This is a genomic window from Nocardioides cavernae, from assembly GCF_016907475.1.
In the GTDB taxonomy this organism is placed as follows: Bacteria; Actinomycetota; Actinomycetes; order Propionibacteriales; family Nocardioidaceae; genus Nocardioides; species Nocardioides cavernae.
Genome location: NZ_JAFBCA010000001.1, coordinates 2,211,507 through 2,326,160, shown reverse-complemented (window position 1 = coordinate 2,326,160; position 114,654 = coordinate 2,211,507). Strand labels below are relative to the sequence as shown.

Here is a 114,654-nt window from a genome sequence, read left to right as displayed (position 1 = left end):
TCACTTCGCGACCGTTGGGCACCCGGATCCGGACGTCGACCTTCGCCTTGTCGAGCGGGTGGTCGTTGGCCGGGAACCACCACGGCGCCATGTGCGGCTCGTTCATCGTGACGACCTCGCGCCTGTTGGCCAGCCAGTTGAACTCGCCCGCGTAGGAGTGGTCCGCCGGGTAGTCGGCGTAGGTAACCGCGACGGCGTGGTCGGTGCCGGCGGCCAAGGGCGCAGCGGGGGTGATCCGCAGCTCGTGGTCACCGTCGGACTTGGTGAAGTCGGCGCGCGCGCCGTCGACGGTCACCTTCGACACGTCGAGCAGGAAGTCGAGGGAGAAGCTGCGGAGGTCGCTGGTCGCCGTCAGCTCGACCCGGGTGCGCCCCGAGAGACCCTTGCTGGCGAACGCGTAGCGGTTGCGGATCTCGTAGGACGTCACGTCGATGCCGCCGTTGCCGTCGAGCGGCCAGTAGGGGTCGCCGATGCCGGACGCCCCGTCGACGGGCGCCGCGGAGGCCCCCGCGGTCGCCGTGGCACCACCCCCGACGGCCAGGCCGGCGGCCAACGCCGTCGCGAGGGCAGCGGACAGGGCGGGGCGGTGCATCGGTCGCGTGGTCACCGTCCGAACCTAGCGCCCTTAATTGCGTTGCGGTGCCGCGCAGGGCCAGCGACGATAGGGCGACGCGCCGCGAATGTGTGCGCGCCCACCACGTGCCGATCGCACGCCGGTGCCGTGAGACGAGAGGAGCCGTGACATGTCCATCGCTGTCCTCGGCCTGCCCGCCGACCACCTCTCGCACCCACGGAGCACCTACCTTGACTCACCGCATCCCGGAGGACTTCCTCCGGCCTGACGACCGTTCGCCCCTCGAGGGCATCGACGAGTCGTTCGTCTTCACCTACGACACCTACGCCGACGAGCTCGGCAGGGGTCAACGCTGGTCCCGCTGGCAGGACCTCGAAGCCCTCATGAAGGGCCCCGAGCCGCGCCCCGACTGGGTCGTGACCTCCAGCGGCGCCATCGACACCGAGCTCGGCGTCCTCAAGACCGGCAAGGAGGCCGACGTCTTCCTGCTCGAGCGCGAGGACCCGCACCGTCCGGACGAGGCGGTCGTGATGGCCGCCAAGCGCTACCGCGACACCGACCACCGGACCTTCCACCGTGCCGCGTCCTACACCGAGGGCCGCTCGATGAAGCGGTCCCGCGACAACCGCGCCCTCAAGCGCAAGTCCACGTGGGGCAAGCAGGTCGCGGCCGGCGAGTGGGCCGTCTCGGAGTGGAACGCACTCTGCCGCTGCTGGGACCTCGGCCTGCCCGTCCCCTACCCGGTGCAGATCGACGAGACCGAGATCCTGATGGAGTGGATCACCGTGACCGTCGACGGCGAGACCGAGACCGCCCCGCGGGTCGCGCAGGTGCGGCCGGATCGGTCGGTGGTCGAGGGCTACTACGACCAGCTGCGCGACGCGCTGACCACGCTCGTCCAGGCGGGGCTGGTCCACGGCGACCTGTCGCCCTACAACACCCTGGCTGCGGGCGACCGGCTCGTGATCATCGACCTGCCGCAGATGGTGGACCTCGTCGGCAACCCGCGCGGCATGGACTTCCTGATGCGCGACTGCGCCAACATGTGCGCCTGGTTCCGCTCCCGCGGGCTCGAGGTCGACGACCAGGAGCTGTTCGGCGAGCTCATGGCGCACGCCTTCTGAGCCGGGCAGCGGCGACGGAGGCACGAGATCGCCGGGTGGGCCCGGCAAGATCGAGTGGTCCCGCGGCTGAGGAACGAAGCCGCCTCAGGACCGTACCGAGATCTGAGCCTCCCCGGCGTCGGCGTCGCCGGGGTTGTCAGGCTCTTCCTCAACTTGTCGACCCGTGCACGGCCTGACAAGTTCAGCGATCCCCGGTCAGCCGGGGATCGCTGAAGTACGGCCACCCGCCGCCTAGGTTGGCCCCGTGAAGCACTCCCACGGACGTGTCATCGACGTCACGACCCTCCCCGACCTCGACCGCAGGCTCGCCGCCGGCGCCCGCTCGCTCGCCGGGTGGCGCGTCGTCGGGCTGGACCTCACCGAGCGGGGGGAAGCGCTGCTCGAGAGGTCGCTCGGCGGGGCGCTGTTCCTGGGCTGCGACTTCACCGACGGCGACGACGACGTCGTACGTCGTGCCGGTGCGATCGTGCTGCCCGAGATCCCCGGCATCCCTGTCGACACCTACCGGGCCACGCTCTACTCCCCCGTCGACCTCTACGACGCCGCGCGCTACCACGACACCCTCGACGCGCGCACCTACGCCTGGTCGCGCGACGCCACCAGTCCCGAGGACACCCTGGCGATGGCGCTGCACGACCACCACGTCGACACGGCTCTCGCAGCGTGGGTGGCCGGACGTGACCTGGTCGGCGTCATGGGCGGTCACGCGCTCGAGCGGGGCAGCCCGGCGTACGCCGCCGCGGCCCGCCTCGGGCACGCGCTCGGCGACCACCTCACGGTAGCCACGGGCGGCGGTCCGGGAGCCATGGAGGCGGCGAACCTCGGCGCGTTCCTGCCCGACGGCCTCGACGACGCGCTGGGACAGCTCGCGACAGTGCCGTCGTTCCGGCCGGACGTGGGTGCGTGGGCGCGGGTGGCCCTCGACGTCGTGGGCGCGACGTCGGACGGCCGGGAGTCGCTCGGCATCCCGACGTGGCACTACGGCCACGAGCCGCCCAACGTCTTCGCCACCGCGATCGCGAAGTTCTTCGCCAACGCGCCGCGCGAGGCGCTGCTGCTCGAGGTGTGCACCGGGGGGATCGTCTTCCTGCCGGGCGCCGGGGGCACCGTGCAGGAGATCTTCCAGGACGCCTGCGAGAACTACTACGCAGGCCAGAGCGCCGTCGCGCCGATGGTGCTGCTCGGCCGGCGCTACTGGACCGAGGAGCTGCCGGTGTGGCCGCTGCTCCAGGCGCTGGCCTCGGGTCGGGCGATGGAGCCGCACGTGCACCTCGTCGACACCGTCGAGGAGGCCGTGCACGTCGTGCGGGACACGCTCAGCCGGCGCGGCGACGGGTGACGGCGGCCCTGCTGACCTCACGGTAGTGGTCCACCAGCAGCTCGTTGACCGCCTGCCACGTCCGGCCCTGCACGCTCTGGCGGGCGGCGAGCGCCATCCGGCGCCGGAGCACGGGGTGGGCCACCAGGCGCTCGACGTGGGACAACAGATCCGCCGCGTCACCGGGCTCGTAGAGGTGACCGGCGATGCCGTCGGGCACGACGTCGATCGGCCCGCCCGACCGCGGTGCGACCACGGGCACCCCGCTGGCCAGCGCCTCCTGGGCCGACTGGCAGTAGGTCTCGTGGCGCCCGGTGTGCACGAAGACGTCGAGCGTGGCGTGGGCGCGCGCGAGCTCCTCGCCGTGGAGGACGCCGAGGAAGGCCGCGTCCGGTAGCAGCGCCTTGAGCCTGGCCTCCTCGGGTCCGCCGCCGACGAGCACGAGGCGCACGCCCGGGAGCCGGTCGACGTGGGCCAGCAGCTCCAGCTCCTTCTCCGCGGCCAGCCGGCCGACGTACCCCACCAGGAGGCTGCCGTCGGGGGCGAGCTCGGAATGGAGGGCCTCGTCGCGGCGCGCCGGTGCGAACAGCTCCTGGTCCACGCCCCGCGGCCAGCGGGCGACCGCGTGCACGCCGAGCCCTTCGAGCTGCGCGATGCTCGCGGTGGACGGCGCCAGCGTGCGATCGACCCCCAGGTGGATCCGGCGGGTCAGCGCCCCCATCGCCCGCGCGCCACCGGGGACGCCGTACTGCTCCGCGAAGCCGACCAGGTCGGTCTGGTAGATCGCGACCGTGGGGATGCCGAGCGATCGCGCCGCCCGCGCCGCCTGCAGGCCGAGCGCAGCGGGTGACGCGATGTGCACGACGTCGGGCCGGAACCGCTCCATGGTGGCACGCAGCCGGCGCCGGGTCTCCAGTCCGATGCGGAAGTCGGCGTAGAACGGCAGGCTCGCGCCGCGCGCGATGGTCACCGGGAACCCGGCGTACGTCGCGGGGCCGGTCGGCGCGACCAGCTCGGCCTCGTGCCCCTCGGCCGCCAGGTGCTCCAGCACCCGGCGCACGGAGTTGGTGACGCCGTTGACCTGGGGCAGGAACGACTCGGTGACGACGAGCACGCGGAGCCGCCCGGCACGGGCAGGCGCCGGCCGCTCGGGCGCGAGGGGGACGACGGTGGCCGGGACGGTGCGGCTGCGACGCCGCCTCTCGTGCAGGTCCATGCCACGGACGCTAGGAAGGTCGTCGCAACGCACGACCCGCCGCGGACGGACGACACGTGAACGGACCGCGACGTCTCGGCGGCGGCGTTCGGGCTACTCCTTGGCGGCGAGCTGGCCGCAGGCGCCGTCGATCTCGCGCCCACGGGTGTCGCGGACGGTCGTCGGGATGCCCTTCGCCTCGAGCCTGCGGACGAACTCGCGCTCGTCGGCCGGGTCGGACGCCGTCCACTTCGAGCCCTCGATCGGGTTCAGCGGGATCAGGTTGACGTGCACCCAGCCCCAGTCGCCGTAGGAGTTGAGCACGTCACCGAGCAGGTCCGCGCGGTGGGCCTGGTCGTTGATGCCGCGCATCATGGCGTACTCGATCGACACGCGCCGCTTGGTCACGCGGGCGTAGTTCCACGCCGCCTCGACGGTCTCGGCGACCGAGAACCGGGTGTTGATCGGCACCAGCTCGTTGCGCAGCTCGTCGTCGGGGGCGTGCAGGCTCAGCGCGAGCGTGACCGGGATGCCCTCCTCGGTCAGCTGGTTGATCCGCGGCACCAGACCCACGGTCGAGACCGTGATGCCGCGGGCGCTCATGCCCAGCCCGGACGGCGACGGGTCGACGAGGCGGCGTACGGCACCGATGACGGCCTTGTAGTTGGCGAGCGGCTCCCCCATGCCCATGAAGACCACGTTGGAGACCCGGCCCGGTCCGCCGGGGACCTCGCCGCGCGCCATCGAGCGGGCACCGGCGACGACCTGCTCGACGATCTCGGCGGTCGACATGTTGCGCTGCAGGCCGCCCATGCCGGTCGCGCAGAACGGGCACGCCATGCCGCAGCCGGCCTGGCTCGAGACGCAGACGGTGGCGCGGTCGGGGTAGCGCATCAGCACCGACTCGACGAGCGCGCCGTCGAAGAGCTTCCACAGGGTCTTGCGCGTGGTGCCCTTGTCGGCCTCCAGCGTGCGCAGCGGCGTCATCAGGTCGGGCAGCAGCGCGGCGACGAGCTCGTCGCGCTGGGTGGCCGGGAGGTCGGTCATCTCTGCCGGGTCGTCGACGAGGCGGCCGAAGTAGTGCGTGGAGAGCTGCTTGGCGCGGAAGCCCGGCAGTCCCATCTCCTCCAGCAGCGCCTTGCGGCCCGCGTCGTCGAGGTCGGCGAGGTGCCGCGGCGGCTTCTTGCGGCCGCGGGGCTCGTCGAAGACGAGGGGCAGGGTCTTGATCGGCTCGGACATCGCTCCGATCCTCCCACCCCGGCGGGCGCCGGGTCGATTCAGCGGGTCAGGCGTCGACCATGAAGTAGAGCACCAGCGAGGCGACGCCGAGGACCACCAGGGCGGTGACGACCATGCCCACGAACATGAACTGGGCGAACCGGCGGGTCTTGCGCTTGATCAGCATCGCGATCGGCAGGGCCAGGGCGAGGAGCACGAACGGGAACAGCTGCTCGGACGTCTCGTGGTCGAACAGCAGCCGGAGCAGCCCTGCGAACGCCCCCGGCAGGGCGGTGACGAAGAGCATCCCGGCGAAGAAGCCGGTGATCCCCGCGAACGTGGGATGGCTGTGGTGCCACCACTCGAAGTGCTGCCGCTGCGACCCGTCGACCTGCTGGGCCTCTTCCGTCTCCACGCCACCAGCCTAGGCCGTCGACCGCGCCGCGGGACGTTGGGCACGCGGTGGAACGCTTTTCCACCCACACGCGCGGAAATGCAGGGCACACGGCCCGGTTCGGGGCTCGCAGCCGGATGGACTTTCACTCGGGCAGGTGGAGCTTCAGGGCGAGAGGAACTCCGTGGCGCCGCGCAGGCGGGTGGTCAGCATGCGGCCGGCCAGGGAGGAGTCGAGGCGTACGTCGATGGGGCCGGGGTCGGCCAGGTCGGACCGGCGACCGGCACGCAGGACGTCGGGGTCGAGGCCGTCGCGCCGGGCGACGAGCCGGCCGAGCTCGAGCCGGCTCACCGGGTCGGCCCCACCCACGTGCAGGAGGCCGCGGACGTCATTGCCTGCGAGCTCGACGAGGGCGGTCGCCAGGTCGGCGACGTGGACCGGGCAGCGGCGTTCGTCCTCGAACAGCGCCCCACCGGCGCCCCCGGCCAGCCTGTGGAACAGCTCCTCGTGCTTCGACGACCCGTCGCCGAGGATCAGCGAGGTCCGCGCCACGACGACGTCCGGGCCGGACGTGAGGGCAGCGGTCTCGGCCGCGACCTTGGCGGCGCCGTAGGCCGACACCGGGTCCGGCACCGCCGTCTCGTCGTACGGCTGGTCGGAGCCGCCGAAGACGACGTCCGAGGACACCAGGACCAGCCGTGCGCCGACGTGCGCCGCCGCCTCGGCCACGTGGGCTGCACCGGCGGCCGTGACCTCGTCGTCCGACTGGACGTAGGCCGTGTGGATGATCACATCGGGGCGGTGCCGCTCGAGGAGCGCGACCACGGCCGCGCGGTCGCGGACGTCGGCGTCGGCCGACCCGACGGCGACGACGTCGTTCCCGGCGGCCGCAGCGACGACGTGCCGGCCCAGGTAGCCGGTGCGGCCACCGGTGACGAGCAGGCGCATCAGAAGACGAGGTAGTAGAGGACCAGCCAGATCGGGGCGACCGTGGCCAGCAGCGAGTCGAGCCGGTCCATCAGGCCGCCGTGGCCGGGGATCACCTGGCTCATGTCCTTGATGCCGAGATCACGCTTCATGACCGACTCGCAGAGGTCGCCCAGCGTGGCCATCACCGCGGCGATCACCCCGAGGAGCACGCCGACCCACCAGTCGCCACCGAGGAACGAGGTCACCAGCCAGACGCCGACCGCGATGGTGGCGACCATCGAGCCGGCGAAGCCCTCCCACGACTTCTTGGGCGAGATCACGCGAGCCATCGGGTGCCGGCCGAAGAGGACGCCGGCGACGTAGCCGCCGGTGTCGGAGGCGACGGTGATGGCGATGAAGGTGATGACGCCGCGCACGCCCGGGTCGTCGAGGTCGAGGCCGAATGCGGGGGCGGTGCCGCCCTCACCGAGCAGCAGCGCCACGAAGGACGCCAGGAACGGCACGTAGATGAGGGTGAAGACCGACGCGGTGGCGTTCATGACGTAGCCGTCGACCCCGCGCCTCAGCAGCCACAGCATGATGACGAGCGCGGTGACCGCGGTCGCGGTGACCAGCGCCGGCGCTCCCCAGACGTAGGCCACGACGACCATCACGACCCCGCCGAGCATCAGCGGCTGCTCGGGGATGTCGACGCCCTTGGCGGCCAACCCCTGGTGCAGCTCCCAGACCGCGACGACGACGGCGACCGCCACGATGCCCATGAAGGCGGGCTTCCAGAACAGCAGCGACAGCAGGATCGCCGCGACGAGGACGACCGCCGAGACGACGGCAGCCCGCAGGTCGCGACCGGCGCGACCGTGGTCCTTTGGTGCGTTCGGTGGAGGGGCGGGCGCCGCCGGAGGGTCAGGAGTGGTCATCGACAGGGTGGCTCAGACCTCGAGCAGCTCGGCTTCCTTGTGCTTGAGGAGCTCGTCGATCTTGTCGGTGTGGGTCTTGGTGACGGCGTCGAGGCGCTTCTCCGCACCCGTGACGTCGTCCTTGCCGACCTCGCCGTCCTTCTCGAGCTTCTCGAGGGCCTGCTTGGCGGTGCGGCGCACGTTGCGCACCGAGACCCGGCCGTCCTCCGCCTTCGACTTGGCGAGCTTGATGTACTCCTTGCGACGCTCCTCGGTCAGCTCGGGGAAGACGCAGCGCAGCACCTTGCCGTCGTTGGCCGGGTTGACGCCGAGGTCGGAGTCGCGGATGGCCCGCTCGATGTTGCCCATCGCGCCCATGTCGAAGGGCTGGATGAGGATGGTGCGGGCGTCCTGCGAGGAGAAGCTGGCGAGCTGCTGCAGCGGGGTCTGGGTGCCGTAGTAGTCGGCCGTGATCTTGGCGAACATCGCCGGGTTGGCACGGCCGGCGCGGATGGCGGCGAACTCCTCGCGCGTCGCCTCGACGGACTTGCCCATCTTGGCGTCGGCATCGTTCATGACGTCGTTGATCACGGTTGCTCTCTCTCGTCGTACGTCGTGGTGCTGGTGGCGCAGGCAGGTGGGGCGGGCCGGTCAGGCCGTGCTGCTCACCAGCGTGCCGATCTTCTCACCCCGCACCGCCCGCCCGATGGTGCCCGGGGTGGAGAGGTTGAAGAAGACGATGTCCATCCGGTTGTCGCGGGCCATGGCGATGCCGGTCGCGTCGGCGACCTTGAGGTCGCGCGCGAGGTACTCGTCGTAGCTCAGCTGGTCGAACTTCACCGCGTCGGGGTTGGTCTTGGGGTCGGAGTCGTAGACGCCGTCGACGCCCTGCTTGCCCATCAGGATCACCTCGCAGCGCGTCTCCAGCGCACGCTGGGCGGCCACGGTGTCGGTGGAGAAGAACGGCATGCCGGCGCCGGCGCCGAAGATCACGACGCGACCCTTCTCCATGTGCCGGATGGCCCGGCGCGGGATGTAGGGCTCGGCGACCTGGCCCATCGTGATGGCCGTCTGCACGCGCGTCTCGACGCCGTGCTTCTCGATGAAGTCTTGGAGCGCGAGGCAGTTCATGACCGTGCCGAGCATGCCCATGTAGTCGGCGCGGGCCCGCTCCATGCCACGCTGCTGGAGCTCGGCGCCGCGGAAGAAGTTGCCGCCGCCCACGACGATCGCGATCTGGACGCCCGACTTGGCGACCTCGGCCACCTCGCCGGCGAGGGAGTTGATGACGTCGAGGTCCAACCCCACCTCACCTCCGCCGAACACTTCACCGGAGAGCTTGAGCAGGACTCGCTTGTACGCCACGTGCATCCCTTCACAGCCAAACTGGGTGGGTCATCCGAAACCTACCGGAACGGACGGGGGCCCACGAACCCGGACTGTCCGCGTGCCGCACCGCCACTCGGGCGGGTCGGCGTGAGGCGTCGTACGAGCGGTGGCTGAGCCACCTTCCTGACGTCCCGGAGGTGGCTGCGGCACCGCCGCCACAGACGCGACGAGGGGTCGTACGCCGTGTGGCGTACGACCCCTCGTCGGTGATCGGGTGAGGCGTGGCTCAGGCGCCGACCTCGAAGCGGGCGAACCGCTTCACGGTGGTGCCGGCCGCGTCGAGGACGGCCTTGACCGACTTCTTCGACTCGGTGACCGACTCCTGCTCGAGCAGGACGATCTCCTTGTAGAACCCACCGAGGCGACCCTCGACGATCTTGGCGATCGCCTGCTCGGGCTTGCCCTCCTCGCGGGTCTTCTGCTCAGCGATGGAGCGCTCGGACTCGACGACGTCGGCGGGGACCTCGTCGCGGGTGAGGTACTGCGCCTTCATCGCGGCGATCTGCATCGCAGCGGCGCGGGCGGCGGCCTCGTCACCCTCGAACTCCACCAGCACGCCCACGGCGGGCGGCAGGTCGGCGGCACGCTTGTGCATGTAGGTGACGGTGGTGCCGTCGAAGTAGGCGACCTCGCCCAGCTCGATCTTCTCGCCGATGGTGATGGCCAGGTCCTGGACGACCTCGCCGACGGTCTTGCCGTCGAGCTCGGCCGCCTTGAGGGCCGCGGTGTCGGTGGCCTTGACCGTGTTGGCGACCTCGGCGATCTGCTGCGCCTTGGCGATGAAGTCCTCGTTCTTGGCGACGAAGTCGGTCTCGCTCTTGAGCTCGACCAGCGCGTTGCCGGCGGTGGCGACGAGCCCGGCGACGGCCTCGCGCTCGGCGCCGCGGGCGGCAGCCTTGGCGGCACCCTTGACGCGGAGCAGCTCGACAGCCTTGTCGAAGTCGCCGTCCGCCTCGGTCAGCGCCTTCTTGCAGTCCATCATCCCGGCCTGGGTCAGCTCACGGAGCTTCTTGACGTCGGCGGCGGTGAAGTTGGCCATGGTCCTTCTTCCTTTGGTCCAGGGGGTTCGCGGGCCGGCTCGAGGCGACCCTGCGGTGGGTGGGACGACGCGGGGCGCCGGCCGCGGACGTGAGCCCGCGGCCGGCTGACCTGCTCAGTCCTTCTTGTCGGCCTCGGCCTCGGCGGGCGCCTCGGCGGCGGGCGCCTCGGCGGCGGGGGCCTCGGTCTCGGCGGGGGCCTCGGTGGCGGCCTCGGCCTCGGCGGGGGCCTCGGTCGCAGCCTCGGCGGGGGCCTCGGTCGCGGTCTCGGCGGGCGCCTCGGTCACGGCGTCGGCAGCGGCGTCGGCCTGCGGGGCCTCGGACGCGGCACCGGTGGCCTCGGCGGCCGGGGTCTCGGCAGCAGCGTCACCGGTGGCGGCCGCGGCAGCCTTCTCGGCGTCGCCACCGAGGAGCTCGCGCTCCCACTCGGCCAGGGGCTCCTCGGCACCGACGGTCTCGTCGGCGTCGCCGGCCTTGGCACCGGAGCGGGCGATGAGGCCCTCGGCGACGGCGTCGGCGACCACGCGGGTCAGCAGGCCGACCGCGCGGATGGCGTCGTCGTTGCCCGGGATCGGGAAGTCGACCAGGTCGGGGTCGCAGTTGGAGTCGAGGATGCCGATGATCGGGATCCGGAGCTTGCGCGCCTCCTCGACGGCCAGGTGCTCCTTGTTGGTGTCGACGATCCACACCGCGGAGGGGACCTTCGTCATGTCACGGATGCCGCCGAGCGTCTTGTCCAGCTTGGTGCGCTCGCGGCGCATCTGGAGCAGCTCCTTCTTCGTGCGGTTGGAGCCCGCGACGTCGTCGAAGTCGATCTCGTCGAGCTCCTTGAGGCGGTTGATCCGCTGGTGCACGGTCTGGAAGTTCGTGAGCATGCCGCCGAGCCAACGCTGGTTGACGTAGGGCATCCCGACGCGCGTCGCCTGCTCGGCGATGGCCTCCTGGGCCTGCTTCTTGGTGCCGACGAACATGATGACGCCGCCCTTGGCGACGGTCTCCTTGACGAAGGCGTAGGAGCGGTCGATGTAGGCGAGCGACTGCTGCAGGTCGATGATGTAGATGCCGTTGCGCTCGGTCATGATGAAGCGCTTCATCTTGGGGTTCCAGCGACGGGTCTGGTGACCGAAGTGGACGCCGCTCTCGAGCAGCTGGCGCATGGTGACGACTGCCATGGGTTCTCCTGTTGTGGCGGAGACGCTCACCGACGTGCCCGACCTTCGGCAGGTCGGACCGGGAGCGGACTCCTGTTGTTTACAGTTGATGCGCCCGGCGGGAGCCGGGAGCCCTGACGCTCACACGTCGGTCCGATCCGCACCGGTGGAGCTGGTGGGAACTGAGGACCGACGCCCGCGGGTGGTCCGGGATCGAAGAGCATCCCGGGCACGGTCGGCGAGCGTGCGAAGTCAGTCCGGTGGACTGCTCCGCACATCGTAGGCCAGAGCCTCCCCGCGAGGCGAATCCAGTCGCCCCCCGGCTCCGGGCGTGATCGGGTGGCCACCAGGCGTCCACAACCCGGGGGCTCCGAGCGCTCGTCCACAGGCGGCGTCGTCGCTGCTCGTCCGGCGTCGCGGACCGGGTGAGGATCGCCCGATGCGAGCCGTCCTCGGAGCTGTCCTCCTCGTGCTGGTGCACATGTTCCTTCTCGGTGTCACCGGACCTGCGGACGCGCGTCCCGACGACCCGGTCGGCGTGTGGCCCCTCGATCCCCGACCCGACGTCGTCCGACACTTCGAGCCGCCGCCGACCCCCTACGCCGCCGGGCACCGAGGCGTCGACCTCGCCGGATCCCCCGGCCAGGCGGTGCGGGCGTCGCTCGCCGGCACGGTCGGCTTCGTCGGCTCGATCGGCGGCAAGCCGGTCGTCACCGTGCTGCACGTCGGTCGTCGTACGACGTACGAGCCGGTCGTCGCGTCCGTCGAGCGCGGCCAGGTGGTGGCCGCCGGCGACGTGCTGGGGCGCCTGGTGGTCGCCGACAGCCACTGCTTCCCGGCCGCCTGCCTGCACTGGGGCCTGGTCGAGGGCGACGGCGACGCACGGACCTACCTCGACCCGCTCTCCCTCGTCGGTGGCGGCCCGGTGCGGCTGCTACCGCTCTGGCGCGACGACCCGGTCACGGTCCGGCTCCCGTGGAGCCCGCCGCTCGCGACGTGGCGCCGCCCGGTCGAGTGGGTCGCCTGACCGGACCCGTCCCGCATGCCCGCCGCCCCTCGCTCTCGGCCAGCGCCCGCAGCGTCATACGAACTCGCACCCATACGTGTCGTTCTGCATGACGCTCAGTCGACGCCAGCCCGCTGCGTCATGCAGACCCGAACCCATACGTGCCGGTTCGTATGACGCAGCCCCCCATCCGGAGGGTCGCGCTCGGCCGCTCAGGCGCGGGGGTGGGCCTGCTGGTACGCCCGACGCAGCCGGTCGGTCGTGACGTGCGTGTAGAGCTGGGTGGTGGCGAGCGAGGCGTGGCCGAGCAGCTCCTGGACCGAGCGGAGGTCGGCCCCGCCCTCGAGCAGGTGGGTGGCTGCGGTGTGGCGCAGGCCGTGCGGCCCGATGTCGGGCGCTCCGGGCACGTCGGCGATGCGACGGTGCACGAGCTCGCGGACCGCCCGCTGGTCGATCCGCCGACCGCGCACGCCCAGGAACAGCGCCGGGCCGGACCCCTCCACGCGCAGGGCGGGCCGGCCGCCGGTCAGCCAGCGGTCGACAGCACGGCCAGCCGGCGTGCCATAGGGCACGGAGCGTTCCTTGCGGCCCTTGCCGAAGACGCGCACGACCCGGCGCTCGTCGTCGACGTCGTCGATGTCGAGCCCGACGAGCTCGCCGACCCGGATCCCGGTCGCGTAGAGCAGCTCGAGCATCGCGACGTCACGTAGCCCGACGGGGCTGCCGTCGTCGGCGAGGTCGGCGGCCGACCGGATGAGCGACTCGGCCTCGTCGGCCCGCAGGACCGGCGGAAGGGTCTTGTGCTTCTTGGGCGAGCCGAGCGCGGCTCCCGGGTCGGTCGGCAGCCGGCCGGTCCGGTGCAGCCAGGCCGTGAACACCCGTGCGGCCGTGGCGCGCCGCGCGATCGTCGTCCGGCTGCGGCCCGTGGTCTGGAGCCGCGCCAGCCAGCTGCGCAGCGCGCGGAGGTCGAGGTCGGTCACGTCGGTGACCCCTAGGCGCTGGCAGTGGTCGAGCAGTCCGGCGATGTCGCCGAGGTAGGCGCGCACGGTGTGGGGGGTGAGGTCGCGCTCGGAGACGAGGTGGCGCTCGTAGTCACCCAGGAGGCGGACGAAGGACTCGGGCAGGCCCTCCCCCGTGTCCTGGTCGGACGCCTCCGGCTTGCTCACCCACGCAGCGTAGGCGGGCGAGGGCGACTCACACGTCAGGCACGAGGCGCCACCCCTCATCGGTCCGCTGGACGAAACCCTTCGACCTCAGCCGGCGCAGCGCACCCTCGGTGGTGCGGAGTGGGAGCCCGCACAGGCGTGAGATCGAGTCGACCCGCGCCGGCTCGCTGACCGGAACCCACTCCACGACGGTCCGCTCGGTCGGGGTGAGCCCGTCGCGCGGCCGGTGCTCGCCCCGCGGAGGGTCGACCAGGTGCTCCCCCGCTGCACCGATCAGCTCGAGCACTTCAGCGCCGTGGGTGACCACCGTGCCTCGGCCCTCACGGAGGAAGTTGTTGACGCCCTGCGATGTGTAGCTGGTGACCGGGCCCGGCACGCACATCACGTGGCGGTGCAGGCTCTCGGCCCACCCTGCGGTGTTGAGGGCGCCACTGCGCAGGGCGGCCTCGACCACCACGGTGCCGGTGGTCATGGCGGCGATCAACCGGTTGCGCGCCAGGAATCGCGGCCGCGTCGGCGCCGACGCGGGCGGTTGCTCGGACACGACAGCGAACTCGGCGGCGAGGTGCTGGAGCAGGGGCCGGTTCTGCTCGGGATAGACCCGGTCCACCCCGCAGGCCAGGACGGCGGCAGTGACGCCGTCGGCGGACAGCGTCGCGTTGTGGGCCTCGAAATCGATGCCGAGTGCGCCGCCCGAGACGACCGGCACACCTGAGAGCGCGAGGTGCTCGCACACCGCGCGGGCCAGCTCGACGCCGTAGACCGAGGCGGCGCGTGAGCCGACCACGGCGACCGAGGTGGCGAGCTCGGTGAGCGGCATCGGACCCTTCACCCACAGGCCCGGCGGAGTGCCCCCGAACCCGTCCACGGTGATGGCGTCGTCGAGCTGGTCGAGGCCGGTGGGCCACTCGGCGTCGCCCGGGACGAGGAAGCGGATGCCGCACCGGGCGGCCTGGTCGAGCTGTCGGACCGGGTCGAGCTCGACCAGCCGCTGCGCCAGCATCTCCCCGGGCTCGCCCTCGGTCGCGGACCGCGCCTTCTCCAGCGCGCGCTCCGCGCCCATCTGGCGGATGAGGGACGACGTCGTGCCGTCACCAGGCTCCACCGCGCAGCTCAGGGCCACCCGGGCGAGGCGCTCGGCCTCGGGCACCTGACCCACCGGCTCCGCGACGGGCGGCGCTGACCGCACGTGTGCGGCACTCATGACGCCACGCGAACCACACTCGCCGGCAGCGAGCGCGCGCTGTCGTCGGACCGCAGCGCCAACGCGATCTGCGCCTCGCGCTCCCCTGGCCTCAGCACCCCCGCGCAGTCCGCCACCGTCCAGGCAAGGCGCTGCACGCGGGTCAGCCCACGCCGGGTGAGCTTGCCGTCGGACAGCTCCTTGTCGATGAGCGCCTGGCCGTCGGGCTCGAGCGGCCACCGCTCGACGAGGACCGGACCTGGACACGAGGCGTTGAGGAGCCAGGAGCAGTCGCGGTAGCGCCGGGCCTGACGCAGCCTGGCCTCGACCACCCGGGCTCGCACCTCGGTGGAGGACTCCGGCTCCGGGCCGAAGGACAGCCCCCGTCGGCGCCCCTGTGGTCGCACCTCCATCCAGATGTCGACCCGGTCGAGGATCGGACCCGTGAGCTTGCGGCGGTAGTGGGAGCGCTGGAGCTCGGTGCACTCGCAGCTGCTGCCCGAGAGGCCGTGGAAGTTGCCGCACGGGCACGGGTTGGCCGCCAGGACGACCAGCGAGCGGGCCGGGTAGGTGGCCGACTCCTCGCCGCGGGCGATCGTCACCTCCCCCGACTCGAGCGGCTGCCGCATCGCCTCGACGACGTCGGCGCGGAAGTGCGGGAACTCGTCGAGGAACAGCACGCCGTGGTGCGCGAGGCTGACCTGCCCCGGCCGCACCCGACCGGTGCCGCCCCCGAGCACGCTCGCCGCGGTCGCCGAGTGGTGTGGGGCGAACCACGGTGGACGACGCACCAGCCCGCTTCCCTCCGGCAGGACGCCGGCGACGGAGTGCAGTGCCGTGACCTCGAGCGCCTGCTCGGTCGTCAGGTCGGGCAGGATCGTCGGGATGCGCTCGGCGATCGACGTCTTGCCGGTCCCACGGGGGCCGATCAGCATCGTGGGGTGGCCGCCCGCCGCGGCGACCTCGACGGCGTAGCGGACGTCCTCGAGCCCGTCGAGGTCGCGCAGGTCGACGTCGGCCAGGCGGTCCTCGCCGCGCCAGGTCGACAACGGGCTGGACGACGGGCCGACGACCGGGGCGGCCTCGGGCACCTCGGCGCCGCGGAGCACGGCGGACACCTGTGCCAGCGAGCGGACGCCGAAGACCGTCATCCCCGGCACGAGGCCGGCCTCGCCGGCCTGCGGCTCGGGCACGAAGACGTGCGTGATGCCGTGAGCGGCGGCGGCGATGACCATGGGCAGCACCCCCGGCACCGGTCGCAGGGCCCCGGCCACGGACAGCTCGCCGATGAACGCCCACCCCTCCAGCAGGTCGGGCGTCAGCTCTTCGTGCTTCTTGTCGGCGGCCATGACCGCCATCGCGATCGCGAGGTCGTAGTGAGTGCCGCTCTTGGGGAGGTCGGCGGGCGCGAGGAGGATCGTCACCCGCTTGGTCGCGGGCCACCGTCCGCAGTCGTTGTTGATCGCCATCCGCACCCGGTCGCGCGCCTCGGAGAGGGTCTTGTCCACCCGGCCGACGATCGTGGTGTTGACCAGGCCCGGGGAGACGTCGACCTGGACGTCGATCACGTGGCCGTCGGCGCCCTTGAGCGCCAACGAGCGAGCGGTCGCGAAGGCCATCAGCCGACCCCCTCGACGTGCTCGACCTCGACCGGTCCACCGCGTGGGGCCAGCACGCCCACCAGGTCGATGCGGACGTCGTCGGGATGGCAGTCGTGCACGAGAAGCCACCGCGCCCCGAGCCGTCGCAGGCGGTCGGCCTTGCGTCGGTCGACCGCCTCGAGCGGAGCGCCGTAGTCGGTGGACGTGCGGGTCTTGACCTCGCAGATCACCAGGACGTTGCCGTCGCGCAGCACCAGGTCGATCTCACCCGCGTCGCAGCGCCAGTTGCGGTCGAGCAGGACCAGCCCGAGCCGGCAGAGGTGGCGCGCCGCGATGGTCTCGCCGCGCTCCCCCAGCCGGCGACGGTGCTCGGCGCCGGGGTCGAGGGCGAAGGGGGAAGCGGCAGCTCGTCGGGCCATCGTGGGTGCCTTCCGGTGGGCAGGTTCGGGAGGAACCAGCACACCGCGCCCCACCGACGCCCCTCGACGGCCCGGGCGGCGGCCTGTGGAGATCGGCCGGAGGAGGTCGCCTGTGGACGATCCGTGGCCAGGTAGGCGGCGGACCGACCAACGCCGGCCCGGACGTCAGTCCTTGGGCGGGTCGATGTCCTGCGGCGCCAGCTCCTCGACGTTGACGTCCTTGAACGTCAGCACCTTCACGTTCTTGGCGAACCGCGCGGGGCGGTACATGTCCCAGACCCAGGCATCGGTCATCGAGACCTCGAAGAAGACGTCGCCGCTCTCCGAGCGGGCCTTCACGTCGACCTGGTTGCAGAGGTAGAAGCGGCGGTCGGTCTCCACGACGTACTTGAAGATGCCCACGACGTCGCGGTACTCGCGATAGAGGGTGAGCTCCATCTCGGTCTCGTACTTCTCGAGATCCTCGGCGCTCATCGGTCCTCCTCGGTGGTGCTGTCCGGCGTGGAGCCGAGACTAGCCACCTCTGCCCCGGGGACCGGCTCGAGACCCGCCGCACGCCGCACGTTGACGAACCGCATCCGGTGGAGCGGGCACGGACCGTGCTGCGCCAGCGCCGCCTCGTGGTCGGCGGTGATGTAGCCCTTGTGGGTGCGGAAGTCGTAGTCGGGCCACTCGTCGTGGAGCCCGACCATCAACCGGTCGCGGGTCACCTTGGCGATGACCGAGGCGGCGGCGATGCACGCGGCGACCCGGTCGCCCTTCCAGACCGCGAGGCCGGGGACGCCGAGGCCGTCGACGGGGAACCCGTCGGTGAGGACGTACGACGGCCGTGTCCCGAGGCGCGCGACCGCGCGCCGGAGCGCCTCGAGGTTGGCGACGTGCATGCCGAGCCGGTCGCACTCCTCGTTGTCGATGACGACGACCGACCAGGCCAGCGCCCGGCGCACCACCTGGGCGTAGACCCGCTCGCGCGCGGCCTCGGTGAGGAGCTTGCTGTCGGCCAGCCCCGGCACGATGCCCGCCTTGCCCGGCGGGAGGATCACCGCGCCCGCGACGAGCGGTCCCGCACAGGCACCACGTCCGGCCTCGTCGACGCCCGCGATCGGCTCCAGGCCGGCGCGGCGCAGCGCGCGCTCGTAGCCGTAGATCCCGGCGTCGCGACGGACGGTCACGCCTCCGGGGAGGGGTTGGGGCGGCAGCTGGGCGGCCACGGTCACGAGGACGGTGCCGGCACGTCCTCGAACGTGTCCGGACGGGTGTTCCAGCGGAAGCGGTCGGCGGGCCACAGGAGCACGAAGACCTTGCCGACGACCAGGTCGACCGGGACGAACTCGTCGCCGGGCACGCACTCGGTCTCGTCGGACTGGCACATCTTCTGAGAGCTGTCGGCCGAGCGCGAGCGGTTGTCACCCATCACGAAGATGTGGCCGCCGGGGATGGGCCCCACCGACCACTTCTCGTCGCACGCACCGTTGGTGGGCATCGGGCCGTTGCAGGTCGCACCGCCGCGCTTGACGTAGTCGGACTCGTCGAGGGGATGCCCGTTGACGATGAGGCGGCCCTGCTCGTCGCAGCACTCGATCGTGTCGCCGGCGACGCCGATCACGCGCTTCACGAGGTGGCCGCCGGTCGGGTAGAGGCCGATCTTGGCCATCGCCTTGGCGACCGGGTTGGTGGGGCCTGCCGAGTCGATCGGCGGCAGCCAGCCACCCGGGTCCTTGAAGACGACGACGTCGCCGCGCTCGGGCTCGCCGTCGCCCCAGTAGGAGACCTTCTGGATCAGGATCCGGTCGTTGAGGATCAGCCCCGGCTCCATGGACTCCGAGGGGATGTAGAAGGCCTGGACGAAGAACGTCTTGATGACGATCGCGAGCACCAGCGCGACGCCCAGCAGCAGGATCGTCTCCTGCCACAGCGGCAGCTGCTTCCGCTTGCTGCGGCCGGTCTTCTGCTCCGGCTCGTGCTGGGTGCGACCACTCATCGCGTCATCCTCCGACTGCTCCTCAAGACGCGACGACCGCGGTTCCTCACCCGCTGAGAGGGACGAGGAACCGCGGCCGTCGGAAGTCACTCGCAGAGACTAACCAGTCCCTGGTCGAACCCACGCCTCGCGGCGCGGTGCCACAGATCACGCGTCGCGGCGCTCCTTGATCTTGGCAGCCTTGCCGCGCAGGTTGCGCAGGTAGTAGAGCTTCGCGCGGCGCACGTCACCGCGGGTGACGATCTCGATCGTCTCGAAGATCGGGGAGTTCACCGGGAAGGTGCGCTCGACGCCGACACCGAAGGAGACCTTGCGGACGGTGAAGGTGCGGCCGATGCCCGAGCCGTGGACGCGGATCACGACGCCCTGGAAGACCTGGACACGCGAGCGGCTGCCCTCGATGACCTTGACGTGGACCTTGACGGTGTCGCCGGCGCGGAAGGCCGGGACGTCGTCGCGCTTGAGGGCGGTGCCGAGGTCGGCGATGACGTTGGTCATGACGTTGCTCCTCGCGAGTGCCACAGGTCAGCCGCGGATTCTGGTGGTGATGGAATTGGCTGGTGCTCGGTGCGGCCGGCCGGCGCGCCCCCTGTGGCAGGTGCGGTACGGCGGGACCCCGGCGCGGCGCATCGGTGATGCATCCGGGCGACCCTGGCCTCGAGCGGGCCAAGGGTGAAGTCTGCCAGAGCGTGCCGTCAGCGTGAAATCCGACGTCGGGCCTGCTTGGTCATCACCACGGCACCCGGCGGCGCCTTCCGGTCCGGCCGCAGCCGGAACCCCGCCTTCTTGTACATCCGCTGGTTGTCCACGGACCCTGCGCCGGTGAACAGGACGTAGGTCGTGACGTCCGCGGGCGCGAGGTCCTCGACCAGCTCCAGGAGCGCCCGGCCGAGGCCGCGGCCCTGCATGTCGGGCGCCACCATGATCCGTCCGATGTCCCACTCGCCGTGCCTGTCGAGCCGTCCGCGGACGGCCCCCAGGAGGCGGCCCGACGACGGCTCCCGGGCGACCCTCACGGTCCACTCCCCCACCCCACGGCGTACGTCGTCGAGCGTCTCGCGCAGGGCCGGGATGTCGACCCCCGGGTTGGCCTCCATCTCCTGCAGCCAGCAGGCGCGCTGCAGCGTGTAGAGCTCGCCGGCGTCGGCGGGGACCGCGGGGCGTACGTCGAGGTCGGCGAGCGCCGCGACGAGTGCGGTCGCCGGCAGCAGGTCGGGACGGCGGTCGGCTGTGCGGCGCTCCGCCTGCTCGCGGCGCCAGGCGGCGATCCGCGCGTGGTCGCCCGACAGCAGCACGTCGGGGACGTCGCGCCCGTTCCACGAGGCCGGCTTGGTGTAGACGGGGTACTCCAGCAGTCCGTCGGCGTGCGACTCCTCGACCAGCGACTCGGCGTTGCCCATGAAGCCGGGCAGCAGGCGCACGACCGCCTCGGTGATGGCCAGCGCGGCGACCTCGCCGCCGTTGAGGACGTAGTCGCCGAGCGACACCTCCCGCACCGTGCCGAGGGTGGCGGCGTGCTCGATGACCCGCTGGTCGATGCCCTCGTAGCGCCCGCAGGCGAAGACGAGGTGCTCCTGCTCGCTCAACTCGTGGGCGAGCGACTGCGTGAAGGGCTCCCCGCTGGGCGTGGTGAAGACGATCGTCGCTCCCGCGGCCACGGCGTCGAGCGCCTGACCCCAGGGCTCCGGCTTCATGACCATGCCGGCGCCGCCGCCGTAGGGCGTGTCGTCGACGGTGCGGTGTCGGTCGGCCGTCCACCGGCGCAGGTCGTGGACCTCGATGTCGAGCAGCCCCTTGGCGCGGGCCTTGCCCGGGAGGCTCAGCTCCAGCGGTGCGAGGTAGTCGGGGAAGATCGTGACGACGTCGATCCTCACGATCGCGGCTCGCCTGCGCCCTCGGCTGCGCCCTCGGCTGCGTCGTCGGGTGCGTCGTCGGGGAACGGCGACACCAGGCCCGGCCGGTCGGCGACCACGATGCGGCCGGCCGCGAGGTCCACCTCGGGCACGAGCGCGGACACGAACGGCACCAGCGTGTCCCGCCCGTCGGGCGTGCGGACGGTCAGGAGGTCCTGCGCCGAGCCGTGGACCAGGGCCTTGACGCTGCCCAGGGGCGAGCCGTCGATGTCGACCACGTCGAGGCCGACGAGCTGGTGGTCGTAGTACTCCTCGGGGTCCTCGGGCGTCTCGTCGTGCGCGATCGTCGCGTGCAGGACGGTGCCGCGCGCCGCCTCCGCGGCGTTGCGGTCGGCCAGCTCCTCGAAGGTGACCAGGAGGGTGGACTGGTGCCAGCGGGCGCGGGCGACGGTCAGGCTGGAGGGACGCCGGTCGGCGCCGGCGGGGGCCTCCGCGCGCAGCGTCGTACCAGGGGCGAAGCGCCGCTCGGGCTCGTCGGTGCGTACGTCGAGGGTGACCTCGCCGCGAAGGCCGTGGGGCTTGCCGATCCGGCCGATGACGACCTCGATGCCGGCCGGTTCCTGATCACTCACCCGCCGAGGCTATCGCCGCCCAGTGGATCCCCGGTCGACCGGGGATCGCTGACGAGCCCGGAAATGCGCGACGGGCGCCACCCCGGTGGGGTGACGCCCGTCGACGGACGGTGCTGAGCTCAGCGGCGCCGGTCGGTGTCGACGAAGTCGACCCGCGCACCGCCACGGCCGGCGAGGGCCGAGACGACGGTGCGGAAGGCGGTCGCGGTGCGGCCGTTGCGTCCGATCACCTTGCCGAGGTCGTCGGGGTGGACCCGGACCTCGAGGATCGAGCCGCGACGCAGCTGCTTGTCGCGGACCATGACGTCGTCGGGGTGGTCGACGATGCCACGCACCAGGTGCTCGAGTGCCTCGGCGAGCACGTCGCTCACGCCTCGCTCTTGCCGGCGTCCTCGGCGGTGACCGTCTCAGCGGCCTCGGCAGCCTCGGCCGCGCCCTCGGGGGTCTCGTCCGCGGGAACCTCGGCAGGCGCCGCTGCGGGCTCCTCGGTCTTCTCGACCTTCTCAGCCTTCTCGGTCTTCTCAGCCTTCTCGGTCTTCTCGGTCTTCTTCTTGGTGGTGGTCGCGGAGCCCTTGGACTCGGCGGACACCTCCTTGAGCGCCTCGTTGAAGATGTCGAGCTTGGAGCGCTTGGGCTCCTTGACCTTGAGGGTGCCCTCGGCGCCCGGCAGGCCCTTGAACTTCTGCCAGTCGCCGGTCACCTTGAGGATCGCCTCGACGGCCTCGGAGGGCTGCGCGCCCACGCCGAGCCAGTACTGGGCCCGGTCGGAGGTCACCTCGATGAAGGAGGGCTCCTCCTTCGGGTGGTACTTGCCGATCTCCTCGAGCACCCGGCCGTCGCGCTTCTTGCGCGAGTCGACGACGACGATGCGGTACTGCGGCACCCGGATCTTGCCCAGGCGCTTCAAACGAATCTTGACGGCCACGTTTGTGGTGTCTCCTCAGGAATTGTCGTGGGTGAGGGACCAGTTCCCAGGTGGGGTCACCGGTGCTGGTCCTTCGAAGGGCACTGCGTCGCTCGGATGAGAGGGTCCGGGCACGCAGGACACGAGTGAAGAGTCTGCCAGACGGTGGCCGCGCTCGACCAATCCGGTACGGCCGAGGGGAGCGACCAGCCTCAGCCGGCGACCAGCCCGAGGAAGGAACGCACGGCCTCCGCCCCCGTGACGTGGATCGGCTCGGCATCCCGGACGAACGTCTCTGGGGTCAGGACCAGACCCTGGTTGAGCGCCAGCTCGCCCTCGCGGCGCTTGATCCGGCTCACCGCGGTGGGTCGGTAGCCGACCTTGCGGGAGACGCCCAGCGACGCCGGGTTGTCGAGGAAGGCCGCCGAGGTGATCTCCTCGAAGCCGAGGTGGTCGAAGAGCAGCTCGCACATCGCCCGACGCATCGCCGTGCCGAGCCCGCAGCCCTGGAACTCGCGGCCCAGCCACGAGCCGGTCTCCCCGGTCCGGGTCACCGGGAAGTGCTTCGCGGCCACCCCCTGGGCACCGATCACGCGGCCGTCCAGGACCACGGCGAGGTCGAGGCAGAAGTCCTCCGGCGAGAAGGTGGACCTCTTGCCCCAGTGGTAGGCCGCGGTGTTGCGGGCGAGCTCGCCTGGCGCGGCAGCGGTCCACGGGAAGTAGAACGGCATCTCGGCCGGGTCGTGGATGCCCTGCTCGGCGAGGTCGCACAGCTCGAGGATGAGGTCGTCGGTCAACCCGCGCAGCTCGAGCGGGCCGGCCTGCACGTGCAGGCCGAAGGGCGGGAAGAGGTCGACGAGTGTGGTCACTCCCCCATCCCACCGCCTGCACCGCCGTGGGCTCAAATCGGTTCCCGAGCCGATCACCGGTCCGACATCACGCCCCGTGCACATCTCGCATCCGCGCACCATGGCCCGAAGTGACCACGCGGGACGACCGATCCTCGACTTGTCTGGACCAGTGGCGTGCAGCAGGGTGGGGCGCCGTCAGTACTCCATCCCCCCATCACAGGAGCACTCCCAGATGAACACCACCCGGCGTATCACCGCCACCGCCCTCGCCACCGTCGCGCTGGTCGCGCCGTCCGCACTGACTGCCACCGCCGTGGCCGCACCGGACAAGCCGACCAAGCCGGCGAAGACGGTGAAGGCGCAGACCAAGCAGCTGCTCAAGGACATCGCGGGCAAGGACAAGCGCCTCGAGCGGCTCTCGACCAGCACTGCCGTCGAGGCCATGGCCGACGACACCGAGACCGAGGTCGTGGCCAACGTGACCGACGCCCGGACCGCCCTCACCGAGCTGAGGACCACCGTCGAGGCGGCCGACAGCACCGTCGACACCCGGGCCGCCCGCAAGGAGCTGCGCTCGTTCCGCGTGGAGAACTTCCGCATCGTCGTCAACATCGTGAAGAAGGTCGAGGGCCTCGAGGAGGCCGCTGCCTCCGACCCGGAGGCAGTCACGCACCTCGCGGCCGCAGAGGCCGCCGCGCTGGCGATCACCGCCACCAGCACCAAGGCTGACCTCCGCACCGCGCGCGAGCACGTCAAGGCCGCCCAGGCCGAGCTCGAGAGCGGGACGACGACCGCCTGACAGCCGTCGCACCCTCCGAGGGGCGGTCACCCGAGCGGGTGGCCGCCCTTCGTCGTCGGCGGGGTCAGCCCACCACGGCTCGACCGCGCAGCACGACGCGCGTCGGCGTACGCAGCACGGACAGGTCGGCGCGCGGATCACGGTCGTAGACGACGAAGTCCGCCGACGCGCCCTCGTCGAGGCCGTCCACCCCGAGCCACTCCCGGGCCCGCCAGCTGGCGGCGCCGAGCGCGTCGTGGGCCGGCATCCCGATCCGCACGAGCGCCTCGATCTCGCCGGCGATGTTGCCGTGGCGGCTGATGCCGCCACCGTCGGAGCCGGCGTAGATCGGCACCCCTGCCTCGTAGGCCGCCATGATCGTGGCGGGCATGCGGTCGTAGAGGTCGAGCATCGTGTCGGCGTAGGCCGGGAACCTCGCCTGCCCGGCTGCCGCGTGCTCGGGGAACTTGTCGAGCTGCATGACGGTGGGCACCAGCCGGGTGCCGTGCTGGACCATCGCGTCGATGAGGTCCTCTGTGAGCCCGGTGCCGTGCTCGATGCAGTCGATGCCCGCCTCGATCAGCCCGGGCAGCACGCCGTGGCCGAAGCAGTGCGCCGTCACCTTCGCACCTTCGGCCTGCGCGGCGGCGATGGCGTCGGCGAAGGCATCGGCGGGGAACGACGGAGCGAGGTCGCCCTCGTCGCGCGAGATCCAGTCGCCGACCAGCTTGATCCAGCCGTCGCCGTTGCGGGCCTCCTGGGCGGCGTACGACGCCAGGTCGGCCGGCTCGACCTCGTGGGCGTAGCCGCGGATGTAGCGCTTCGTCGCGGCGATGTGCCGACCACAGCGGATCAGCCGGGGCAGGTCGTCGCGGTCGTGGATCCAGCGCGTGTCGGCGGCAGAACCGGCGTCACGGATGAGGAGCGCGCCGCCGTCACGGTCGGCGATCGCTTGCTGCTCGGTGGCCGCGTCGTCGGTGGCGCCGAAGTCGTCGAGCCCGAGGTGGCAGTGCGCGTCGACCAGGCCGGGGACGATCCAGCCCTCGGCGACGGTGTCCGCACCGGGCTGGGCCTCGTAGGTGATGCGGCCGTCGACGACGTAGAGGTCCCGCGCCTCTCCGTCGGGCAGGACCGGTCCACGGAAGCGCTGCGCAGTCATGCGGCCGACCCTAGCCACACCGCCGTGCGGGGTCGTCCCGTCCTGCCCCGGGGCGCACGTCGGCAGCAGCGTGCCCAGTAGTGGGCATGACGTCGCCCGCGGTCCCGCCGAGGATGGGTTGATCCTGTGCACCGCGGTCGGTCCTGGGTGCGGCGACACAGACCTGTGGAGCAAGGAGCCTGCCGTGCCCGGTCCTCGACGTCTCGTCGTCCTGATGTCGCTCGTGCTGGCAGCCTCGGGGCTGTCCGTTCTGGTCGCCTCCACGCCTGCCTCGGCCGCACCGTGCGACCCACCTGTCACCAACGCCGTCGCCTGCGAGAACACGCTGCCCGGCAGCCCTGAGAGCGAGTGGGGCATCACGGGTGCCGGGTCGACCACCATCCAGGGCTTCGCGACGGACATGAGCGTCGACCAGGGTCAGTCGATCGGGTTCAAGGTCGACACATCGGCGACGTCGTACCGCCTCGACATCTACCGGATGGGCTACTACGGCGGCGACGGGGCTCGCCGGGTCGCGACCGTGACCCCGACCGTGCTCAACGACCAACCCAACTGCGTCACCGCTGTGGCGACAGGCCTGGTCGACTGCGGCAACTGGACCCAGAACGCGTCATGGGCTGTACCGGCCACTGCGGTCTCCGGGATCTACTTCGCTCGCCTGGTCCGGACCGACGGCACCGCCGGGGCGAGCCACGTGTTCTTCGTGGTCCGCGACGACGACGGCGGGTCGGACCTCCTGTTCCAGACCTCCGACACCACGTGGCAGGCCTACAACACCTACGGCGGCAACAGCCTGTACAGCGGCGCACCGGCCGGGCGCGCCTACAAGGTCAGCTACAACCGCCCGTTCACGACGCGCGGCAACGCGCCGGAGGACTGGGTGTTCAACGCCGAGTACCCGATGGTGCGCTTCCTCGAGTCCAACGGGTACGACGTGAGCTACACGTCCGGGGTCGACACCGATCGTCGCGGCGGTGAGCTGCTCGAGCACGAGGCCTTCCTGTCGGTCGGTCACGACGAGTACTGGTCCGGCACCCAGCGCGCCAACGTCGAGGCGGCGCGCGACGCGGGAGTCGACCTGGCGTTCTTCTCGGGCAACGAGGTCTTCTGGAAGACGCGCTGGGAGAACAGCATCGACGGGTCGGGCACCTCGCACCGGACGCTCGTGTCCTACAAGGAGACCCACGCCAACGCGAAGATCGACCCGCAGCCCAACACCTGGACCGGCACCTGGCGTGACCCGCGGTTCAGCCCGCCGGCCGACGGGGGGCGGCCCGAGAACGGGCTGACCGGCACGATGTTCGCGATCAACTGCTGCGCGATCAACATGGTGGTCGGCCAGGCCGACGGCCAGATGCGCTTCTGGCGCAACACTCGCGTCGCCGCCCTCGGCACGAACGCGACGACGACCATCGGCACCAACGTCATCGGCTACGAGTGGGACGAGGACCCCGACAACGGCTTCCGACCACCGGGCACGTTCCGGGTGTCCCAGACAGCCGGCTCCGGCGAGCGCCTCCAGGACCACGGCAACACGTACGCACAGGGCCAGGCCACCCATGCGATGACGACGCACCGCGCCGCGAGCGGGGCGCTGGTCTTCAGCGCGGGCACGATCCAGTGGGCATGGGCGCTCGACAGCAACCACGACCGAGGGTCGGCCGCGGCGGACACGGCCGCCCAGCAGGCGACCGTCAACCTGCTCGCCGACATGGGGGTCCAGCCCGACACGCTGCGCACGGGTCTCACAGCGGCGACCGCGTCGACCGACACCACCGCCCCCACGACCGCCATCACCTCGCCCGCGGCGGGCGCGACCCTGCCGGTCGGCTCGCCCGTCACCATCACCGGCACCGCCACGGATGCGGGGGGTGGCCAGGTCGCCGGCGTCGAGGTCTCGACCGACAGCGGCGCGACGTGGCGACGCGCCACCGGCCGCGGTTCGTGGACCTACACGTTCACACCAGCTGCCTCGGGCGCCCTGACCCTGCGGGCACGCACGGTGGACGACAGCGCCAACCTCGGCACGGCGGCGACCACCAACGTCACCGTCGGGACCGCACCGACCGCGTGCCCCTGCACGATCTGGCCGGGGACCGCCACGCCGGCGCGGACCGACCCCGACCGCGATCCCGTGGAGGTGGGAGTCAAGTTCCGGGCCGCCACCGACGGCCTGGTGACGGGGATCCGCTTCTACAAGCCCGTCGAGTCCACCGGCACCCACGTGGGCTCGTTGTGGTCGCGAACCGGGACCCGCCTCGGCCAAGTCACGTTCACCAACGAGTCGGCCAGCGGCTGGCAGCAGGCGCTGTTCGCCACGCCCGTTCCGGTGACGGCCGGCACCACCTATGTCGCGTCCTACTTCACCCCGAGTCGGTACGTGGTCACCTCGCGCTACTTCCAGAGCGGCGCCACCACCCGCGGCCCCCTGACCGCGCTCCAGGACGGCACCGACGGTGGCAACGGCGTCTTCCGTTACAGCAGCACGGCCGGGGCCTTCCCCGACCAGACCTTCCAGAGCGAGAACTACTGGGTCGACGTGGTGTTCGCCGAGGGCGCGGACACCGCCAAGCCGACGGTGACGGCCCGCACCCCCGTCGCCGGCGCCGCTGGCGTCGCCGTCGGTACGGACGTGACCGCCACCTTCAGCGAGGCGGTGCAGCAGTCCACGCTCGCGTTCGAGCTCCGTGCGCCGGGCGGCGCCGTGGTGCCCGCCGCCCTCTCCTACGACGCTGCGAGCAGGACTGCGACGCTGCGGCCGAGCGCGGCCCTGTCAGCGACGACGACCTACACCGCCGCCCTGTCCGGCGCCCGCGACGCGGCCGGTAACCAGATGGACTCCGTGACCTGGTCCTTCACCACCGCCGCCGCCGACACCACCAAGCCCGCGATCACGGCCCGCACGCCTGCCGTCGGCGCCGCCGGTGTCGCCCTCGCCATCTCCCCGACCGCGACGTTCAGCGAGGCCGTGACGTCCTCGACCATCACTTTCGAGCTGCGCGGCCCGGGCGGCACCGCCGTCGCTGGGGCCACGTCGTACGACGCCGCGAGCCGCACCGCGACCTTCGACCCCGGTAGCAACCTGGCCACGAGCACCACCTACACCGCCTCGATCAGCGGTGCCCGTGACGCCTCGGGCAACCAGATGGACCCGGTGTCGTGGTCCTTCACCACCACTGCGACGACCTCGGGATGCCCGTGCACGATCTGGCCGTCGACCACCACCCCCGCCGGCACCGACCCGGACACCAGCTCGGTCGAGCTCGGCGTGAAGTTCCGCACCAGCACTGCGGGCTACATCACCGGGATCCGCTACTGGAAGCCCACCCAGACCAGCGGCACCCACGTCGGGTCATTCTGGACCCGGACCGGGACCCGGCTCGGCCAGGTCACCTTCACCAACGAGTCGGCCAGCGGCTGGCAGGAGGCCACCTTCGCCTCACCCATCCCAGTCAACGCCAACACGACCTACGTGGCGTCCTACTTCACGCCGACTCGCTACGCCGTCAACGGCGGATACTTCAGCACGGCCACCACCCGCGGGCCGCTGACGGCCCTCCAGAACGGCACCGACGGCGGCAACGGCACCTACCGATACACCTCCACACCGAGCACCTTCCCCGACCAGAGCTTCAACAGCGAGAACTACTGGGTCGACGTGGTCTTCGAGGACGGGCCCGACACGACGAAGCCGACCGTGACGGCGCGGACTCCGGCGCCGGGCGCCACCGGTGTGTCAGTAGGCGGCAACGTGACGGGCACCTTCAGCGAGCCGGTGGAGGGCAGCTCAGCCACCGTCGAGTTACGCGCTCCCGGCGGAAGCGTCGTCCCGGGAGAGACGACGTACGACACGGCGACCCGAACGGTGACCTTGGACCCGACCAGCGCCCTCACCGCTAGCGCCACCTACACGGCGACGCTCCGTGGGGCCACGGACACCGCGGGCAACCAGATGGACCCGGTGTCGTGGTCCTTCACCGCTGAGGCGGCCGACACCACCAGCCCGGCGGTGACTGGGCGCACCCCCGCGGTCGGCGCGACCAACGTCGCCACCACCGCCAACGCCACCGCGACCTTCAGCGAGGCCGTGACGTCCTCGACCATCACTTTCGAGCTGCGCGGCCCGGGCGGCACCGCCGTCGCTGGGGCCACGTCGTACGACGCCGCGAGCCGCACCGCGACCTTCGACCCCGGTAGCAACCTGGCCACGAGCACCACCTACACCGCCTCGATCAGCGGTGCCCGTGACGCCTCGGGCAACCAGATGGACCCGGTGTCGTGGTCCTTCACCACCACTGCGACGACCTCGGGATGCCCGTGCACGATCTGGCCGTCGACCACCACCCCCGCCGGCACCGACCCGGACACCAGCTCGGTCGAGCTCGGCGTGAAGTTCCGCACCAGCACTGCGGGCTACATCACCGGGATCCGCTACTGGAAGCCCACCCAGACCAGCGGCACCCACGTCGGGTCATTCTGGACCCGGACCGGGACCCGGCTCGGCCAGGTCACCTTCACCAACGAGTCGGCCAGCGGCTGGCAGGAGGCCACCTTCGCCTCACCCATCCCAGTCAACGCCAACACGACCTACGTGGCGTCCTACTTCACGCCGACTCGCTACGCCGTCAACGGCGGATACTTCAGCACGGCCACCACCCGCGGGCCGCTGACGGCCCTCCAGAACGGCACCGACGGCGGCAACGGCACCTACCGATACACCTCCACACCGAGCACCTTCCCCGACCAGAGCTTCAACAGCGAGAACTACTGGGTCGACGTGGTCTTCTCCGAGCAGGCCAACGACACCATCCCGCCGACCATCGTCTCGCGGGTACCCGCGGGGAACGCGACCGGCGTGGCGGTCGGGGTCCGAGCTAGCGCCACCTTCAACGAGCTGGTCACCGGGTCCTCGGTGTCGATGGTGCTGAAGACGGCGGGCGGTCAGGTGGTGCCGTCAACCACGTCCTACGACGCCGGAACGTCAACGGCGACGGTCACGCCCGCCGCCGATCTGGCCTACACGTCGACCTACACCGTCGAGGTCAGCGGCGCGAGGGACTCGGCCGGCAACACGATGGCGCCGGTGTCGTGGTCGTTCCAGACAGCGGGCGAGCCACCGCCCGGGATCGGAGACGGGCCTGGCGGTCCTATCGGGGTCGTCACCAGCAGCGGCAACCCGTCGTCGACCTACCTCAGCGAGATCATCCGGGCCGAGGGTCTCAACGAGTTCACGAACGTGCGGGTCTCGACGCTGAACGCCACCAGCCTGGCGTCGTACGCCGTGGTCGTCCTCGGGGACGTCGCGATCACCGACGCCCAGGTGACGGCACTCACCGACTGGGTGAACGCCGGCGGCAACCTCATCGCCATGCGACCCGACAGCCGCCTCTACGGCCTCGCCGGCATCACCGCGCAGGCGGGCACCGTGGCCGACGGCTACCTCGCGGTCAACCCGGCCGCGGAGCCCGGGGCCGGCATCACGACGGACACGATGCAGTTCCACGGCACCGCCAGCCGCTACACCCTGAACGGTGCGGCCTCGGTGGCAACGCTCTACTCCAACGCCACCACCAGCACCGGGCTGCCGGCTGTGACCCTGCGCAGCGTTGGCACCAACGGTGGCCAAGTCGCGACGTTCGCGTTCGACCTCGCCCGCTCGGTGATCGCAACGCGGCAGGGCAACGTCGCGTGGGCCGGCCAGGACCGCGACGGAGCCACGCCCAACCGGTCGAACGACCTGTTCTTCGGCGGCAGCGGGGCGACCGACTGGGTCAACCTGTCCAAGGCACACATCCCACAGGCCGACGAGCAGCAGCGGCTGCTCGCCAACCTGGTCACCGTGACGACTCGCGACCGGCTCCCGGTGCCGCGGTTCTGGTACTTCCCAGGCACCCACAGGGCGGTCGTGGTGGCCACCGGCGACGACCACGGAAACAACGGCACACCTGGCCGTTTCAGCACCTATGCTGCCGCGAGTCCCTCGGGCTGCTCGGTGGCCAATTGGGAGTGCCCGCGCTTCACCTCGTACATCTTCCCCAGCACGGCGATGACCAACTCGCAGGCCGCGACCTTCGACAGCCAGGGCTTCGAGGTCGGTATCCACGTGCAGAACAACTGCACCAACTTCGGCTCTTACCAACAGCTTGCCGACACGTACACCAGCCAATTGTCGACGTGGCGCACGAAGTACAACTCGCTCCCGTCACCAACAACCAATCGCTACCACTGCATCGTCTGGAGCGACTGGGTCTCGCAACCGAAGGCGGAGCTCGCCAACGGGATGCGCCTCGACACCAACTACTACTACTACCCGGGCTCCTGGGTCGCCGACCGACCCGGGTTCATGAACGGCTCGGGCATGCCCATGCGGTTCACCGACACCGACGGCTCGATGATCGACGTCTTCCAGGCCAACACCAACATGACCGACGAGTCGGGCCAGACCTACCCGTTCACCCCGAACACGCTGCTGGACCGGGCGTTGGGCAGTCAGGGCTACTACGGCGCCTTCACCGCCAACCTGCACACCGACAGCGCCTCGACCTTCGAGGACACCCAGGTGCTGGCGTCGGCGCAGGCTCGCAATGTCCCCGTCATCACGGCCCGGCAGCTGCTGACCTGGACGGACGGTCGCAACGCATCGTCGTTCAGCGGCATTTCCTGGAGCGGCAACACGCTCTCCTTCACCATTGGCGTCGGAGTCGGCGCAACTGGCTTGACGGCGATGCTGCCGACGACGGGTCCCGGTGGCAGCACCCTCACGACGGTGACCCGCGGGAGCACCTCGGTCCCGTTCACGACGATGACGGTCAAGGGCCAGCAGTACGCCGTCTTCCCGGCGATCGGCGGCGCTCACCAGGCGACGTACGCCGGGGGCGGGGGTGGCGGGGGCGGCGGCGCCAACCGCGTCTCGGGCGCGGCCGTCACCACGTCCGACACCGGCGACACCACGGCCACCTGGACGACTGAGCAGCCCGGCACGAGCGTCGTGCTGCTCGGCACTGCGCCCACCGCGCTCTCCACCCGGGTCGCGCTCGCGGATCGGACCACCGACCACCTCGCCGCGCTCGGGAACCTGCGGCCGGCGACGCGCTACTACTACCGCGTCCAGTCGCGCGGGCCGGGCGGCCGCCACACGGTGTGGCCGGCGGCTCACGCCGCGCCGGCGTCGTTCGTGACGGCGGCCGTCGACCGGACCGCCCCGCGCGTCAGCCGGCTGCGGGTCCTGCCGCTGCCCGACGGGTCGGCGCGGGTCACCTGGCGGACGAACGAGCCCGCGACCTCGGTCGTGCGCCTCGGCCGCGCCGGCGCCCCGCTGCGGAGGCGCGGGTTCGACTCGACCCTCAGCAGGAGCCACACGGTCGTGGTCACGGGACTGCTCGCCCGGCGGGCGTACAGCCTGCGGGTGGCCTCGCGGGACGGCTCGGGCAACGCGGCGCTGCAACGGTCCAGCCGCTTCCGGACCCCGGGCGTGGGCATCGCGATGATGACGGCCGAGGACTTCCGCACCGGTTCGCTCGAGGGTGACCTCCGCGTCGACGACGCCGGTCTGGGTGGCCTCACGCTGGGCGTGCGCGGCTGGGGCCGCTACACCTCACGCGTGGTCGACTCCGGGCGCAAGGCCCGGTGGCACGGCTTGGTGCTGGACGCGAACGCGCCGGCGGGCTCGCAGATCGTGGTGCGGGTCCGGGCCGGCGACCGAGCCACTCCCGACGGCGCCTGGTCGGACTGGAAGGTCGTCACCAGGCCGGGCAGCCGCGCCGAGGTGTCCGGACGCTACGTGCAGTACGACGTGACGCTGGCGGCGGCGCAAGGTGGGCTGCCCAGCGTGCGAGCCGTCGGGCTCACGCGCACCGGAGGATCGCCCCGGCACGCAGAGCGCTGAGGCGGCCCGCGTCAGAGCCGGTCGAGCAGCCAGGACGGGCTCAGCACCTGGGCAGGCGCCACGTTGGCAGCGAGCGCACGGTCGGCGGTCACCACGACGACGTGGCCGCCGGCCTCGCCTGCGCGGCGCGCCTGCTCCCGGATCTCGGCGTCACCGTCACGCGCCGCGTGCACCGTGCGCACGTGGCCGTCCCTGCCGGCCCGCACGCCACCCTTGGCCTGTCCCTCCAGCACGAGCACGATCTCGTCGTACGACGTGTCGGCGACCAGGAGCCGCTCGTGCAGGCGGCGCGCCGCCCCCGCGCGGTCCTTCCACCAGCCGTCGGGCACGGACCCGACGACGTTGGCGCCGTCGACGATCAGTGACGACCTGCGGTTCACTTCCAGCTCCTGGTCTCGACGCGCTCGCACGACCTCGTCCCTCGGTCGTGTCGCCTGCTCAACCTGGCCGAGCCCACGCCGGTCACTTGCTCCGCTCGTGATCGGCTGCTCGTCTCACTTCAGGAACTGGGAGAAGTCCTTGGGCAGGTTGAGCTGCTCGGCAGCCTTCTCGTAGTCGACGTCGGCGCCGTCGGGGTTGCCGAAGGGGTTGGCGGCCTTCTCGTCCGTGGCGGTCTTCTGCGCGGCCTTCTGCTGGGCAGCCTTGGCCGGGTTGCCGGAGACGCGCTTCTTGCCCTTCTTGCCCTTGGCCTGCGGAGCCTGGCGGCCGCCGGAGCGCTTGCCACCGGCCATGCCGGGCATCCCCGGCATCCCGGGCATCCCCGGGACCCCGCCGCCCTTGGCCATCGACTCCATCATCTTGCGCGCCTCGAAGAAGCGGTCGACGAGCTGGTTGACGTCGGACACCTGGCGGCCGGAGCCGGCCGCGATGCGCGCGCGACGCGAGCCGTCGATGATCTTCGGGTTGTCGCGCTCGGCCGGCGTCATCGACTGGATGATCGCCTGGATGCGGTCGATCTCGCGCTCGTCGAAGTTCTCGAGCTGGTCGCGGAACTGACCCATCCCGGGGAGCATCCCCATGATCTTGGTCATCGAGCCGAGCTTGCGGATCTGCATCATCTGCTGGAGGAAGTCCTCCAGCGTGAAGCCGCCCTTGGTGGCGAGCTTCTCGGCAGCCTTCAGCGACTGCTCGGAGTCGAACGCCTTCTCGGCCTGCTCGATCAGGGTGAGCATGTCGCCCATGTCGAGGATGCGGGAAGCCATCCGGTCGGGGTGGAACAGGTCGAAGTCGGTCATCTTCTCGCCGCTGGAGGCGAACATGACCGGCTTGCCGGTGACCGACCGGATCGACAGCGCGGCACCGCCGCGCGCGTCGCCGTCGAGCTTGGTGAGCACCACGCCGTCGTAGCCGACACCGTCGAGGAAGGCCTGCGCGGTGGTGACCGCGTCCTGGCCGATCATCGCGTCGACGACGAAGAGCACCTCGTCGGGCTGCACCGCGTCGCGGATGTCGGCGGCCTGCTGCATGAGGGTCGCGTCGACGCCGAGGCGACCGGCGGTGTCGATGATGACGACGTCGTGGAGCTTGCGCTTGGCCTCCTCGATCGACCGGCGCGCCACGTCCACCGGGTCGCCACCGTGCTCGACTCCTTGGGCGTTGCCCGGCTCGGGGGCGAAGACGGGGACGCCGACGCGCTCGCCGTTGACCTGCAGCTGCTGGACGGCGTTGGGACGCTGGAGGTCGGCCGCGACGAGCATCGGCGTCTTGTCCTGGTCCTTGAGCCACAGCGCGAGCTTGGCCGCGAGCGTCGTCTTGCCGGCACCCTGGAGGCCGGCGAGCATGATGACCGTCGGCCCGCTCTTGGCGTAGCGCAGGCGGCGCGTCTCGCCGCCGAGGATCGTGACGAGCTCCTCGTGGACGATCTTGATGATCTGCTGCGCCGGGTTGAGGGCGCCGCTGACCTCCTCGGAGCGGGCGCGCTCCTTGACCGCCCCGACGAACTCCTTCACCACGGGCAGCGCGACGTCGGCCTCGAGCAGCGCGATGCGGATCTCACGCGCGGTGGCGTCGATGTCGGCCTCGGAGAGCCGGCCCTTGCCCCGCAGGTTCTTGAAGGTGTCGGCAAGGCGGTCGGAGAGTGTGGCGAACACGGTGTGGGTCTGTCCCTCGCATCGGTGGTGGATCAGGGTGGTTCAGAGTCTGGTACGACGACCAAGACTAACGGCCGCACCCCGTCCGGGCTCACCCGACGAGCTCATCCGCCGAGCTCAGCCGCCGAGCGCCGTGCGTACGGCATGGGCGGCGGCCGCGGCCCGCTCCTCCGTGGGGCGCACCCCACCGACCTCCTGGACGTAGAACACGTCGACCGCCTGGGGGCCGAGCGTGGAGACGTGCGCGGAGGCGACCGTGAGCCCCAGACCGGCGAGGGTGGTGAGCACGCGGTGGACCACACCGGGCCGGTCGGAGGTGCGGATCTCCAGCACCAGTGAGGCGCGCGAGGCGTCCGGGCGGACCTCGACGATCGGTGGCAGCTCGCCGTCGGGACGCGCGGGCAGGTCGGGGAGCCGCTGGGTGCCCTCGACGACGCGGCGGATCCGCTCGCGCACGACGCTGGCGTCGAGGTAGGCGTCGGAGACCTCCCACGCGCTGACGCCCCACTCGCCGTCGGCGTCGACCTGCGACCAGGCGCGGGCCGCGTGGACCGGCACCCTCAGCGCGGCGAGGCCGCCGGCGACGTCGGCGAGCAGGCCGACGCGGTCGGCCGCGACCACGGTGAGGGTGGCGCCGACCCCGTGCGGGGCGATCTCGACCGACACGGCGGTCGGGTCGCGTCGTACGACGTCGGGGACGGGCAGTGACCCGGCAGGGTCGACGTGCGTGATCTCGGCACCGAGCGCGTGGGCGGCCCGGGAGACGAGACGGTCGACCAGCGACGCCCGCCACGTCGTCCACGCCGCCGGCGAGGCCGCTCGGGCGTCGGCCTCGGTGAGCGCGCGCAGCAGCTCGAGGCTGGCAGCGTCGGGGACGTGGGTGAGCAGCTCGGCGGTGGTGGCCGGGTCGTCGGGGTCGCGGGTGGTCGCGAGGTCCGCGAGCAGGAGGTGCCAGCGCACGAGGGAGGCCACCACCTCGGCGTCGAGGTCGGTGAAGCCCATCCGGGCCACGACCTTGCGGGCCAGGGGCTCCCCGGCCACCGAGTGGTCGTGCAGCGAGCCCTTGCCGATGTCGTGCAGCAGCGCTGCCACCAGCAGCAGGTCGGGCCGGCGGACGCTGCGGATCAGTGCGCCCGCCTCCGCGCAGGTCTCCACGACGTGCCGGTCGACGGTGAAGCGGTGGATGGCCGAGGCGTGGGGCAGCAGCCGGATCTGCTCCCACTCGGGCAGGAAGGTCTCGATGCCCTCGACCTCGTCGAGGGTCTCCCACACCGGCGGCAGGGCGGGCCCGCTGGCAAGCAGGCGGACGAGCGCGTCGCGGGCGGGGACCGGCCACGGCACGGGGAGCTCGGCGCCCTCCCGGACCAGCCGGGCGGCGGTGGTGGGCGCGAGGACGGCGTCACGGCTCGCTGCCTCCGCCGCCGCGCGGAGCAGCAGGGTCGGGTCGTCGCCCGGCTTGGTGCCCGCGTCGAGGACGACCTCGCCGCGCGACAGCGCGATGCCGGGGGCGATCCGCTCGAGCGCGGGCGTTCGCCGGCCACGCTCTCCCGTCGACCGGGCCATCACGGCGTCCGTACGCCGCCACGCCAGCCGCGAGAGGTGGGCGATCCGCCGGCCGAGGGAGCGGACGTGGCGCTGGGCGGCCCCGGCGTCGGAGAGCCCGAGACGCTCGGCCAGCGGTCCCCACATCTCGGGGGCGATGCGGTCGGCCGGCCGGCCAGCGAGGTCCTGCACCTCGTCGCGGACGTCGAGGAGCATCTGGCGCGCCGCCTCGAGTGCGGGGGTGGAGGCGTCGACGAGCCAGCTGGCCTCGATCGCCTTGAGCACCCCGGCGTCGCGCAGCCCGCCCTCGGCCTCCTTGACGTCGGGCACCGACACGTGGGCCAGCTCGCCGGTGACGTCGTGGCGCTTGAGCGTCATCGCCTTGAGCTCCGGCAGCCGGGTCCGGGCCTGGCGGCGCCAGTCGGCCAGCATCGTGGTGCGCAGCCGCAGGCTGAGGCCCGGGTCGCCGGCGAGGTGGCGGGCGTCGAGCAGGCCGAGCGCGACCCGGAGGTCCGCCGCCGCCTCGAGCACCTCGCTCATCGAGCGGACCGAGTGGTCGAGCCGCCGCCCGGAGTCCCACAGCGGGTACCAGAGGGTGGCCCCCAGGTCGCCGAGGTCGAGGCCGTCCTCGTGGACCAGGACGACGTCGAGGTCGGAGTGCGGCGCGAGCTCGCCCCGGCCGTACCCCCCGACCGCGACCAGGGCCACCCCGGTGACGGGCCCGCCGGAGGCGGCGTACGCCTCCCGGCAGAGCTCGTCGGCCGAGGTGGCCCTGGTCTGTCGCAGTTCTGCGGTCACGCGGGGTCCCTGCGTCGTTGCTCGGAGGAGCGGAGCGGAGGAGAGGAAGGGCGTGGGGTGCTCACGCCTTCACGTCCCTGTGAGTCCCGAGAAGAGGGAACGTCATCAGAGTGCCGACGCGTCCTGCTCGCCGGTGCGGACACGGACGACGGTCTCGACGGGGCTGACCCAGACCTTGCCGTCGCCGATCCGACCGGTCTGCGCGGTCTTCACCACGATCCCGACGATGTCGTCGGCATCGGCGTCGTCGACGACGATCTCGATGCGGATCTTGGGCACGAGGGCGATGTCGTACTCCGCCCCGCGGTAGACCTCGGTGTGGCCCTTCTGGCGGCCGTAGCCGCTGACCTCGGAGACCGTCATCCCGGCGACCCCGAAGGTCTCGAGCGCCTCGCGGACGTCCTCCCACTTGTGCGGCTTGATCACCGCGGTCACGAGCTTCATGCGCTGGCTCCTTCGGTCTTGGTGGTGGTCGCGACAGGGGCGGTGGAGGCGGCGAGCACGCTGCTGCTGCCGCCGCTGGTGCCGCTGTGCAGGTCGTACGCCGACTCGCCGTGGGCGACGAGGTCGATGCCGTTGACCTCGTCCTCCTCGTCGAGGCGCAGGCCCATCGTGTACTTGATCGCCAGGGCGATGACAGTGGTGAGGATGCCCGAGTAGAGGACCGCGACGAGGACACCGAGGGTCTGGGCGCCGAGCGAACTGAAGCCGCCACCGTAGAGCAGCCCGTTGACGCCGCCGGCGCCTTCAGCCGTGGAGAACACGCCGATCAGCACGGTGCCCACGATGCCACCGACGAGGTGCACGCCGACCACGTCGAGCGAGTCGTCGTAACCGAGCTTGTACTTCAGGCCCACGGCCCAGGCGCAGACCGCACCAGCGACGAGGCCGATGGCCACGGCGCCGCTGATGTCGACGGCTCCGGCTGCGGGGGTGATCGCGACCAGGCCGGCCACGATGCCGGAGGCGGCACCGAGCGAGGTGGCCTTGCCGTGCAGGAGCCGCTCGATCAGGAGCCAGCCGAGGATGGCGGCCATGGTGGCGAGGGTGGTGTTGGCGAAGGTGCGGCCGGTCTCGGAGTAGAACTGCGAGAGGAAGGCTTCGGGGTCCTCGTCGAAGCTGGTGCCGAAGACGATCGAGCCGACGTTGAAGCCGTACCAGCCGAGCCACAGCATGCCTGCGCCGAGCATGGTCAGCGTGAGGTTGTGCGGGCGCATCTGCTCGCGGGGCCAGCCGATGCGCTTGCCGAGGAGCAGCACGAGCACCAGGGCCGCGACGCCGGCGTTGATGTGGACGGCCGTGCCGCCCGCGTAGTCCTGGGCGCCGATCCGGCCGCAGATGAGCGAGTCGTCGGTGCAGCTGAAGACCATGTGGGCCATCGGGAAGTAGACGATGAGGGCCCACAGCGGGAGGAAGACCACCCAAGCGGAGAACTTCAGCCGGTCGGCCACCGCGCCGCTGATCAGCGCCGCGGTGATGATCGCGAAGGTCATCTGGAACATCACGTAGATGTAGTTGTCGGTGGTGACGCCGTCGAGCCAGAACAGCTCGAACGGGTTGGCGAAGAAGGTGCCCTTGCCGCCGAAGCCCATCGACCAGCCGACGGCGACGTACAGGATGCCGACGATGGCGGCTGCGATGAACGACATCATCATCATGTTGAGCACGGACTTCGACCGCGACATGCCGCCGTAGAACAGGGCCAGCGCGGGCACCGTCATCATCAGGACGAAGGCAGTCGCCACCAGCATGAAGGCGTAATAGCCGTCCACAGGACCTCCAGGAACTCGAGCACGAACGAAACGGGGTGGTCACCCGGGCCATGACGCCGCTGTCATGGCGGTGCCCACGTGATGACCCGCAGCCTGTGCGGACGAGGTTTCGCCGGGCCGCGACGGATGTTGCACGCACGCAACGGAATGAGCCCCCGTGTTACAGGTGTGTGAACGGATCGGCCCCGGAGTCCGCTTGTTAGTGTTCGGCCGTGTCCAGACTGGCCGTGATGGCGCACTACGACGTCGCCGGGGAGCTGCGGCCCCACGTGCGCGGTCAGGTGGAGGCGCTCGCCGCGTCGGTCGACACCCTGCTGGTCTGCACGACGGCCAACCTGCAGGACTCGGCGCGCGCCTGGCTGACCGAGCGGGCGGTCCTCGTCGAGCGCGCCAACTACGGCTACGACTTCTTCAGCTACAAGGTCGGCCTCGACGCCGCCGGCGACCTCACGGCGTACGACGAGGTGGTGGTCTGCAACGACACCTACGTCTTCGCCCTCGACTCCTACGAGTCGGTCTTCGCCGAGATGGCCACGCGGCCGTGCGACTTCTGGGGCCTGACGGGCGCCGAGCGCGTCGCGCCGCACATCCAGTCCTTCTTCATCGCCTTCCGCCCGTGGGTGGTCGGGTCGCGGGCGTTCACGACGTTCTGGGAGGAGATGGAGCCGATCTCCAAGCGCCGCCAGGTCATCCGGCGCTACGAGGTGGGCATGTCGCGCCGGCTCTACGAGGCCGGCTTCCTCTCCGACACCTACTTCGTCGAGACCCCCGAGGACCGCCGCATCGCCCGCGAGCGGATGCGCTGGTGGGCCGCCCACCGGTCCCACTTCCCGCGCACCCGCGCCGAGGTGCGCGAGTGGCGCGAGCGAGCCAACGAGCCCTGGAACCCTGCCCGGAGCCTGGCCGACCGGGTGCTCGACAACGCCCGCCTCCCCTACGTCAAGATCGACACCCTGCGCTACGACCCCTACAACCTCGACGCCAAGCGGCTGCTCGAGCTGTGCGAGCGGCGCTTCCCGCAGCGCTTCGACGGGGTGCGCGAGTTCCTCGAGGAGACCGCGCAGTACTACCCCCTCCGCGACACCGAACGGCTGCTCCCCACGCCGCTGGCCCTCGAGCCCCTCTTCCCGCGGGTGAGGTACTCCGATGCGCGGTGAGCGTCGGCGGCCGGGCCAGGTCAGGCTCGACGACGCCGCCGAGGTCATGGTCGCCTCCGGCCTCGTCGACATCGACTACGTCGCCGCCCAGCTCGGCACCACGTACGAGTCGACGCTCGAGGCGGCCCGCGCGGTCGTCGACGCCGGCGACGTGTCCCCCCACCCGCTCTTCGAGGCACAGTGGATCGGGCGGCGCCGCTCCTGGCAGCGGGTCGGCCAGCACCCCGTCCTCTGGTACGTCTCCGAGCGTCGGCGGCGCAACCGCATCGCGCCGCACCCGCTCGTCGACCCGCGGATCATCTTCGCGGCCTACCCCGAGGCCCGGCACCACCCCTACGGTGCGCTGTCCTACTGGCTCTCGGCCTCCGGACCCGGCACCCCCCTGCCGACGCGGATCCTGCCCCGCAAGGTGTCCTGGTCCACCTACCGCTCCGCCGCCATCGCGGCCGCGACCGAGTGGCGCGAGGAGGTCGTCCGCGAGCGTCCGCCGCTGGTCGGCCCCACGCCGGCGCTCCCCGCTTCCCTGGGCACCTCCCCGGCGGTGACCGTCGTGATGGCCGCGCAGGACGCCGGACCGCTCGTCCACCAGACGGTGGCGTCGCTGCAGGCCCAGTCGTTCACCGACTGGCACCTCGTCGCCGTCGACCGCGGGTCGGTCGACGACACCGCAGCCGTGCTGCAGGGCGTGGCGGCCTTCGACGACCGCGTCACCGTCGTGCGCGAGTCGCGGTGCGGGCTCGCCCGCGCGCTCAACGTGGCCCTCGAGCACGGCACCGGCGAGCACGTGGCCCTCCTGCCGCTCGGGCGCGAGTGGCTGCCCGAGATGCTCGCCGACCTGCTGGCGCACGCCCACCACAGCGGGGCTGCCGCGGTGGTGGCGGGCGCCGGGGCTGTCGGCCGATCGCGCCACGAGCTGCTCGGCGGGCGCCCCGTCGACCTCGCGACCGCGCTCCTGCGACGAGACGCCGTCAAGGACGTCGGGGGCTTCGACGAGGGCCTCGACGGGGCGGTGGAGCGCGACCTGCTGCTGCGGCTCACCCGCGACCACGAGCCGCTCGCCGTCGACGTACCCGTGCTGCGACGCCCCGACATCCCGCCGCCGGGCTTCGACGACGACTGGGACTCCGTCGTCCTCGAGCGCCAGCTCGTGGACTGGGACGCGGCCGCACGCCGGGAGACCGACGAGGCGCTGGTCAGTCACGTCATGCCGCTGGGACCGGAGCCCCGCCGCACGGTGGAGTGGCTCGGCTCGGTGCCGCGCGAGGGGTCGGAGCTGGTGCTCGTCGGCGTCCGCATGCGCCGGGCGCACCACGTCCTGGCCGCCTCCATGGCCTCGGTCATCTCGGGCGCCCGCTTCGTCTCGGTCCCCGCGCCGGTCTCGATGTCGGTCGCCACCAACGTCGGCGTCGTGGAGGCCGGCGGCAGCACCGTCGTGCTGGTCCGGCCCGAGGCGATGCCGCCGCGCCAGCCGATCGCCGAACAGCTCGCCGGGGTGCTGCGCGAGCCCGGGGTGGGGATGGCGCAGCCGCTGGTCGTCGACCTGGACGGCGTGGTGCTCAGCGCCGGCGCCCGCTTCACCACCGTCAACCCGCACCCCGAGCTGTTCCTCGCCGGACTGCCCACCAGCGACGCCGTACGGATCGGCCAGTGCGGGATCGCCGCACCCGCCTCACCCCTGGTGGCGCTGCGCACCGAGACCGCGGTCGCGCTGCGCGGTCTCGACTCGCGCTACCACTCGGTCCTCGCCGAGACCGATCTCGGCCTGAGGGTGCAGCGCTCGGGGCTCGGTGGATCGGTGCTCGTGCCCGACGCGGTGATCACCTCCCGCACCGCCTACGCGGACGCCGAGGCGCTGATCGGCGCCATGTCGTCGCTGCGCGCGACCGTGCTCGCCGGGCCGCGGCCGGCGACCGACCACTCCCGCGAGCAGCTCGGGACCGCCGGGCTCGAGGTGACCGACGAGCGCAGCCGGATGGTCAGTGCCGACCCCGACGACCGGGGCGCGCCGTCGGTCCTGGTGCCCGAGCTCGTCCTGCGGGCCGTCGAGGGCATCCGCGAGTCGCCCCCGCGGCTGCGGTGGGCCGTCGACATCGCGGCGCCCGCCGCCCAGCGCGGCGACAGGTGGGGCGACACCTACTTCGCCCGGTCGCTGGCCGACGCCCTCGAACGACGCGGACAGCACGTGGCGATCGATCGCCGCGACGCCCGGCACCGCGACTCGCGCGACCACGACGACGTGCTGCTGGTGCTCCGCGGCCTCGACCGCGTCACGCCCCGGCCGGGCCTGCTCAACGTCGGGTGGATCATCAGCCACCCCGACATGATCACGCCCGACGAGGTGGCCGGCTTCGACCTCGTCTACGCCGCCAGCACCAGCTGGTCGGAGCGGGTGAGCCGCGAGTGGGGCACCCCCGTCACGCAGCTCCTGCAGTGCACCGACACGCGCTGGTTCCACCCCGACAGGGCCGAGCCCGACACCGGGCCCGCGCTCCTCTTCGTCGGCAACTCACGCGGCATCTACCGCTACGCCGTCCGCAGCGCGCTCGCGATCGGCGCCGACCTCACCCTCCACGGCAACGACTGGACCGACTTCGTCGAGCGCGAGCAGATCGCCTCCGGCGGCGTCGACAACCGCGAGGTCGGCGCGCTCTACGCCTCGGCGGGGATCGTGCTGAACGACCACCACCTCGACATGCGCCGCGACAGCTTCGCCTCCAACCGGCTCTTCGACGCAGCAGCCTGCGGGGCCCGCATCCTCAGCGACCGCATCGACGGCCTGCAGGAGATCTTCTCCGGCCTGGTGCTCCCCTTCGACAACGAGCACGAGCTGGCGCGCCTGGTGACGCCGCCGTACGACGCCTTCCCCGACGACGCCACCCGCCGCGAGATCGCGACCCGGATCATCGCCGAGCACAGCTTCGACAAGCGGGCCGAGACCCTCATCGACGACGCCGTGCACGCGCTCCTCGCCCGCCGCTGACCGGCGAGTCGGCTCGTCCTGACTCCCTAGACCCGTCGAGTCGGCTCGTCCTGACGTCGCAGACCCGTCGAGTCGGCTCGTCCTGGCTGATCGAGCATCAGGATGCGCCGACTCGACCCCACTCAGGTGTCAGGATGCGCCGCCTCGACGCCGCTCAGGCATCAGGACGCGCCGCCTCGACGCCGCACGGGCGCGAGGACGTGCCGGCTCGTCAGCCGAGCAGCGCGTCGACGAAGGCGGCCGCGTCGAACGGCGCCATGTCGTCGGGTCCCTCGCCGAGGCCGACGAGCTTGACCGGCACCCCGAGCTCGCGCTGCACCTGCACCACGATGCCACCCTTGGCGGAGCCGTCGAGCTTGGTGAGCACGATGCCGGTGACGTCGACGATCTCGCTGAAGACGCGGGCCTGGATGAGGCCGTTCTGGCCGGTGGTGGCGTCGAGGACGAGCAGGACCTCCGTGACGTCGGCCTGCTTCTCGATGACGCGCTTGATCTTGCCGAGCTCGTCCATCAGCCCGGCCTTGTTCTGCAGGCGGCCGGCCGTGTCGACGAGCACCGTGTCGACGCCGTTGTCGACGCCGTGCTTGACGGCCTCGAACGCGACGCTGGCCGGGTCGCCGCCCTCGGGGCCGCGCACGACCTCGACGCCCACGCGCTCACCCCACGTGGCGAGCTGGTCGACGGCGGCGGCGCGGAACGTGTCGGCGGCACCGAGCGTGACCGAGAGGTCCTCGGCGACGAGGATCCGGGCGATCTTGCCGACGGTGGTGGTCTTGCCCGCACCGTTGACGCCGACCACGAGCACCACGCCGGGCTTGCCGTCGGCGCCGGTCACCTGCACGCGTCGGTCGAGGTCGGTGCCGACGAGCTCGATCAGCTCCTCGCGCAGCACCGCTCGTACGTCGGACGGCTGGCCACCCTCGACCCGCAGGCGGGTGCGGAGGCGCTCCACGAGCGCCTGGGTGGGCGCCACGCCGATGTCGGCGGTCAGGAGGGTGTCCTCGATCTCCTCCCACGTGTCCTCGTCGAGGCGTTCGCGGCTGAGCAGGGCCAGCAGGCCCTTGCCGAGGCCTCCCTGGGAGAGGGAGAGCCGCTGCCGCAGGCGCACGAGGCGCGACGCCGTGCTCTCCGGCTTCTCGAGGGTCGGGGCCCCGACGACCGGCTCGGCGGTGTCGACCGCCGGCTCCGGCGGCGCCTCGGTCGCGACCTCGGCCTCGGTCGGGGGCGGCGCGATGACGTCGGTGCGCCCGCTCGGCGGCGGCACCTCCTTCCGCCGTCGTCCGGAGGTCAGCAGCCCGGCGAGCGTGAGGAGGCCCACGACCGCGATGGCGATGATCAGATAGAGCCAGTCACCCATGGGGTCAATCCAATCAGAGGGGCACGACGCGCCGAAGCCGGGTGAGCACCCCGGCCGCTCGGCGGGCCTGCTCCTCGGCCAGACGAGCACGCAGGCTGTCGCGCTGGGCGACGAGTCGGGTGGCCCGCTCGCGCTCGCGTGCCAGGCGGCCCTGGGCCTTCGCGAGGTCGGCGAGCACGGCGTCGAAAGCGGCGGTGAGGCCCGAGCCGGGGCCGCCCGCCAGCATCGGGGACGCGCTCCCCCGGCCCGGGTGCACCACCCACACGACCTCGTGGGGCATCAGCCGGAACCACCGCACCGCGGACTCCCCCACGAGCGCCGGCGGCGTCACCCGCACCGACGCGAGGCCGGCGTCCGCGAGGCGCGCGTCGAAGTCGTCGCCGTACCAGCGCACGTGGTCGACCTGGCCGAAGCGACGGATGCGCTCCTCCGGGGTCGCCGACGGGTCTTCCTCGGTCGCCACGCCCATCTTGATCGGCACCTCGAGGAGCGCGATGCCGCGCGGGCTGAGCACCCGCGCGATCTCGCGCATCGCCGCGCAGTCGTCCGGGACGTGCTCGAGCACGTGGTAGCAGACCAGCAGGTCGACCGAGCCGTCCCGCAGCGGGAGGTGGGTCAGGCTGGCCAGCGCGTCGACGTCGCGGGCGTCGTAGCCGGCGTCCAGGCTGATGCGGCGCCGGGCATCGAGCCGGTCGAGCAGCACCTTCGACTGGCGCGACGGCGCGATCTCGACCACCGTGTCGAGGTCGCGCAGCTCGGGCGAGAGGCTGCCGAGCAGCAGCGAGAGGAACCGGTGCCGCTCCAGGCTCCCGCACCTGGGACAGGCCGCGTCGGGGCGGCCGTCGGGTCCGGACCGGAACTGGCGGGGCACCATCGCGCCGCAGGCGGCGCAGTAGCCCTTGGCGACGTCGTGGCGAGAGCCGGTCACCTCTCGCACGCTAGTCCGCGCGCGGGTCGGCGCGAGGCGCCACGCCGGGAGTCACCCGCCCGGTGGGGTCAGACGCGAGACTCCGAGTCCTCGAGGGTCGGGAGGGCGTCGACGCCCTTGCGCATGGCGTCGCCGAGCTGCGGCGCGACGGGCATCTCCTCGCCGCGGTGGGGATAGGCGACGTAGACAGCCACGGCCGCGGCGACGAGCACGCCGAGGGACATCATCAGGACGATCGCGAGCACGGGGTTCCTCCGAGGTGGGCCGGTCGGGTCTCCTCCACGGTGGCACACGACGGGTGGCGCCCACGCATCGACGGCCGCCACCGGCGCGTCGGGGTGAGGCCGCTCACCCCTCCGGGCGGAGCAGGGGTACGACGGCCTCGCGCACGACGTCGGGCATCGGGGTGACCGGCCGCTCGCCGGCGCCGTTCGAGTTGTCGACGTAGACGTGGACGAAGCGCCCCTCGGCCGCCGCCTCGTCCGAGGCTCCCTGGAACAGGCCGATGCGGTAGACGATCGAGCTCCATCCCACCTTGTCGACCACGAGGCCCATCTCGATCGGCTCCGGGAAGCCGATCTCACGGAAGTAGCGGCAGCTCGTCTCGGCGACGACGCCGATCTGCGGCAGCGCCCGGACGTCGACGCCGGTCGCCTCGTAGAGGTAGGCGTTGACCGCGGTGTCGAACAGCTCGTAGTAGGTCGCGTTGTTGAGGTGGCCGTAGGCGTCGTCGTCGCGCCACCGCGTCGTCGCGGTCCGCCAGGCGACGTAGTCGGACCGGGTGGGGACGTCCTGGGGCATCAGGCGGATTCCGCGTCGCGGAGCCGCTGGCTGATGACCGCGGAGACGCCGTCGCCCCGCATGGTGACGCCGTAGAGCGCGTCGCCGACCTCCATGGTGCGCTTCTGGTGGGTGATCACGAGCAGCTGGGAGTTCTCGCGCAGCTCCTCGTAGATCTCCAGCAGCCGGCCGAGGTTGGTGTCGTCGAGCGCTGCCTCGACCTCGTCGAGGATGTAGAACGGCGAGGGCCGGGCCTTGAAGAGCGCAACGAGGAAGGCGACCGCGACGAGGGACCGCTCGCCGCCCGACAGCAGCGAGAGCCGCTTGACCTTCTTCCCGGCCGGTCGCGCCTCGACCTCGATGCCGGTGTTGAGCATGTCGTCGGGAGCAGTGAGGACGAGTCGTCCCTCACCGCCCGGGAAGAGGCGCGCGAAGGTGGAGTCGAAGGCCTTCTCCACGTCGGCGTAGGCCTCGGTGAAGACCTGCTCCACGCGGGCGTCGACCTCCCGGACGATGTCGAGGAGGTCCTTGCGGGTGCGCTTGAGGTCCTCGAGCTGCTCGGTGAGGAACTTGTGCCGCTCCTCCATCGCGGAGAACTCCTCCAGCGCGAGCGGGTTGACCCGGCCGAGCATCGACAGGGTCCGCTCGGCGGTGCGCAGGCGCTTGGCCTGCTCCTCGCGCACGAACGGCGTGGGCTCCGGCGGCTCCTCGCCCTCGGGCACCTGCCCGGTGAAGGGGATGAGCGTGGCCGGGCCGTAGTCGTCGACCAGGCCGGAGGGGTCCAGGCCGAGCTCCTCCAGCGCGCGCTCCTCGAGCTGCTCGATGCGCATCTTCTGCTGGGTGCGGGCCATCTCGTCACGGTGGACGGAGCTGACGAGCTCGTCGTGCTCACGGCCGAGGTCGCGCAGCTGGGTGCGCACGGCCATGAGCTCCTGCTCGCTCCCCCGGCGGGACTCCTCCACGGCGGCGCGCTCGTCGGCGGCCAGCATGACCGAGCGCTCGAGCTGGTGGAGCACGACTCGCACCGCGGAGGACACCGCCTTCGCAGCGGCCCCCTCACGGATCAGCCGCTCGCGGCGCTCGGCCGCGCGGGCGCGCGACTCGCGCTCGGCCTGCGCGGCGCGCAGGAGCGAGTCGGCGCGACCGTTGAGCGCCCGTGCCCGCTCCTCGGCGGTGCGCAGGGCGAGACGCGCGTCCATCTCTGCCTGGCGTGCCTCCCGGGCCGCCTCGGCCAGGCGCTCGCGGTCGGCGGTGTCGGGCTCCTCGTCGGTGACGTCCTGGGCCGCGGCGAGTCGGGCCTCGAGGTCGACCAGCCCGGCGAGGGCGGCCTCCCGGGCCTCGCGGGCGGTGGTGATGGCGCGCTCGAGCCGGTCGGCCTCGCCCTTGGCGGCGCGGGCCTGCGAGCCGTACTGCCCGAGCTCCTCGGCCACCGCGGCCAGGGTCGCGTCGGACTCGTGCAGCTTCGCAAGGGCGACGTCGACGCGCTTGAGGGCGTCGTGGCGGGCGGCCTCGAGGCGGGAGATCTCGAAGCCCAGCCGCTCCGCGGACGCGGTCGCCTCGGCGAGCTTGGCACCGGCTTCGTCGACGGCTGCCTGGATCTCGATCAGGCTCGGCTGGCTGGTGGATCCACCGGCCGCGAAGTGGGCGCCGAGCAGGTCGCCCTCGCGAGTCACGGCGACGACGTCGGGACGCTCGGCGACCAGCCGCCGGGCGGCAGGGAGGTCGACGACGACCGCGACCAGGTGGAGCAGCCGCGCCACGGCAGGGCGTACGTCGTCGGGCGCGGACACGACGTCGACGGCGTAGGCCGCTCCGTCGGGAAGCGGGGGCCAGTCGCGGTCGGCGGCAGGTGCGCCACCCAGCAGCATCCCGGCGCGACCGAGGTCGTCGTGCTTGAGGTGGGCGATCGCCTCGACGGCCGAGGCGGCGTCGGAGACGACGACCGCGTCGGCAGCGGCACCGAGCGCGGCGGCGACCGCGGTCTCGTAGCCGTGGTCGACGTCGAGGAGCGCCGCCACCGAGCCGAGCAGGCCGCCGACCTCGTCGGTCGCGGCGAGCAGGGCGCCGGCGCCGTCCTTGCGGTTGAGGCCGATCTCGAGCGCGTCGCGGCGCGCGACGAGGCCGGCGCGCTCGCGCTCGGCCTGCTGGGCGTCCTCACGGGCCCGGGCGAGCTGCTCGTCGATCTCGTCGAGGGCGGCGACGGCGTCCTCGTGCTCGGAGTCGAGACCCTCCTCGCCGGCGTCGAGCCCGGCGACCCGGGTCTCGAGCGCGGTGAAGTCGCGTTGCGCCCGCTCTGCGCGGGTCGCGGCGTCCTCGCGGGCGTCGGTGAGCCGCTGGATCTCGGCGTCGGCCGCCTCGGAGCGGGACGTCAGGGCGTTGACCTGGCCGGTGAGGCGCGCGAGACCCTCGCGCCGGTCGGCGGCTGCTCGCTGGAGCCCAGCGATGCGCTTCTCCTCCTCGGCCGCGGCCTCCTCGGCCGCGCGCTTGGCGACCACGGCGGCGTCTAGGCCCGAGCGCTGCTGCTCGACCTGCTCGGCGATCTCGGCCTCCTGGCGGCGTACGCGCTCGGCCTGGGCCTCGAGGTCGTCGGGGTCGCGGCCGGAATCGACGGTGTCGCCCTCGGCGGCACCGGCCGCGTTGCGGATCCGCTCGTCGGCCAGCGACGCGGTGCCGCGCAGCCGCTCCTTGAGCCCGGACAGGGCGAACCAGGTCTCCTGCGCGGCGGCCAGGCGGGGCAGGTCGTCACGCAGGGTGGCCTCGAGCCGGGACTCCCTCTCGCGCCCGGCGGCGACCTGCGCCTCGACCTCCTCGCGCCGCTGCACGAGCAGCGACTCGTCGGCCATCTCGGACTCGAGCGCCGTGCGCGCGTTGACGAGGTCGTCGGCGAGGAGGCGGGCGCGGGCGTCGCGCACGTCGGCCTGCACCGTCTGCGCCTGCCGGGCGACCTCGGCCTGCCGGCCGAGCGGCTTCAGCTGGCGACGGATCTCCGAGAGCAGGTCGGCCAGCCGGGTGAGGTTGCCGTCGGTGGCGTCGAGCTTGCGGAGCGCCTTCTCCTTGCGCTTGCGGTGCTTGAGGACGCCGGCGGCCTCCTCGATGAAGCCGCGGCGGTCCTCGGGGGTGGCGTGCAGGATCGAGTCGAGCTGCCCCTGGCCGACGATGACGTGCATCTCGCGGCCGATGCCGGAGTCGCTGAGCAGCTCCTGCACGTCGAGCAGCCGGCACCCGGTGCCGTTGATGGCGTACTCCGAGCCGCCGTTGCGGAACATCGTGCGGCTGATCGTGACCTCGGCGTAGTCGATCGGCAGCGCGCCGTCGGAGTTGTCGATGGTCAGCTGCACCTCGGCGCGGCCCAGCGGGGGGCGGCCGGAGGTGCCGGCGAAGATGACGTCCTCCATCTTGCCGCCGCGCAGGCTCTTGGCGCCCTGCTCGCCCATCACCCAGGCGAGGGCGTCGACGACGTTGGACTTGCCCGATCCGTTGGGGCCGACGATGCAGGTGATGCCCGGCTCGAGCTGCATGGTCGTCGAGGACGCGAAGGACTTGAACCCCTTGAGGGTCAGGCTCTTCAGGTACAACGCGGGCTCCTCACCGGGTCGAGAGACGGCCACTGACAACTGGGGAAGCTCAGCGCGGCTCACCCTACGACACCCGCCGCCGCTCGCGGCCGTTGCACGCGGCGTGGCACCGGGCCATGCTGGGGCGATGCCGAGCCCGCTCATCCCCCTCGCCGCGGCCCTGGCCGTCCTCGCCGCGCTCCTTGCGCCGTCAGCGGTCGTCGCTGCGCCGGCACCGCCCGAGCGGCTCACCCGGGCGGACCTCCTCACGCTCGAGGACCACGTCGTCGTCTACCCCGACATGCGCGATCCGCTGCGCACCGTGATGCGGTCCCCCGTCTTCTCGCCGCGGGGCTGCGAGGACCAGGGCGTCGCGGTGCGCGGCAGCAGCGCGATCGAGGGCAGCGTCTCGCCCAGCAGCCGGCGCCGCTCGGTGGCGCTCATCGACCAGACCCTCGTCCGGTTCGACTCGGTGCGCAAGGCCCGCGCCCTCGTGCAGCGCTACCGCGGCTTCAGCAAGCACTGCGTGGGCGACGTCGACACCGACGACGGTGAGGGCAGCGACGTCCGCCTCAAGAACCGCGCGTGGTTCCCGCCGCTGGTCGGTGACGAGTCCGCCGGGATGCTTATCGGGTGGTTCCAGTCGGACTTCGCCGACTGGCGCCGGGTCCTGGTCGTGCGGACCGGCCGCACGGTCTCGGTCCTCGACGTCAGCTTCACCGACGTACGCCCGCCCCAGCGCGGCGTCGTGGCGCTCGGTCGGCTGGCGGTCGAGCGGCTGGACTGACCCCGTCGGCGCGGTCAGAGGTCGCGACGCATCTGCTGCGCCGTGACGGCGTAGCCGAGCGAGTCGTAGAGCCGGATCGCTGCCGTGTTGTGCCCGAAGACGTTGAGGGCGATCGTCGTCGCGCCCAGCTCCCGCGCCTGCTCGTGCAAGGCCTCCATCAGCTGCCGGCCGAGACCCTGCCCCCGTCGGTCGGCGTCGAGGTGCACGTCGTAGACCCAGGCCGACACCCCGGAGGTCTTGCGGCGCAGTTCGAGCCAGCCCAGGCCGACGGCCTCACCGTCACCGGTCACCGCCGTCCACAGGTGCATGCCGGGGCTGGGCAACCCGTCGGGCAGCAGCTCGGCGAACTCTCCCTCGGCGGTCGCCAGGGCATCAGCGGGGTCCAGGCCGCGCGCCTCGGCGATCTCGCGGGCGTAGTCCTGCACGGACCGCGTGCGGTAGGTGTCGTACTCGTGCTGCGTCATCGGACGCAGCACCAGGCCGTCAGCCACGACCCAGGACGTCCTTCAGCGCCGCGAGCACGAGCAGCACCGCGTCGGGGCGGGCGTTGCGGCCCATGAGGCCGATGCGCCAGACACTGGCGGCGTACGCCCCCGCACCCGCGCCGATCTCGATGCCGTGGCGGTCGAGCAGCTCCTTGCGGACGGCCGCGGAGTCGACGCCGTCGGGCACGTTGACCGTCGTGAGCTCCGGCAGCCGGCTGCCCTCGGCGGCGAACAGCTCGAGGCCCATCTCCTGGAGCCCCGCCTGCAGCGCGTCGCCGGCCTCCTGGTGGCGCGCCCACACGCCCTCGAGCCCCTCCTCGAGGATCCGGGTGAGTCCGCCGTGGAGGCTCGCGACCATCGCCGTGGGTGCGGTGTGGTGGTAGGTCCGCTGGCCGCCCTTGACGCCGGCCTCACCGACGTAGCCCCCGAGCATGCCGAGGTCGAGGTACCACGATCGCGGCGTCTCGACGCGGCGCTCGAAGGCGCGGTCGTTGATGGTGAACGGCGCCAGTCCGGGGGCGACGCCGAGGCACTTCTGGGTGCCGGCATAGCCGATGTCGACGCCCCAGTCGTCGGCGCGCAGCTCGATGCCGCCGATCGAGGTCACGGCGTCGGTGAGGAGCAGGGCGTCACCCTTCCCGGCCCCCAGCGCGGCGATGTCGGAGCGGACGCCCGTCGAGGTCTCTGCGTGGACCGCGGCGATGATCGCGGGCGACGGGTGCGCGGCGAGCACGCGGTCGACGTCGACCGGCTGCCCCCAGTCGTGCTCGACCGCGACGACCTCGGCGCCGCACCGGGCTGCGACGTCGGTCATGCGCTGGCCGAAGAGCCCGTTGACCGCGACCACGACGACGTCGCCGGGGTGCACGGTGTTGACGAACGCCGCCTCCATGCCGGCCGATCCGGTCGCGCTGAGCGGCAGCGTGCGGGTGTTGTCGGTGCCCCAGGCGGCGCGCAGCATGTCGCAGGTCTCATCCATGATCCGGAGGAACTCCGGGTCGAGGTGCCCGAGCAGCGGCTCGGCGAGTGCGCGCGTGGCCTCCGGGTAGGGGTTGGAGGGACCGGGACCGAAGAGGTGGCGCTCGCGGATCATGGAGCCGACGGTAGACCCACCCCACGACGTTCTTCTCCCCCGCTCAGCTCCTCCGAACAACGCCGCGGGGACCCCGGGCAGCCGATGGGCTTCATAGGACAGCACCCGGGTTGAGGATGCCGGCGGGGTCGAGGGCGTCCTTGATGCGCCGCGACAGCGCCATCACGTCCTCGCCGAGCTGGTCGGGCAGCGCGGCCTTCTTGGTGCGCCCCACCCCGTGCTCGCCGGTGATGGTCCCGCCGAGGCGGATGGCCGCCTGGAGGATGTCGTCGAACGCGGCGCGGGCCCGGCGCTCGGAGTCCGCGTCGGCGGCGTCGTAGACGATGATCGGGTGGGTGTTGCCGTCGCCCGCGTGAGCCACGGTGGGGATCTCGACGTCGTGGCGCTCGGCGATCTCCGTGACCGCGGCGAGGAGGTCGGGCAGCAGCGGCACCGCGGCGCCGACGTCCTCCAGCAGCAGGCTGCCGCGTGCCTCGACGGCCGGGAAGGCCATCCGCCGGGCCTCGACGAACATCTCCCCCTCGGCCGGGTCGTCGGTGACCACGACCTCGGTCGCACCGGCGGCGACGCAGGCCGCCTCGACGGTGGCGATCTCCGCGGTCCGGGCATCGCCCGGTGCGTCGGACTGGGCAACCAGCAGCGCGCCGGCCGTGCGGTCGAGGCCGCGCGGGCTGAAGTCCTCGACGGCGTTGATGGTGGCGCGGTCCATCAGCTCCATCATCGAGGGCCGCAGCGAGCGTCGTACGGCGACGACCGCCTCGGCCGCGGCCACCACCGACGGGAACGACGCCACCAGCGTCGCGGGCGGGAGCGGCAGCGGCACCAACCGCAGGATCGCCCTGGTGACGATGCCGAGCGTGCCCTCGGACCCGACGAACAGCTTGAGCAGGGAGAACCCGGCGACGTCCTTGATCCGCTTGCCGCCGAGGGTGATGAGGGTGCCGTCGGCGAGGACGACGTCGAGGCCGAGGACGTAGTCGGTGGTGACGCCGTACTTCACGCAGCACAGGCCGCCGGCGTTGGTGGCGACGTTGCCGCCGATCGAGCAGATCTCGTAGGACGACGGGTCCGGCGGGTACCAGAGGCCGTGCTCGCGCGAGGCGGCCTTCACCTCGGCGTTGAAGGCGCCCGGCTCGACGACGGCGACCTGGCAGCTGGTGTCGATCTCGATCGCCCGCATCCGCTCGAGGCTGAGCACGATGCCGCCGTCGACCGCGCTGGCGCCACCCGAGAGACCTGACCCGGCGCCACGCGGCACGACCGGTACGCCGTGACGGGCCGCCCAGCGCACCGCGACCTGCACATGCTCGGCGTCCTCGACGCGCACCACCGCCACCGGGGTGCCGGCGCCGACGTCGCGCGACCAGTCGTGGCGGTAGGTGTCGACGGTCGCGGGGTCCGTCGCGACGACACCGGCGGGCAGGGACTCCACGAGCTCTGCGAGGGCATCCACGCGCCCATCGTGGCACGGGGTGCGGGGCACCGGCCGGGTGACGACCTAGGGTCGGCAGGCATGAGAGCCGCACGCCGTGCCCGGATCGTGGGGGACGTCGACCTCCGTCAGGGGCGTTGCCTCGAGATCGGTCCCCTGGCCAACCCCGTCGTCAGCGCCGAGGTGGCCGACGTCCGCTACGTCGACGTCGTCGACCGGACTGGGCTGGTCGCCCACTACGAGGGCAACCCGGCCGTCGATCCCGACGCGATCCCCGAGCAGCACTTCTGGCTCACCCGCCCCGACGGCACCGTGTCGACGCTCGCCGAGGCGGTCGCGGCCGACGCGCCCTACCAGCACGTGGTGGCCAGCCACGTCATCGAGCACGTGCCCGACATGGTCGGCTGGCTGCGCGACGTCGCCCAGGTGCTCACCTGGGACGGCGCCCTGCTGCTGGCCGTCCCGGACCGCCGCTACTGCTTCGACGTGCACCGCACCCCGGCGACCGTCGGCCAGGTGGTCCAGGCGCACCTCGACGGCGACCGCACGCCGTCGGTGCGCGCGGTGCTCGACCACTTCATGCGGGCCGTCGACCACTCCGCCGAGCAGGCGTGGGCCGGCGAGGAGCCGCCGACGCAGGGGTCGCACCCGCTCGACGACGTACGCCGGCACGTCGCCCGGCAGCAGGCCGGTGACTACGTCGACTGCCACGTCTGGCCCCTGACGCCGCAGGTCTTCGCCGGCCTGCTGGACGACCTGCTCGCCCTCGGCCACGTCGACTTCGCCGTCGAGCGGATCACCGCGACGCGGGTGGGCGACCAGGAGTTCTACGCGACCCTGCGACGGCTCGACCGCCGGCGCGACCCGGCGGTGGCCACCGAGGAGGCGCGAGCCGCCCTCGCCCGGCTCCGGGCCGAGCTCCCGGACGAGTCGCCGTCACCGCGGCCCGGCGACGCGGACCTGGTGCCGGCCCACGTCGTCGCCGACCTCGAGCAACAGCTCACGGAGACACGCGAACGTCTCGCGAAGGTGCGGTCGGCCCGCGACCGGGCGCGCCGCGAGCGCGACCGGGCGCGTGCCGAGGCGACGGACCCCGCCCCACGGGACGGCACCGGCCTGGTGGCTCGGTTGGGACGCCGGCTGCGTCCCTGACGTCGGTCCGGAGCCGTCGTAGCCCGGTCAGGCGGTCGCGGCCGCGGGCTCGTCGGCGTGCGCGATGCTCGGCAACCGCGACCACACGAGCGCGAGGGTGAGGCCGGAGCCGACGAAGGCGAACCAGAACGGCGCGGCCAGCCCCCAGTGCTGGGCGATCACGCCGCCGATGCCCTGCCCGATGACCATCCCACCGAAGACGAAGATCAGGTAGACCGAGCCCACCCGGCCCTGGAACTCCATCGGCACGGCCCGCTGGCGCACGACCTGCGAGACGTTGAACCACACGAACGCGTAGGCGCCGAAGCCGAACATGATCAACAGGGCGACCCACGGCACGGTGGTGAGCGCCAGCGCCAGGTGCATGAGGACCTCCAGGAGGAGGCAGGTCTTCATCAGGGTCGCGAGGTCGAAGCGGCGCTCCAGCCGACCGTAGAGGAACGTGCCGACCATCCCGCCGAGCGCCGAGGCGGTGGTCAGCAGGCCGAAGCCCACCTCCCCCATGTGCACCCGGTCGAGGGACCAGAGCACGAGGATCGACCACGCGGCGCCCCAGGTGATGTTGAAGGTCAGGATCACGATGGCCAGGGTGCGGATCGCCGCGTGGCCCCAGAGCCACCGGATGCCCTCGACGATGTCCTGGCGCACGTGGGTGTCCACCGAGGCGCGCACCTGGTCGCGGGTCGAGCCGATGCGCGACACCAGGACCACGCCGAGCAGGACGCACACGAGCTGGCTCGCGAACGGCCACACCATCCCGGCTGCGAACAGGAACGCCCCGACCGGCGGTCCGACGAGCTGGTTGGCCGTCAGGAGACCGGCCTGCATCCGGGAGTTGGCGATGCCGAGGTCGGCCTTGTCGACGAACATCGGGGTGAGCGTGCTCGAGGTCGAGTCGGCGAACACCTCGGCCACGCCCAGCGCGAAGACCGAGACCAGCACGACCGTGATGGACACGTGACCGGTGGCGATCGAGGCGCAGAGCAGCGCGAGGACGACGGTGCGCACGAGGTTCGCGGTCACCACGACCGTACGCCGGTCGAGGCGGTCGGCCATGGCGCCCGCGTGCAGCCCGATCAGCAGCCACGGCAGTCCACGCAGCAGCCCGGCCATCGCGACCAGGCGCGCGTCGTCGGTCTGCGAGGCGACGAGCAGCGGCCCGGCCGCCATCGCGACCCCGTCGCCGATGTTGGTCGTCCACGACGAGGCGAGCAGCCACCGGAAGCGTCGGCCGAGACGGGCCGGCAGGACGGTCTCGACGAAGCGGGTCACAAGCGCGAGACCCTACGCCGGGGGTCGGCGGGGTGCAGCAGGTTTTCCGTGACGTGACGCGGGTCGCGTCAGGCGGGCTGGAGGTCCTCCACCTTCAGCTCGTCACGAGCAGCCGCAGCCAGGCGGTCGTTCTCGGCCTGCAGCCGGAGGACGAGTGACTCGAGGTCCCCGACCCGGCGGCGGAGCCGGCTGTTCTCGACTGCGAGGACCGAGGCGGTCCGTACGTCGTTGTTCACATGACCCATCAGCGCCTTCGCCATGGGGTGCCTTTCCAGAAGGGGGTACTGGACCGCGTAGCGGCCGTCTCCAAGAGTCCCACCGAGGTGGCGGGCGGTCAACGCCTACCGGCGCGCCGCGCTCGCGGCGGCCGCTGGCAGGTCGGGCAGAAGAACGACGAGCGGTTCATGAAGGCGACGCGGCGGATGGCGGTGCCGCAGCGTCCGCACGGCTCCCCCTCCTGGCCGTAGGCGTCGAGGGAGCGGTCGAAGTAGCCGGACTCGCCGTTGACGTTGACGTAGAGGGCGTCGAAGGACGTGCCGCCCTGGGCCAGCGCCTGGCCCATCACGTCGCGGACGTGGCCGAGCAGCTCGCGCAGCACCGGACCGGTGAGCCGGTCCCCCGGCCGCTCTCCGTTCAGCCGGGCGCGCCAGAGCGCCTCGTCGGCATAGATGTTGCCCACGCCCGAGATGAGGCCCTGGTCGAGCAGCAGCCGCTTGACAGCGGACGTACGACGCCGCGCGCGGCGCACGAACTCGTCGTCGTCGAACTCCGGGTCGATCGGGTCGCGGGCGATGTGCACGATCTCGGCCGGCAGCTCCGCGCCGCCTGCCGAGACCACGAGGCCGCCGAACATGCGCTGGTCGACGAAGCGCATCTCGAGGGGCCTGGTGACGGGCGCCGGGGTGCCCTCCTCGACCAGCGGCGCGGGGGCGGCGAGCGTGAACCGGACCCGCAGGTGGCGCTCGTCGAGCGCACCCGGCTCGTGGAGGAGCATCTGCCCGCTCATGCCGAGGTGGCCCAGCAGGGCGTCACCGTTGGCGAGGGCGAGCCAGAAGTACTTGCCGCGGCGGCGGACCGCCTCGATGCGCTGGCCCACCAGGGCGGCGGCGAACCCGGTCGGCCCGCGGTGGTCGCGGCGCACGGGCCGCGGGTGGAGCACCTCGACGGCCTCGATGCTCGCGCCGACGACGTGGCGCTCGAGCCCGGCGCGGACGACCTCGACCTCGGGGAGCTCGGGCACGTCTCAGGCGTCGGGGCCGGTGGCCGCGGCCGGTGCCACGACAGGCGCAGGAACGGCCTCCGGCACGGGCTGGCCGTTGGCGTGGGCAGCCTTGATCTCGCGGTAGGCGGTCTCGGCGGCGCCCTGCTCGGCCTCCTTCTTGGAGCGGCCGGTGCCGTTGCCGAGGACCTGCTGGCCGACGCGCACGCGCGCGACGAAGGTCTTCATGTGGTCGGGGCCGTCGTCCTCGATGAGGTACTCGGGGACGCCCAGCCCGAGGTCGGCCGAGAGCTCCTGGAGCGAGGTCTTCCAGTCGAGGCCGGCGCCCATGGACGCCGCGGCCTCCATCACCGGGTCGAAGAGGAGGTGGACGACCTTGGCGGCCTCGTCGATGCCACCGCTGAGGTGGATCGCCCCGATGACCGCCTCGACGGTGTCGGACAGGATCGAGGCCTTGTCGCGACCGCCGGTGGTCTCCTCGCCGCGACCGAGCTTGATGTGCTGGCCGAGACCGATCTGCCGCGCGACGTCGGCGAGGGCGCGCGCGTTGACCACCGCGGCCCGCAGCTTGGCCAAGCGGCCCTCGCTGAAGTCCGGGTGGACGCGGTAGAGCGTCTCGGTGACCACGACCCCGAGCACGGAGTCCCCCAGGAACTCCAGGCGCTCGTTGGTCGGGAGCTGCCCGTTCTCGTAGGCGAACGAGCGGTGGGTCAGGGCACGCTGCAGCAGCTCGGGATCCAGGACCGGATCACCGAGCGCTGCGCGGAGCTCGTCGGTGGTCAGAGGACGATCAGAGAACTTGGCGACGGTCGGCCTTGGCGCCGTACTGGCCGCACTGGCCGCACGCGCGGTGCGGGAGGTGCTTGGCGCCGCAGGCGGGGTTGGCGCACGTCGCGAGGGTCGGCGCGACGGCCTTCCACTGCGAACGGCGGTGACGCGTGTTGCTGCGCGACATCTTCCGCTTCGGAACAGCCATGGTGGTCTCCTACTTAACGTGTGGCTTGCTTGCTTCTCCGCCGGGGATTCCCGGTGGAGGTCAGTCCTGGGTGTCCTGCTGGTTCGGTGCTGGGTCTGCTGCCGTGTCCGGCCTGAGCTGCTGGAGCCCTGCCCAGCGCGGGTCGATCGCCGCGTCGTGCGCGTGGTCCGGGTCGTCCGCGAGTCGCGCACCGCACTCGGTGCACAATCCCGGGCAATCGTCCATGCACAGCGGCTGGAACGGTAGTGCGAGCACCACCGCGTCCCGCAGCAGGGGCTCGAGGTCGATCAGGTCGTCCTCGAGCCGGCTGGTCTCGTCGTCGAGGTCGCGGTCGTCGTGCTCCGCGGCCTTGTCGTGCTGGTCGGGGTAGACGTAGAGCTCCTGCAGCGTCACGTGGATCTCGTCCTCGATCTGCTGCAGGCAGCGTACGCACTCCCCCTCGAGCGCGGCCGTGGCCGTGCCCGTGAGCAGCACGCCCTCCATGACCGCCTCCAGCCGCAGGTCGAGCTCGACCGGCGATCCTTCGGGGACAGAGAGGACTTCGATGCCAAGTTCTGCTGGCGCCGGAACGGAGAGCTCGAGCTCACGCTGGGACCCCGGACGGCGGCCGAGCTCGCGCGTATCAAGCACAAGCGGCGCCTTCGGGTCCAGGCTGCTCACGTCGAACTCCCACATCTGGACACCAACACAACCTCGGAATCGTATCCGTCGCCCCACCGACGGGGCAAAACGAGTGACGGGTGGGCGCACCCCAGGGGGTCTGGGCGGAGCTCAGGCCCGGCGCTCGGCGAGCCGCGACACGAGCTGCTCGCGCACGGAATCGGGGACCAGGCCACGTACGTCGCCCCCGAGCGCCGCGACCTCCTTGATCAGGCTCGAGGAGACGAACGCGTTGCCGACGGCACCGGGGAGGAAGACGGTCTCGACCGAGGTGAGGTGCGAGTTCATCTGCGCCATCGGAAGCTCATACTCGTAGTCGCCGGCCCCGCGCAGGCCCTTGACGATCGCCACGGCCTCGATCTCGCGGCAGAAGTCGACGATGAGCCCGTCGAAGCCCGACACGCGCACGTTGGCGATGCCCGAGGTGGCCTCGCGCAGCATCGCGATGCGCTCGTCGGGCGTGAACAGCCGGTTCTTGCTCATGTTGACGCCGACGGCGATGACGACCTCGTCGAAGAGCTTCGCGGCACGACCGACGATGTCGAGGTGGCCGTTGGTCACCGGGTCGAACGACCCGGGGCAGACAGCGCGACGCACGGGCGTCCTTCCTTCGGGGCGGGGGCTCTGGTCCCGTCTCGGGATCAGGGGGCCACGGTGGCGTGACCGTACCAAAGCGTGGTCTCGCCGTAGCGCCGTGTGCGGTCCTCCTCGAGGCCGGGCGGCCAGCTGACGACGGTGCGCTTGGCCGCCCGCTCGACGACCACCAGGGCACCCGGCACGAGCCAGCCGTGGTCCACCAGCGCGGCCAGGTCGGCGTCGACGTCCTGGTCGGACATCGGGTAGGGCGGGTCGGCGAAGACCACGTCGTAGGGCGCGGCGGGAGGCGACGCGAGGAACGACGCCACGGAGGTCGCGACCACCCGGGCGCGCGAGAAGCCGAGGGTGGCGGCGTTGCGGGCGATCAACGATGCGGTGCGCCGGTCGTGCTCCACCATCGTCACGACGCCGGCGCCCCGCGACCACGCCTCCAGCCCCACGGCGCCGGAGCCGGCGTACAGGTCGAGGAAGCGCAGCCCGTCGAGCGAGCCGGTGCGCGACTCGATCGCGGAGAACAACGCCTCGCGCACCCGATCGCTCGTGGGACGGGTCGTCTGGCCGCGCGGCGTCTCGAGCCGGCGGCCCCCCGCCGTGCCCCCGATGATGCGAGTCATGTCCCCGTGGTCAGCCCTTCTCCATGAACTCCGACGCCGCGGAGCGCTCCACCTCGGCGACGACGTCGGCCAGGGCGGGCGCGTGTGCGAGCGCCGGATCCTCGGAGAGTAGCGCCTCCGCGGCGTTCCGGGCACGGACGATCGTCTTCTCGTCGCGCAATACCCGAAGTGTGACGAGACCGGAGCGGAAGCCCGACTGGTTGGCGCCCAGCACGTCGCCCTCGCGGCGCTGCTCGAGGTCGACGCGGCTGAGCTCGAAGCCGTCGGTGGTCGCCGCCACGGCGTCGAGTCGTTCGCGGGCGGGCGTGCCGAGGTCGGCGTGGGAGACCAGCAGGCAGAGCCCGGGGAGGCCGCCGCGGCCGACCCGACCGCGCAGCTGGTGGAGCTGGGAGACGCCGAACCGGTCGGCGTCGAGGAGCACCATCGTCGTGGCGTTGTGGACGTCGACGCCGACCTCGATGACCGTGGTCGACACGAGCACGTCGATGTCGCCGGCAGCGAAGGCGCGCATCGTGCGGTCCTTGTCGTCGGGCGCCATGCGTCCGTGCAGGACGGCGGTGCGGAGCCCGGCGAGGGGGCCGGCCACCAGCTCGGCGTGGACGTCCTCCACCGCCGCGAGCGGCCGCCGGGGCGTGATGTCGGCGCCGTCCTCGTCGAAGTCGAGCTGGTCGGTCTCGCCCTCCTCCCCCGCGTCGCCCGAGATCCGCGGGCACACGACGTAGGCCTGGTGGCCCTGCTCGACCTCCTCGCGCACCCGCTGCCAGACGCGGTCGATCCACGTCGGCTGGTCGGCCAGCGGGACGACGTTGGTCTGGATGGGCGCCCGCCCGGCGGGCAGCTCGGCGAGGACGGACGTCTCGAGGTCGCCGAAGACGGTCATCGCGACGGTGCGCGGGATCGGGGTGGCGGTCATGACGAGCACGTGGGGCGGCGTGCCGGCCTTGTCGGTCAGCGCCGCACGCTGCTCCACGCCGAAGCGGTGCTGCTCGTCGACGACGACGAGGCCGAGGTCGGCGAACTCCACCTTGTCCTCGAGGAGGGCGTGGGTGCCGATGACGACGCCGGCCTCGCCGGTGACGATGCGCAGCATCGCCTCCTGACGGGCCGCCTTGCCCATCGACCCCGTCAGCAGCACGATCTGGGTGGCGTCGGCGTCGCCGCCGAGCATGCCGCCCTGGGCGAGGTCGCCGAGCATCGCCGAGATCGAGCGGTGGTGCTGCTGGGCGAGCACCTCCGTCGGGGCGAGCAGCGCGGCCTGCCCCCCGGCGTCGACCACCTGGAGCATCGCGCGGAGCGCGACGAGCGTCTTGCCGGAGCCCACCTCGCCCTGCAGGAGGCGGTTCATCGGGTGGTCCCGGCCCAGCTCGTCGGCGACCAGGTCGCCGATCTCGCGCTGGCCACCGGTCAGCTCGAACGGCAGCCGCGCGTCGAAGGCGGCCAGCAACCCGTCGTCGCGGCGGGTGCGGGCGCGCGCACCCTGGGCACGGTGCGCCGCCCGGCGCCGGGCCAGGACGAGCTGGAGCACCAGCGCCTCCTCGAAGCGGAAGCGCTTCTGGGCGGCGCCGACCTGCTTCCAGTCGTCGGGGGCGTGGACCCAGCGCAGCGCCTGCATCACGTCGAGCACCTCGAACCGCTCGCGCAGCTCGGGGGTGAGCACGTCGGGCACGCCGGTCACCAGGTCGAGCGCGGCGGAGACGACCTTCTGCAGGTCCCAGGAGTAGAGCTTGGCGGTGAGGGGATAGATCGGGATGAGCTTGCTCATCGAGACCGCCTCGTCGCCGTCGAGGGCGAAGCCGTGGGGTTGCTCGAGCTGCCAGCTCCCCCGGTACTGCTTGACCTTGCCGGTGAAGATCGCCCGGCTGCCCGGGCGGAACTCGGCCTCGTGGCGCTCGGCCAGGCTGGCGTAGGGGCTGAACAGCGTGATGGAGAAGTCGGGGCCGTCGGTGCGGACCCGCACCGTCGTACGGAACTGGCGGCGGTTGCCGCTGAAGAACGGTGCGCTCTCGCACGAACGCACCTCGCCGACGATCGTCAGCTGGTCGCCGACGACGGGCGTGGCGACCTCGGTGAGCTCGGTGGCGGCGACGTAGCGACGGGGGAAGTGGCGCAGCAGGTCACCGACCGTCTCCAGCCCGAGGCCCTCCTCGGCGAGCTTGCGCTTCTTGTGGCTGTTGCCGAACACCGCGCCGATCGGGCTGTCCGGGGTGATCGCGACCATGCGGAGATCCTGCCGGTCACTCGACGCTGACGAGCAGCGGGTAGCGCGGTTGCCCGCCGTCGTGGACGGCGACGTCGACGTGCGGGTGGCGCCTCTCGACGTGGGCGGCGACCCGCTGGGCGAGGTCCTCGCCGTCCTCGCCCGACACGATCGTCACCAGCTCGCCGCCACCGGCCAGGAGCCTCTCGAGCACGTCGGTGGCGACCTCCTCGAGGTCGGAGCCGACGACGGCGAAGTCGCCGGCGATCACGCCGAGCGCGTCGCCGGGCTCGCACGCGCCGGCCATCGTGATCGCACGGCGGGCGGCGACGGTGACGGCGCCGTGCCGGGCGTGACGGGCGGTCGCGGTCATCTCCCGGACGTCGGCGTCGAAGGCGCGACCCGGCTCGTGCACGGAGACGGCGGCCAGGCCCTGCACCTGCGCCTGGGTCGGGATGACCTCGACGGAGACGTCGTGCTCGACCTCGGCCGTGCGGGCCGCGATCTCCGCGGCGCGCACGGTGTCGCCGTCGTTGGGGAGCACCACGACCTCAGCGGCGCCGCATCCGGTGATGGCCTCGAGCAGCTGGCCGGTGGAGGGACGCTGTCCCGGCCCCCCGGTCACGACGACCGCGCCCGCCGACTCGAACAGCGCGGCCAGCCCCGGACCTGCGGCGACCGCGACGACCTTGCGGCCGGCGCGGGTCGAAGCGCGGGTCGAGCCGGGCTGGGGACCTGCGGCGACCTGGTCGGCGAAGTGGGTGACCCGGATGCGGTGCGGACGACCGGCGGTGATCCCGGCCTCGATGGCGGCGCCGACGTCGTCGACGTGCACGTGGACGTTCCACAGGCCGTCGCCGCCGACCACGACGAGGCTGTCGCCGAGCGTGGCGAGCGTCGCGCGGAGGTCGGCGACGTGCTGGTCGTCGGCGTCGAGGAGGTACATCACCTCGTAGCCCGGGCCGTCCTCGGTGAGGTCGTCGCCCGGGGGCGCTGCCGCGACGGGGATGAGGTGGGTGCCGATCGGCGCCGACCACGGCGTGGGCCGGCGCCCGGTGGCCGTCGTCTCGACCGCGTCGAGCACGACGCACAGGCCCCTGCCGCCGGCGTCGACGACCCCGGCCTGGGCCAGCACGTCGAGCTGCTCCGGCGTACGGGCGAGGGCCGCGCGCGCCGCCGCGGCCGCCGCGGTGAACACGTCGCGGGTGCGCGCTCCACGGCCGGCCGCCTCCAGGGCGGCGTCGGACGCGGCGCGCGACACGCTGAGGATCGTGCCCTCGACAGGCGCGCCGACGGCGGCGTAGCTGGCCTCCGTCGCCTCGGCCATGGCCGCGGCGATCGTCTCCGCCGGCTTGTCGGCGATCGCAGCGCCGGCGAGGTGGCGCACGTAGGCGCGCAGCATCTGGCTGAGGATCACCCCCGAGTTGCCGCGCGCCCCCATGAGCGCGGCACGGGCGAGCACGGCCATCCCGTCGCCGAGGGACAGCCCGGGGTCGCTCGCGAGGGCCTCGCGCAGCCCGTCGCGGGCCGCGGAGACGGTGAGGAACATGTTGGTGCCAGTGTCACCGTCGGGCACGGGATAGACGTTGAGCGCGTCGATCTCCTCGCGGGCCGAGGACAGCGCGTCGGTCGCGATGTCGACGAACCGCGCGACGCCGTCCAGCGTGATGCCGTGGGTGACGTGCTCCATCGCGTCGGTCTGCTCCCGGGTGTGCTGGATGCCTGCTGGGGGTGGCTCGGATGTGGTGCTGAGGCTGCTTCGTCGTACGATGTGGTGCGCGCCACAGGGTAGTGCCCGGCACCCACGGCCCCTGCGATTTCATCTCGCCGCGGGTCCTCGGCTACTCTTGCGCGGTTGCCTGCTGCCGCTTCTGGCGGGGTCAGGCCTGATGAACATCTATCACCCTCGAACGGATCGGAGTGCACGGTGGCTGCCGTCTGCGACATCTGCGCCAAGAAGCCGGGCTTCGGAAACAACCGTCCCTGGTCGCGCAAGATCACCAAGCGTCGTTTCAACCCCAACATCCAGCGCGTCCGGGCGACCGTGAACGGCACGCCCAAGCGACTCAACGTCTGCACCGGTTGCCTCAAGGCCGGCAAGGTCTCGCGCTGACCTGACGTCTTCTTCGTCGAAGCCCCCGTCGCACTGCGGCGGGGGCTTCGTCGTTCGTTCGTCTGTCCGCCGAGGTCGGGTCATCGTCATGACGAAGTCCCCGCACGTGCGGGGACTTCGTCGTCTGTAGGCGGTTGCAACGGCCTACAAGCGCACGACTCGCCCTCCAAGGGCACCGTGAGTCTCCGAGAGACTCACGGCCGAGGGGTGCTCAGAAGTGGGTCCAGCCGGTGGGGCCGTCGTACGTCCCGCCGTCGACGGTGACGCCCTCGCCCTCGCGGACCTCGCCGATCACCTGCCAGCCGGACGGGACCGAGGCCGCGTCGGGGAAGGTCGCCAGCAGCGCGTGGTCGTCGCCGCCGCCGAGGATGAACTGCATCGGGTCGGCGCCCAGCGCGGCGCCGACGGCCTGGAGCGGCTCGGGGACCTCGAACGCGCCGGTGCGTACGTCGATGGCGACGCCGCTCGCGTCCGCGATGTGCCCGGCCTCGGCGAGGAGGCCGTCGGAGACGTCGATGAGGGCGGTCGCCCCGGCCTCGGCGGCCTCCTTGCCCGCGGCGTACGGCGGCTCCGGCCGGCGGTAGGCCTCGACGAGCACCCGGGGGGAGCGGAAGCCGCGACCGAGGACCGCGAGGCCGCCGGCGGCCCACCCCTGGCGACCGGTGAGCGCGAGGACGTCGCCGGGCCGGGCGCCCGAGCGCAGGACGGGCGCCTGGGTGCACTGGCCGAGGACCGTGACGGCGATCATCACCTGCTCGGCGCGCGTGACGTCGCCGCCCACGACCGTCGCACCGACGCTGGCGCACTCCTCAGCGAAGCCACGGGCGAAGTCCAGCGCCCACGCCACCGGGAGGTCCGCGGGGGCCGCGAGGCCGATGGTGAGGTGGCGCGCCGTGCCACCCATGGCGTTGATGTCGGAGAGGTTCTGGGCGGCGGCCCGGTGGCCGACGTCGACGGCGCCGGCCCAGTCGCGACGGAAGTGCCGCCCCTCGACCATCAGGTCGGTCGAGACGACCACGTGGCCGTGCTTGACGCGCAGCACGGCGGCGTCGTCACCGGGTCCGACGAGCACGTGCTCGTCGCCCTCGAAGATCTCCACGAGCTGGGAGATCAGGCCGAACTCGCCTACCTCGCCGAGGGTTGCGTCTGCTGCCGGTGCCATGCGCCCATCCCACCAGACCGGGGTGGTGACCACTGTCACCCATCCCCTGTCGGGGCCGGCGCACGGCGCGGTAGGTTGTGCCGGTCACACCCGATGAACGAGACCGAGGAGTCCACGATGGTCGTCCAGGCCTACATCCTGATCCAGACCGACGTCGGCAAGGCCGCGGAGGTCGCCCGCGAGATCGCCCAGGTCAGCGGCGTCACGCTCGCCGAGGACGTCACCGGTCCCTACGACGTGATCGTCCGAGCCGAGGCCAAGAACGTCGACGAGCTCGGCAAGCTCGTCGTCTCGAAGGTGCAGAACCTCGACGGCATCACCCGCACGCTCACCTGCCCGGTCGTCCACATCTGAGCCGACCGGCCCACGTGCAGCTGAGTCGACGCCTCGGTCCGTCCACGGGCCGGGGCGTCGTCGCGTCCGGGGCCGCTGCCGTCGTGCTCGCCCTCGCGGGCTGCAGCAGCACCCCGACGATCGACGACGTCGAGCTCTCCGCGGCCGACCGGGCCGCCTGCGAGTCCCTGGTCGCCGACCTCCCCGACACCCTCGCCGGTCTGGACCGGCGCGACGTCGAGCCGGCCGACGCGCTGGGCGCGGCGTGGGGCGATCCGGCGTACGTCCTCACGTGCGGCGTGGCCGAGCCGGGCGACTACGAGCCGACCGCCGAGTGCAACGTCATCGACGGTGTGGGCTGGTACGTCACCGACGACCAGCTCTCCGACCAGGGCGAGGACGCGACGCCCATCGCGCTCAGCCTGAGGCCGTACGTCGAGGTCTCCGTGCCTGCTGACTACCGCACCGAGGGCATCGACCGCGCGCTGGCCGAGCTGGCGCCGGCCCTGAAGGAGCACCTCGGGGAAGGTCTGTCCTGCCTGTAGCCGTGCCCGGCCTCAGCGAAGGCCGGTGTCGCGCCGCAGCGCGAGCTGGACGAGCCGGTCCACGAGGTCGGGGTAGGACATGCCGGTGGCGGCCCACAGCTGCGGGTACATCGACGTCGGGGTGAAGCCCGGCATCGTGTTGAGCTCGTTGATCACGAGCGACCCGTCGGGCATCACGAAGAAGTCCACGCGCGCGAGACCTTCGCACGACAGGGCCTCGAAGGCGCGCACGGCCATCGCGCGCAGCTCCTGCTCGATCGCGGCGGCCAGGTCGGCGGGGATGTCGATCTCGGTGTGCTGGTCGGCGAGGTACTTCGCCTCGAAGTCGTAGAACTCGTGGTCGCCTCCGGTGCGCACCTCGCCCGGCCGCGACGTCTCCGGCGGGCCCTCGAGCGTGCCGAGCACACCGCACTCGACCTCGCGCGCTCCCTCCATCGACTGCTCGACGAGCACCTTGGGGTCGTGGCGGAAGGCCTCCTCGAGCGCCGCGTCGATCTCCGAGGCGTCGTGGACCTTGCTGATCCCCATGCTCGAGCCGGCGCGGGCGGGCTTGGCGAACGACGGGAAACCGAGCTCCTCGACCCGCGCGCGTACGCCGATCGCGTCCTGCTCGAACTCGGTGCGGGTCACGACGATGCCGGGGGTGACCGGGAGGCCGGCGGCCTGCAGGACGACCTTCATGTAGGCCTTGTCCATCCCGATCGCGGACGCGAGCACCCCCGAGCCGACGTAGCGCACGCCGGCCATCTCCAGCATCCCCTGCAGGGTGCCGTCCTCGCCCCACGGGCCGTGGAGCAGCGGGAAGACCACGTCGACCTCGCCGATGACCGAGGGGACGCTGGCCGGTTCGGCGACCACGAGGTCGGTGCCGGTGGCGGCGCCCATCAGCGCCACCGGGGACCGTCCGGCGTCGACCTGCGGCAGGTCGTTGCCGCGGATCGCGAGCCGGGTGGGCTCGTCGCTCTCCAGCACCCACCGGCCGTCGGGGGCGATCCCGACCGGCACGACGTCGTAGGCCTCACGGTCGATGGCGGCCAGCACGCTCCCGGCGGTCACGCACGAGATGCCGTGCTCGGAGGAACGGCCCCCGAAGACGACTGCGACGCGCGGCTTGCGGCTCGTGGCGGCTGGGGTCGGGTCCGAGAGGGGGGCTGCGGTCTTGTCAGGGGAGGTGTGGTTCATCGCCTCGACCCTATCCACCTACGCTGGCGCGCATGGCTGCAGACTCACCGCTCAGGCCCGGCACGATCGCCGTCACGGCCGGCCGGCCGGACAAGGTCCCCGACGCCCCGCTCAACACGCCGATCACCATGGCGGCCACCTACGTGGCCGGCGGCGACGTGGAGTACGGCCGCTACGGCAACCCCACCTGGACGGCGTTGGAGGACGCGCTCGGCGCCCTCGAGGGCGGTCGGTGCCTGACGTTCGCGTCCGGGCTCGCCGCTGTCGCCACCGTGCTCGACCTGGTGGGCAAGGAGGGCAAGGTCCTCGTCCCGAAGCACGGCTACACCGGCACGATCATGCAGCTCGCCGACCTCGAGTCGCGCGGACGGCTGACCGCCGAGATGGTCGACGTCACCGACACCGACGCGGTCGTCGCGGCCTGCGACGGCGCCGCGCTCGTGTGGCTGGAGTCACCCACCAACCCGGCCCTCGAGGTCGCCGACATCGCGACGATCACGAAGGCCGCGCACGACGCCGGCGCCTACGTCGTCGTCGACAACACCTTCGCCACTCCCCTGCTGCAGCGCCCCCTCGAGGACGACGTCGACATCGTGGTGCACTCGGCCACGAAGTACCTCGCCGGCCACTCCGACGTCCAGATGGGCGCGATCGTCACCCGCGACGACGAGCTCTACGCCGTGCTCAAGGGCCGCCGTGACCTCGTCGGCGCCATCCCCGGTCCCTTCGAGGCGTGGCTGACCCTGCGCGGCCTGCGCACCCTGCACCTGCGGGTCGAGCGCGCGCAGGCCAACGCCCAGGAGCTCGTACGCCGCCTCGCCGAGCACCCCGCGCTGTCCGAGGTGCGCTACCCCGGGTTCGGCGCGATCGTCAGCATCGTCCTCGCCCAGGGCGAGATGGCAGCCGACCTCCTCAGCCGCAAGACGCGGCTGTGGATCCACGCCACCTCCCTCGGCGGCGTCGAGTCGAGCCTCGAGCGCCGCCGCCGCTGGAAGGCCGAGGCCGCCACCATCCCCGAGGGACTCGTCCGGCTCTCCGTCGGCATCGAGGACATCGAGGACCTCTGGGAGGACCTGCGCGCGGCGCTGGACGGCTGCGTCGGCTGACGCGTCGAGTCGGCGCATCCTGACGCGTCCCGGCTGTCGAGTCGGCGCATCCTGAGGTTTCGCCGGCACACGCCGATCAGGAGGAGCCGACTCGACCACGTTCAAGCGTCAGGACGAGCCGACTCGACCACGTTCAAGCGTCAGGACGAGCCGACTCGACCACGTTCAAACGTCAGGACGAGCCGACTCGACGCGCTGCCCTGAGCCCCCTCGTTGCTCAGTGCAGCTCGGGCTTGGTGTCGCGGGCGATGAAGGAGTTCATCATGTCGAGCGCAGTCATCTTGCCGTCGACGACGGCGTCGACCGCCTCGGCGATGGGGGCGTCGACACCGGTGCGGCGGGCGAGCTCCAGCAGGGACTTGCAGGACTTCGCGCCCTCGGCGACCTGCCGGGTCGAGGCGTAGATCTCCTCGGTCGTCATGCCCTGGCCGAGGCGCTCGCCGAAGGTGCGGTTGCGCGAGAGCGGCGACGAGCACGTGGCGACGAGGTCGCCGAGCCCGGCGAGACCCATGAGGGTCAGCGGGTTGGCGCCCTGCGCGGTCGCCAGGCGCGCGGTCTCCGCGAGGCCGCGGGTGATGACCGAGGCGGTGGTGTTGTCACCGAAGCCCAGCCCGACCGCCATGCCGACGGCGAGGCCGACGACGTTCTTGTAGGCACCGCCGATCTCGCAGCCGAGCACGTCCACCGAGGTGTAGGGCCGCCACGACGGCCCATGCGTGAGGGCCTGGATGTGCTTGGCCCGCTCCTCGTCGAGGCACGCGACCACGGACGCAGCCGGCTCGCGGCGGGCGATCTCGCGCGCCAGGTTGGGTCCGCTGACGACGGCGATCCGGTCGGCCGAGGCGTCGGTGACCTCCTGGATGACCTCGCTCATCCGCATGAGGGAGCCGAGCTCGACGCCCTTCATCAGCGACACGAGCGTGGCCTTCTCGGGGATGACCGGCGCCCACGCGGTGAGGTTCTCGCGGAGGGTCTGCGACGGGACGGTGAGCACGACGACGTCCGCGTCGGCCGCGACCTGCTCGGGGTCCGTCGACGCCGAGATCGACGGCGGCAGCTCGATGCCGGGCAGGTAGTCGGTGTTCTCCCGGCGCTCGTTGACGGCCTCCACGACCTCCTCGCGCCGAGCCCACAGGGACACGTCGTTGCCGGCGTCGGCCAGCACGAGCGAGAAGGCGGTGCCCCACGACCCGGCACTGAACACTGCGATCTTCGTCATCGGGTGCGCTTCCTCTTCGTCCGGTGGGCCCCGTCGTGGGCGGTGTCGTGCGGGTTGCCGATCTCGCGTACGCCGCTGCTGCGGGGGTCGTAGCGCTGCTCGGGGGCGGGCTCGTCGCGGAGGTCGGAGACGATTGCCGTTACGGCGGCCATGATGCGGTCGGTCGCCCGCGCCGTCGTCTCGGCGGACGCGGGGAGCCCGAGCAGGTCGTCGAGGTCCACCGGGTCGCCGGCCTTCATGACGATGTTCTTGCGCGGGACGAGGTGCGGGCGCTTCGTGTAGGGCGGGAGCACCTCCTGCGCACCCCACTGCCCCACCGGGATCACCGGACAGCCGGTGGCCAGGGCGATGCGGGCCGCGCCGGTCTTGCCCTTCATCGGCCAGAGGTCGGGGTCGCGCGTCAACGTGCCCTCGGGGTAGATGATGATGCACTCGCCCTCGCCGATCGCCTTCACCGCGGCGTCGTACGCGCCGACCGCGTTGCGGCTCAGGCGCTCGACGGGGATCTGGCCGGCGGAGGTCAGGAAGCCGCCGAGGTACTTGTTGCTGAAGAGCCCGGACTTCGCGAGGTAGCGCGGGACCCGCCCGTGGTCGTAGACGAAGTGCGCCGACAGCAGCGGGTCGACGTGGGAGATGTGGTTGACGACCACGATGCAGCCGCCGGTGGCGGGGATCTTCTCGCCGTCGATCCACGTGCGCGAGGTCGCGCTGAGCAGCGTCGGCTTGAGGATCGACGCGGCGACGGTGATCGCCCAGCCGCGCTTCTGCTCGAGCTTCCTGACGCGCACCGCCATCCCTCCCGATCGTGCTCTCATCGCGGGCTCCGCCCGGACGCTGCCTGCGTCGCGAGCAGGCTACTCGGTCGACGGGGTGCAGGGACCCCACCGGCGCGCTGGTGCCGGATGGGAGAATCGGCGTGATGTCCGCCGATGCCCGACCCACGCGCTGCGTGGTCGTCGTACCCGTCAAGCCGCCCACCTACGGCAAGTCCCGACTGACCGGGCTCGCCGCCGACCACCGGCGTGACCTGGCCGAGGCCTTCGCGCTCGACACCGTCCAGGCCGCCGCGGCCACGCCCGGCGTCGACGCCGTCCTCGTCGTCACCGACGACCACCGCCTCGCCGCATCCGTGCACACCCTCGGGTGCGACGTGATCCCCGACGGCGTCAGCGACGACCTCAACGCGACACTCGTGCAGGCGGTCGCGGAGGTCGCGCGGCGCTGGCCGGGGGCGGTGCCCGTCGTGCTGTGCGCCGACCTGCCGGGCCTGCGGCCCGTCGAGCTGGCCGGGGTGCTCCGCGAGGTGCACGAGCAGGTCGCGGCCGGACGCTCCGCCTTCGTGCGCGACCACACGGGCATGGGCACGACGTTGTACGCCGCACCTGCCGACGGGTTCGACCCGTCGTTCGGTGTCGCGTCCGCGGCGCGGCACGAGGGCACCGGTGCCGTCGAGGTCGGCACCACCGCGACCAGCGTGCGCACGGACGTCGACGATCCCGACGACCTGGATGCCGCGCTGCTGGCCGGCGTCGGTCCGCACACGACACGGGCAAGCGAAGGGCGGGCCACCCCCTCGGGGTGACCCGCCCGTGCGACGCGGCGCCAGCGAGCTGGCGGTCGCGTCAGGACTTCTTCGCGGTCTTCTTCGCCGTGGTCTTCTTGGCGGTGCTCTTCTTCGCCGGCGCCTTCTTGGCCGCCGTCTTGGTGGCGGTGGTCTTGCTGGCCGTCGACTTGCTGGCGGTGGTCTTGCTGGCCGTCGACTTGCTGGCCGCCTTCGTGGCGGTCTTCTTCGCCGGCGCCTTCTTCGCGGTGCTCGCGCTGGACGACTTCTTGGCCGGCGACTTCTTGGCCGTGGTCTTCTTCGCCGCCGTGGACGTCGAGGACGCCTTCTTCGCCGGGGCTGCCGACTTCGAGGCCGCGGCCTTGGCCGGGGCCGCCTTCTTGGCGGCGGCACCCGTCACGGCTGCCGCGGCAGCCCGGACACCGGGCGGCTTCGGCATCGTGGCGGCGGTCAGCCTCGGCAGCTTCTTCGCGCCCGAGATGACGTCCTTGAGCTCCTTGCCTGCGGAGAACTTCGGCACGGACTTCTTCTTCGACTTCATCCGCTCGCCGGTCTGCGGGTTGCGGACCCAGCGGGCGTTGCGGACGGCCTTCTCGAACGAGCCGAAACCGGTGATCGCGACCTTCTCGCCCTTGGCGACCTCGCGGGTGATGGTGTCGAGCACGGACTCCAGTGCGTGGGCCGCCTGCTTGCGGTTCCCCTCGTAACGCGCGGCGAGCGCGTCGATGAGCTCTGACTTGTTCACTAGCTTCCCTTCCGAAAGACCTCGGACGCCGAGCTCGTGCTCGACCCTCTGCAAGGCACGCTAGGCACATGGAAGGGTGAGGACAATCACCAAAGCCCCTGTTTGTAGGGGTTTTTCAGGCAGTGACGGGCTTCCAGCTCGGTCGCTCCGCCTCAAAGGCGGTGATGTCGGCGTCGTGCGAGAGCGTGATGCCGATGTCGTCGAGCCCTTCGAGGAGGCGCCACCGGGTGTAGTCGTCGATGTCGAACGAGTCCTCGACGGCGTCCTCGCCGGCACCCGCGCGGACCGTGCGGCTCTCCAGGTCGACGGTGATCTCGCCGCCCGGGTTGTCCTCGAGCCAGTCCCACAGCCGCTGCACGACCTTCTCGTCGACCTGCGCCGCCACCAGCCCGGCCTTGCCGGAGTTGCCGCGGAAGATGTCGGCGAAGCGCGAGGAGATGACGGCCTTGAACCCGTAGTTCTGCAGGGCCCACACCGCGTGCTCGCGCGAGCTGCCGGTGCCGAAGTCAGGACCGGCGACCAGCACCGACCCACCGGCGTACGTCGGGTCGTTGAGCACGAAGTCGGGGTCGTTGCGCCAGGCCGCGAAGAGGCCGTCCTCGAAGCCCGTGCGGGTCACCCGCTTCAGGTAGACCGCGGGGATGATCTGGTCGGTGTCGACGTTGCTGCGCTTGAGCGGGACTCCGACGCCGGTGTGGGTCGTGAACTTGTCCATGGGTCAGACCTCCTGCAGGTCGGCGGGGCTGGAGAGCGTGCCGCGCACGGCGGTGGCGGCGGCGACGGGAACCGAGACGAGGTGCGTGCGTCCGCCCTTGCCCTGGCGGCCCTCGAAGTTGCGGTTGGACGTCGACGCGCTGCGCTCCCCCGGGGCGAGCTGGTCGGGGTTCATGCCGAGGCACATCGAGCAGCCGGCGCCGCGCCACTCCGCACCCGAGGCGATGAACACCTTGTCGAGACCCTCGGCCTCGGCCTGGAGGCGTACGCGCACCGAGCCGGGCACGACGAGCAGCCGGGTGTCGGCGGCGACGGTCCGGCCCTCGAGGATGGACGCCGCCAGGCGCAGGTCCTCGATGCGGCCGTTGGTGCAGGACCCGACGAACACCGTGTCGACCTTCACCTCGCGCAGAGGAGTGCCGGCCTCGAGACCCATGTACTGCAGGGCCTTCTCGGTCGCGATCTTGTCGTTGGGCTCGTCGAAGTCGTCGGGGCTCGGGATGGTCGCACCCAGCGGCGCGCCCTGGCCGGGGTTGGTGCCCCAGGTGACGAACGGCGTCATGGCGGAGGCGTCGAGCTCGATCACCTTGTCGAAGACCGCGTCGTCGTCGGTGCGCAGGGTCTTCCAATGGGCGACGGCTGCGTCCCAGTCGGCGCCCTTCGGCGCCTCCGGCTTGTCCTCGATGTAGTCGAAGGTGGTCTGGTCGGGCGCGATCAGGCCGGCCTTGGCGCCCCACTCGATCGACATGTTGCAGACGGTCATCCGGCCCTCCATCGAGAGCTCCTCGATGGCCTGGCCGCGGTACTCGACGATGTAGCCCTGGCCGCCGCCGGTGCCGGTGTGCGTGATCAGGGTGAGGACGAGGTCCTTGGCGGTGACGCCCTCGGGGAGGCTGCCGTTGACGGTGACGGCCATCGTCTTCGGCCTGGCCTGCGTCAGGGTCTGGGTGGCGAGCACGTGCTCGACCTCGGAGGTGCCGATGCCGAAGGCGATCGCACCGAAGGCACCGTGCGTGGAGGTGTGGGAGTCGCCGCAGACGATCGTCATGCCGGGCTGGGTCAGTCCGAGCTGCGGGCCGACGACGTGGACGATGCCCTGCTCAATGTCACCGAGCGGGTGCAGGCGCACGCCGAAGTCGGCGCAGTTCTTGCGCAGCGTCTCCACCTGCGTGCGGCTCACCGGGTCGGCGATCGGCTTGTCCCAGTCGAGGGTCGGGACGTTGTGGTCCTCGGTGGCGAGGGTGAGGTCGGGACGGCGTACGGAGCGGTCCGCCAGGCGGAGGCCGTCGAAGGCCTGCGGCGAGGTCACCTCGTGGAGGAGGTGGAGGTCGATGAAAAGGAGGTCGGGCTCCCCGGGGGCACTCCGGACGACGTGCTCGTCCCAGACCTTCTCGGACAGGGTCTTGCCCATGACACAAACTCCTTTGCCTTGCCGCGTGCGTTACGACGACGCTACATCTTGCATCCCACTCTCTGAGATGAGAATATCGGCATATGGACAACGGATCTGGCGTCGGCGTACTCGACAAGGCAGCACTCGTGCTCGCAGCACTCGAGGCCGGACCGGCCACCCTGGCCGGCCTGGTGGCCGGAACCGGGCTGGCCCGACCCACCGCTCACCGGCTCGCGGTCGCGCTCGAGCACCACCGCCTCGTGGCGCGCGACATGCAGGGCCGCTTCGTGCTGGGGCCGCGTCTGGCCGAGCTCTCCGCCGCCGCCGGCGAGGACCGGCTGCTCGCCGCGGCCGGCCCCGTCCTGGCCCGGCTGCGCGACATCACCGGCGAGTCCGCCCAGCTGTGGCGCCGCCAGGGCGAGCACCGCGTGTGCGTCGCCGCGGCCGAGCGCCCGTCGGGCCTGCGCGACACGATCCCGGTCGGTTCGCAGCTGACCATGAACGCCGGCTCGGCCGCGCAGATCCTGCTGGCGTGGGAGGACCCCGAGCGCATGCACCGCGGCCTGCAGAACGCCGCCTTCTCGGCCACCGCACTGTCCGGCATCCGCCGCCGCGGCTGGTCGCAGTCCGTCGGCGAGCGCGAGCAGGGCGTGGCCTCGGTGTCCGCGCCGGTCCGCTCCCCCGGCGGCAAGGTCATCGCCGCGGTGTCGGTCTCCGGTCCCCTCGAGCGACTCTCCCGCCAGCCCGGCCGGATGCACGCGCCCGCCGTGCTCGCCGCCGCCGACCGGCTGTCGGAGTCGCTGCGCCGCGCCGCCTCCGAGTAGCTTCCCCCCGGCCGACCTCCGGATGGTGGCGGCACATGGCACGCCACCACGGCGTCCCACTGCGATCTGCCGCCACCTTCCCGGCCGACCTCCGGATGGTGGCGGCACATGGCACGCCACCACGGCGTCCGACGGCGATCTGCCGCCACCTTCCGGCCCGCAGCGATCTCGGGCAGGGTGGGCGCATGGCAGACCTCGTGGACCTCGGACCAGCCGGAGAGCGGCTGGTCGCCGTTGCCGCCAACGTCACCGACGACCAGCTCGACGGACCGACCCCCTGCGAGGGGCGTACGGTCGGGCAGCTCGTCCAGCACCTCGTGGGACTGACGCTCGCGTTCCGGGCCGCGGCGGACAAGGACTTCGGTCCCCTCACCGACACCAGTCCCGACGAGGCAGGGTGGCCCGAGATCCAGCCCGGCTGGCGCGAGGCCCTCGCCGAGCAGGTCCCGGCGCTGGCCGCCGCCTGGCGCAGCCCGGAGGCGTGGGAGGGCATGACCCGCGCCGGTGGCGTCGACCTGCCGGGCCAGGTGGGCGGGCTGGTCGCGCTCGACGAGGTCGTCCTGCACGGCTGGGACCTGGCGCGGGCCACCGGCCAGCCCTACGACTGCGACGACGCGACCGCCGGTGCGTGCATGGCGTTCGTCGGCGGCTTCGACGAAGGCGGCACGCCGGGCCTGTTCGGTCCCTCCGTGCCGGTCGGTCCCGGTGCGTCGGCCTTCGAGCAGGTGCTCGCCCGCTCGGGCCGCGACCCGGGCTGGTCCGCCTGATCCGGCCTCGGGTCCAGACCGCTCCGCGTGCGCGGTGACGAAGGGGCGGGCCAGTGGGACGATGCGCGCATGGAGGCGCTCGCGCGCGCACTCGACGCGTTGCCCAAGGTCGACCTGCACTGCCACGTCGAGGGCACGATGCGGCCGACGACGATGGTCGAGCTGGCCCGCAAGAACGGCGTCACCCTTCCGAGCGACGACCCCTCGGAGCTCTACACCTACTCCTCGCTCGACGAGTTCCTCGCTGTCTTCTGGCTCGTCCAGTCGACCCTCGTCGATCGCGACGACTGGGCCCGTCTGGCCTACGAGGCGGTGACGGACAGCGCCCGGCACGGCGTCGTCCACCAGGAGTGCTTCTTCACCCCGGCCCGCCATCTCGCGGGCGGCCAGGACCTCGCAGTCATCGTCGCCGGGCTCGACGAGGGCCTGGGCGCGGCCGAGGCGGAGACCGGCACGACGTGCCGGTTGATCGCCGACATGGACCGTGCGTTCGGCCCGGAGGCCGGTCGACAGCTCGTCGACGAGCTGGTCGACCTGAGGTCGGCGCGAGCACCCGGCACGGACCGGGTGATCGGCATCGGCATGGACTCGACCGAGCTCGCCGTCGACTCCACGACCTACGCACCGGCCTACGACGTCGCCCGCGTCGCGGGACTCCGGTTGACCGGCCACCAGGGGGAGAACTCCGGCGCGCAGCAGATCGCCGACTGCCTCGACGCCCTCGGACTCGAACGGGTGGACCACGGCGTGCCGGTCCTCGACGATGCCGTGCTGACCTCGCGGATGGTCGAGGAGCGCATCCCGATCACGGTCTGTCCGACGTCCAACGTCGTCATCGCCCACTGCTTCGAACGTCTCGAGGACCATGTCCTCCCCCAGATGCGCGCGGCCGGTCTGCTCGCGACCGTCAACACCGACGACCCGGCACTGAGCGACCTCGACCTCGGCCGGGAGTACGCCGCCGTGGCGAAGGCCTTCGGCTGGGGTTGGGACCAGATGGTCGAGCTCGCCCTCGACGGGATCGAGGCGAGCTGGCTCGACGACTCGGAGAAGGCAGAGCTGCGGACCCTGGTGGCGATGGCGGACGGGCCGTCCTAGATCTCGACGCGACCCGTCACGGCTTCGTCCCTCAGCCGTGGGTCCTGCTCGATCTGGCCAGGCCCACGTGACTCAGAAGAGCGCGTCCTGCTCCAGCTCCAGCAGCTGCTGCTTGCGCTCGAGCCCGCCGGCGTACCCGGTCAGGGTGCCGTTGGCGCCGATGACGCGGTGGCACGGCACCACGATCGGGATCGGGTTGCGACCGTTGGCCAGGCCGACCGCTCGCGAGGCCGCGTTGGTCATGCCCAGCCGGCCGGCGATCTGGCCGTAGGACGCGGTCTCGCCGTAGCCGATGAGCCCGAGCTGGGTCCACACGCGGCGCTGGAAGTCGGTACCGACCGGCGCGAGCGGCAGGTCGAAGTCGGTCAGCTCGCGCTCGAAGTACGCCGTCAGCTGTCGCACGGCCTCGGCGAGCACGGGGTCGTCGTCGGAGCGCTCGCCCAGCGGCCGGCCGTCCACCGGTTGGCGGAACGGGGAGAACTCGATCGCCACGATCGAGCCGTCGCGCTCGACGATGCGCAGGTCGCCCACGGGTGAGGGCATCACGGTCCACATGTCAGTTCTCCTCATCAGCGCGGGACGGCGCGGGGGTGTCGGGCATCAGGGTGTTCCAGAGGTGCATCAGGGCGTAGGAGCGCCACGGCCTCCAGCGCTCGGGGTCCGGGTCGCCGCCTTCGGGCGTGGTGAGTTCCACCAGCAGCCGGCGCACCGCGAGGTCGGTGGGAAGGAAGACGTCAGGATGCCCGAGCGCCCGCATCGCGACGTAGTCCGCCGTCCAGGGGCCGATGCCGGGCAGCTCCAGCAGCGCGCGTCGTACGTCGTCGCGGTCGGGGCCCCGGTCGAGCAGGACCCTCCCGTCGGCGAGCGCCGCGGCCAGCCCGACGAGCGCCCGGCCCCTCGCGCGCGGCATCGGCAGCGTGGTCGGGTCGACCGCCGCGAGGGTCGCGGCGTCGGGGAAGAGATGGGTCAGTCCCGGGACCTCGGACTGGATGGCTCGTCCGTGCTCGGCCACGAGCCGTCCAGCGACCGTGCGCGCGCCGGTGACGCTGACCTGCTGGCCGATGACCGTGCGGATCGCCGTCTCGTCGCCGTCGACCTGCCCGGGGACGCGCAGTCCCGGGGCGGCGCGGACGAGGTCGCCGAGCACCGGGTCGGCGGCGAGGTGTTCGTCCACCGCGCGCGGGTCGCAGTCGGCGTCGAGCAGGCGGCGTACGCGCTCGCTGGCGGCCGCGGTGTCGCGCAGGTCCTCGAGCCGGAACTCGGCGGTGACGAAGCCGGTCCCACCGCCGGAGCGGTCCGAGGTGTCAGGGAGGTCGACCAGCTCGAGGCGCACGGTGCCGCTGCCGTGGGGCAGGTCGAGCGTGCGGGCGTACCAGCCGGGTGCGGCGACCTCGACGCCCGGCACGAGGTGGTGGGCGAGGAAGTCGAGCATCCGCCGCCCGGCGAACGGGGTGCGGACGGGCAGCCGCATGGTGACGGCGCCGGCGCTGCGGGCGCCCGTACGACGACCACGCAGCTCGCTGGGCGAGGACGCGTAGATCTCGCGGAGGGTCTCGTTGAACTGGCGGACACTGGCGAAGCCGGCCGCGAAGGCCACGTCGGTCAGCGGCAGGTCGGTGGTCTCGATGAGCACCCGCGCGCTCTGGGCGCGACGCGCCCGGGCCAGCGCCAGCGGACCCGCGCCGAGCTCCTGGGTCAGGAGGCGGCCGAGGTGGCGCGGGGTGTAGCCGACCCGGCGGGCCAGCCCGTCGACCCCCTCCCGGTCGACGAGCCCGTCGGCGATCAGGCGCATCGCACGCCCGGCGACGTCGGCGGCGACGTCCCACTCCGGGCTGCCGGGCGTCGCGTCGGGCAGGCAGCGCTTGCAGGCGCGGAAGCCGGCGGCGTGCGCACTCGCGGCGGTGGGGTGGAACGTGACGTTGCCCGGTGCCGGGGTCCGCGCCGGGCACGAGGGCCGGCAGTAGATGCCGGTGGTCCGGACGGCGGTGTAGAACACCCCGTCGAAGCGGCGGTCCCTGCTGCTGACGGCGCGGTAGCAGGCCTCGGTGTCGAGGTGCCCGGTCGGTGTCATGACCCGAGCCTGTCACCCGGAGGCACCCTGCACCAGCGGAAATCGGACACCGCCGTCGACGCCCGGGAGACCGCGGCCGCGATCCCGGTCGTGCACCGGGCTCGCGGCTGACTAGGCCTGTCCGGCCGGGCGGTAGCGGCGCTCGGGGCGTCCGGCTCCGCCGTACTGCAGGCGTACGACGGCGGCTCCGCGGGCGACGAAGTGCTCGAGGTAGCGGCGCGCGGAGACGCGGGAGATGCCGACGAGGTCCGCGCACTCCGCCGCGGAGAGCTCGCCGGCGCTGCGGAGCGCGTCCTGCACCGCCTCGGCGGTCTCCGGGCTGAGTCCCTTGGGCAGGCTCACCGGCGGCGACGGGGCCGCCGCGGCGGCGCCGAACACCGCGTCGATGTCGTCCTGGCCGGGCGCCCCCGATCCGGAGAGCGCGAGCTGCGCGGCGCGGAAGGTCTCCAGCCGGACGCGCAGGTCCTCGTAGTCGAACGGCTTGACGAGGTAGTGGACCGCTCCCCCGGACGCCGCGGCCCGGACCGTGTCGGCCTCACGCGCGGCGGTCACCATCAGCACCCCGACGTCGTCCCCACCGCCCCGGAGCCGCCGCAGCACGTCGATGCCGGTCATGTCGGGAAGGTGGACGTCGAGCAGCACCAGGTCGGGTCGCAGGCGGGCGATGTCGTCGAGGGCGGCCTGGCCGCTGCTGGCGACCCCGACGACGACGAAGCCCTCGGTGCGCTCCACGAACTGGGTGTGGATGCGCGCGACCATGAAGTCGTCGTCGACCACCAGCACCGTCAGGTCGTCCGTCGCACTCACCCGACCTCCACTCCCGGCAACCGCACCTCGAAGACCGCGCCCGTGCCGTCCTCGCCGGCACCGACTCCGACGGAGCCTCCCCGACGCTCGCAGACGACCTGCACGAGCGCCAGTCCGACACCCCGCCCCTCGACCGTCGGCCCCTTGGAGCTCCAGCCGCGGCGGAAGATCCGGCCCACCTCGTCCGGCGGGACACCGGGGCCGGTGTCGGCCACCGCCACCCGGACCACGTCGCCCTCGAGGCTCAACGCGACCTCCACCGACGTGCCGCCGACCGACACGGACGCGTCGACGGCGTTGTCGACCAGGTTGCCCAGCACCGTGCCGACGTCGGTGGAGGCCTCGGGGTCGAGCCGGGGCAGGCTGCTGTCGGCGGCGATGCGGAGGTCGACGCCCCGCTCGACCGCGAGGCTCGTCTTGGCGATGAGGAGCGCCGCGACGGCCGGGTCCTCGACGTGCGCCAGCACCGCGTCGGAGATCTCCCGGCGGCGCCGGCTCAGCGTGCCGACGAGCCGCGACACCTCGTCGTACTCCCCGAGCTGCACGAGACCGGAGATGGTGTGGAGCTGGTTGTGGAACTCGTGGGTCTGCGCCCGCAGGGTGTTCGTGATCGACTCGCGTGCGCTGAGCTCGCTCTGCAGCGCGAGCAGCTCGGTGCGGTCACGCAGGGTCGTCACCGACGCGACGCGCCGCCCGCCCTCGACGACCGGGTTGCGGTTGACCACCAGCACCCGCTCACCCAGCACGACGACGTGGTCGCGGATCGCCGCGTCGTCGGACAGCAGGTCGCGCACGGCCGGGTCGAGGTCGAGGTCGTCGACCCGGCGGCCCTCGACGTCGCCGTCGAGGCCGATGAGCTCGCGCGCGCTGTCGCTCAGCACGGTGACGGTGCCGTCGTCGGCCACGGCGACCACGCCCTCGCGGATCGAGTGCAGGAGCGCCTCACGCTGGTCGGCCAGGGCCGCGATCGCTGCGGGCTCCAGGCCGCGCGTACGACGGCGGATCAGCCGCGAGAGCAGGAACGCCCCGGCCACGCCGAGCCCCAGGGCGAACCCGGCGAAGGTGAGGAGGTCGGGCAGCACGCTGCGGGCCCGCTCGGTCCACGACGGGTAGGACTGGGCCACCATCGAGATCCCGACGAGGTCGCCCTGGTCGTCGATGATCGGCACCTGGGCCGCGATCGCGCGCTCGCCGAAGTCGTCGACGTCACCGGTCCACGTGCGCAGCTGCTGCACGGTGCTCGAGCCGAGGTCGATGTGCTGGTCGCGACCGCCGAAGTCGCTGCTGACGAGCACCCGCCCCTCGGGGTCGGTGAGGTAGACGCCGCTGGCCTGCACGTTGGTGCGCACCCGCTGGGTGTACGACGTCAGCGTCCCGCGTCTGCTCTCGACCCGGTCCGCGACGAAGGCGTCGCGGACGACCGCGGTGTTGGCCATCGACTCCGCCGCCGCGCGCAGCCGAGCACCGCGGGTGTCACGGAAGTCGGCGTCGCTCTGCTGCACCGACACGATGCTCGCCAGCGCCACGACGGCGAGGAGCACCGTCAGCTGCAGCACCAGGAACTGGCCGGCGAGCGTCGCCGGCCACCAGCGCGAGCGTGACCACAAGTTCCACAACCTCCATTGCTTACCCAACCGTGACGTCCGCCACAGGAGTCTCCCACCATCGTCACGTCGGAACCGATCCGAGAGATGGAGACCACATGCTGCGCCAAAGCACCAGGCGGAACGGGCGAACCGGGAGGACCAGGCGGGCCGCGGCCGCGCTGACGGCCCTCGCCGGCGTCGTGCTGCTCGCCACCGGCTGTGGGGTGACCCGTGGGCCCCAGAGCGCCGACGACCTCACGATGCTGATCCCCAACAGCCCGGGTGGAGGCTACGACCAGACCGGTCGCACCGCCATCGCGGTGATGGAGAACGCCGACATCAGCCCCGGCTCGTTCGAGGTCACCAACGTGATCGGCGCCGGCGGCTCGGTCGCCATGACGCGACTGATGAACGCCGAGGGCGACGAGCGCACCATGATGACCGCCGGCCTCGGCGTCGTCGGGTCGCTCTACTCCTTCGGCGCCCCCTACAAGCTCGACGACGCGACGCCGCTGGCCCAGCTCATCGAGGACCAGGAGGGCGTGCTGGTCCCGGCCGACTCGCCCTTCAAGACGATCGACGACCTCGTCGCGGCCTGGGAGGAGGACCCCGACTCGGTCGTCATCGGCGGCGGGTCGTCACCGGGCGGCCCCGACCACCTGTTCCCGATGCAGCTGGCCACCGCGGTCGGCGTCGACCCCCGCGAGCTGCGCTACGTCGTGTACGACGGCGGCGGCCCGCTGACCACCGCCCTGCTCGGCAACAAGATCGACGTCGGCTTCTCCGGCGTCGGCGAGTTCGAGGGGCCGCTGTCCTCCGGCGAGCTGCGCCTGCTGGCCGTGTCCGGCGAGGAGCGGCTCAAGGGCGAGGGGGTCAGCGAGTCCCCCACCCTGACCGAGGCCGGCATCGACCTGGTCTTCACCAACTGGCGCGGCGTCTTCGCGCCCCCCGGCATCAGCGACAAGCGGCGTGACGAGCTGATCGCGATGCTCGAGGAGATGCACGACACCCCCGAGTGGAAGCAAGCCCTCGAGGACAACGGCTGGATCGACGAGTTCAAGACCGGCGACGAGTTCACGACGTTCCTCCAGGAGCAGGACGAGCGCGTCGCCACCACCCTCGAGGAGCTGGACCTGCTGTGAGCACATCACTCGACACCCCCACTACCGCGGAGTCCCCGCGGGAGACACCCGGTCCCGACCGCGACCTCGCCCAGCTCGGCCTCGCCGCGCTGCTGGTCGTCGTCGGCGCCTACACCTTCTGGGAGGCCACCACGCTGCGCGTCGGCTTCGGCGACCCGGTCGGTCCGCGCGTCTTCCCCTACGTCATCGGCGCCGTCACCGTGCTGCTCGGCATCCTGCTGGTGATCGCCACCCTGCGTGGCGACGTGCCCCAGGCGGAGGGCGGCGAGGACGTCGACCTGCGCCACCCCGCCGACTGGACGACCGTCCTCAAGCTGGTCGGGGTGCTGCTGTTCACCGTCCTGACGATCACGTTTCTCGGCTGGGCCGTGAGCGGGGCGCTGCTGTTCATCGGATCGGCGTGGTCCCTCGGGAGCCGCACGCTCGTGCGTGACGTCATCGTCGGCTTCGTGCTCTCCGTGGCCAGCTGGTACTTCTTCCACGAGGGCCTGGGCGTCATCCTCCCGGCCGGGATCCTGGACGGGGTGCTCTGATGGAGAACCTCGGACTGCTCGTGGACGGCTTCGGTTCCGTCCTCACCCCGGAGAACCTGCTCTACGCCGTCATCGGCGTGCTCCTCGGCACCTTCGTCGGCGTCCTGCCGGGCATCGGCCCGGCCATGGCGGTCGCGCTGCTGCTGCCCGTGACCTACGGCCTCGAGCCGATCTCGGCCTTCATCATGTTCGCCGGCATCTACTACGGCGGCATGTACGGCGGCTCGACCACCGCGATCCTGCTCAACACGCCCGGCGAGTCCGCGTCGGTGATGACGGCCCTCGAGGGCAACCTCATGGCACGGGCCGGACGAGCCGCACAGGCGCTCGCGACCGCGGCGATCGGCTCCTTCATCGCCGGCACGATCGGCACGCTCCTCGTCGTGTTCTTCGCCCCGGCACTGGCATCGGTGGCGGTCGAGATCGGCGCCCCGTCCTACTTCGCCCTCATGGTGCTGGCGATGGTCATGGTCACCAGCGTGCTCGGCGGATCGCCCCTGCGCGGCTTCATCGCGCTCTTCCTCGGCCTCACCATCGGCCTGGTCGGCCTCGACCTCAACACCGGCCAGTCGCGGCTGAGCTTCGACCAGCCGCTGCTGGCGGACCGCATCGACGTGGTCGTCGTCGCGGTCGGCATCTTCGCCCTGGGCGAGGCACTCTGGGTCGCTGCCCACCTGCGTCGCAGCCCCGCCCACGTCATCCCCGTCGGACGCCCGTGGATGAGCCGCTCCGACCTGAAGCGGTCGTGGGGACCCTGGCTGCGCGGCACGGCGTACGGCTTCCCGTTCGGCGCGCTGCCGGCCGGCGGCGCCGAGATCCCGACGTTCCTGTCCTACATCACCGAGAAGCGGATCGCCGCCCGCAAGGGCCACGACGACTTCGGCAAGGGCGCGATCGAGGGCGTGGCCGGCCCGGAGGCGGCCAACAACGCCTCGGCCGCCGGCACCTTCGTCCCGCTGCTCGCGCTGGGCCTGCCCGTGACGGCCACCTCCGCCGTCATGCTGGCCGCCCTGCAGGGCTACGGCATCGAGCCCGGTCCCGGGCTGATGACCGACCAGCCGGAGCTGGTGTGGGCCCTGCTGGCCAGCCTGCTCATCGGCAACGTGCTGCTGCTGGTGCTCAACCTGCCGCTCGCCCCGCTCTGGGCCAAGCTGCTGCGCATCCCGCGCCCCCAGCTCTACGCGGGGATCCTGTTCTTCGCCGCCCTGGGTGCGTACGCCGCCAACCTGCAGGCGTTCGACCTCTTCCTGCTGCTCCTGCTGGGCCTCCTCGGCCTGATGATGCGGCGCTTCGCGCTCCCGGTCCTGCCGCTGATCCTCGGCGTGATCCTCGGGCCGCTCATGGAGTTCCGGCTCCGCGAGGCGATGGCCATCTCGGGTGGTGACGTCTCCGCGCTGTGGAGCGAGCCGCTCGCCATCGTGATCTACGTGGTGGTGTCGATCGCCGTGGTCGCACCGTTCGCGGTGCGCCGGCTGCGCCCGACCCCCGCCGCGGTGGCCGCGGACCAGAGCCTGACGACCGACGACACCCAGACGGAGGAGAAGGTGCGATGAACGACCGTGCGAGCGTGATCGTGGTGGGCTGGACGCCCGACGAGTTCGGCGAGGTCGCGCTGCACCGCGGCGTCGAGGAGGCGAGGCTCCGCGGAGGTCGCGTAGTGGTGGTCAACGCCACCCGCGGTGACGCGCTGGTGGACGACCGCTTCGCCGACGACGAGCAGCTGGGCCGCCTGACCGCGGAGCTGGCCTCCAGCGGCGTCGAGGTCGACGTACGACGCTCGATGGGCGCCGACGTCGGCGACCAGGTCCTCGCGGTGGCCCAGGACGCCTCCGCCGACCTCGTCGTGATCGGCCTGCGCCGGCGCTCCCCCGTGGGCAAGCTGCTCATGGGCAGCGTCGCGCAGCGCATCCTGCTCGGTGCGGACTGCGCCGTGCTGGCGGTGAAGCCCGCCGGCTAGATCCGGCTAGGTCGCGCTCGGGGCAGCGCGGCGCCGGTGCCGGATGACCAGCGCGCAGGCCCCGGACAGCAGCACCACGCCGGCCGGCACGACGACCCCGCGGAGCACTCCGTCGGGGTCGTCGCCGTCGCCGGACGACGAGGACGCCGCTCCCACCTCGTCGGGCGTGCCGTCGCCCACCTCGAAGCGGATCTCGCCGGCCATCTCGTGGCCGTCGGAGGACACGACGTCATAGGTCAGCGTGTAGGCACCGTCGGGACCCGACCAGAGGTTCTGCCGGACCTCGGGTCCGGTCGCGGTGGGCGTGCCGTTGGCGACGCTCCCGTCGGGCCCGGTGACGGTCACCTCGTGCACCTCGGCGACCGGACCGGTGAAGGTGAGGATCGCCCGCGAGGGCATGGCACGCAGCACCCCCGACTCGGACGGGTCGGAGAAGAGGAGCTCGTCGTGGGCCGCAGCCGGAGGCACCGCGGCCCAGCAGAGGACGGTCGCCACGGCCGCGAGGACGAGCCGGACGGCTCCTCGCCGCGCAGCCGTGCCCGTCATGAGCCGAGCCCCGCCCGCCACGCCACCAGGTCGTCCCACTGCTGGGACAGGCGGTGCTCGGTGGCGCCGACGGGGTCCTTGAAGAAGAAGGCGAGAGCAGTCAGCGGACCCGGCCGGCCGGCCGCGTGCGCGGCGGACACCAGGCGTGCCAGGTCGAGGACGAGCGGCGCGGCGAGCGCGGAGTCGCACCCCTCCCAGGTGAGCTGGAGCGTCATGCGGGTGCCGAGGAAGCCGTCGAATCGCACGTGGTCCCACGCCGTCTTCCACTCCCCCAGGTCCTCCACCTGGTCGATGTGCATGGGGCCCGGGACGGGGCGTCCGACGATGGCGTCGAGCCCGCTGCGCTTCGCGACGGTCTTGCTCCGCGCGGCCTCGGGGTCGGCGAGGGTCGCCCCGTCGCCACCGCCGAGGAGGTTGACCGAGGTCCACGACCGCAGCTCGAGGGCCCGCATCACGAACATGGGGGCGAGCGCGGACTTGAGCAGCGTCTCCCCGGTCTTGCCGTCGCAGCCTGCCCAGGGCAGGCCGCTGCGACGCGCAGCCTCGACGACGACCGGGAGCCGCAGGCACGGGCTGGGCGTGAACGACACGAAGGGCGCGCCGGCGCGGAAGGCCGCCAGCGCGTAGACCGCCCCGACCGGCAGCGCGTCGTCGACCACCGTCATCGAGTCGGGGTCCGGCACCGGAGGCTGGGTGCTGGCGACGTCGACGACGACCACCCGGTCGAGGTGGTGCCGGTCGCGGAAGTCCGCGATGTCGCCGGCGAGCCGCTCCACCGCCTCGGCGGCGGTGGCCGAGCCCGCGACGTGGCCCGGGCGCACCTCGGCGTCGACGGTCTCGAGGTGGGAGCGGGCGGCACCCACCAGGGCGGGTGGCACGACACCGCCCGCAGCCAGCTCCTCCGCCCGCTTGGGCAGCGAGTGGGAGCTGACGTCGTGGCCGCCGAAGACCAGCCCCGCGAGGGACGGCAGGCCGTCGGGCTCCAGCTCCGGCAGCTCGGTCACGAGAGCGGTGGTCGGTGCGAGGCCATGCGCCACGGCGTACGCACCGACCACCGCTGTGGTGGCCACCGAGCCCCGCGCACCCACGAACCACACGCCTGTCCTGGCCGTCACCTGGGGCGTGGGGGTCATGTCGTCCTCCTCGGACGGATGGGCGGGGGCCCAGCGGACATCAGGGGGTCAGGACGAGGTCGAGAACGCCGCGTCGAAGGCCGCGGTCGGCGCGTCGAAGGCGAGCCGGCGCACGAACTCCAGCGCCTCGGGGGCTCCGACGAGACGGTCCATCCCGGCGTCCTCCCACTCCACGGAGATCGGGCCGTCGTAGCCGATCGTGTTGAGCATCCGGAACGACGCCTCCCACGGGACATCGCCGTGACCGGTGGACACGAAGTCCCAGCCGCGGCGGGGGTCGGCCCAGGCCAGGTGCGAGCCCATGCGGCCGTTGCGGCCGTTGCCGACCTGACGCTTCGCGTCCTTGCAGTCGACGTGGTAGATCCGGTCCTTGAAGTCCCACAGGAAGCCGACCGGGTCGAGGTCCTGCCAGACGAAGTGCGAGGGGTCCCAGTTGAGACCGAAGGCCTCGCGGTGGCCGATGGCCTCGAGCGCCGCGACCGTGGTCCAGTAGTCGTAGGCGATCTCGGACGGGTGCACCTCGTGGGCGAAGCGGACGCCCTCGCTGTCGAAGACGTCGAGGATCGGGTTCCACCGGTCCGCGAAATCCTGGTAGCCCGCGTCGACGAGGGCCTGGGAGGCCGGCGGGAACATGGCGACGTACTTCCAGATCGAGGACCCGGTGAAGCCGACCACGACGTCGACGCCCAGCTTGCGCGCCGCCCGGGCGGTCATCTTCATCTCCTCCGCAGCTCGCTGGCGCACGCCCTCGGCGTCGCCGTCGCCCCAGATACGGTCGGGCAGGATGTCGCGGTGGCGCGCGTCGATCGGGTCGTCGCAGACCGCCTGGCCCTTCAGGTGGTTGCTGATGGCGAACACCTGGAGGTCGTACTTCTTGAGCATCTCGAGCTTGGCCGGGACGTAGGACTCGTCCTCCACCGCCGCCCACGGGTCGAAGTGGTCGCCCCAGCAGGCGAGCTCGAGGCCGTCGTAGCCCCAGCCCGACGCGAGCTTGCACATCTCCTCGAACGGCAGGTCGGCCCACTGGCCGGTGAACAGGGTGACGGGGCGTGGCATGTGTGCTCCTCAGGGTGTGGTGGTGCGTTCGGCTGGTTCTGGTCGTGCTGGTCAGGTGGATCAGGGTGGTGGTCGCGCGGACCGGTGCCGGGACGGAGCGCCGTGTCCCGGCACCGGCCGCTTGGGGGCGGCGCCTCGCGGCGCCACCCCCCGCCCGGACGGGGGCCCGGCCACCGGGGCGCACGCAGGGCCGATCCTGCGTACGCACCGGTCACCTCACCCGAGGGTGATGTGCTGGCCGAGCCGCCCACCTTCGGACGTCTCGTGCTCGGACCGGCGCCTACAGCTGGGACTTCAGCGTCCGCGACAGGCGCTTGAGAGCGAGCTTCACCTCCTTGTCCTTCACCCGCGACGCGAGCCGCTCGACCTTCTTGAGCGACCGGAGGGCCTGGCCCGCGTCCTTGCGCCGTTCGGCACGCTTGGCGGACGCCAGCTCCTCCTTCAGCTTCGCGGCGAGCTTCGGACCGACGAGTCCTTCGTCGGCGAGCCGCTTGACGAGCTTCTTGCCGGCGCCGTAGGACCCGACCACCCGGAAGGTGACGGTCTGCGACGCCTGGTTGCCCGCCTCGTCGAGGACGGTGACCTCGAGCTCGTGCGTGCCCGGCGACAGTGACATCGCAGCGATCCGCACCGGTGCGCTCACCACCTTGCCGTCGAGACGGACCACCTGCTCGGCGGCGCCGGACGTGGCGTCCGAGACCCTCACCCGAGCGGTGCGGACCGCGGCGACGTCGAGCTTCGCCCCGTCGGCGATGCCGTCCACGGCCACGGTGGGCGCGGTGGCGTCCATCTTGACGGTGAGCGTGCTGATCGCCGACGTGGTGCCTGCTGCGTCGGTCGCGCGAGCCTGGACGAGGGTGACCCCGTCATTGGCCACCCGGAACGGCGCGGTGTACGCCGTCCAGGTGCCGTTGCCACCGATGCGGTACTCGAGGCCCAGCTTCCCCTCACCGCCGGCTCCCGTGAGGGAGACGGTGACCGGTGAGGTGAACCAGTTGGCACGGCCGTTGGCCGCGGCGGGTGCCGTGGTCAGGCTGACCGACGGCTTGGCCGGCTCGACGGGCTCGCCCGGCTCGCTGACCGTGACCTCGAGCTGACCGCCGGCGGTGTTGCCCGCCTTGTCGGTCGCGCGGTAGCGCACCAGGTAGGTGCCCGGCTCGTCGAACGACAGCGGCTCGGTGTAGTCCTTCCACCCCGCCTCCTCGACGCTGTACTCGATCTTGTCCACGCCCGAGGTGGCGTCGGTGGCGGTCAGCGTGACCGTCTTGGTGCTGCCGCCGGTCTCGGCACTGGTGACGACCGGAGGCGCGGTGTCGACCTTGACGGCCTGCGACCGGGCCGTCTCCACGTTGCCCGCGGCGTCGGTCGAGCGGTACTCAACCAGGCGCTCGCCCTCACCGGTCACGGGGACCGCGATGGAGTATTCCTCCCACTTACCGCCGTCGATGCGGTACTCGGTCGAGGCGACGCCCGACCCGCCCGTCTCGTCGGTGGCAGCGAGGGTGAACGACGGACGGCTGGTGTGCCACGCGTCCGTGCCCGTGGCCGCCGGCACGCTGATCGTCGCGGTCGGTGCGACCGTGTCGATCTTCACCGTCAGCGACTTCGTCGCCTCCACGTTGCCGGCCTCGTCGGTCGAGCGGTACTCGACCAGGCGTGAGCCCTCACCCGTGACCTGGACGGCACCGGTGTAGGGCGTCCAGTCGCCCCCGGCGATGCGGTACTCGGTCGAGGCGACGCCCGACCCGTCCGTCTCGTCGGCAGCGGCCAGGGTGAACGACGGCCGCGTCGTGTACCAACCGGCCTGGCCGGTGGCGTCCGGGATGGAGATGGTCGTCGTCGGCGCCGTGGTGTCGCCCGGCTCCTCGCCACCCGGCTCGCAGGTGTCGTCCTCACCGAGGGTGAAGAAGTCGAAGCTCGACGTGATCCCGGCTCCAGCCGTCTGGTTGGCGGCGGAGAGCAGGCCGATGCGTGGGTTGGTGATGCCGGCGAGGCTGTAGCCCGCCGCCATGTCCGTCCACGACTCACCGTCGGTGCTGTAGCTGCCGAGGACCTCGATGCCGTCCTCGCTGGTCAGGCGCAGCCACACGGTGCTCGGGAACCCGGCCCCGAGGCCCGGCGTGTTGGTCTCGACGGCCGTGCCAGTGGTCTCACGAGCCGTCTGGATGATGTTGGACGCGGCGTTGGGGTCGGTGCTGCGTCCCTGGAAGACGTGCTTGAGGTAGTTGTCGTCGTCTCCGTAGATGAGCAGGCCTGCCGACTGGTAGGACCTGTTGATCGGTGCGGTGACCTTGGTCGTGGTGACGAACGGACCCTCCGGCAGGTCGCGGAGGACCAGGTCGCGGGCGGTGTTCGTCGTCTGGTAGAGGTCGGTCGCCTCCATCGGGATCTTCAGCGAGCTGCCGGAGACCGTGAGGTTGCCGCTGGGGCGGACCGTCGTCCAGTCCGAGCCCAGCGCGTTGCCGTCGAACTGCTCCACGACGCACGGCGGGCTGCACTCGACAGCGGTGTCGTCCGGCGTGATGGTGAAGTAGTCGAACTCGGCGGTGATGTTGTCAGCCGCTCCCGCAGCCGTGCTGCCCAGGGCGAGCAGGCCGACCTTGGGTGCCGTGATGCCGGTCAGGTCGCGGGGCGCGGCCGTGCCGTTCGACGTCGTGATCGGGAGCCACGTGGCCCCGTCGGTGCTGTAGGTGGGAGTGACGACGTTGCCGTCGGTGCTCGTCATCCGCAGCCACACGGTGTCGGGGAAGGTCGCGCCGAGGTTGGTGGAGTTGGACTCCGACGCCGTGCCGTTGACCTCCTTGGCGAACTGGATGACGTTGGCTGCCTTGCTGCCCGCCGCGGCCGTGGATCGACCCGAGTAGACGAGCTTGAGGTAGTTGTTGTCATCGCCGTAGACGATCAGTCCACCCTGCTGGTAGCCGCGGACGGCAGGCAGCGTGAGCTTGGTCGTGACCTCGAACCTGCCGGCCGGCAGGTCCTGCAGGACGATGTTCGGCGTGGTGTTGGTGGTCTGGTAGATGTCCGAGTTGGTGAGCGGGATGTTGAGCGTCCCGTCGGCCACGGTCATGGCCTGGTTGACCCGAACGTTGCGGTTCCACCTGGTGCTGTCGAGCTCGTTGCCCACGAAGTCGTCGGAGCGTCCGCTGAAGCAGATGTCCTTGGCGGCTGTCGCGGTGATCTCCGTCGTGCGGGTGCTCTTGGCCCCCCGCGAGTCGGTGACCGTCAGCGAGACGACGTACTTGCCCGGAGCGGTGTAGGTGTGGCTGGGGTTGGCCTCCGTCGAGGTCGAGGCCTCGCCGTCGCCGAACTTCCAGGCGTAGGTGACCGGGGTGTCACCGTCCGGGTCGGTCACCGTGCTGGTGAACGACACCGGGAGCGGCACCTCGCCCGTGGTGGTGCTGGCGTTGATGGCGACCGCCGGCGGCTGGTTGTCGGTGATGCCCCGGCCCTTGAACTCGAGCCAGTTGACGTTGGCCCCACCCGTGGTGGCGACGAAGTAGAGCGCCTCGCTGGAGGCCGAGGCCCCGCTGAACGTCGTCGTCACGTCCTGGTAGGTCTGGGCGCCTCCGGTGTTGGGCACGTCGAGCGTGCCGATCACCGTGCCGGTGGGCGAGCCCTGGCGCACCTCGAACGAAGCGCCCGCGGTGCTCGACGCGGCGCGCATGGTGACGCCCGTGATGCCGGTGAGGTTCATGACGTTCCAGCGGAACCAGTCGCCGGCCTCGACGCCGGTGACGTTCTGGCCACCGCCCGTGTCGGTCGTGGTCTGCGTCGTGACACCTGCCGAGCCGGTGGTGTTGCTGCCGGTGCGGCCGGTGGCGTCGTAGAACTCGGCCTCCTTGTGCTTGGTGTGCAGGACGATGCCGTCGACGCTGGTGAGCGCCCCGGCCGCGCCGTTGCCCTTGTCGGTGTAGGTGGCCTTGATGGTGCCGAAGATGTTGGCGCCCACGTGGCCGGCGTCACCGGGCAGCGGGAACGAGCCCTCGCAGCCGGTGTACTGCTCGTAGTCGTGCGAGTGCTGGTCGTGGCCGAGGCCCGGCTGGACGACGACGTCGTCGCAGTCGATCTCGCCGTCCTCGGCGTCGGTGACGACCACCTCGTAGTTGACGTAGTCACCGAAGTCGAAGAACCCACCGTCCTTCGGCAGGACCAGCTCGACGCTAGGGGCCGTGTTGCCGACCGTGATGTCGATGTTGGTCGTGCCCGTGCGGCCGTCCACGTCGGTCACCGTCAGCCGGGCTGTGTAGTTGCCCACCGTGGTGTACGTGAAGCTCGCGGTCGGCTCGGTGGCGTCGGTGGTGCCGTCGCCGGTGAAGTCCCACGCGTAGGTGAGGCCCGTGGCATCACCGGTGTCGGGGTCGAACGATGCCGACCCGTCGAACTCGACCGTCAGCGGGGCCGGACCGGACGTGCGGTTGGTCGTGGCCCTGGCCACCGGTGCGCGGTTGCCCTCGACGTAGTCGATGCGGTAGACGCCGGAGTCCGTGTTGTTGCCGTTGAAGCCGCTCCCCCACTCGATCATGTAGAGGGCGCCGTCCGGCCCGAACTGCAGGGCGTGCGGGCGCTGCATGGGCAGGTTGGAGAGGAACCGGTTGATGTCGGTGTAGCCGGTGCCGGCCTCGTTCATCTGCACGGTGAACAGTCGGTTGTTGTTCCAGTCGGCCCAGATCGCCTTGCTGTCGAAGTACTCGGGCCACTTGCGGTCCGAGTCGAGTTCGGGGTCGTAGGAGTAGGTGCCCGAGGTCATCGGGGCACCGCTCGCCCCGATCTCCGGGGTGCCGGTGATCGAGGCGTTGTTGCTCTGCCAGATGACCGCGGCCTTCGCCGGCGGCAGGTTGGTCAGGCCCGTGTTGTTGGGCGAGTCGTTGACCGGCGCGCTGCAGTTGAACGTCGCACCTGCGGTGCTGCTGGCGAAGTTGTAGTCGTTGTAGGGCGTGTTGTTGCCCACGCAGTAGGGCCAGCCGTAGTTGCCCGGCTCGTCCAGCACGTTCCACTCCACGCGGCCGTTGGGCCCACGGGTGGCGCTCACGGAGCCGGCGTCGGGACCGTAGTCGGCGACGAGGAGGTTGTTGTTCTGCTCGTCGAGCCCGATGCGGAACGGGTTGCGGAAGCCCATGGCGTAGATCTCGGGGCGGGTCTTCTGCTGGGTGTCGGCCGCCTCGTCGAAGAGGTTGCCCGCGGGGACCGTGTAGCCACCGTCGGCCTTCGGGGTGATCCGGAGGACCTTGCCGTTGAGGCTGTTGGTGTTGCCCGACGTGCGCTGGGCGTCCCACGCGCTGCGGTCGGGACGCTCGTCGATCGGCGAGTAGCCACCGGAGTCGAACGGGTTCGTGTTGTCGCCCGTGGCGAGGTACAGGTTGCCCATGTTGTCGAACTCCATCGACCCACCCGCGTGGCAGCACTCGTTGCGCTGCGTCGGGACGTCGAGGATCGTCGTCGCCGTGTTGAGCTGCAGCGTGTCGCCCGACATCGTGAAGCGCGAGATGCGGTCGACGGACTCCGAGCCGGTCGGCGAGTAGTAGAGGTAGACCCAGTTGTTCGTGGCGAAGTCGGGGTCCAGCGCGATGCCGAGCAGGCCGAACTCCTGGCCCGTGTAGACCGGGACCGTGCCCGCGGTCAGCACGCTGCCGTTCTCCTTGATGATGCGCACGGCGCCGTTGCGGTCGATGTAGAACACCCGACCGTCATCGGCGATGGTGAGCTCCATGGGGTTGGAGGTGTTCTCGTCGAGGGCCACCTTCTCGAAGCTGGGCGTCAGGGTCGCCTTGCAGTCCGAGTCCACGACACCGGCGGCGGTCTGGATGCCGCCGAGGATGTGGCCGAGGAAGGCCGGGTCGACGAAGGACGCCTCGGTGTGACCCATGCCGGTGTACCAGCTGCGGCCGCCGTCGTAGTCCTGGCACCAGGCGATCGGGTGCTCGTTGCCCATGGCACCCCCGCCGGGGGCGTAGGTGGTCTCGTCCAGCGACGCCAGCACGTGGAGCTTGGTGCGGGGGTTGGCCGCCGGGTTGGTCCGGAAGTTGTACCACTCGTCGGTGCGCTGCCAGCGGCGCTGGATGCCGGCGGTGGAGGGGTGCGCGGGGTCCTCGACCTTGACGGTCGCGGTGGGTGTGCCCGCCGGGTGGTTGTTGAAGTAGGCGCCGACGAGATTGCCGTACCAGGGCCAGTCGTACTCGGTGTCGGACGCCGCGTGGATGCCGGCGTAACCGCCGCCCGCCTGGATGTAGCGCTCGAACGCGGCCTGCTCGGACGGGTTGAGCACGTCACCGGTGGTGGAGAGGAAGATGACGACCTCGTACTGCTCGAGGTTGGCGTCGTTGAAGGCGCTGCTGTCCTCGGTGGCCGTCACGGTGAAGTTGTTGGTCGCGGCGAGCGACTGGATCGCGGTCGTCGCCTCGTCGATGTTGGAGTGGCGGAACGCAGCCGTCTTGGAGAAGAGGAGCGCGTCGAACGACTCCTCCGCGGCCGCGGCGGCGGAAGCCTTCGGGTCGGCGGTCCACGGGACCGCGTCGCGCAGGGTGCTCGCGGTCTCTTCAGTGGCGGCCTTCTCGGACGCCTTGGGGGCCTTCTTCGCGTGGGTGTCAGTGGCGGCGGCGCGCTCGGGGCTCGGTGCCGCAGTGGCCGTGGAGGCCAGCCCGATGGTCGCGCCCAGCGGCAGCGACACGATCAAGGCCATGGTGGAGCCGACCGCGACGCGGGAGCGCCTCTGCAGTCGCGTGATGAGTCTGTTCATCACGATCCCTTCTCTGGTGACGGATGTGCGCTCCATCAGTTCCGGGGCGGGTCCCCGGGCGTTCGGCCCTTGTCGTGCGGTCCAGCGGTGCTGCGGTCATGCGGTCGGGACAGGTGTGTGCCCGGCGGGTTCGGCGCCCGCCGGGCCCACGGTGGTCGGTCAGCGGACTCCCAACAGGTGCTCGAGCGCGAGCTGGTCGAGCGCCTCCTGGCCGACGCTGCGGGTGGCGAGGCCCTCGACGTCGTACGACGCCGCGCGGAGGTCGGCGAGCGACTCCCCCTCGCCGAGGGTCGGGGTGCGCAGGGTGCCGATCTCGGCGGCCTCGAGGGCCGCGACGACGTCGGGGTCGGCGCGGAAGGCCTGGACCTTGTCGCGCAGGATCAGGTAGTTGCGCATGCACCCGCGGGCGGACTCCCAGACACCGTCCATCGCCTCGGCGCGCGGCGGCTTGAAGTCGAAGTGGACGTAGCCGTCGTACGCCTTGCCGGTGCCGGCACCCAGGAGCGCGTCGACGGTCCAGAAGGCGCCGCGCACGTTGCCCGCCCCGAAGCGCAGGTCCTGGTCGAAGCGCGGACCGTGCTGGCCGTTGAGGTCGACGTGGAAGAGCTTGTCGTGCCACAGCGCCTGGCTGATGCCGTGGGCGAAGTTGAGGCCGGCCATCTCCTCGTGGCCCACCTCGGGGTTGAGGCCGACCATGTCGGGGTCGTCGAGCTCGGAGATCAGCGCGAGGGCGTGGCCGATGGTCGGCAGCAGGATGTCGCCGCGCGGCTCGTTGGGCTTGGGCTCGAGCGCGAACCGCATGTCGTAGCCCTGGTCCTTGACGTAGGCGCAGAGCAGGTTGAGCGACTCGCTGTAGCGGTCGAGCGCGGCCTGGACGTCCTTGGCGGCTCCGTGCTCGGCGCCCTCGCGACCACCCCACAGCACGAACGTCTTGGCGCCCAGGGACGCCGCCAGGTCGATGTTGCGCAGCGCCTTGGCGAGCGCGTAGCGCCGCACCTCGCGGTTGTTGGCGGTGAGCGCGCCCTCCTTGAACACCGGGTGTCCGAAGAGGTTGGTGGTCACCATCTCGACGGCGAGGCCGGTGTCGGCCAGCGCCTTCTCGAAGCGCTCGAGCACGGCGTCGCGCTTGTCGTCGTCGGGGACGAGGTCGTCGTCGTGGAAGGTGACGGCGGCTGCGCCGAGCTCGGCGAGCTGGTAGGTCGCGTCGACCGGATCGAGGAGGGCACGGGAGCCGGGCCCGAACACGTCGGTGCCCTGCCATCCCACCGTCCAGAGGCCGAACGAGAACTTGTCCTCAGGGGTCGGGGTGTAGTCGGTCATGCGGGGATCTCCTGCCACGAATCGTTGTCAGAGCTGGTCTCGACCGCGGCCAGGACGCGTTGCACCTGGAGTCCGTCGGCAAAGGTTGGGGTGGGATCGGTGCCGTCCGCGATCGCGCGGACGAGGTCGACGGCCTGGTGGATGAAGCCGTGCTCGTAGCCGATGACGTGGCCGGGCGGCCACCACGCACCCACGTAAGGGTGCTGGGCCTCGGTGACGAGGATCCGGCGGAACCCGGCGGTGCCGGCGTCCTCCGTGCCGTCGAAGAAGTGGAGGACGTTCATGTCCTCGAAGTCGAAGGCGATGCTGCCGCGCGAGCCGTTGATCTCGATGCGGATCGCGTTCTTGCGGCCCGAGGCGAAGCGGGTCGCCTCGAAGACGCCCATCGCTCCCCCGCGGAAGTCTGCGAGGAAGGTCGCGGCGTCGTCCACGGTGACCTTGCCGGTGCCCGTGCCGGCCGTGCCGGAGAGGCCGGCGTGCTCGCTGGGGAGCGGCCGCTCGTCGACGAAGGTGCGCAGCCGGCCGGAGACGCGGGTGATGGTGTCGCCGGTGATGAACTGGGTGATGTCGATGATGTGGGCGCCGATGTCGCCGAGCGCCCCGGAACCGGCCTTGTCCTTCTCCAGGCGCCACGACAGCGGTGCCTGCGGGTCGACGATCCAGTCCTGGAGGTACTGGGCACGCACGTGGTGCAGGGTGCCGAGGCGTCCCTCGGCGACGAGCTGCCGGGCGAGGGAGATGGCCGGCACGCGCCGGTAGGTGAAGCCGACCATGGCGCGTACGCCGTCGGCAGCCGCACGCTCGGCGGCGCGGGTCATCGCCTCGGCCTCCTCGACGCTGTTGGCCAGCGGCTTCTCGCACAGGACGTGCTTGCCGGCCTCGAGGGCGGCGATCACGATCTCGGCGTGGGTGTGGCCGGGGGTGCACACGTCGACGAGGTCGATGTCGTCGCGCTCGACCAGGGCCTGCCACGACGTCTCGGTCGACTCCCAGCCGAGGCGCTCGGCCGCGGCGCGGACGCCCTCGGCGTCACGACCGGCGACGGCGGCCATCCGGGGACGGAGCGGCAGGTCGAAGAAGCGGGGGGCGGTGCGCCAGGCGTGGGAGTGCGCGGCGCCCATGAAGGCGTAGCCCACCATGCCGACCGACAGGTCGCGTCGGCCATCAGGGGTTTCGGGAGTGGTGGTCATCGGACCTCCTCGTGGGCAAGGGTGCGGGATTCAGGGGCGCGCGAGGGCGCAGTCGGGAGACGCCCTGTCGTGTGGACCGGGCGGCTGCTGACGTGCTGTGGGTGGTGCTGGTGCCCCATCGGGGCGGTGGTGCCGCGGCGGCTCCCGGGTGGGGAGCCGCCGCGGACCGATCAGGACTCGAAGGCCGAGTCGATGAACTGGTCGACGTTGTCGGACGTGACGACCGGGGCGTAGAGCTGGACGGTGCGGGGCACCTCGACCTCGACGAGGTCGCTCATCGCCTTGCCCTGCACCAGCAGGCGGGCGAGCTTGACGCCGTCGGCGCCCTGGGTGGAGGGGTAGATGACCGTCGCCTTGAGCACGCTGTTGTCGTCCTGGATCGCCCGCATGGCGTTGGCCGAGCCGGCGCCGCCGATCATGGTGAACTCGTCACGGCCGGCGTTCTCGATGGCGGCGAGGACGCCGACACCCTGGTCGTCGTCGTGGTTCCAGAGGAAGTCGATCTTCGGCTCGGCCTGGAGCAGGTTCGCCGCGACCTCCTCACCGCTCTCGACGGTGAACTCCGCCGCCTGGCGGGCGTCGACGTCGAGGCCGCACTCGGACAGCGCGTCCTCGAAGCCCTGGCTGCGGTCCTGGGTCAGCGGCAGCGAGTCGATGCCGGCGATCTCGGCGACGATGGCGTCCTTGTCGCCACCGGCCTGCTCGCAGACGTACTGGCCGGCCGAGACGCCCATGCCGTAGTTGTCACCGAGGACGGTGACGCGGGCGGCGTTGGGGTCGTCGAACTCGCGGTCGACGTTGATGACCGGGATCCCGGCCTCCATCGCCTTGATCGCGACGGGCGTCATGGCGGCGCCGTCGAAGGGCAGCAGGACGATGGCGTCGACCTTGTCGTTGATGAAGGTCTCGACCTGGCTGATCTGCAGGTTGACGTCGTTGGTGCCCTCCGCGACCTGGAGGTCGATGTCGGGGTACTCCTCCGCGAGGTCGCGGACGTTGTTGGTGATGGCGGCCATCCAGCCGTGGTCGGCGGCGGGCGCCGAGAAGCCGATCGTGACCTGGTCGCCCTCCTCGTCGTTGCTGCCGGCCGCAGCGGCCGGCGCGGAGTCGGAGCCGCTGTTCTCGTCGTCGGCAGCGTCCTCGGCGCTGCCGGTGCAGGCGGCCAGGGAGAGGACGGCGACCGCGCCGACCACGAGGCCGGTGTAGCGGCGGCTCTGGTGCCGTCGAAGGGGGGTGCGCAGTCGCATGTGTCGTGCTCCTTGTTCATCTCGATGGTTGCGGTGCGGCCGGCGCCCCGGGGGTGCCGGCATGGTGGTGCGGTGGTCCGAGCTGGTGGGGACGGGCGTTCGCTAGGTCGACGTCGCGTTGCGGGCCAGGCGCTGCTGGAGCAGCACGGCGACGACGATGATCAGGCCCTTGGCGACAGCCTGGGTCGAGGTGTCCTGGTTGTTGAGGGTGAACACGTTGCCCAGGGTGGCGAAGATGAGCACGCCGAGGACGGTGCCGACGATGGTCCCGCGCCCTCCGGTGAGCAGGGTGCCGCCGATGACGACGGCCGCGATGACGTCGAGCTCCAGCAGGGTGCCGTGCGTCGAGCTGCCGGTCGTCGTGCGGCTCACCAGCATCAGGGCGGCGAGCCCGCAGCAGAACCCGACGAGCACGTAGAGCATCACGGTGTGGCGGTTGACGTTGATGCCGGCCAGGCGTGCGGCCTCGGGGTTGCCACCCACAGCCAGCGTGCGCCGGCCGAACGTCGTGCGGTTGAAGAGGATCCAGCCGGCGATCGAGACGACCGCGAAGATGATGACCAGGAACGGCACGCCGAGCACGTCGGCGGAGAAGAAGTCCTTGAAGCCGTCGACGGTCACGATCTGCGTACGCCGCTCGGAGATGATCTCGGCGAGACCGCGGGCGGCGGCGAGCATCGCCAGCGTCGTGATGAACGGGACGACCTTGCCGTAGGCGATGAGGATGCCGTTGACGACCCCGCAGGCGGAGCCGACGGCCAGGGCGACGAACACCATGATCACCCAGTGCGTGTCCGCCGCCATCGTCTGGGTGGCGAAGGTGGTCGCCCAGACCGAGCAGAGGGCCAGGATCGCCCCCACGGACAGGTCGATGCCGCCACCGGTGATGACGAACGTCATGCCGATGCTGACCACGCCGATGGTGGAGGCGAAGCGCAGGATCGTGAGGGTGTTGTCGATGCTGGCGAACCGGTCGCCCGCGGTGATGATGCCGGCCGCACAGATCAGCAGGAGCGCGACGACGAGGCCGAGGTTGCGCCCGAACGGGCCGCTCATCAGTCCTCCGCCGCCTCCTCGTCCCGACTCTGCGGCGGCGCGCTCCACCGTGACCGTGTCCGTCGAGGGGGTGACGGTGTTCTCGACCGCTCCCCCGTCTCGGCTCGTGCTCTGCTCGCTCATGCGACCTTTCCTTCCATGACCAGGTCCAGGACGCGGGACTCGTCGATCTCACCCGCGGGACCTTCGTGCACGACACGGCCCTCACGGACCACGAGAACCCGGTCCGCGAGCCCGAGCACCTCCTCAACCTCGCTCGACACGACCACGACGGCGACGCCGGAGTCGGCCAGCGAGCGGACGAGGGCGTAGATCTCGGCGCGAGCGCCGACGTCCACCCCTCGGGTCGGCTCGTCCAGGAGCAGCACCCGGCACTCGCGGAGCAGCCACCGGGCGAGGACGACCTTCTGCTGGTTGCCGCCCGACAGGAGGCGCACGAGGCGGTCCACCCCCGCCGGGCGGACGTCGAGGGACTCCGCGATCTCGGCGGAGCGCTTGCGCTCGGCGCGGCTGTCGAGCAGCCCGAACCGGCTGAAGCGCCCCAGCGTGGACACGGTGATGTTGCTGTAGATGGCCTGGTCGAGCAGGAGGCCCTGGCTCTTGCGCTCCTCGGGAGCGAGCCCGACGCCGGCCTTGACCGCGGCGGGCACGGAGCCGCGACGCAGATCCTTGCCGGAGACCCGCACGGTGCCCGCCGACGGCCGCCGAGCGCCGTAGAGGGTCTCGAGGATCTCCGAGCGTCCGGCACCGACGAGCCCGGCGAGACCGACGATCTCCCCCGCCCGCACGCTCAGGTCGACGCCGGTGAAGACGCCCGGCAGCTCGAGGCCGGTGACCTCGAGGATCGGGTCGCCGGTCGGCGCGACGACCTCGCCGCGGGGCGGGAAGACGTACTCGATGGACCGGCCCGTCATCAGCTTGATCAGCTCGCTCGTCGGCGTCTGGTCGACGGCGAGACCGGTGGCGACGGTGCTGCCGTCCTTGAGGACGGTGATCCGGTCGCCGATCTGGCGGATCTCCTCGAGCCGGTGCGAGATGTAGACGACGGCCACGCCTTCGGCGGTGAGGTCGCGGATGACGCGGAACAGGTTGTTGACCTCGCCCTGGTCGAGCACGGCGGACGGCTCGTCGAGGATGAGCAGCCGGGTGTCGTGGGAGAGGGCGCGCGCCATGCTGACGATCTGCTGTGCGGCGGGCGAGAGCCGGCCGACCGAGCGGGTGGGCTGGATCTCGGAGTGCCCGAGCCGGGCGAACAGCTCGCGCGTCCGACGGATCGTCTCCCCGCGGTGGCTGAAACCGGCGGTGCTGAGCTCGTGGCCCAGGAAGATGTTCTCGGCGACGCTGAGGTCGGGGACGAGGTCGAGCTCCTGGTAGATCGTGGAGATGCCGAGGTCCATCGCGGTCTGGGGCGTCGACAGCGCGACCGGCTCGCCCTCCCACAGGATCTCGCCCTCGTCGGGCTGGTAGCTCGCGGACAGGATCTTGATCAGCGTCGACTTGCCGGCGCCGTTCTGGCCGAGCAGGCAGTGCACCTCCCCTGCGCGCACCTCGAGCTCGACTCCTCCGAGCGCGAGCACTCCGGGGAACCGCTTGACGATGCCGCGCATGGTGAGCAGCGGGGCGTCGTTCATGACATCACCTCCAGCGTGGGGACCGCCCGGGGCACGAGCGTGGGGTCGTCGTAGACGTGGTCGATGGCGACGGCGGCGGCACCGTGCACCGCTGCCGAGAAGCCGAGGCTCGAGAGCGCGATGCGCGTGCCGCCTGCGTCGGGGGCGAGCACCCCGGCGACGAGCTCGGACTCGACCTCGGGGCGGATCCGCTCACCGATCTCGCCGAGGTAGCCCGAGAGCACGATCATCCCGGGGTTGAGCACGTTGGTGAGGATCGCGGCGCCGATGCCCACCCAGCGGCCGACCTCGCTCAGCGCGGCCAAGGTCCGCTCGTCGCCCGCGGCGGCACGGCGGGTGATCTCCTCGACCTTGCCCTCGAGGTCGATGAGGGGCGAACGCAGCAGGTCGTCCTCGCCCGCAGCGGCCAGCTCGATGAGGTGGCTGAGGCCGATGACGGTCTCCCAGCACCCCGTGCGACCGCAGCCGCACCGGTTGCCGTCGCGGTCGACGACCATGTGGCCGAACTCGCCGGCGTAGCCGCGCCGCCCGGCGAGCGGCCGGCCGTCGGCGACGATGCCGCCACCGATGCCGACCTCGCCGTGGATGACGAGGATGTCGCGGCGCTCGGGGTCGCCGGGGACGGCCTCGGCGACGGCGGCGAGGTTGGCCTCGTTGTCCACCTCGAGGAGGTATCCGGGGTCGCCGAGCCTGGCGCGCAGCAGGCTGGCCAGCGCGACGTCCTGCCACCCGAGGTTGGCCGCGACCGAGACGGTGCCGCGGTCGTGGTCGACCAGGCCCGCCACTCCCACGACCGCCGCGACCGGGGCCGCGCCCAGCGCGGCCAGGTCGGCGAGGGTGCCTTGGACCAGCTCCACCAGCCGGTCGACCACCTCGTCGGGCTCGAGGCCGCGGGTGTCCACCGACGTACGCCGCTCGCTGACGACGGCGCCCGCCAGGTCGACCGCACGGGTCGAGACGTGGTGGACGTTGATCTCGGCACCGAGGCCGTAGGCCCCGGCACCGTCGATCTCGACGATCGTGCCGGGACGCCCGACGGCGCCACGCTCGGCGCTGCCCTCGCGGACCAGGCCGCGCTCGCGCAGCTCGGTGACGAGGCTGGAGACGGTGGCCTTGTTGAGACCGAGGTCGGCGGCGAGTCGGGCCCGGGACCGGGCGCCGTCCTCGCGGAGGCTGCGGAGGACGAGCGACAGGTTCGCGCGGCGGACGGTGCCCTGGTCGGCACCGCCGGTGCCGGTCGTCGACCAGCCATCCCGCACCTGCGACATCGGCGTCCTCGATCCTGCGTGTGACCTCGGTCACCCATTAGTTTGACGGACCGCCAAACTAAATGGGTGATGGCCGTCACGTCAAGGGTCGCACGAAGAAAGTTCAGGTGGTCTTGTCCAGGTGCCGCGATCGCCCCTCGGCGTAGCGCGCGCGCACGCTCGGCACGGGGTCCGTGGCGTAGCGCCGGGTCCCCTCCCGGACCCACTCCGGCGGCGCGTCCGAGCCCGACAGCGCCCAGGCCGCCTGGCGTGCGGCACCGTCGGCGACGTACTCCCCCGGCGGCGGCACGTCGACCGGTACGCCGAGCACCTCCGCGGCGACCGTGCGCACCGCCTCGGATGCGGCCGCGCCCCCGACCAGCAGGACGCGCGCGGGGGTGACCCCGGTGGCGACGACGGCGTCGAGACCGTCCGCGAGGCTGCACACCAACCCCTCGACGCTGGCACGGGCGAGCGCCGGCCGGGTGGCGGTGGCGAGGGTGAGGCCGTGCAGCGAGCCGGTGGCGTCGGGCAGGTTGGGAGTGCGCTCCCCCTCGAGGTAGGGCACCAGCACCAGTCCGCCGGCGCCGGCGGGGGCCTCGAGCGCGAGGTGCGACAGCGTCTCGTGGTCGACGTCGAGGAGGCGGGCCGCGGCGTCGAGGACCCGCGCCCCGTTGAGGGTCGCGACGAGCGGGAGGAACAACCCCGTGGCGTCGGCGAAGCCCGCGACCGAGCCGGTGGGGTCGACGGCGGGCTTGCTGGTGACGGCCGTGACGACGCCGGAGGTCCCGATCGAGACGACCACGTCGCCCTCCCCTGCGCCCAGTCCCAGAGCGGCGGCCGCGTTGTCACCGGCGCCCGCACCCACGGCGGTGCCGTTCACCGTCGCCGCCACCTCGCCGGGCGCCACGACGCGCGGCAGGTGCGGCACGGCGCCGAAGGCACGCTCGAGCAGGTCGGTGCGGTAGGCCCCTGTCGCGGCCGACCAGTAGCCCGTGCCGCTGGCGTCACTGCGGTCCGTCGTCAGGTCGTGCAGGTCGGTGCTCCCGGACAGCCTCCAGGTGAGCCAGTCGTGCGGCAGGCACACCGCGGCCGTACGACGGGCGTGCTCGGGCTCGTGCTCGGCGAGCCAGCGCAGCTTGGTCACGGTGAAGGACGCGACCGGCACCACACCGACCGCCTCGGCCCAGGCGCGACCGCCCTCCTCGGGACCTCCGAGCTCGTCGACGAGGTCGCGGGCAGCGCCGGCCGAGCGGGTGTCGTTCCACAGCAGCGCGGGGCGTACGACGGTGCCGTCCTCGTCGAGGCAGACCATGCCGTGCTGCTGGCCGCCGACGCTGACAGCAGCCACGTCGTCCAGGCCTCCCGCCTCGGCGATCGCCTCCTGCAGCGCGGCCCACCAGTGGTCCGGGTGCACCTCCGTGCCGTCCGGGTGGACGGCGCGGCCCTGCCGCACGAGCGCGCCTGTCCCGGCGTCGCGGACGACCACCTTGCAGGACTGGGTGGAGGAGTCGATGCCGGCAACCAGCCGGGGCCCGTCAGTCATGGGCGCGGATGCTAGCCCACCACGCGCAGTGCCCGACGACGACGAAGGGCCCGGTCCGAGGACCGGGCCCTTCCATGCGTTGGTACCCCCGACCGGATTTGAACCGGCGTTACCGCCGTGAGAGGGCGACGTCCTAGGCCGCTAGACGACGGGGGCTTGCATGTTGCTGCCCTGGAGCAGCGGAGCGAAACTCTACCGAAGTTGGAGTGCCGCACCAAATCCGGCCCCTGCTGGGGCGGATCCGCTGGGGTACTAGGACTCGAACCTAGAACAACTGGACCAGAACCAGCCGTGTTGCCAATTACACCATACCCCATGGGGGTATCAGTTCGACCGACCTGCGATCGTCCTGACCACCACGCGATTCCTCGCGGAACCGATCCCGAACGTTACACGCGGGGTGGCGGCACGGCCAAAACGGGGTCCCCGCCGGCGGGCGGCAGCGCTCCCCCGACGGGCGGTCCGGCGGTGACGAGGCCCATCGCCCGCGCCACCCACGTCGCGAGGCCCAGGTAGACCAGGGACTGCGTCATCGTCGAGAGGATCGTCCACCAGCTGCTGCCCCCCTCCGCGTTGAGCGCCGTGGTCAGGTCGCCGAAGGTGAGCGCGAGACCGAAGGCCAGGAAGTTGTTGAGCACATGCATCGCGATGGGGGCCTCCAGGCCCCCGGTGCGGATGACGAGGATCCCGGCGACGACACCGAAGGCGAAGCGGTCGAAGAAGACCGGCCAGTCCTGCGACAGGCCGTGGAAGAGCGCGAAGATCAGCGCCGGTCCCAGCACGGCCAGCGCCTGCGACGCCTGCTTGGCCCACACGAGCGACCCGAAGGCCTGGGTGAGGTAGCCGCGGAACAGGTACTCCTCCCCGGCGGCCTGGAGCGGCGTCAGGAGCAGGATGACGAGGATGAAGTCGCGTGTCTGCGAGGTGAAGTCGTTGACCGTGCCCGCCGGCATGTCGCCGGACTGCACCGGCAGCAGCATCGCCACGCCGAGCGAGGCGAGGAGCGCCACCACCGACAGGCCCAGGCAGACGAAGAGGTAGCCCCACCGCAGGCGGGGCGCCACCGAGGAGACCCAGCGCGGCTTGAGCCGGTGCAGCCACCACGTGACCAGGAAGGTCAGCGGGATCGCCGCGGCGATGATCACGTTGAGCAGGGCGAGCCCGGCGGGCGTCGCCTCCGCCGTCACGTCGAGGACGGCCGAGGCCTCGCTCGTGCTGCTGCCCGTGGCGAGCAGCATCACGAAGGCAACGCCGCCGGCGACGAGCGGCACGACGGCGAAGACCAGGACGAGGAGCAGCACGACGCCCACGACCGAGCGCCACCAACCGGGCCGCCCGACCCGGTGGAGCTGGTGGTACTGCGGCCGGAAGTCGGGCGCGAGCGGTGCGGGCACGGCGTCAGGCCAGGGCCGACTGCAGGCGCGCGAGGCTGCGCTCGCGGCCCAGCAGCTCCAGCGACTCGAACAGCGGCGGACTGATCCGCTTGCCGGTCACGGCGACGCGCACCGGGCCGAAGGCCACCCGGGGCTTGAGCTCCATTCCCTCGATCAGCGCCACGCGCAGCGCCTCCTCGATGGCGGCGGTCGACCACTCGTGCAGCCCCGAGAGGGCGTCGTACGACGCCTGGACGACGCCGCGGCCCGTGTCGTCGAGCAGCTTGGCGACGTCGGCGGGGTCGCGCTCGAAGTCGGCCTCGTCGACGAACAGGAAGCCGAGCATCGGCGCGGCCTCGGTGAGCTTGTTGATCCGCTCGGCCACCAACGGCATCGCCAGCTCGAGCATCTGGGCGTCGGGGTCGGTCACCGGGTCGCCCACGACGCCTGCCTCCTTGAGGAAGGGCAGCACGCGGTGGGTGATCTCGTCGATGGACAGCAGTCGCATGTGGGAGGCGTTGATGGCCTCGGCCTTCTTGAGGTCGAAGCGCGCCGGGTTGGGGTTGACGTCCTTGATGTCGAACTTCTCGACCATCTCGTCCAGGGAGAAGACGTCGCGGTCCGCGGCGATCGCCCAGCCGAGGAGGGCGAGGTAGTTGAGCAGCCCCTCCGGCAGGAAGCCCTGCTCACGGTAGAGCGCCATGTGGGCCTGCGGGTCGCGCTTGGACAGCTTCTTGTTGCCCTCCCCCATGACGTAGGGCAGGTGGCCGAACGCGGGCGTCTCCTTCGCGACGCCGAGCTCCTTGAGCGCGTCGAAGAGGGCGACCTGACGAGGCGTGCTGGAGAGCAGGTCCTCGCCGCGCAGCACGTGGGTGATCTCCATCGTGGCGTCGTCGACCGGTGCGGTGAGGGTGTAGAGCGGGTCGCCGTTGGCGCGGCAGAGCGCGAAGTCGGGGACGAACTCGGTCTCGAAGGTGATGTCGCCGCGGACCAGGTCGTTCCACGTGATCGACCCGTCGGGCATCCGGAAGCGGACGATCGAGGTGCGACCCTCGGCCTCGAACGCGGCCCGCTGCGCGTCGCTGAGCTCGCGGCAGAAGCCGTCGTAGCCCATCACCTTGGAGCCGCTCGCCTTGCGACGGGCCTCGACCTCGTCGTTCGTGCAGAAGCAGTCGTAGGTGTACGACGACTCGCGCAGCCGGGTGAGCACGTCGGCGTAGATCTCGGTGCGCTCGGACTGGCGGTAGGGACCGTGGGCACCGCCGACGACGACGCCCTCGTCCCAGCTGAGGCCGAGCCACTGCATGAGGTCGATGAGCGAGTCGTAGGACTCCTCGGTGTTGCGTGCCTTGTCGGTGTCCTCGATGCGGAAGACGAAGGTGCCGCCGTGGTGGCGCGCGAACGCCCAGTTGTAGAGGGCCGTGCGGGCGAGGCCGACGTGGGGCGACCCCGTCGGGGACGGGGCCATGCGGACGCGTACGGGGGTGCTCATGCTGGTGCTCACGCTCTCTGGGCGACGGGGTTGGTCAGGGAACCGATGCCGGCGATCGAGATCTCCACCTCGTCGCCCACCTCCATCGGCCCGACACCCTCGGGGGTGCCGGTGAGGATCAGGTCGCCGGGCAGCAGCGTCATCACGGACGACACGTGCGCGACGAGGGTCGGGACGTCGAAGATCATGTCGGCGGTCGAGCCGTCCTGGACGACGTCGCCGTTGAGGAACGTCTGCACCTGGCGGCCGTTGTTGAAGTCCTGCGGGTCGAGGTCGGTCTCGATCCACGGGCCGACCGGGCAGAACGAGTCGAACCCCTTGGCGCGGGTGAACTGCACGTCGGAGCGTTGCAGGTCGCGGGCGGTCACGTCGTTGGCGATGGTGTAGCCGAAGATCACGTCGGTCGCCTGCTCGGCGGGCACGTCGCGGCAGATCCGACCGATCACCACGGCCAGCTCGCCCTCGAAGTGGAGGTTGCTGGTCTGCGACGGGTAGAAGATCGGGTCGCCCGGGCCCACCACCGAGGTGTTGGGCTTGAGGAACATCAGCGGCTCGGTCGGCAGGTCGTTGCCCAGCTCGGCGGCGTGGGCGGCGTAGTTGCGGCCGATGCCGACGACCTTGCTGCGCGGGATGATCGGCGCGAGGAGTCGTACGTCGCTGAGCCGGTGCTCCTCCTCGAGCAGCTTGATGCCGACGTAGAGCGGGTCGCCCGCGAGGGCCACCACCACCGAGTCGTCGGCCGGCTGGCCGAACTCGTCGACCTCACCGGTGACGACGCCGAACCGGGGCTCCTCGCCCGTGCTGAACCGACAGATGCGCATGCAACGAGGCTATCCAACCGTGCGGAGCCGGGACGACGTCGGGAGTCCGCCCCCGTCGGGCGGACGCCGTCAGTGGCCGGCGGCGCGGTGCAGCGCGGCGAGGCTCGTGGCGACGTCGTCGACGGTCGTCGACCAGTTGCTCACGCTGACCCGCAGCACGGCCTGGCCGTGCCAGCGCGACCCGGTCGTCCAGGCCGTCCCCTCGCTGAGCATCGCCTCGACCACGGCCCGGGTGCGGTCGTCGTCGCCGAAGGAGGCGCACACCTGCGTGAAGTCGACGTCGTTGAGCACCTGGGCGCCCTCGATCGCGGTGATCCCCTCCGCGAACGCCGCCGCGTGGTCGCAGAAGCCGTCCACCAGGTCCGCGACGCCGTCGCGTCCCAGCGCACGGAGCACGGCCCACACGGGGAAGGCACGGCCGCGGCGGCTGATCTCCGGGACCTTGTCGAACGGCTCGCCGGCGACGTCGTGGATGAGGTAGTCGCCGTGCATGCCCATCGCGGCCCGCAGTGCCGCCCGGTCGCGCACGATCGCCAGTCCGCAGTCGTACGGCACGTTGAGGGTCTTGTGGGCGTCGGTCGCCCAGGAGTCGGCGCGGTCGGCGCCCGCCATGAGGTGCCGCCGACGCGGCGAGGCGCCGGCGAACAGCCCGAACGCACCGTCGACGTGCACCCACGCGCCCGCGTCGTGCGCGGCGGCGATGGTCGCGTCGAACGGGTCGAAGGCCCCGGAGTGGACGTTGCCGGCCTGCAGGCAGACCACCGTGGGGCGGCCGTCGCCGGCGTCGAGGGCCGCCGCCAGCGCGGCCGGCTCGATGCGGCCCTGGTCGTCGACGGCCACGGGCTCGGGGGCGCCGAGGCCGAGGTAGCGCAGGCTGAGGTCGATGGTGTCGTGGCGCTCGGCCCCCACCAGGACGCGTACGCCCGGCGAGCCCACCAGCCCGCGCTCGGCGACGTCCCAGCCGGCCCGGCGCAGCACCTCGTCGCGACCGGCGGCGAGGCAGGTGAAGTTGGCCATGGTGCCGCCGGTGACGAAGCCGACGGCGCTGCCCGCCGGGAGGCCGAGCAGGTCGACCACCCAGGCCTCCGTCACGTCCTCGACCGCGGAGTGGGCGGGGGTCAGGAGCCGGAGGCCGGAGTTCTGGTCCCACGCGCTGACCAGCCAGTCCACGGCCAACGCTGCCGGGTGGGTGCCGCCGATGACGAAGCCGAAGAACCGTCCCCCCGGCATCGCGGTCAGCCCGGGCTCGCACGCCTCGGCCAGCTCGTCGACCACCGCGACGGGATCCGTCGGGCCGTCCTGCAGGTGCCGGTCGAGCCGGTCCAGCATCTCCTCGGCCGTCATGGCCGGAGGGACCGGTCGGGCCGCGAGGGAGTCGAGCCACCCGAGGGCGTGAGCGTGCGCCCGGTCAAGGCCGGCGGTGCGGTCCATCTCGGCAGTGTCCACCAGGCACGAGCCCCACGTCGAGTGCCGTCGAAGCGGCCCGGGTCGCTCCCCCGCACTAGCCTTGGCGCGGTGCGCGTGCTGTCGACCTCCGAGTGGCGTCCCCTCGCCGAGGCCCACGCCGCGCGCGTCGACGACTTCGTCCGGCCGCACCTCGCCCGTCGCGCCGACCAGGTGAAGCACCCGGTCCACGACTTCCTCTTCACCTACTACTCCCAGCGTCCCGCGCAGCTGCGCCGCTGGCACCCCGGTTTCGGGGTCGGGCTCGAGGGCGCGGAGGAGCACGCGGGCCTCAAGGGCTACGAGCTGGTCGAGTGCGCTCGCGGTAGTGGTCGCCACGGAGCCGCGCACTCGACCCGGGTGGCGGAGGCGTACGTCGCCTCGCAGCGCCCGCTGCTCACCCAGCTCCACTCGCTGCTGACGGCGACGGCCGCCCGCCCGCCGCAGCTCGGCTGCTTCGGCCTGCACGAGTGGGCGATGGTGCACCGCTCGGCGGAGCACGGGACTCGGCACGAGTGGCCCCTCCGTCTCGGCGCCGAGGGCACCGACGCTGTTGTCGAGTCGCACCGGATCGCCTGCTCGCACTTCGACGCCTTCCGCTTCTTCACCCCCACCGCCCGCCCGCTCAACACCCTCCAGCCGGGGCGCGACGACCGGCCGGCGTTCGAGCAGCCCGGTTGCCTGCACGCGGGCATGGACCTCTACAAGCACGCCTTCCGGCTCACGCCGATGGTTCCCAGCGAGCTGGTGGCCGACTGCTTCGAGCTCGCCCGTGACATCCGGGTGCTCGACATGCGCGCGGCGCCCTACGACCTCGCCGACCTCGGCTTCGAGCCGGTGCGGATCGAGACGACGGAGGGCAAGGCGGCGTACGTCGAGGCGCAGCGCGGGTTCGCCGAGCGCGGTGCTCCGCTGCGGGCCCGGCTCGTCGCCGAGTGCGAGCGGCTGCTGGACGCTGCACCCGAGACCGGCGGGCACCGAGCGGCCGACCCGGTCGCCGCAGGAGCCGGGCCTAGCTGACGGGTTCGGGTTCGGCGGGATCGGGGTCGACCGGCGGGCTGTCGGGGTCGAGGCAGGCCCACTCCGAGACGTCGCCGTGCTCGTCGTGCACGCGGACGCAGGGCAGCCTGGGCTCGTCCGCACGCACCTCGACGGTCACTCCCGGGGACGCCGTGAAGGTCTCGCCGGCCACCTCCACCGACTCGCCGGGCGACAGCTCGACGGGGACGGACTGCCCCGTCACCTGCACGTTCTGGCTCTGCAGCCACAGCATCTCGGCGCGGTCGTCGTACATCGGCTTGACGCGGTCGAGGACGGAGTCCAGCGCCACCGCGACCGGGAAGGCCAGGGCGAACAGCAGCGCGGTCCCGATCCAGACCGCCACGGTCGCCGTGAGCCAGGCCGGCCGGGTCGAGGCCATCAGAACTCGTATCCGAAGGCGTCGATCGTGTCGGCGAACACCGTCGCGACCCGATCCTTGGACGCGGGGGTGTAGAGCTCGCGGTAGTGGCCGGCCGGGCGCGCGTTGCCCTTGGCACGCGGGAGGTCGGGCTCGCCCGGCAGCCCGAGGTGCTCCCAGACCTCGCGGAGCTCGTCGTCGAGGCTCTCGTAGCGCAGCACCCGGTCGAGCGCCATCTTGCCGCGGATGCGGTAGAGCCGGCGGTTGTTGGCGAGCTGCTCGATCCAGATCTCCTGGACGTAGGTCTCGAAGTCGGGCAGCTCGGGCCGGTCCTTGTACTTCCAGTAGTAGAGGGACACGACGGCGTCCCACGGGTTCCGCTCGATCGCGAAGGTGAAGTAGTCGGCGAACACATCGGCCCCGACGAGGTCCCGCGTCGCCTTGGCGCCCATGTGGTTGTAGGCCTTGCGGGGCTGCGGCGGCGCCTCGAAGTTCTGCGGAGCACGACCGCCCGCGGCCTGCCGCAGCTTCTCGTCCTCGGGGCTGATCTCGGTGATGACGTCGTCGGGGCCGCACACCTTCGACAACGCGATCTCCACGCTCGTGCCCGCCGTCTTGCGGGTCTTGAGGAAGATGAAGCGGTGCTGGTGGGACGCGATCACGGGGACGACCCTATCCGTCCCGCCCTCTCCGGTGGCACGACTACCGTGGGCGCCGTGACCGAGGCCCAGGTAGCGAACGGCAGGCACTTCCGCGGCGACGACTGGTACGGCGACGACCTCGGCGCCGCACGCTTCGTCGACTGCACCTTCACCGACGTCGACCTGTCGGAGACCAGGACGTCCGGCGCCACCTTCGAGCGGTGCACCTTCCACGGCGGTCGCTTCAACGCCTCGGTGCACCACGCGACGGCCTTCGTCGGGTGCGACTTCCGTCGCACCTCGTTCTTCGACGCGACGCTCGACGGCTGCAAGCTCGTCGGGTCGGTCTTCGCCGAGTGCACCCTGCGCCCCCTCACGGTCGTGGGCGGGTCCTGGCTCGGCGTCACGATCCGTGCCACCAACCTCTCGCGCCTCGACCTCACCGGCGTCGACCTGCGCGAGGCCGACCTGTCGATGTCGGACCTCACCCTGACCACGCTGGCCCGCGCCCGCCTCGACCACGCCGTGCTGCGGCAGGCCAAGCTCGACCGCACCGACCTGCGGGGCGCGAGCCTCGACGCCGTCGACCTGTTGGCCGCCGAGCTCAGGCGGACCCGGCTCGACCTCGCCGGCGCCGTGCTGCTCGCGGAGCTGCAGGGCGCGGACGTCGACACCTCGGCCTAGACATCCGACCGCCCCCTGACCCGGTGTATCTAGGGACGATCTGGTAGGCGATCGGGCCATCTGACCAACCAGAACGTCCCTAGATACCCGAGCGCGCCGAGGTATCGGGGTCGGCGAGCCGCGCCCGCAGGCCGTCGATGACGAGGTCGAGGCCCAGGTCGAAGTCGGGCAGCGAGTCCAGCGAGCGCTCGACGGCACCGAGGCCCACGGCCTGGCGGGCGGTCTGCTCCTCGAAGGCGTGGCCGAAGACGTAGTGGACCAGGGTGCGCGACGCCACGGCGACCAGCTCGTCGGGGACGTCGGCGTCGGCGAGGACCTTCTCCATCTCCGCCACCGGCGCCGCGGCACCGAGGCCGAAGGCCCACACCGTCGCGACGACGTCGGCGCCGTCGGTGCAGGCGAGCATCGCGTGGCGGAGCTCCGAGCACACCTCGCGCAACCGGTCGGGCCACTCCGACGCCGTACGAGGTCGCGCACCGCGGGCGAGGATCTCGTCGGCGACCGCCGCCAGCAGGGCCTGCTTGCTCGGGAAGTGGTGGTAGATCGCGCTCGGCTGGACCCCGAGCTCGGCCCCGAGCCGGCGCATCGTCAGCGCCGAGAGGCCGTGCGTGTCGAGCAGGGTGACGGCGTGGGCGAGCACGTCCGCGCGACGGTGCGGCACGACGTACCCCTTCCCTCTCCGACACGACCCGACGTCTGCCCCACTGTTGACGCGACGCCCTCGCGACCCTAACCTGAACGCCGTTCAACTGATCACCGTTCAGGTAGAGGAAACACCCCCATGAGCACTCGCCGCAACCCCGGCACCGACGTCGCCCTGATCGCCGCCTTCGCCGCCCTCGTCGCGGTGTGCGCGCTGCTGCCGGCCATCAAGGTCGCCGGTCCCGTGCCGATCACCCTGCAGACCTTCGCGGTCCTGCTCTCGGGTGCGGTGCTCGGCATGCGACGCGGCTTCCTCGCGGTCCTGCTCTACGTCGTCGCGGGCGCCGCCGGGCTGCCGATCTTCTCCGGCGGTGCCGCCGGTCTCGCCGTCCTCACCGGCCCGACGGCCGGCTACCTCATCGGCTTCCCCCTGGCGGCCGGACTCTGCGGAGCGATCGTCGAGCGGCTCCCCCGCCGCTCGCTCGTCAGCCCGGTCGCGATCTTCTGCGCCGGCCTGTTCAGCTCGGCGCTGTGCATCCACACCCTCGGCATGGCCGGCCTCGTCCTGCGCGCCGACCTGACGTGGGCCCAGGCCTGGGACATCGACAAGATCTTCTGGCTCGGCGACGTCCTCAAGAACGTCGCCATGGCGCTCGTCGCGACCGCGGTGCACCGCGCCTTCCCCGGCATGCTCGACCGCGCGGCGCCGGCGCCCGCCGGGCAGGAACAGCCCGAGGGCACGCCCACCGCGTGAGCGGGATCCGTCTCGAGCAGGTCACCGTCTCGGTCCCGACCCAGGACGGCGAGCGCCGCATCCTCCACGAGACCTCGCTCGAGCTGACCGAGCGACGGGTCGCGCTCGTCGGCCCCAACGGCTCCGGCAAGTCCACCCTCGCCCGGCTCCTCAACGGTCTCGTCCCGGCCACCACCGGCCGGGTCGTGGTCGACGGCCTCGACGTGGCGCGTGAGGGCCGGGAGGTACGCCGCCGGGTCGGCTTCGTGTTCACCGACCCCACGGCCCAGCTCGTCATGCCGACCGCCCGTGAGGACGTCGCCCTGTCGCTGCGGCGCACGCACCGCGACAAGGCCGAGAGGCTCGCGGTCGCCGAGCGGGTCCTGGCCGACTTCGGGCTCGCCGGCTTCGGCGACCGCAGCGTGCACGGGCTGTCCGGGGGCGAGGGGCAGCTGCTCGCGCTGGCGGGAGTGCTCGCCACGGGGCCGTCGATCCTGGTGGCCGACGAGCCGACGACGCTGCTCGACCTCGGCAACAGCCGCCGCATCGGTGAGCTGCTGCTCGGCCTGGAGCAGCAGCTCGTCGTAGTGACGCACGACCTCGACCTGGCCGAGCGCTGCGACCGGGTGCTCCTGGTCCGCGACGGCAGGGTGGAGCGCGACGGGTCCCCCGCCGACGTCATCGGGCACTACCGGGCGACCGCATGACCACCCCACGAAGCTGTGGGCTTCCCCCACTTCGCTCCTCCATCCCACACCTCCGCGGGGACCCCGGATGAGCGCCCAGCTCCTGGGCCTGCACCAGCCCGGTACGACGTGGCTGCACCGGCTGCCCGCCGGCGCGAAGCTGCTCGGCCTGATGGCTGCCAGCCTCGTCGTGGTCCTGGTCCACGGCCCCGCATCGGCCGTGGCATTCGTCCTCGTGGCCGCCGGTCTGGTGGTGTGGTCGGGCGCGCGCCTGGGCTTCACCCTGCGCGCGATGCGCTGGCTGCTGTTGACCGCGGCGATCCTCGGCGCCTGGACCGTCTGGCAGAACGGCTGGCCGCGCGCGGTCGAGGTCGTCGGCGACCTGGTCGCCCTCATCCTGCTCGCCACCACGATGACCGTCACGACTCCGGTCGACGAGGTGATGGACGCGGTCGCCCGCGGGCTGCGTCCGCTGCGCCGCGTCGGCGTGGATCCCGAGGCGGTGGCGCTGGCGTTCTCGCTGATGCTGCGGGCGATCCCGACGACCATCGGGCTCGCCGAGGAGTCGCGCGACGCGGCCGTCGCCCGCGGGCTCGAGCGGTCGCCGCGGGCGCGCCTCATCCCGTTCGTGGTCCGCGTCGTCGCCCGGGCGCACGACACGGGAGACGCGCTCCACGCGCGCGGGATCGGCGACGACTAGAGCGGCCCGTTGAGGAACCACCGGTGCCCGAAGGGGTCCCGGAACACCGCCACCCGACCGGCGGGCGGGCTGTCCTCAGGTTCGCGGTCGAGTGTCACGCCGGCCGCCACGACCCGCTCGCAGAGGGTGTCGACGTCGGCGACCTCGAGGTGCAGCGAGACGGCGGCACCGCGCGAGGGGTCCGGGGCGGCGACACCGGCCGACCCGAACTCCGCCGACATCATCCAGCGGCCACCGTCCACCGCGAGCTCGACGTGGCCGATGCGGCCGTCGTCCATCACGATCGGGTCGAGGACCACCTCGGCGCCCAGCACGTCGACGTACCAGTCGATCGCCCCGCGGGCGTCGGCGACGCACAAGTAGGGCGTGAGCTCACCCATCGGGCCAC

At 72.0% G+C, this 114,654-nt stretch carries 102 protein-coding genes, 2 tRNA genes and 1 pseudogene (1 of these 105 cut by a window edge); 26 read left to right on the top strand and 79 right to left on the bottom strand.

The features are described 5' to 3' along the window. Window positions 1-607: the 5' portion of a M1 family metallopeptidase gene (locus JOD65_RS10855; protein ID WP_191196767.1), read on the bottom strand. The gene continues 839 nt to the left of window position 1, outside the view; only the first 607 of its 1,446 coding nucleotides appear in the window; the start codon lies at window positions 605-607; its stop codon lies beyond the left edge, outside the window. 197 nt (window positions 608-804) lie between these two features. Here JOD65_RS10855 and JOD65_RS10850 point away from each other — a divergent pair, with 197 nt between their 5' ends. Together JOD65_RS10850 and JOD65_RS10845 are read left to right on the top strand one after the other, a co-directional pair. Then, entirely contained in the window at window positions 805-1,698 is an 894-nt protein-coding gene (locus JOD65_RS10850; RefSeq protein WP_224748069.1) for a serine protein kinase RIO, read from the top strand. A 244-nt stretch (window positions 1,699-1,942) separates the two neighbouring features. Further along, on the top strand, window positions 1,943-3,037 hold the full coding sequence (locus JOD65_RS10845; protein WP_191196766.1) for an LOG family protein: 1,095 nt from the start codon (window positions 1,943-1,945) through the stop codon (window positions 3,035-3,037). On the opposite strand, the gene JOD65_RS10840 is transcribed toward JOD65_RS10845, so the two are convergent. The 9 genes from JOD65_RS10840 to rpsB all read right to left on the bottom strand — a co-directional run bounded on the left by JOD65_RS10840 (window position 3,015) and on the right by rpsB (window position 11,247). Beyond that, a complete protein-coding gene (locus tag JOD65_RS10840; protein ID WP_191196765.1) occupies window positions 3,015-4,232 on the bottom strand; it encodes a glycosyltransferase family 4 protein in 1,218 nt (405 codons plus the stop codon). The genes JOD65_RS10845 and JOD65_RS10840 overlap by 23 nt on opposite strands. 93 nt (window positions 4,233-4,325) lie before the next feature. Further along, window positions 4,326-5,450, bottom strand: a complete 1,125-nt coding sequence (rlmN, locus tag JOD65_RS10835; protein ID WP_191196764.1) for a dual-specificity RNA methyltransferase RlmN — start codon at window positions 5,448-5,450, stop codon at window positions 4,326-4,328. A 46-nt stretch (window positions 5,451-5,496) separates the two neighbouring features. Further along, window positions 5,497-5,844 (bottom strand): hypothetical protein, encoded by a 348-nt coding sequence (locus JOD65_RS10830; RefSeq protein ID WP_191196763.1) that lies wholly within the window; start codon window positions 5,842-5,844, stop codon window positions 5,497-5,499. A gap of 144 nt (window positions 5,845-5,988) precedes the next feature. Continuing rightward, entirely contained in the window at window positions 5,989-6,771 is a 783-nt protein-coding gene (locus JOD65_RS10825) for an SDR family oxidoreductase (protein WP_191196762.1), read from the bottom strand. After that, window positions 6,771-7,670, bottom strand: coding sequence for a phosphatidate cytidylyltransferase (locus JOD65_RS10820; protein WP_191196761.1), 900 nt, complete (start codon window positions 7,668-7,670; stop codon window positions 6,771-6,773). Before JOD65_RS10820 ends, JOD65_RS10825 begins: the two co-directional genes overlap by 1 nt. 12 nt (window positions 7,671-7,682) lie before the next feature. After that, window positions 7,683-8,237 carry a ribosome recycling factor gene (gene frr, locus JOD65_RS10815; protein WP_191197047.1) on the bottom strand — a complete coding sequence of 185 codons (555 nt, stop codon included), beginning with the start codon at window positions 8,235-8,237 and terminating at the stop codon, window positions 7,683-7,685. Between the two features lie 63 nt (window positions 8,238-8,300). Further along, window positions 8,301-9,020, bottom strand: coding sequence for a UMP kinase (gene pyrH / locus JOD65_RS10810; RefSeq protein ID WP_191196760.1), 720 nt, complete (start codon window positions 9,018-9,020; stop codon window positions 8,301-8,303). A gap of 244 nt (window positions 9,021-9,264) precedes the next feature. Beyond that, the gene (gene tsf, locus JOD65_RS10805) at window positions 9,265-10,077 is read right to left on the bottom strand and encodes a translation elongation factor Ts (protein ID WP_191196759.1); all 813 of its coding nucleotides are present in this window, start codon (window positions 10,075-10,077) and stop codon (window positions 9,265-9,267) included. Between the two features lie 114 nt (window positions 10,078-10,191). After that, entirely contained in the window at window positions 10,192-11,247 is a 1,056-nt protein-coding gene (gene rpsB / locus JOD65_RS10800) for a 30S ribosomal protein S2 (RefSeq protein WP_191196758.1), read from the bottom strand. A 418-nt stretch (window positions 11,248-11,665) separates the two neighbouring features. Between rpsB and JOD65_RS10795 the strand changes: the two genes are divergently transcribed. Continuing rightward, a complete protein-coding gene (locus JOD65_RS10795; protein ID WP_191196757.1) occupies window positions 11,666-12,253 on the top strand; it encodes a M23 family metallopeptidase in 588 nt (195 codons plus the stop codon). Window positions 12,254-12,444: 191 nt separating this feature from the next. Here the strand turns inward: JOD65_RS10795 and JOD65_RS10790 are convergent, their stop codons facing one another. From JOD65_RS10790 to JOD65_RS10730, 13 genes are all read right to left on the bottom strand, one after another. Then, window positions 12,445-13,398 carry a tyrosine recombinase XerC gene (locus JOD65_RS10790; RefSeq protein WP_307821084.1) on the bottom strand — a complete coding sequence of 318 codons (954 nt, stop codon included), beginning with the start codon at window positions 13,396-13,398 and terminating at the stop codon, window positions 12,445-12,447. Between the two features lie 28 nt (window positions 13,399-13,426). Next, on the bottom strand, window positions 13,427-14,602 hold the full coding sequence (gene dprA, locus JOD65_RS10785; protein ID WP_191196755.1) for a DNA-processing protein DprA: 1,176 nt from the start codon (window positions 14,600-14,602) through the stop codon (window positions 13,427-13,429). Next, window positions 14,599-16,200 (bottom strand): YifB family Mg chelatase-like AAA ATPase, encoded by a 1,602-nt coding sequence (locus JOD65_RS10780; protein WP_191196754.1) that lies wholly within the window; start codon window positions 16,198-16,200, stop codon window positions 14,599-14,601. Before JOD65_RS10780 ends, dprA begins: the two co-directional genes overlap by 4 nt. After that, window positions 16,200-16,601, bottom strand: a complete 402-nt coding sequence (locus JOD65_RS10775) for a YraN family protein (protein WP_191196753.1) — start codon at window positions 16,599-16,601, stop codon at window positions 16,200-16,202. Before JOD65_RS10775 ends, JOD65_RS10780 begins: the two co-directional genes overlap by 1 nt. A 165-nt stretch (window positions 16,602-16,766) precedes the next feature. Continuing rightward, on the bottom strand, window positions 16,767-17,075 hold the full coding sequence (locus JOD65_RS10770; protein ID WP_172259171.1) for a DUF2469 domain-containing protein: 309 nt from the start codon (window positions 17,073-17,075) through the stop codon (window positions 16,767-16,769). Continuing rightward, entirely contained in the window at window positions 17,072-17,773 is a 702-nt protein-coding gene (locus tag JOD65_RS10765) for a ribonuclease HII (protein ID WP_191197046.1), read from the bottom strand. Before JOD65_RS10765 ends, JOD65_RS10770 begins: the two co-directional genes overlap by 4 nt. Window positions 17,774-17,814: 41 nt before the next feature. Continuing rightward, window positions 17,815-18,582: a signal peptidase I gene (gene lepB, locus JOD65_RS10760; protein ID WP_191196752.1), complete on the bottom strand. Its 768-nt coding sequence runs from the start codon at window positions 18,580-18,582 to the stop codon at window positions 17,815-17,817. 147 nt (window positions 18,583-18,729) lie between these two features. Next, the gene (rplS, locus tag JOD65_RS10755; RefSeq protein WP_191196751.1) at window positions 18,730-19,080 is read right to left on the bottom strand and encodes a 50S ribosomal protein L19; all 351 of its coding nucleotides are present in this window, start codon (window positions 19,078-19,080) and stop codon (window positions 18,730-18,732) included. Window positions 19,081-19,277: 197 nt separating this feature from the next. Further along, window positions 19,278-20,456: a tRNA (guanosine(37)-N1)-methyltransferase TrmD gene (trmD, locus tag JOD65_RS23995; protein ID WP_191196750.1), complete on the bottom strand. Its 1,179-nt coding sequence runs from the start codon at window positions 20,454-20,456 to the stop codon at window positions 19,278-19,280. After that, window positions 20,453-21,067, bottom strand: coding sequence for a ribosome maturation factor RimM (gene rimM / locus JOD65_RS10745; RefSeq protein WP_307821083.1), 615 nt, complete (start codon window positions 21,065-21,067; stop codon window positions 20,453-20,455). The genes trmD and rimM overlap by 4 nt, the downstream gene beginning before the upstream one ends. A gap of 119 nt (window positions 21,068-21,186) precedes the next feature. Beyond that, entirely contained in the window at window positions 21,187-21,429 is a 243-nt protein-coding gene (locus JOD65_RS10740; RefSeq protein ID WP_191197044.1) for an RNA-binding protein, read from the bottom strand. A gap of 5 nt (window positions 21,430-21,434) precedes the next feature. Continuing rightward, window positions 21,435-21,992: a 30S ribosomal protein S16 gene (gene rpsP / locus JOD65_RS10735; protein WP_191196749.1), complete on the bottom strand. Its 558-nt coding sequence runs from the start codon at window positions 21,990-21,992 to the stop codon at window positions 21,435-21,437. 191 nt (window positions 21,993-22,183) lie between these two features. Then, complete coding sequence (locus tag JOD65_RS10730) at window positions 22,184-22,840, bottom strand: GNAT family N-acetyltransferase (RefSeq protein ID WP_307821081.1); 657 nt, start codon at window positions 22,838-22,840, stop codon at window positions 22,184-22,186. Between the two features lie 214 nt (window positions 22,841-23,054). Here JOD65_RS10730 and JOD65_RS10725 point away from each other — a divergent pair, with 214 nt between their 5' ends. Then, on the top strand, window positions 23,055-23,621 hold the full coding sequence (locus tag JOD65_RS10725) for a hypothetical protein (RefSeq protein WP_191196747.1): 567 nt from the start codon (window positions 23,055-23,057) through the stop codon (window positions 23,619-23,621). Window positions 23,622-23,685: 64 nt separating this feature from the next. Here the strand turns inward: JOD65_RS10725 and JOD65_RS10720 are convergent, their stop codons facing one another. Continuing rightward, entirely contained in the window at window positions 23,686-24,759 is a 1,074-nt protein-coding gene (locus JOD65_RS10720) for an amidohydrolase family protein (protein ID WP_191196746.1), read from the bottom strand. Window positions 24,760-24,943: 184 nt separating this feature from the next. Here JOD65_RS10720 and JOD65_RS23700 point away from each other — a divergent pair, with 184 nt between their 5' ends. After that, a complete protein-coding gene (locus JOD65_RS23700; protein WP_204811105.1) occupies window positions 24,944-32,644 on the top strand; it encodes a DUF4082 domain-containing protein in 7,701 nt (2,566 codons plus the stop codon). Between the two features lie 11 nt (window positions 32,645-32,655). Here the strand turns inward: JOD65_RS23700 and JOD65_RS10710 are convergent, their stop codons facing one another. The 5 genes and pseudogenes from JOD65_RS10710 to JOD65_RS10690 form a co-directional block, all read right to left on the bottom strand. Next, window positions 32,656-33,024 (bottom strand): PIN domain-containing protein, encoded by a 369-nt coding sequence (locus tag JOD65_RS10710; protein WP_191196692.1) that lies wholly within the window; start codon window positions 33,022-33,024, stop codon window positions 32,656-32,658. A 114-nt stretch (window positions 33,025-33,138) separates the two neighbouring features. Continuing rightward, complete coding sequence (gene ffh, locus JOD65_RS10705) at window positions 33,139-34,734, bottom strand: signal recognition particle protein (protein WP_191196691.1); 1,596 nt, start codon at window positions 34,732-34,734, stop codon at window positions 33,139-33,141. A gap of 117 nt (window positions 34,735-34,851) precedes the next feature. Continuing rightward, window positions 34,852-37,077 (bottom strand): annotated as a pseudogene (locus tag JOD65_RS10700) ([protein-PII] uridylyltransferase); the annotation flags it as partial. A 102-nt stretch (window positions 37,078-37,179) separates the two neighbouring features. Next, window positions 37,180-37,518 (bottom strand): P-II family nitrogen regulator, encoded by a 339-nt coding sequence (locus tag JOD65_RS10695; RefSeq protein WP_172259157.1) that lies wholly within the window; start codon window positions 37,516-37,518, stop codon window positions 37,180-37,182. Continuing rightward, window positions 37,515-38,825: an ammonium transporter gene (locus tag JOD65_RS10690; RefSeq protein ID WP_191196745.1), complete on the bottom strand. Its 1,311-nt coding sequence runs from the start codon at window positions 38,823-38,825 to the stop codon at window positions 37,515-37,517. Before JOD65_RS10690 ends, JOD65_RS10695 begins: the two co-directional genes overlap by 4 nt. Before the next feature lie 233 nt (window positions 38,826-39,058). Here JOD65_RS10690 and JOD65_RS10685 point away from each other — a divergent pair, with 233 nt between their 5' ends. Further along, window positions 39,059-40,003 carry a rhamnan synthesis F family protein gene (locus JOD65_RS10685; RefSeq protein WP_191196689.1) on the top strand — a complete coding sequence of 315 codons (945 nt, stop codon included), beginning with the start codon at window positions 39,059-39,061 and terminating at the stop codon, window positions 40,001-40,003. Continuing rightward, window positions 39,993-42,983 (top strand): glycosyltransferase family protein, encoded by a 2,991-nt coding sequence (locus tag JOD65_RS10680; protein WP_191196688.1) that lies wholly within the window; start codon window positions 39,993-39,995, stop codon window positions 42,981-42,983. Before JOD65_RS10685 ends, JOD65_RS10680 begins: the two co-directional genes overlap by 11 nt. Window positions 42,984-43,194: 211 nt before the next feature. Here JOD65_RS10680 and ftsY read toward each other — a convergent pair whose 3' ends face one another. The 5 genes from ftsY to smc form a co-directional block, all read right to left on the bottom strand. Continuing rightward, window positions 43,195-44,340 carry a signal recognition particle-docking protein FtsY gene (gene ftsY / locus JOD65_RS10675; protein ID WP_191196687.1) on the bottom strand — a complete coding sequence of 382 codons (1,146 nt, stop codon included), beginning with the start codon at window positions 44,338-44,340 and terminating at the stop codon, window positions 43,195-43,197. Between the two features lie 13 nt (window positions 44,341-44,353). Continuing rightward, the gene (locus tag JOD65_RS10670; protein WP_191196686.1) at window positions 44,354-45,268 is read right to left on the bottom strand and encodes a class I SAM-dependent methyltransferase; all 915 of its coding nucleotides are present in this window, start codon (window positions 45,266-45,268) and stop codon (window positions 44,354-44,356) included. A gap of 68 nt (window positions 45,269-45,336) precedes the next feature. Beyond that, window positions 45,337-45,513 carry a hypothetical protein gene (locus JOD65_RS10665; protein ID WP_172259152.1) on the bottom strand — a complete coding sequence of 59 codons (177 nt, stop codon included), beginning with the start codon at window positions 45,511-45,513 and terminating at the stop codon, window positions 45,337-45,339. A gap of 103 nt (window positions 45,514-45,616) precedes the next feature. Continuing rightward, window positions 45,617-46,069, bottom strand: a complete 453-nt coding sequence (locus tag JOD65_RS10660) for an acyl-CoA thioesterase (RefSeq protein WP_191196685.1) — start codon at window positions 46,067-46,069, stop codon at window positions 45,617-45,619. Then, window positions 46,069-49,623: a chromosome segregation protein SMC gene (gene smc, locus JOD65_RS10655; protein WP_191196684.1), complete on the bottom strand. Its 3,555-nt coding sequence runs from the start codon at window positions 49,621-49,623 to the stop codon at window positions 46,069-46,071. The genes JOD65_RS10660 and smc overlap by 1 nt, the downstream gene beginning before the upstream one ends. Window positions 49,624-49,750: 127 nt before the next feature. Between smc and JOD65_RS10650 the strand changes: the two genes are divergently transcribed. Beyond that, window positions 49,751-50,389 carry a hypothetical protein gene (locus JOD65_RS10650; RefSeq protein ID WP_191196683.1) on the top strand — a complete coding sequence of 213 codons (639 nt, stop codon included), beginning with the start codon at window positions 49,751-49,753 and terminating at the stop codon, window positions 50,387-50,389. 14 nt (window positions 50,390-50,403) lie between these two features. On the opposite strand, the gene JOD65_RS10645 is transcribed toward JOD65_RS10650, so the two are convergent. The 3 genes from JOD65_RS10645 to JOD65_RS10635 form a co-directional block, all read right to left on the bottom strand. Beyond that, a complete protein-coding gene (locus JOD65_RS10645; RefSeq protein WP_191196682.1) occupies window positions 50,404-50,880 on the bottom strand; it encodes a GNAT family N-acetyltransferase in 477 nt (158 codons plus the stop codon). Further along, entirely contained in the window at window positions 50,873-51,967 is a 1,095-nt protein-coding gene (locus JOD65_RS10640) for a pyridoxal-phosphate-dependent aminotransferase family protein (RefSeq protein ID WP_191196681.1), read from the bottom strand. The genes JOD65_RS10645 and JOD65_RS10640 overlap by 8 nt, the downstream gene beginning before the upstream one ends. A 91-nt stretch (window positions 51,968-52,058) precedes the next feature. Next, window positions 52,059-53,420 carry an FAD-binding oxidoreductase gene (locus JOD65_RS10635; protein ID WP_191196680.1) on the bottom strand — a complete coding sequence of 454 codons (1,362 nt, stop codon included), beginning with the start codon at window positions 53,418-53,420 and terminating at the stop codon, window positions 52,059-52,061. A 60-nt stretch (window positions 53,421-53,480) separates the two neighbouring features. On the opposite strand from JOD65_RS10635, the gene JOD65_RS10630 reads away from it, so the two are divergent. Beyond that, window positions 53,481-54,551 (top strand): class I SAM-dependent methyltransferase, encoded by a 1,071-nt coding sequence (locus tag JOD65_RS10630; RefSeq protein ID WP_191196679.1) that lies wholly within the window; start codon window positions 53,481-53,483, stop codon window positions 54,549-54,551. 27 nt (window positions 54,552-54,578) lie between these two features. On the opposite strand, the gene JOD65_RS10625 is transcribed toward JOD65_RS10630, so the two are convergent. The 10 genes from JOD65_RS10625 to JOD65_RS10580 form a co-directional block, all read right to left on the bottom strand. Further along, window positions 54,579-55,823, bottom strand: a complete 1,245-nt coding sequence (locus JOD65_RS10625; RefSeq protein WP_191196678.1) for an MFS transporter — start codon at window positions 55,821-55,823, stop codon at window positions 54,579-54,581. A 68-nt stretch (window positions 55,824-55,891) separates the two neighbouring features. Further along, on the bottom strand, window positions 55,892-56,083 hold the full coding sequence (locus JOD65_RS10620; protein ID WP_191196677.1) for a hypothetical protein: 192 nt from the start codon (window positions 56,081-56,083) through the stop codon (window positions 55,892-55,894). 74 nt (window positions 56,084-56,157) lie between these two features. Further along, window positions 56,158-57,063 carry a bifunctional DNA-formamidopyrimidine glycosylase/DNA-(apurinic or apyrimidinic site) lyase gene (mutM, locus tag JOD65_RS10615; RefSeq protein ID WP_191196676.1) on the bottom strand — a complete coding sequence of 302 codons (906 nt, stop codon included), beginning with the start codon at window positions 57,061-57,063 and terminating at the stop codon, window positions 56,158-56,160. Between the two features lie 3 nt (window positions 57,064-57,066). Then, window positions 57,067-57,768, bottom strand: coding sequence for a ribonuclease III (gene rnc / locus JOD65_RS10610; RefSeq protein WP_443678560.1), 702 nt, complete (start codon window positions 57,766-57,768; stop codon window positions 57,067-57,069). A gap of 64 nt (window positions 57,769-57,832) precedes the next feature. Continuing rightward, on the bottom strand, window positions 57,833-58,018 hold the full coding sequence (rpmF, locus tag JOD65_RS10605) for a 50S ribosomal protein L32 (protein WP_179617666.1): 186 nt from the start codon (window positions 58,016-58,018) through the stop codon (window positions 57,833-57,835). A 60-nt stretch (window positions 58,019-58,078) separates the two neighbouring features. Next, the gene (locus tag JOD65_RS10600; RefSeq protein WP_307821079.1) at window positions 58,079-58,678 is read right to left on the bottom strand and encodes a YceD family protein; all 600 of its coding nucleotides are present in this window, start codon (window positions 58,676-58,678) and stop codon (window positions 58,079-58,081) included. A 111-nt stretch (window positions 58,679-58,789) separates the two neighbouring features. After that, window positions 58,790-59,275: a pantetheine-phosphate adenylyltransferase gene (gene coaD, locus JOD65_RS10595; RefSeq protein WP_191196674.1), complete on the bottom strand. Its 486-nt coding sequence runs from the start codon at window positions 59,273-59,275 to the stop codon at window positions 58,790-58,792. A gap of 44 nt (window positions 59,276-59,319) precedes the next feature. Next, a complete protein-coding gene (rsmD, locus tag JOD65_RS10590) occupies window positions 59,320-59,889 on the bottom strand; it encodes a 16S rRNA (guanine(966)-N(2))-methyltransferase RsmD (protein WP_191196673.1) in 570 nt (189 codons plus the stop codon). A gap of 10 nt (window positions 59,890-59,899) precedes the next feature. Then, on the bottom strand, window positions 59,900-62,107 hold the full coding sequence (locus JOD65_RS10585) for an ATP-dependent DNA helicase RecG (protein ID WP_191196672.1): 2,208 nt from the start codon (window positions 62,105-62,107) through the stop codon (window positions 59,900-59,902). A 16-nt stretch (window positions 62,108-62,123) separates the two neighbouring features. After that, on the bottom strand, window positions 62,124-63,776 hold the full coding sequence (locus JOD65_RS10580) for a DAK2 domain-containing protein (protein ID WP_191196671.1): 1,653 nt from the start codon (window positions 63,774-63,776) through the stop codon (window positions 62,124-62,126). A gap of 237 nt (window positions 63,777-64,013) precedes the next feature. On the opposite strand from JOD65_RS10580, the gene rpmB reads away from it, so the two are divergent. Further along, the gene (rpmB, locus tag JOD65_RS10575; RefSeq protein WP_056602600.1) at window positions 64,014-64,199 is read left to right on the top strand and encodes a 50S ribosomal protein L28; all 186 of its coding nucleotides are present in this window, start codon (window positions 64,014-64,016) and stop codon (window positions 64,197-64,199) included. Between the two features lie 211 nt (window positions 64,200-64,410). Here rpmB and JOD65_RS10570 read toward each other — a convergent pair whose 3' ends face one another. Next, window positions 64,411-65,361, bottom strand: coding sequence for a thiamine-phosphate kinase (locus tag JOD65_RS10570; RefSeq protein ID WP_191196670.1), 951 nt, complete (start codon window positions 65,359-65,361; stop codon window positions 64,411-64,413). 117 nt (window positions 65,362-65,478) lie between these two features. Here JOD65_RS10570 and JOD65_RS10565 point away from each other — a divergent pair, with 117 nt between their 5' ends. Together JOD65_RS10565 and JOD65_RS10560 are read left to right on the top strand one after the other, a co-directional pair. Then, window positions 65,479-65,715: an Lrp/AsnC family transcriptional regulator gene (locus JOD65_RS10565; RefSeq protein WP_056602604.1), complete on the top strand. Its 237-nt coding sequence runs from the start codon at window positions 65,479-65,481 to the stop codon at window positions 65,713-65,715. Between the two features lie 14 nt (window positions 65,716-65,729). Then, on the top strand, window positions 65,730-66,239 hold the full coding sequence (locus JOD65_RS10560) for a DUF3515 domain-containing protein (protein ID WP_191196669.1): 510 nt from the start codon (window positions 65,730-65,732) through the stop codon (window positions 66,237-66,239). A 12-nt stretch (window positions 66,240-66,251) separates the two neighbouring features. Here JOD65_RS10560 and JOD65_RS10555 read toward each other — a convergent pair whose 3' ends face one another. Next, complete coding sequence (locus tag JOD65_RS10555) at window positions 66,252-67,421, bottom strand: D-alanine--D-alanine ligase family protein (RefSeq protein WP_191196668.1); 1,170 nt, start codon at window positions 67,419-67,421, stop codon at window positions 66,252-66,254. A 32-nt stretch (window positions 67,422-67,453) separates the two neighbouring features. Here JOD65_RS10555 and JOD65_RS10550 point away from each other — a divergent pair, with 32 nt between their 5' ends. Beyond that, complete coding sequence (locus JOD65_RS10550; RefSeq protein ID WP_191196667.1) at window positions 67,454-68,527, top strand: trans-sulfuration enzyme family protein; 1,074 nt, start codon at window positions 67,454-67,456, stop codon at window positions 68,525-68,527. 217 nt (window positions 68,528-68,744) lie between these two features. Here the strand turns inward: JOD65_RS10550 and JOD65_RS10545 are convergent, their stop codons facing one another. Further along, entirely contained in the window at window positions 68,745-69,746 is a 1,002-nt protein-coding gene (locus JOD65_RS10545) for an NAD(P)H-dependent glycerol-3-phosphate dehydrogenase (protein WP_191196666.1), read from the bottom strand. Next, window positions 69,743-70,540 (bottom strand): lysophospholipid acyltransferase family protein, encoded by a 798-nt coding sequence (locus tag JOD65_RS10540; RefSeq protein WP_191196665.1) that lies wholly within the window; start codon window positions 70,538-70,540, stop codon window positions 69,743-69,745. The genes JOD65_RS10545 and JOD65_RS10540 overlap by 4 nt, the downstream gene beginning before the upstream one ends. Window positions 70,541-70,665: 125 nt before the next feature. On the opposite strand from JOD65_RS10540, the gene cofC reads away from it, so the two are divergent. After that, window positions 70,666-71,328, top strand: coding sequence for a 2-phospho-L-lactate guanylyltransferase (cofC, locus tag JOD65_RS10535; protein ID WP_191196664.1), 663 nt, complete (start codon window positions 70,666-70,668; stop codon window positions 71,326-71,328). Between the two features lie 40 nt (window positions 71,329-71,368). On the opposite strand, the gene JOD65_RS10530 is transcribed toward cofC, so the two are convergent. The 3 genes from JOD65_RS10530 to leuC all read right to left on the bottom strand — a co-directional run bounded on the left by JOD65_RS10530 (window position 71,369) and on the right by leuC (window position 74,177). Next, window positions 71,369-72,052: an HU family DNA-binding protein gene (locus JOD65_RS10530; protein WP_191196663.1), complete on the bottom strand. Its 684-nt coding sequence runs from the start codon at window positions 72,050-72,052 to the stop codon at window positions 71,369-71,371. 115 nt (window positions 72,053-72,167) lie between these two features. Then, complete coding sequence (gene leuD / locus JOD65_RS10525) at window positions 72,168-72,767, bottom strand: 3-isopropylmalate dehydratase small subunit (protein ID WP_191196662.1); 600 nt, start codon at window positions 72,765-72,767, stop codon at window positions 72,168-72,170. 3 nt (window positions 72,768-72,770) lie between these two features. Then, window positions 72,771-74,177: a 3-isopropylmalate dehydratase large subunit gene (gene leuC, locus JOD65_RS10520; protein ID WP_191196661.1), complete on the bottom strand. Its 1,407-nt coding sequence runs from the start codon at window positions 74,175-74,177 to the stop codon at window positions 72,771-72,773. Window positions 74,178-74,260: 83 nt separating this feature from the next. Between leuC and JOD65_RS10515 the strand changes: the two genes are divergently transcribed. From JOD65_RS10515 to add, 3 genes are all read left to right on the top strand, one after another. After that, on the top strand, window positions 74,261-74,983 hold the full coding sequence (locus JOD65_RS10515) for an IclR family transcriptional regulator (protein ID WP_090972091.1): 723 nt from the start codon (window positions 74,261-74,263) through the stop codon (window positions 74,981-74,983). A gap of 185 nt (window positions 74,984-75,168) precedes the next feature. Then, window positions 75,169-75,750 (top strand): TIGR03086 family metal-binding protein, encoded by a 582-nt coding sequence (locus tag JOD65_RS10510; RefSeq protein ID WP_191196660.1) that lies wholly within the window; start codon window positions 75,169-75,171, stop codon window positions 75,748-75,750. Window positions 75,751-75,819: 69 nt separating this feature from the next. After that, on the top strand, window positions 75,820-76,848 hold the full coding sequence (gene add, locus JOD65_RS10505; RefSeq protein WP_191196659.1) for an adenosine deaminase: 1,029 nt from the start codon (window positions 75,820-75,822) through the stop codon (window positions 76,846-76,848). Window positions 76,849-76,920: 72 nt separating this feature from the next. On the opposite strand, the gene JOD65_RS10500 is transcribed toward add, so the two are convergent. From JOD65_RS10500 to JOD65_RS10485, 4 genes are all read right to left on the bottom strand, one after another. Next, window positions 76,921-77,403 carry a methylated-DNA--[protein]-cysteine S-methyltransferase gene (locus tag JOD65_RS10500; RefSeq protein WP_191196658.1) on the bottom strand — a complete coding sequence of 161 codons (483 nt, stop codon included), beginning with the start codon at window positions 77,401-77,403 and terminating at the stop codon, window positions 76,921-76,923. 1 nt (window position 77,404) lies between these two features. Then, on the bottom strand, window positions 77,405-78,919 hold the full coding sequence (locus tag JOD65_RS10495) for an AlkA N-terminal domain-containing protein (RefSeq protein ID WP_191196657.1): 1,515 nt from the start codon (window positions 78,917-78,919) through the stop codon (window positions 77,405-77,407). A gap of 111 nt (window positions 78,920-79,030) precedes the next feature. Then, the gene (locus tag JOD65_RS10490) at window positions 79,031-79,726 is read right to left on the bottom strand and encodes a response regulator (RefSeq protein WP_307821078.1); all 696 of its coding nucleotides are present in this window, start codon (window positions 79,724-79,726) and stop codon (window positions 79,031-79,033) included. Then, the gene (locus tag JOD65_RS10485) at window positions 79,723-81,333 is read right to left on the bottom strand and encodes a sensor histidine kinase (protein WP_204811103.1); all 1,611 of its coding nucleotides are present in this window, start codon (window positions 81,331-81,333) and stop codon (window positions 79,723-79,725) included. Before JOD65_RS10485 ends, JOD65_RS10490 begins: the two co-directional genes overlap by 4 nt. A 95-nt stretch (window positions 81,334-81,428) precedes the next feature. On the opposite strand from JOD65_RS10485, the gene JOD65_RS10480 reads away from it, so the two are divergent. From JOD65_RS10480 to JOD65_RS10465, 4 genes are read left to right on the top strand one after another with little or no spacing between them, the layout of a single operon-like run. After that, window positions 81,429-82,454, top strand: a complete 1,026-nt coding sequence (locus tag JOD65_RS10480) for a Bug family tripartite tricarboxylate transporter substrate binding protein (protein WP_191196655.1) — start codon at window positions 81,429-81,431, stop codon at window positions 82,452-82,454. Further along, window positions 82,451-82,987, top strand: a complete 537-nt coding sequence (locus JOD65_RS10475; RefSeq protein ID WP_191196654.1) for a tripartite tricarboxylate transporter TctB family protein — start codon at window positions 82,451-82,453, stop codon at window positions 82,985-82,987. Before JOD65_RS10480 ends, JOD65_RS10475 begins: the two co-directional genes overlap by 4 nt. Continuing rightward, window positions 82,987-84,540 (top strand): tripartite tricarboxylate transporter permease, encoded by a 1,554-nt coding sequence (locus JOD65_RS10470; protein ID WP_191196653.1) that lies wholly within the window; start codon window positions 82,987-82,989, stop codon window positions 84,538-84,540. The genes JOD65_RS10475 and JOD65_RS10470 overlap by 1 nt, the downstream gene beginning before the upstream one ends. Then, complete coding sequence (locus JOD65_RS10465; RefSeq protein WP_204811101.1) at window positions 84,537-84,944, top strand: universal stress protein; 408 nt, start codon at window positions 84,537-84,539, stop codon at window positions 84,942-84,944. Before JOD65_RS10470 ends, JOD65_RS10465 begins: the two co-directional genes overlap by 4 nt. Before the next feature lie 6 nt (window positions 84,945-84,950). On the opposite strand, the gene JOD65_RS10460 is transcribed toward JOD65_RS10465, so the two are convergent. From JOD65_RS10460 to JOD65_RS10365, 17 genes are all read right to left on the bottom strand, one after another. Next, the gene (locus JOD65_RS10460) at window positions 84,951-85,490 is read right to left on the bottom strand and encodes a copper resistance CopC family protein (protein WP_191196652.1); all 540 of its coding nucleotides are present in this window, start codon (window positions 85,488-85,490) and stop codon (window positions 84,951-84,953) included. Continuing rightward, window positions 85,487-86,623, bottom strand: coding sequence for an inositol-3-phosphate synthase (locus JOD65_RS10455; RefSeq protein ID WP_191196651.1), 1,137 nt, complete (start codon window positions 86,621-86,623; stop codon window positions 85,487-85,489). The genes JOD65_RS10460 and JOD65_RS10455 overlap by 4 nt, the downstream gene beginning before the upstream one ends. Window positions 86,624-86,671: 48 nt before the next feature. Further along, a complete protein-coding gene (locus tag JOD65_RS10450; protein WP_191196650.1) occupies window positions 86,672-87,679 on the bottom strand; it encodes a sugar phosphate isomerase/epimerase family protein in 1,008 nt (335 codons plus the stop codon). 280 nt (window positions 87,680-87,959) lie between these two features. Beyond that, on the bottom strand, window positions 87,960-94,415 hold the full coding sequence (locus JOD65_RS23255) for a ThuA domain-containing protein (protein WP_191196649.1): 6,456 nt from the start codon (window positions 94,413-94,415) through the stop codon (window positions 87,960-87,962). A gap of 159 nt (window positions 94,416-94,574) precedes the next feature. Then, window positions 94,575-95,735: a xylose isomerase gene (gene xylA / locus JOD65_RS10425; RefSeq protein ID WP_191196648.1), complete on the bottom strand. Its 1,161-nt coding sequence runs from the start codon at window positions 95,733-95,735 to the stop codon at window positions 94,575-94,577. Beyond that, a complete protein-coding gene (locus JOD65_RS10420) occupies window positions 95,732-96,925 on the bottom strand; it encodes a Gfo/Idh/MocA family protein (RefSeq protein WP_191196647.1) in 1,194 nt (397 codons plus the stop codon). The genes xylA and JOD65_RS10420 overlap by 4 nt, the downstream gene beginning before the upstream one ends. Before the next feature lie 170 nt (window positions 96,926-97,095). Further along, window positions 97,096-98,172: a substrate-binding domain-containing protein gene (locus JOD65_RS10415; protein ID WP_191196646.1), complete on the bottom strand. Its 1,077-nt coding sequence runs from the start codon at window positions 98,170-98,172 to the stop codon at window positions 97,096-97,098. 102 nt (window positions 98,173-98,274) lie between these two features. Next, on the bottom strand, window positions 98,275-99,351 hold the full coding sequence (locus tag JOD65_RS10410; protein ID WP_191196645.1) for an ABC transporter permease: 1,077 nt from the start codon (window positions 99,349-99,351) through the stop codon (window positions 98,275-98,277). Next, entirely contained in the window at window positions 99,348-100,859 is a 1,512-nt protein-coding gene (locus JOD65_RS10405) for a sugar ABC transporter ATP-binding protein (protein ID WP_204811098.1), read from the bottom strand. Before JOD65_RS10405 ends, JOD65_RS10410 begins: the two co-directional genes overlap by 4 nt. Further along, window positions 100,856-102,127 (bottom strand): ROK family protein, encoded by a 1,272-nt coding sequence (locus JOD65_RS10400; RefSeq protein WP_191196644.1) that lies wholly within the window; start codon window positions 102,125-102,127, stop codon window positions 100,856-100,858. Before JOD65_RS10400 ends, JOD65_RS10405 begins: the two co-directional genes overlap by 4 nt. Window positions 102,128-102,230: 103 nt before the next feature. Next, complete coding sequence (gene xylB / locus JOD65_RS10395; RefSeq protein WP_191196643.1) at window positions 102,231-103,652, bottom strand: xylulokinase; 1,422 nt, start codon at window positions 103,650-103,652, stop codon at window positions 102,231-102,233. An 80-nt stretch (window positions 103,653-103,732) separates the two neighbouring features. Beyond that, a tRNA-Glu gene (locus tag JOD65_RS10390) sits at window positions 103,733-103,808 on the bottom strand. Between the two features lie 88 nt (window positions 103,809-103,896). Continuing rightward, window positions 103,897-103,968 (bottom strand) — tRNA-Gln (locus tag JOD65_RS10385). 73 nt (window positions 103,969-104,041) lie between these two features. Next, window positions 104,042-105,046 carry a CPBP family intramembrane glutamic endopeptidase gene (locus JOD65_RS23990; protein WP_191196642.1) on the bottom strand — a complete coding sequence of 335 codons (1,005 nt, stop codon included), beginning with the start codon at window positions 105,044-105,046 and terminating at the stop codon, window positions 104,042-104,044. Between the two features lie 4 nt (window positions 105,047-105,050). Next, the gene (gltX, locus tag JOD65_RS10375; protein WP_191196641.1) at window positions 105,051-106,517 is read right to left on the bottom strand and encodes a glutamate--tRNA ligase; all 1,467 of its coding nucleotides are present in this window, start codon (window positions 106,515-106,517) and stop codon (window positions 105,051-105,053) included. An 8-nt stretch (window positions 106,518-106,525) separates the two neighbouring features. Continuing rightward, window positions 106,526-107,338: a fumarylacetoacetate hydrolase family protein gene (locus JOD65_RS10370; RefSeq protein ID WP_191196640.1), complete on the bottom strand. Its 813-nt coding sequence runs from the start codon at window positions 107,336-107,338 to the stop codon at window positions 106,526-106,528. Window positions 107,339-107,407: 69 nt separating this feature from the next. After that, a complete protein-coding gene (locus tag JOD65_RS10365) occupies window positions 107,408-108,769 on the bottom strand; it encodes a pyridoxal phosphate-dependent decarboxylase family protein (protein ID WP_191196639.1) in 1,362 nt (453 codons plus the stop codon). A gap of 84 nt (window positions 108,770-108,853) precedes the next feature. Here JOD65_RS10365 and JOD65_RS10360 point away from each other — a divergent pair, with 84 nt between their 5' ends. Then, on the top strand, window positions 108,854-109,801 hold the full coding sequence (locus JOD65_RS10360; protein ID WP_191196638.1) for a 3-methyladenine DNA glycosylase: 948 nt from the start codon (window positions 108,854-108,856) through the stop codon (window positions 109,799-109,801). Here the strand turns inward: JOD65_RS10360 and JOD65_RS10355 are convergent. Continuing rightward, a complete protein-coding gene (locus JOD65_RS10355) occupies window positions 109,794-110,201 on the bottom strand; it encodes a hypothetical protein (protein ID WP_191196637.1) in 408 nt (135 codons plus the stop codon). The two genes, JOD65_RS10360 and JOD65_RS10355, sit on opposite strands and share 8 nt — an antisense overlap. Continuing rightward, entirely contained in the window at window positions 110,201-110,842 is a 642-nt protein-coding gene (locus tag JOD65_RS10350; protein ID WP_191196636.1) for a sulfotransferase family protein, read from the bottom strand. Before JOD65_RS10350 ends, JOD65_RS10355 begins: the two co-directional genes overlap by 1 nt. Window positions 110,843-110,896: 54 nt before the next feature. Between JOD65_RS10350 and JOD65_RS10345 the strand changes: the two genes are divergently transcribed. Beyond that, entirely contained in the window at window positions 110,897-111,505 is a 609-nt protein-coding gene (locus JOD65_RS10345) for a pentapeptide repeat-containing protein (RefSeq protein WP_191196635.1), read from the top strand. Between the two features lie 79 nt (window positions 111,506-111,584). Here the strand turns inward: JOD65_RS10345 and JOD65_RS10340 are convergent, their stop codons facing one another. Continuing rightward, on the bottom strand, window positions 111,585-112,166 hold the full coding sequence (locus JOD65_RS10340; protein ID WP_191196634.1) for a TetR/AcrR family transcriptional regulator: 582 nt from the start codon (window positions 112,164-112,166) through the stop codon (window positions 111,585-111,587). Window positions 112,167-112,286: 120 nt separating this feature from the next. Here JOD65_RS10340 and JOD65_RS10335 point away from each other — a divergent pair, with 120 nt between their 5' ends. The 3 genes from JOD65_RS10335 (at window position 112,287) to JOD65_RS10325 (ending at window position 114,266) form a co-directional block, all read left to right on the top strand. Then, window positions 112,287-112,901, top strand: a complete 615-nt coding sequence (locus JOD65_RS10335) for a biotin transporter BioY (protein WP_191196633.1) — start codon at window positions 112,287-112,289, stop codon at window positions 112,899-112,901. Then, window positions 112,898-113,587 (top strand): energy-coupling factor ABC transporter ATP-binding protein, encoded by a 690-nt coding sequence (locus tag JOD65_RS10330; protein ID WP_191196632.1) that lies wholly within the window; start codon window positions 112,898-112,900, stop codon window positions 113,585-113,587. Before JOD65_RS10335 ends, JOD65_RS10330 begins: the two co-directional genes overlap by 4 nt. Before the next feature lie 67 nt (window positions 113,588-113,654). Next, window positions 113,655-114,266, top strand: a complete 612-nt coding sequence (locus JOD65_RS10325; RefSeq protein ID WP_191196631.1) for an energy-coupling factor transporter transmembrane component T family protein — start codon at window positions 113,655-113,657, stop codon at window positions 114,264-114,266. Here JOD65_RS10325 and JOD65_RS10320 read toward each other — a convergent pair. Continuing rightward, on the bottom strand, window positions 114,263-114,646 hold the full coding sequence (locus tag JOD65_RS10320) for a VOC family protein (RefSeq protein WP_191196630.1): 384 nt from the start codon (window positions 114,644-114,646) through the stop codon (window positions 114,263-114,265). The genes JOD65_RS10325 and JOD65_RS10320 overlap by 4 nt on opposite strands. Window positions 114,647-114,654: the final 8 nt, after the last annotated feature.

Excerpts from the sequence above, each read along its gene's own strand:
- JOD65_RS10335 (WP_191196633.1), top strand. The coding sequence starts at position 112,287 with ATGAGCACTCGCCGCAACCCCGGCACCGACGTCGCCCTGATCGCCGCC.
- lepB (WP_191196752.1), bottom strand. The coding sequence starts at position 18,582 with ATGAGTGGTCGCACCCAGCACGAGCCGGAGCAGAAGACCGGCCGCAGC.
- JOD65_RS10695 (WP_172259157.1), bottom strand. The coding sequence starts at position 37,518 with ATGAAGCTCGTGACCGCGGTGATCAAGCCGCACAAGTGGGAGGACGTC.
- JOD65_RS10690 (WP_191196745.1), bottom strand. The coding sequence starts at position 38,825 with ATGCTGGTGGCGACTGCCTTCGTCCTGATGATGACGGTGCCCGCGCTG.
- JOD65_RS10770 (WP_172259171.1), bottom strand. The coding sequence starts at position 17,075 with ATGAGCGCCGAGGATCTCGAGAAGTACGAGACCGAGATGGAGCTCACC.
- rlmN (WP_191196764.1), bottom strand. The coding sequence starts at position 5,450 with ATGTCCGAGCCGATCAAGACCCTGCCCCTCGTCTTCGACGAGCCCCGC.
- tsf (WP_191196759.1), bottom strand. The coding sequence starts at position 10,077 with ATGGCCAACTTCACCGCCGCCGACGTCAAGAAGCTCCGTGAGCTGACC.
- JOD65_RS10550 (WP_191196667.1), top strand. The coding sequence starts at position 67,454 with ATGGCTGCAGACTCACCGCTCAGGCCCGGCACGATCGCCGTCACGGCC.
- JOD65_RS10415 (WP_191196646.1), bottom strand. The coding sequence starts at position 98,172 with ATGCGACTGCGCACCCCCCTTCGACGGCACCAGAGCCGCCGCTACACC.
- JOD65_RS10420 (WP_191196647.1), bottom strand. The coding sequence starts at position 96,925 with ATGACCACCACTCCCGAAACCCCTGATGGCCGACGCGACCTGTCGGTC.
- JOD65_RS23255 (WP_191196649.1), bottom strand. The coding sequence starts at position 94,415 with ATGAACAGACTCATCACGCGACTGCAGAGGCGCTCCCGCGTCGCGGTC.
- rpmF (WP_179617666.1), bottom strand. The coding sequence starts at position 58,018 with ATGGCTGTTCCGAAGCGGAAGATGTCGCGCAGCAACACGCGTCACCGC.
- JOD65_RS10400 (WP_191196644.1), bottom strand. The coding sequence starts at position 102,127 with ATGTCGCAGGTGCGGGATGGCTGGTCGACGACCGGCACCGGCGGTGCC.
- JOD65_RS10470 (WP_191196653.1), top strand. The coding sequence starts at position 82,987 with ATGGAGAACCTCGGACTGCTCGTGGACGGCTTCGGTTCCGTCCTCACC.
- JOD65_RS10640 (WP_191196681.1), bottom strand. The coding sequence starts at position 51,967 with ATGATCCGCGAGCGCCACCTCTTCGGTCCCGGTCCCTCCAACCCCTAC.
- JOD65_RS10540 (WP_191196665.1), bottom strand. The coding sequence starts at position 70,540 with ATGGCGGTGCGCGTCAGGAAGCTCGAGCAGAAGCGCGGCTGGGCGATC.
- JOD65_RS10620 (WP_191196677.1), bottom strand. The coding sequence starts at position 56,083 with ATGGCGAAGGCGCTGATGGGTCATGTGAACAACGACGTACGGACCGCC.
- JOD65_RS10720 (WP_191196746.1), bottom strand. The coding sequence starts at position 24,759 with ATGACTGCGCAGCGCTTCCGTGGACCGGTCCTGCCCGACGGAGAGGCG.
- JOD65_RS10355 (WP_191196637.1), bottom strand. The coding sequence starts at position 110,201 with ATGGCCTCGACCCGGCCGGCCTGGCTCACGGCGACCGTGGCGGTCTGG.
- rsmD (WP_191196673.1), bottom strand. The coding sequence starts at position 59,889 with ATGACTCGCATCATCGGGGGCACGGCGGGGGGCCGCCGGCTCGAGACG.
- JOD65_RS10545 (WP_191196666.1), bottom strand. The coding sequence starts at position 69,746 with ATGACGAAGATCGCAGTGTTCAGTGCCGGGTCGTGGGGCACCGCCTTC.
- JOD65_RS10585 (WP_191196672.1), bottom strand. The coding sequence starts at position 62,107 with ATGGTCGCGATCACCCCGGACAGCCCGATCGGCGCGGTGTTCGGCAAC.
- dprA (WP_191196755.1), bottom strand. The coding sequence starts at position 14,602 with ATGAGTGCCGCACACGTGCGGTCAGCGCCGCCCGTCGCGGAGCCGGTG.
- JOD65_RS10680 (WP_191196688.1), top strand. The coding sequence starts at position 39,993 with ATGCGCGGTGAGCGTCGGCGGCCGGGCCAGGTCAGGCTCGACGACGCC.
- JOD65_RS10480 (WP_191196655.1), top strand. The coding sequence starts at position 81,429 with ATGCTGCGCCAAAGCACCAGGCGGAACGGGCGAACCGGGAGGACCAGG.
- xylA (WP_191196648.1), bottom strand. The coding sequence starts at position 95,735 with ATGACCGACTACACCCCGACCCCTGAGGACAAGTTCTCGTTCGGCCTC.
- JOD65_RS10460 (WP_191196652.1), bottom strand. The coding sequence starts at position 85,490 with ATGACGGGCACGGCTGCGCGGCGAGGAGCCGTCCGGCTCGTCCTCGCG.
- JOD65_RS10795 (WP_191196757.1), top strand. The coding sequence starts at position 11,666 with ATGCGAGCCGTCCTCGGAGCTGTCCTCCTCGTGCTGGTGCACATGTTC.
- JOD65_RS10725 (WP_191196747.1), top strand. The coding sequence starts at position 23,055 with ATGAACACCACCCGGCGTATCACCGCCACCGCCCTCGCCACCGTCGCG.
- add (WP_191196659.1), top strand. The coding sequence starts at position 75,820 with ATGGAGGCGCTCGCGCGCGCACTCGACGCGTTGCCCAAGGTCGACCTG.
- JOD65_RS10495 (WP_191196657.1), bottom strand. The coding sequence starts at position 78,919 with ATGACACCGACCGGGCACCTCGACACCGAGGCCTGCTACCGCGCCGTC.
- xylB (WP_191196643.1), bottom strand. The coding sequence starts at position 103,652 with ATGACTGACGGGCCCCGGCTGGTTGCCGGCATCGACTCCTCCACCCAG.
- JOD65_RS10555 (WP_191196668.1), bottom strand. The coding sequence starts at position 67,421 with ATGAACCACACCTCCCCTGACAAGACCGCAGCCCCCCTCTCGGACCCG.
- JOD65_RS10365 (WP_191196639.1), bottom strand. The coding sequence starts at position 108,769 with ATGGACCGCACCGCCGGCCTTGACCGGGCGCACGCTCACGCCCTCGGG.
- rplS (WP_191196751.1), bottom strand. The coding sequence starts at position 19,080 with ATGACCAACGTCATCGCCGACCTCGGCACCGCCCTCAAGCGCGACGAC.
- JOD65_RS10565 (WP_056602604.1), top strand. The coding sequence starts at position 65,479 with ATGGTCGTCCAGGCCTACATCCTGATCCAGACCGACGTCGGCAAGGCC.
- JOD65_RS10820 (WP_191196761.1), bottom strand. The coding sequence starts at position 7,670 with ATGACCACTCCTGACCCTCCGGCGGCGCCCGCCCCTCCACCGAACGCA.
- JOD65_RS10840 (WP_191196765.1), bottom strand. The coding sequence starts at position 4,232 with ATGGACCTGCACGAGAGGCGGCGTCGCAGCCGCACCGTCCCGGCCACC.
- JOD65_RS10450 (WP_191196650.1), bottom strand. The coding sequence starts at position 87,679 with ATGCCACGCCCCGTCACCCTGTTCACCGGCCAGTGGGCCGACCTGCCG.
- JOD65_RS10825 (WP_191196762.1), bottom strand. The coding sequence starts at position 6,771 with ATGCGCCTGCTCGTCACCGGTGGCCGCACCGGCTACCTGGGCCGGCAC.
- JOD65_RS10660 (WP_191196685.1), bottom strand. The coding sequence starts at position 46,069 with ATGCCCCAGGACGTCCCCACCCGGTCCGACTACGTCGCCTGGCGGACC.
- JOD65_RS10410 (WP_191196645.1), bottom strand. The coding sequence starts at position 99,351 with ATGAGCGAGCAGAGCACGAGCCGAGACGGGGGAGCGGTCGAGAACACC.
- gltX (WP_191196641.1), bottom strand. The coding sequence starts at position 106,517 with ATGAGCACCCCCGTACGCGTCCGCATGGCCCCGTCCCCGACGGGGTCG.
- pyrH (WP_191196760.1), bottom strand. The coding sequence starts at position 9,020 with ATGCACGTGGCGTACAAGCGAGTCCTGCTCAAGCTCTCCGGTGAAGTG.
- JOD65_RS10650 (WP_191196683.1), top strand. The coding sequence starts at position 49,751 with ATGCCGAGCCCGCTCATCCCCCTCGCCGCGGCCCTGGCCGTCCTCGCC.
- leuC (WP_191196661.1), bottom strand. The coding sequence starts at position 74,177 with ATGGGCAAGACCCTGTCCGAGAAGGTCTGGGACGAGCACGTCGTCCGG.
- ftsY (WP_191196687.1), bottom strand. The coding sequence starts at position 44,340 with ATGGGTGACTGGCTCTATCTGATCATCGCCATCGCGGTCGTGGGCCTC.
- JOD65_RS10405 (WP_204811098.1), bottom strand. The coding sequence starts at position 100,859 with ATGAACGACGCCCCGCTGCTCACCATGCGCGGCATCGTCAAGCGGTTC.
- JOD65_RS10780 (WP_191196754.1), bottom strand. The coding sequence starts at position 16,200 with ATGGCCTTCGCGACCGCTCGCTCGTTGGCGCTCAAGGGCGCCGACGGC.
- JOD65_RS10775 (WP_191196753.1), bottom strand. The coding sequence starts at position 16,601 with ATGGCCCGACGAGCTGCCGCTTCCCCCTTCGCCCTCGACCCCGGCGCC.
- JOD65_RS10500 (WP_191196658.1), bottom strand. The coding sequence starts at position 77,403 with ATGTGGACCGTGATGCCCTCACCCGTGGGCGACCTGCGCATCGTCGAG.
- JOD65_RS10580 (WP_191196671.1), bottom strand. The coding sequence starts at position 63,776 with ATGGAGCACGTCACCCACGGCATCACGCTGGACGGCGTCGCGCGGTTC.
- leuD (WP_191196662.1), bottom strand. The coding sequence starts at position 72,767 with ATGGACAAGTTCACGACCCACACCGGCGTCGGAGTCCCGCTCAAGCGC.
- JOD65_RS10455 (WP_191196651.1), bottom strand. The coding sequence starts at position 86,623 with ATGACCCCCACGCCCCAGGTGACGGCCAGGACAGGCGTGTGGTTCGTG.
- JOD65_RS10515 (WP_090972091.1), top strand. The coding sequence starts at position 74,261 with ATGGACAACGGATCTGGCGTCGGCGTACTCGACAAGGCAGCACTCGTG.
- JOD65_RS10510 (WP_191196660.1), top strand. The coding sequence starts at position 75,169 with ATGGCAGACCTCGTGGACCTCGGACCAGCCGGAGAGCGGCTGGTCGCC.
- JOD65_RS10570 (WP_191196670.1), bottom strand. The coding sequence starts at position 65,361 with ATGGCACCGGCAGCAGACGCAACCCTCGGCGAGGTAGGCGAGTTCGGC.
- JOD65_RS10370 (WP_191196640.1), bottom strand. The coding sequence starts at position 107,338 with ATGCGCATCTGTCGGTTCAGCACGGGCGAGGAGCCCCGGTTCGGCGTC.
- JOD65_RS10325 (WP_191196631.1), top strand. The coding sequence starts at position 113,655 with ATGAGCGCCCAGCTCCTGGGCCTGCACCAGCCCGGTACGACGTGGCTG.
- JOD65_RS10465 (WP_204811101.1), top strand. The coding sequence starts at position 84,537 with ATGAACGACCGTGCGAGCGTGATCGTGGTGGGCTGGACGCCCGACGAG.
- JOD65_RS10320 (WP_191196630.1), bottom strand. The coding sequence starts at position 114,646 with ATGGGTGAGCTCACGCCCTACTTGTGCGTCGCCGACGCCCGCGGGGCG.
- JOD65_RS10630 (WP_191196679.1), top strand. The coding sequence starts at position 53,481 with ATGAGAGCCGCACGCCGTGCCCGGATCGTGGGGGACGTCGACCTCCGT.
- cofC (WP_191196664.1), top strand. The coding sequence starts at position 70,666 with ATGTCCGCCGATGCCCGACCCACGCGCTGCGTGGTCGTCGTACCCGTC.
- rpsB (WP_191196758.1), bottom strand. The coding sequence starts at position 11,247 with ATGGCAGTCGTCACCATGCGCCAGCTGCTCGAGAGCGGCGTCCACTTC.